General features: G+C 38.4%; 110 protein-coding genes (2 of these 110 cut by a window edge). 79 read left to right on the top strand and 31 right to left on the bottom strand.

From position 1 onward, the window contains the following. Window positions 1-622 carry the 5' portion of a carbon starvation protein CstA gene (cstA, locus tag ACH0CI_RS18850; protein ID WP_014457699.1) on the bottom strand. The gene continues 1,187 nt to the left of window position 1, outside the view, so 622 of the gene's 1,809 nt are visible here — the first part of the coding sequence; it begins with the start codon at window positions 620-622; its stop codon lies beyond the left edge, outside the window. Between the two features lie 253 nt (window positions 623-875). Here cstA and proB point away from each other — a divergent pair, with 253 nt between their 5' ends. Then, entirely contained in the window at window positions 876-1,700 is an 825-nt protein-coding gene (proB, locus tag ACH0CI_RS18855) for a glutamate 5-kinase (protein ID WP_013085533.1), read from the top strand. Further along, entirely contained in the window at window positions 1,697-2,941 is a 1,245-nt protein-coding gene (locus ACH0CI_RS18860) for a glutamate-5-semialdehyde dehydrogenase (protein WP_406902085.1), read from the top strand. Before proB ends, ACH0CI_RS18860 begins: the two co-directional genes overlap by 4 nt. A gap of 273 nt (window positions 2,942-3,214) precedes the next feature. Here the strand turns inward: ACH0CI_RS18860 and ACH0CI_RS18865 are convergent, their stop codons facing one another. Further along, window positions 3,215-4,600 carry a sugar porter family MFS transporter gene (locus ACH0CI_RS18865; RefSeq protein WP_049166315.1) on the bottom strand — a complete coding sequence of 462 codons (1,386 nt, stop codon included), beginning with the start codon at window positions 4,598-4,600 and terminating at the stop codon, window positions 3,215-3,217. Window positions 4,601-4,790: 190 nt separating this feature from the next. Between ACH0CI_RS18865 and ACH0CI_RS18870 the strand changes: the two genes are divergently transcribed. From ACH0CI_RS18870 to ACH0CI_RS18910, 9 genes are all read left to right on the top strand, one after another. After that, a complete protein-coding gene (locus tag ACH0CI_RS18870; protein ID WP_047749562.1) occupies window positions 4,791-5,567 on the top strand; it encodes an alpha/beta hydrolase in 777 nt (258 codons plus the stop codon). A 95-nt stretch (window positions 5,568-5,662) separates the two neighbouring features. Further along, the gene (locus ACH0CI_RS18875; protein WP_182028521.1) at window positions 5,663-6,673 is read left to right on the top strand and encodes a LacI family DNA-binding transcriptional regulator; all 1,011 of its coding nucleotides are present in this window, start codon (window positions 5,663-5,665) and stop codon (window positions 6,671-6,673) included. 144 nt (window positions 6,674-6,817) lie between these two features. Beyond that, entirely contained in the window at window positions 6,818-7,579 is a 762-nt protein-coding gene (locus tag ACH0CI_RS18880; RefSeq protein WP_013085528.1) for a threonine/serine exporter family protein, read from the top strand. 14 nt (window positions 7,580-7,593) lie between these two features. Then, window positions 7,594-8,049 carry a threonine/serine exporter family protein gene (locus tag ACH0CI_RS18885; RefSeq protein ID WP_013059882.1) on the top strand — a complete coding sequence of 152 codons (456 nt, stop codon included), beginning with the start codon at window positions 7,594-7,596 and terminating at the stop codon, window positions 8,047-8,049. Between the two features lie 301 nt (window positions 8,050-8,350). Further along, window positions 8,351-9,757, top strand: a complete 1,407-nt coding sequence (locus ACH0CI_RS18890) for a cytochrome ubiquinol oxidase subunit I (protein ID WP_028411940.1) — start codon at window positions 8,351-8,353, stop codon at window positions 9,755-9,757. Continuing rightward, window positions 9,744-10,760 carry a cytochrome d ubiquinol oxidase subunit II gene (gene cydB / locus ACH0CI_RS18895; protein ID WP_406902086.1) on the top strand — a complete coding sequence of 339 codons (1,017 nt, stop codon included), beginning with the start codon at window positions 9,744-9,746 and terminating at the stop codon, window positions 10,758-10,760. The genes ACH0CI_RS18890 and cydB overlap by 14 nt, the downstream gene beginning before the upstream one ends. Continuing rightward, window positions 10,760-12,472, top strand: a complete 1,713-nt coding sequence (gene cydD / locus ACH0CI_RS18900) for a thiol reductant ABC exporter subunit CydD (protein WP_406902087.1) — start codon at window positions 10,760-10,762, stop codon at window positions 12,470-12,472. The genes cydB and cydD overlap by 1 nt, the downstream gene beginning before the upstream one ends. Beyond that, window positions 12,472-14,217 carry a thiol reductant ABC exporter subunit CydC gene (cydC, locus tag ACH0CI_RS18905; RefSeq protein WP_406902088.1) on the top strand — a complete coding sequence of 582 codons (1,746 nt, stop codon included), beginning with the start codon at window positions 12,472-12,474 and terminating at the stop codon, window positions 14,215-14,217. Before cydD ends, cydC begins: the two co-directional genes overlap by 1 nt. 225 nt (window positions 14,218-14,442) lie before the next feature. Next, window positions 14,443-16,242, top strand: coding sequence for a cation:proton antiporter (locus tag ACH0CI_RS18910; protein ID WP_047749567.1), 1,800 nt, complete (start codon window positions 14,443-14,445; stop codon window positions 16,240-16,242). Between the two features lie 30 nt (window positions 16,243-16,272). On the opposite strand, the gene ACH0CI_RS18915 is transcribed toward ACH0CI_RS18910, so the two are convergent. The 9 genes from ACH0CI_RS18915 to ACH0CI_RS18955 form a co-directional block, all read right to left on the bottom strand. Further along, window positions 16,273-17,649, bottom strand: coding sequence for an O-antigen ligase family protein (locus ACH0CI_RS18915; RefSeq protein ID WP_028411945.1), 1,377 nt, complete (start codon window positions 17,647-17,649; stop codon window positions 16,273-16,275). A gap of 25 nt (window positions 17,650-17,674) precedes the next feature. Then, window positions 17,675-19,177: a murein biosynthesis integral membrane protein MurJ gene (gene murJ, locus ACH0CI_RS18920; protein WP_013059875.1), complete on the bottom strand. Its 1,503-nt coding sequence runs from the start codon at window positions 19,175-19,177 to the stop codon at window positions 17,675-17,677. A 30-nt stretch (window positions 19,178-19,207) separates the two neighbouring features. Beyond that, window positions 19,208-19,540 (bottom strand): EamA family transporter, encoded by a 333-nt coding sequence (locus tag ACH0CI_RS18925; protein WP_014457712.1) that lies wholly within the window; start codon window positions 19,538-19,540, stop codon window positions 19,208-19,210. Continuing rightward, the gene (locus ACH0CI_RS18930) at window positions 19,533-19,868 is read right to left on the bottom strand and encodes an EamA family transporter (protein ID WP_013059873.1); all 336 of its coding nucleotides are present in this window, start codon (window positions 19,866-19,868) and stop codon (window positions 19,533-19,535) included. Before ACH0CI_RS18930 ends, ACH0CI_RS18925 begins: the two co-directional genes overlap by 8 nt. Continuing rightward, on the bottom strand, window positions 19,868-21,586 hold the full coding sequence (locus ACH0CI_RS18935) for a DUF6020 family protein (protein ID WP_116739825.1): 1,719 nt from the start codon (window positions 21,584-21,586) through the stop codon (window positions 19,868-19,870). Before ACH0CI_RS18935 ends, ACH0CI_RS18930 begins: the two co-directional genes overlap by 1 nt. A 2-nt stretch (window positions 21,587-21,588) precedes the next feature. After that, window positions 21,589-22,527 carry a glycosyltransferase family 2 protein gene (locus ACH0CI_RS18940; protein ID WP_013059871.1) on the bottom strand — a complete coding sequence of 313 codons (939 nt, stop codon included), beginning with the start codon at window positions 22,525-22,527 and terminating at the stop codon, window positions 21,589-21,591. Then, window positions 22,524-23,624: a glycosyltransferase family 4 protein gene (locus tag ACH0CI_RS18945; protein ID WP_335706626.1), complete on the bottom strand. Its 1,101-nt coding sequence runs from the start codon at window positions 23,622-23,624 to the stop codon at window positions 22,524-22,526. The genes ACH0CI_RS18940 and ACH0CI_RS18945 overlap by 4 nt, the downstream gene beginning before the upstream one ends. 290 nt (window positions 23,625-23,914) lie before the next feature. After that, window positions 23,915-24,700, bottom strand: a complete 786-nt coding sequence (locus ACH0CI_RS18950; protein WP_274863111.1) for an endonuclease/exonuclease/phosphatase family protein — start codon at window positions 24,698-24,700, stop codon at window positions 23,915-23,917. A gap of 4 nt (window positions 24,701-24,704) precedes the next feature. Further along, entirely contained in the window at window positions 24,705-26,342 is a 1,638-nt protein-coding gene (locus ACH0CI_RS18955; protein ID WP_025752447.1) for a PTS transporter subunit IIBC, read from the bottom strand. Window positions 26,343-26,617: 275 nt separating this feature from the next. Between ACH0CI_RS18955 and pgmB the strand changes: the two genes are divergently transcribed. Both pgmB and ACH0CI_RS18965 read left to right on the top strand, forming a co-directional pair. After that, the gene (gene pgmB, locus ACH0CI_RS18960) at window positions 26,618-27,325 is read left to right on the top strand and encodes a beta-phosphoglucomutase (protein ID WP_406902089.1); all 708 of its coding nucleotides are present in this window, start codon (window positions 26,618-26,620) and stop codon (window positions 27,323-27,325) included. Between the two features lie 88 nt (window positions 27,326-27,413). Beyond that, window positions 27,414-28,283 carry a Cof-type HAD-IIB family hydrolase gene (locus ACH0CI_RS18965; RefSeq protein ID WP_033580381.1) on the top strand — a complete coding sequence of 290 codons (870 nt, stop codon included), beginning with the start codon at window positions 27,414-27,416 and terminating at the stop codon, window positions 28,281-28,283. A gap of 33 nt (window positions 28,284-28,316) precedes the next feature. On the opposite strand, the gene pdxK is transcribed toward ACH0CI_RS18965, so the two are convergent. The 3 genes from pdxK to ACH0CI_RS18980 all read right to left on the bottom strand — a co-directional run bounded on the left by pdxK (window position 28,317) and on the right by ACH0CI_RS18980 (window position 32,088). Then, window positions 28,317-29,141 carry a pyridoxine/pyridoxal/pyridoxamine kinase gene (pdxK, locus tag ACH0CI_RS18970; RefSeq protein ID WP_335707971.1) on the bottom strand — a complete coding sequence of 275 codons (825 nt, stop codon included), beginning with the start codon at window positions 29,139-29,141 and terminating at the stop codon, window positions 28,317-28,319. Window positions 29,142-29,467: 326 nt separating this feature from the next. Continuing rightward, window positions 29,468-30,601, bottom strand: a complete 1,134-nt coding sequence (gene ald, locus ACH0CI_RS18975) for an alanine dehydrogenase (protein ID WP_013059863.1) — start codon at window positions 30,599-30,601, stop codon at window positions 29,468-29,470. A 251-nt stretch (window positions 30,602-30,852) separates the two neighbouring features. Then, window positions 30,853-32,088 carry a PucR family transcriptional regulator gene (locus ACH0CI_RS18980; protein ID WP_025752458.1) on the bottom strand — a complete coding sequence of 412 codons (1,236 nt, stop codon included), beginning with the start codon at window positions 32,086-32,088 and terminating at the stop codon, window positions 30,853-30,855. A gap of 396 nt (window positions 32,089-32,484) precedes the next feature. On the opposite strand from ACH0CI_RS18980, the gene gndA reads away from it, so the two are divergent. Continuing rightward, window positions 32,485-33,897, top strand: a complete 1,413-nt coding sequence (gndA, locus tag ACH0CI_RS18985; RefSeq protein ID WP_013059861.1) for an NADP-dependent phosphogluconate dehydrogenase — start codon at window positions 32,485-32,487, stop codon at window positions 33,895-33,897. A gap of 42 nt (window positions 33,898-33,939) precedes the next feature. Here the strand turns inward: gndA and zwf are convergent, their stop codons facing one another. Both zwf and ACH0CI_RS18995 read right to left on the bottom strand, forming a co-directional pair. After that, complete coding sequence (gene zwf, locus ACH0CI_RS18990; protein ID WP_013085508.1) at window positions 33,940-35,442, bottom strand: glucose-6-phosphate dehydrogenase; 1,503 nt, start codon at window positions 35,440-35,442, stop codon at window positions 33,940-33,942. Between the two features lie 305 nt (window positions 35,443-35,747). Next, the gene (locus tag ACH0CI_RS18995) at window positions 35,748-36,194 is read right to left on the bottom strand and encodes a staygreen family protein (protein ID WP_013085507.1); all 447 of its coding nucleotides are present in this window, start codon (window positions 36,192-36,194) and stop codon (window positions 35,748-35,750) included. A 177-nt stretch (window positions 36,195-36,371) separates the two neighbouring features. Between ACH0CI_RS18995 and ACH0CI_RS19000 the strand changes: the two genes are divergently transcribed. The 3 genes from ACH0CI_RS19000 (at window position 36,372) to ACH0CI_RS19010 (ending at window position 37,854) form a co-directional block, all read left to right on the top strand. Then, complete coding sequence (locus ACH0CI_RS19000) at window positions 36,372-37,046, top strand: uracil-DNA glycosylase (RefSeq protein ID WP_028411955.1); 675 nt, start codon at window positions 36,372-36,374, stop codon at window positions 37,044-37,046. 115 nt (window positions 37,047-37,161) lie between these two features. Then, window positions 37,162-37,467: a YwdI family protein gene (locus ACH0CI_RS19005; RefSeq protein WP_406902090.1), complete on the top strand. Its 306-nt coding sequence runs from the start codon at window positions 37,162-37,164 to the stop codon at window positions 37,465-37,467. Window positions 37,468-37,482: 15 nt separating this feature from the next. Next, the gene (locus tag ACH0CI_RS19010) at window positions 37,483-37,854 is read left to right on the top strand and encodes a DUF423 domain-containing protein (protein WP_406902091.1); all 372 of its coding nucleotides are present in this window, start codon (window positions 37,483-37,485) and stop codon (window positions 37,852-37,854) included. A 24-nt stretch (window positions 37,855-37,878) separates the two neighbouring features. On the opposite strand, the gene gerQ is transcribed toward ACH0CI_RS19010, so the two are convergent. From gerQ to hemQ, 3 genes are all read right to left on the bottom strand, one after another. After that, a complete protein-coding gene (gene gerQ, locus ACH0CI_RS19015) occupies window positions 37,879-38,358 on the bottom strand; it encodes a spore coat protein GerQ (RefSeq protein ID WP_406902092.1) in 480 nt (159 codons plus the stop codon). A gap of 26 nt (window positions 38,359-38,384) precedes the next feature. Then, window positions 38,385-38,807 (bottom strand): cell wall hydrolase, encoded by a 423-nt coding sequence (locus ACH0CI_RS19020; protein WP_016765947.1) that lies wholly within the window; start codon window positions 38,805-38,807, stop codon window positions 38,385-38,387. 156 nt (window positions 38,808-38,963) lie between these two features. Continuing rightward, window positions 38,964-39,707 (bottom strand): hydrogen peroxide-dependent heme synthase, encoded by a 744-nt coding sequence (hemQ, locus tag ACH0CI_RS19025; protein WP_013059854.1) that lies wholly within the window; start codon window positions 39,705-39,707, stop codon window positions 38,964-38,966. 276 nt (window positions 39,708-39,983) lie between these two features. On the opposite strand from hemQ, the gene pta reads away from it, so the two are divergent. Beyond that, window positions 39,984-40,955, top strand: a complete 972-nt coding sequence (gene pta, locus ACH0CI_RS19030) for a phosphate acetyltransferase (protein ID WP_406902093.1) — start codon at window positions 39,984-39,986, stop codon at window positions 40,953-40,955. A gap of 31 nt (window positions 40,956-40,986) precedes the next feature. Here the strand turns inward: pta and lipL are convergent, their stop codons facing one another. Beyond that, complete coding sequence (lipL, locus tag ACH0CI_RS19035; RefSeq protein WP_028411958.1) at window positions 40,987-41,838, bottom strand: octanoyl-[GcvH]:protein N-octanoyltransferase; 852 nt, start codon at window positions 41,836-41,838, stop codon at window positions 40,987-40,989. Window positions 41,839-41,966: 128 nt separating this feature from the next. Then, window positions 41,967-42,641 carry an RsfA family transcriptional regulator gene (locus ACH0CI_RS19040; protein WP_033580385.1) on the bottom strand — a complete coding sequence of 225 codons (675 nt, stop codon included), beginning with the start codon at window positions 42,639-42,641 and terminating at the stop codon, window positions 41,967-41,969. 201 nt (window positions 42,642-42,842) lie between these two features. Between ACH0CI_RS19040 and ACH0CI_RS19045 the strand changes: the two genes are divergently transcribed. From ACH0CI_RS19045 to ACH0CI_RS19055, 3 genes are all read left to right on the top strand, one after another. Continuing rightward, window positions 42,843-43,067 (top strand): YuzB family protein, encoded by a 225-nt coding sequence (locus tag ACH0CI_RS19045; protein ID WP_013059850.1) that lies wholly within the window; start codon window positions 42,843-42,845, stop codon window positions 43,065-43,067. Between the two features lie 193 nt (window positions 43,068-43,260). After that, a complete protein-coding gene (locus ACH0CI_RS19050; protein ID WP_013059849.1) occupies window positions 43,261-44,568 on the top strand; it encodes an HD domain-containing protein in 1,308 nt (435 codons plus the stop codon). Window positions 44,569-44,591: 23 nt separating this feature from the next. Further along, entirely contained in the window at window positions 44,592-45,101 is a 510-nt protein-coding gene (locus ACH0CI_RS19055) for a YwgA family protein (RefSeq protein ID WP_033580386.1), read from the top strand. A 46-nt stretch (window positions 45,102-45,147) separates the two neighbouring features. Here ACH0CI_RS19055 and ACH0CI_RS19060 read toward each other — a convergent pair whose 3' ends face one another. After that, the gene (locus ACH0CI_RS19060) at window positions 45,148-45,333 is read right to left on the bottom strand and encodes a 2-hydroxymuconate tautomerase (protein ID WP_013085497.1); all 186 of its coding nucleotides are present in this window, start codon (window positions 45,331-45,333) and stop codon (window positions 45,148-45,150) included. A gap of 273 nt (window positions 45,334-45,606) precedes the next feature. Between ACH0CI_RS19060 and ACH0CI_RS19065 the strand changes: the two genes are divergently transcribed. Further along, entirely contained in the window at window positions 45,607-46,254 is a 648-nt protein-coding gene (locus tag ACH0CI_RS19065) for a site-2 protease family protein (RefSeq protein WP_028411960.1), read from the top strand. A 16-nt stretch (window positions 46,255-46,270) separates the two neighbouring features. Further along, a complete protein-coding gene (locus ACH0CI_RS19070; protein ID WP_176344915.1) occupies window positions 46,271-46,783 on the top strand; it encodes a YwhD family protein in 513 nt (170 codons plus the stop codon). A 38-nt stretch (window positions 46,784-46,821) separates the two neighbouring features. On the opposite strand, the gene ACH0CI_RS19075 is transcribed toward ACH0CI_RS19070, so the two are convergent. Further along, a complete protein-coding gene (locus ACH0CI_RS19075; RefSeq protein ID WP_406902094.1) occupies window positions 46,822-48,888 on the bottom strand; it encodes a transglycosylase domain-containing protein in 2,067 nt (688 codons plus the stop codon). 266 nt (window positions 48,889-49,154) lie between these two features. Here ACH0CI_RS19075 and speE point away from each other — a divergent pair, with 266 nt between their 5' ends. The 4 genes from speE (at window position 49,155) to argS (ending at window position 53,233) form a co-directional block, all read left to right on the top strand. Further along, complete coding sequence (speE, locus tag ACH0CI_RS19080) at window positions 49,155-49,982, top strand: spermidine synthase (RefSeq protein WP_013059843.1); 828 nt, start codon at window positions 49,155-49,157, stop codon at window positions 49,980-49,982. A gap of 75 nt (window positions 49,983-50,057) precedes the next feature. Further along, a complete protein-coding gene (speB, locus tag ACH0CI_RS19085) occupies window positions 50,058-50,936 on the top strand; it encodes an agmatinase (RefSeq protein ID WP_028411962.1) in 879 nt (292 codons plus the stop codon). A 189-nt stretch (window positions 50,937-51,125) separates the two neighbouring features. Next, window positions 51,126-51,566: a YwiB family protein gene (locus ACH0CI_RS19090; RefSeq protein WP_406902095.1), complete on the top strand. Its 441-nt coding sequence runs from the start codon at window positions 51,126-51,128 to the stop codon at window positions 51,564-51,566. Further along, window positions 51,563-53,233: an arginine--tRNA ligase gene (gene argS / locus ACH0CI_RS19095; RefSeq protein WP_033580387.1), complete on the top strand. Its 1,671-nt coding sequence runs from the start codon at window positions 51,563-51,565 to the stop codon at window positions 53,231-53,233. The genes ACH0CI_RS19090 and argS overlap by 4 nt, the downstream gene beginning before the upstream one ends. Window positions 53,234-53,265: 32 nt before the next feature. On the opposite strand, the gene uvsE is transcribed toward argS, so the two are convergent. Together uvsE and cls are read right to left on the bottom strand one after the other, a co-directional pair. Further along, a complete protein-coding gene (uvsE, locus tag ACH0CI_RS19100) occupies window positions 53,266-54,219 on the bottom strand; it encodes a UV DNA damage repair endonuclease UvsE (protein ID WP_034263994.1) in 954 nt (317 codons plus the stop codon). A gap of 24 nt (window positions 54,220-54,243) precedes the next feature. Then, on the bottom strand, window positions 54,244-55,437 hold the full coding sequence (gene cls / locus ACH0CI_RS19105) for a cardiolipin synthase (RefSeq protein ID WP_051137078.1): 1,194 nt from the start codon (window positions 55,435-55,437) through the stop codon (window positions 54,244-54,246). A 198-nt stretch (window positions 55,438-55,635) separates the two neighbouring features. Between cls and ACH0CI_RS19110 the strand changes: the two genes are divergently transcribed. The 9 genes from ACH0CI_RS19110 (at window position 55,636) to ACH0CI_RS19150 (ending at window position 68,894) form a co-directional block, all read left to right on the top strand. After that, window positions 55,636-57,747: a (Fe-S)-binding protein gene (locus ACH0CI_RS19110; RefSeq protein WP_406902096.1), complete on the top strand. Its 2,112-nt coding sequence runs from the start codon at window positions 55,636-55,638 to the stop codon at window positions 57,745-57,747. A gap of 103 nt (window positions 57,748-57,850) precedes the next feature. After that, window positions 57,851-59,014 (top strand): acetyl-CoA C-acetyltransferase, encoded by a 1,164-nt coding sequence (locus ACH0CI_RS19115; protein ID WP_406902097.1) that lies wholly within the window; start codon window positions 57,851-57,853, stop codon window positions 59,012-59,014. 15 nt (window positions 59,015-59,029) lie between these two features. After that, window positions 59,030-59,884, top strand: a complete 855-nt coding sequence (locus ACH0CI_RS19120; RefSeq protein ID WP_406902098.1) for a 3-hydroxybutyryl-CoA dehydrogenase — start codon at window positions 59,030-59,032, stop codon at window positions 59,882-59,884. A 12-nt stretch (window positions 59,885-59,896) separates the two neighbouring features. Continuing rightward, window positions 59,897-61,024: an acyl-CoA dehydrogenase gene (locus ACH0CI_RS19125; RefSeq protein WP_335706524.1), complete on the top strand. Its 1,128-nt coding sequence runs from the start codon at window positions 59,897-59,899 to the stop codon at window positions 61,022-61,024. A gap of 11 nt (window positions 61,025-61,035) precedes the next feature. Then, on the top strand, window positions 61,036-62,169 hold the full coding sequence (locus tag ACH0CI_RS19130) for an acyl-CoA dehydrogenase (protein WP_406902099.1): 1,134 nt from the start codon (window positions 61,036-61,038) through the stop codon (window positions 62,167-62,169). Window positions 62,170-62,196: 27 nt separating this feature from the next. Continuing rightward, window positions 62,197-62,841 carry a TetR/AcrR family transcriptional regulator gene (locus tag ACH0CI_RS19135; protein ID WP_014457745.1) on the top strand — a complete coding sequence of 215 codons (645 nt, stop codon included), beginning with the start codon at window positions 62,197-62,199 and terminating at the stop codon, window positions 62,839-62,841. After that, complete coding sequence (gene icmF / locus ACH0CI_RS19140) at window positions 62,838-66,080, top strand: fused isobutyryl-CoA mutase/GTPase IcmF (RefSeq protein WP_406902100.1); 3,243 nt, start codon at window positions 62,838-62,840, stop codon at window positions 66,078-66,080. Before ACH0CI_RS19135 ends, icmF begins: the two co-directional genes overlap by 4 nt. 349 nt (window positions 66,081-66,429) lie before the next feature. Next, window positions 66,430-66,966, top strand: coding sequence for a DNA-directed RNA polymerase subunit delta (rpoE, locus tag ACH0CI_RS19145; protein ID WP_033580392.1), 537 nt, complete (start codon window positions 66,430-66,432; stop codon window positions 66,964-66,966). Between the two features lie 320 nt (window positions 66,967-67,286). Next, entirely contained in the window at window positions 67,287-68,894 is a 1,608-nt protein-coding gene (locus ACH0CI_RS19150) for a CTP synthase (protein ID WP_033580393.1), read from the top strand. A 38-nt stretch (window positions 68,895-68,932) separates the two neighbouring features. On the opposite strand, the gene ACH0CI_RS19155 is transcribed toward ACH0CI_RS19150, so the two are convergent. Continuing rightward, a complete protein-coding gene (locus tag ACH0CI_RS19155) occupies window positions 68,933-69,463 on the bottom strand; it encodes a DUF2529 family protein (RefSeq protein ID WP_033580394.1) in 531 nt (176 codons plus the stop codon). Window positions 69,464-69,700: 237 nt separating this feature from the next. On the opposite strand from ACH0CI_RS19155, the gene ACH0CI_RS19160 reads away from it, so the two are divergent. The 40 genes from ACH0CI_RS19160 to fabZ all read left to right on the top strand — a co-directional run bounded on the left by ACH0CI_RS19160 (window position 69,701) and on the right by fabZ (window position 105,720). Beyond that, a complete protein-coding gene (locus ACH0CI_RS19160) occupies window positions 69,701-70,075 on the top strand; it encodes a response regulator (protein WP_196767221.1) in 375 nt (124 codons plus the stop codon). A gap of 224 nt (window positions 70,076-70,299) precedes the next feature. Beyond that, a complete protein-coding gene (locus ACH0CI_RS19165) occupies window positions 70,300-71,157 on the top strand; it encodes a class II fructose-bisphosphate aldolase (protein WP_013059826.1) in 858 nt (285 codons plus the stop codon). 137 nt (window positions 71,158-71,294) lie between these two features. Continuing rightward, complete coding sequence (gene fsa, locus ACH0CI_RS19170; RefSeq protein WP_013059825.1) at window positions 71,295-71,939, top strand: fructose-6-phosphate aldolase; 645 nt, start codon at window positions 71,295-71,297, stop codon at window positions 71,937-71,939. A gap of 207 nt (window positions 71,940-72,146) precedes the next feature. Further along, window positions 72,147-73,433: a UDP-N-acetylglucosamine 1-carboxyvinyltransferase gene (locus ACH0CI_RS19175; protein ID WP_028411974.1), complete on the top strand. Its 1,287-nt coding sequence runs from the start codon at window positions 72,147-72,149 to the stop codon at window positions 73,431-73,433. A gap of 525 nt (window positions 73,434-73,958) precedes the next feature. After that, the gene (gene rho / locus ACH0CI_RS19180; protein WP_014457752.1) at window positions 73,959-75,233 is read left to right on the top strand and encodes a transcription termination factor Rho; all 1,275 of its coding nucleotides are present in this window, start codon (window positions 73,959-73,961) and stop codon (window positions 75,231-75,233) included. A gap of 154 nt (window positions 75,234-75,387) precedes the next feature. Further along, window positions 75,388-75,588 (top strand): 50S ribosomal protein L31, encoded by a 201-nt coding sequence (gene rpmE, locus ACH0CI_RS19185; protein WP_013085477.1) that lies wholly within the window; start codon window positions 75,388-75,390, stop codon window positions 75,586-75,588. Between the two features lie 205 nt (window positions 75,589-75,793). Continuing rightward, window positions 75,794-76,408 carry a thymidine kinase gene (locus ACH0CI_RS19190; RefSeq protein WP_153252841.1) on the top strand — a complete coding sequence of 205 codons (615 nt, stop codon included), beginning with the start codon at window positions 75,794-75,796 and terminating at the stop codon, window positions 76,406-76,408. 138 nt (window positions 76,409-76,546) lie between these two features. Further along, window positions 76,547-77,614 carry a peptide chain release factor 1 gene (gene prfA, locus ACH0CI_RS19195; RefSeq protein WP_013059820.1) on the top strand — a complete coding sequence of 356 codons (1,068 nt, stop codon included), beginning with the start codon at window positions 76,547-76,549 and terminating at the stop codon, window positions 77,612-77,614. Beyond that, window positions 77,614-78,465 carry a peptide chain release factor N(5)-glutamine methyltransferase gene (gene prmC / locus ACH0CI_RS19200; protein ID WP_071269984.1) on the top strand — a complete coding sequence of 284 codons (852 nt, stop codon included), beginning with the start codon at window positions 77,614-77,616 and terminating at the stop codon, window positions 78,463-78,465. Before prfA ends, prmC begins: the two co-directional genes overlap by 1 nt. Window positions 78,466-78,586: 121 nt before the next feature. Next, window positions 78,587-79,480 carry a stage II sporulation protein R gene (gene spoIIR / locus ACH0CI_RS19205; protein WP_406902101.1) on the top strand — a complete coding sequence of 298 codons (894 nt, stop codon included), beginning with the start codon at window positions 78,587-78,589 and terminating at the stop codon, window positions 79,478-79,480. Between the two features lie 85 nt (window positions 79,481-79,565). Then, on the top strand, window positions 79,566-80,012 hold the full coding sequence (locus ACH0CI_RS19210) for a GNAT family N-acetyltransferase (protein ID WP_047749577.1): 447 nt from the start codon (window positions 79,566-79,568) through the stop codon (window positions 80,010-80,012). Between the two features lie 192 nt (window positions 80,013-80,204). Beyond that, complete coding sequence (locus tag ACH0CI_RS19215; protein WP_406902102.1) at window positions 80,205-81,245, top strand: L-threonylcarbamoyladenylate synthase; 1,041 nt, start codon at window positions 80,205-80,207, stop codon at window positions 81,243-81,245. 67 nt (window positions 81,246-81,312) lie between these two features. Beyond that, entirely contained in the window at window positions 81,313-81,873 is a 561-nt protein-coding gene (locus ACH0CI_RS19220) for a manganese efflux pump MntP (protein ID WP_028411979.1), read from the top strand. 231 nt (window positions 81,874-82,104) lie between these two features. Then, complete coding sequence (locus ACH0CI_RS19225; protein ID WP_028411980.1) at window positions 82,105-82,533, top strand: low molecular weight protein arginine phosphatase; 429 nt, start codon at window positions 82,105-82,107, stop codon at window positions 82,531-82,533. Between the two features lie 79 nt (window positions 82,534-82,612). Then, complete coding sequence (gene rpiB, locus ACH0CI_RS19230) at window positions 82,613-83,074, top strand: ribose 5-phosphate isomerase B (RefSeq protein WP_028411981.1); 462 nt, start codon at window positions 82,613-82,615, stop codon at window positions 83,072-83,074. Window positions 83,075-83,109: 35 nt separating this feature from the next. Continuing rightward, window positions 83,110-83,661, top strand: coding sequence for a TIGR01440 family protein (locus ACH0CI_RS19235; RefSeq protein ID WP_335388385.1), 552 nt, complete (start codon window positions 83,110-83,112; stop codon window positions 83,659-83,661). 117 nt (window positions 83,662-83,778) lie between these two features. After that, window positions 83,779-85,023, top strand: coding sequence for a serine hydroxymethyltransferase (locus ACH0CI_RS19240; RefSeq protein WP_406902103.1), 1,245 nt, complete (start codon window positions 83,779-83,781; stop codon window positions 85,021-85,023). A gap of 213 nt (window positions 85,024-85,236) precedes the next feature. Beyond that, the gene (gene upp, locus ACH0CI_RS19245) at window positions 85,237-85,866 is read left to right on the top strand and encodes a uracil phosphoribosyltransferase (RefSeq protein ID WP_013059810.1); all 630 of its coding nucleotides are present in this window, start codon (window positions 85,237-85,239) and stop codon (window positions 85,864-85,866) included. A gap of 22 nt (window positions 85,867-85,888) precedes the next feature. Next, window positions 85,889-87,040 (top strand): non-hydrolyzing UDP-N-acetylglucosamine 2-epimerase, encoded by a 1,152-nt coding sequence (gene wecB / locus ACH0CI_RS19250; RefSeq protein WP_063248427.1) that lies wholly within the window; start codon window positions 85,889-85,891, stop codon window positions 87,038-87,040. Between the two features lie 67 nt (window positions 87,041-87,107). Continuing rightward, on the top strand, window positions 87,108-89,300 hold the full coding sequence (locus ACH0CI_RS19255) for a S8 family serine peptidase (RefSeq protein WP_335388383.1): 2,193 nt from the start codon (window positions 87,108-87,110) through the stop codon (window positions 89,298-89,300). A gap of 297 nt (window positions 89,301-89,597) precedes the next feature. Further along, complete coding sequence (locus ACH0CI_RS19260) at window positions 89,598-89,819, top strand: AtpZ/AtpI family protein (protein WP_013085464.1); 222 nt, start codon at window positions 89,598-89,600, stop codon at window positions 89,817-89,819. A gap of 6 nt (window positions 89,820-89,825) precedes the next feature. Continuing rightward, window positions 89,826-90,197 carry an ATP synthase subunit I gene (locus ACH0CI_RS19265; RefSeq protein ID WP_013059806.1) on the top strand — a complete coding sequence of 124 codons (372 nt, stop codon included), beginning with the start codon at window positions 89,826-89,828 and terminating at the stop codon, window positions 90,195-90,197. A gap of 18 nt (window positions 90,198-90,215) precedes the next feature. Beyond that, complete coding sequence (gene atpB, locus ACH0CI_RS19270; RefSeq protein ID WP_013059805.1) at window positions 90,216-90,926, top strand: F0F1 ATP synthase subunit A; 711 nt, start codon at window positions 90,216-90,218, stop codon at window positions 90,924-90,926. A gap of 90 nt (window positions 90,927-91,016) precedes the next feature. After that, window positions 91,017-91,229 carry a F0F1 ATP synthase subunit C gene (gene atpE, locus ACH0CI_RS19275; RefSeq protein WP_013059804.1) on the top strand — a complete coding sequence of 71 codons (213 nt, stop codon included), beginning with the start codon at window positions 91,017-91,019 and terminating at the stop codon, window positions 91,227-91,229. Window positions 91,230-91,331: 102 nt separating this feature from the next. Next, window positions 91,332-91,850 (top strand): F0F1 ATP synthase subunit B, encoded by a 519-nt coding sequence (locus ACH0CI_RS19280; RefSeq protein ID WP_335388380.1) that lies wholly within the window; start codon window positions 91,332-91,334, stop codon window positions 91,848-91,850. Beyond that, window positions 91,847-92,392 carry a F0F1 ATP synthase subunit delta gene (locus ACH0CI_RS19285; RefSeq protein WP_028411987.1) on the top strand — a complete coding sequence of 182 codons (546 nt, stop codon included), beginning with the start codon at window positions 91,847-91,849 and terminating at the stop codon, window positions 92,390-92,392. Before ACH0CI_RS19280 ends, ACH0CI_RS19285 begins: the two co-directional genes overlap by 4 nt. A 15-nt stretch (window positions 92,393-92,407) precedes the next feature. After that, the gene (gene atpA, locus ACH0CI_RS19290) at window positions 92,408-93,916 is read left to right on the top strand and encodes a F0F1 ATP synthase subunit alpha (protein WP_013085461.1); all 1,509 of its coding nucleotides are present in this window, start codon (window positions 92,408-92,410) and stop codon (window positions 93,914-93,916) included. Window positions 93,917-94,021: 105 nt separating this feature from the next. Next, window positions 94,022-94,879: a F0F1 ATP synthase subunit gamma gene (locus ACH0CI_RS19295; protein ID WP_406902105.1), complete on the top strand. Its 858-nt coding sequence runs from the start codon at window positions 94,022-94,024 to the stop codon at window positions 94,877-94,879. A gap of 36 nt (window positions 94,880-94,915) precedes the next feature. Further along, window positions 94,916-96,337, top strand: coding sequence for a F0F1 ATP synthase subunit beta (gene atpD, locus ACH0CI_RS19300; protein WP_013059799.1), 1,422 nt, complete (start codon window positions 94,916-94,918; stop codon window positions 96,335-96,337). Window positions 96,338-96,363: 26 nt separating this feature from the next. Continuing rightward, window positions 96,364-96,768: a F0F1 ATP synthase subunit epsilon gene (locus ACH0CI_RS19305; RefSeq protein ID WP_028411988.1), complete on the top strand. Its 405-nt coding sequence runs from the start codon at window positions 96,364-96,366 to the stop codon at window positions 96,766-96,768. 274 nt (window positions 96,769-97,042) lie between these two features. Further along, window positions 97,043-97,279 (top strand): DUF1146 family protein, encoded by a 237-nt coding sequence (locus ACH0CI_RS19310; protein ID WP_013059797.1) that lies wholly within the window; start codon window positions 97,043-97,045, stop codon window positions 97,277-97,279. A 160-nt stretch (window positions 97,280-97,439) separates the two neighbouring features. After that, window positions 97,440-98,180, top strand: a complete 741-nt coding sequence (locus ACH0CI_RS19315) for a YwmB family TATA-box binding protein (protein WP_013059796.1) — start codon at window positions 97,440-97,442, stop codon at window positions 98,178-98,180. Between the two features lie 31 nt (window positions 98,181-98,211). Continuing rightward, a complete protein-coding gene (gene murA, locus ACH0CI_RS19320) occupies window positions 98,212-99,516 on the top strand; it encodes a UDP-N-acetylglucosamine 1-carboxyvinyltransferase (protein ID WP_028411990.1) in 1,305 nt (434 codons plus the stop codon). A 161-nt stretch (window positions 99,517-99,677) separates the two neighbouring features. Further along, window positions 99,678-100,700, top strand: coding sequence for a stage II sporulation protein D (gene spoIID, locus ACH0CI_RS19325; protein ID WP_028411991.1), 1,023 nt, complete (start codon window positions 99,678-99,680; stop codon window positions 100,698-100,700). Between the two features lie 160 nt (window positions 100,701-100,860). After that, the gene (gene spoIIQ, locus ACH0CI_RS19330) at window positions 100,861-101,691 is read left to right on the top strand and encodes a stage II sporulation protein SpoIIQ (RefSeq protein WP_406902107.1); all 831 of its coding nucleotides are present in this window, start codon (window positions 100,861-100,863) and stop codon (window positions 101,689-101,691) included. A gap of 275 nt (window positions 101,692-101,966) precedes the next feature. Continuing rightward, window positions 101,967-102,230, top strand: a complete 264-nt coding sequence (gene spoIIID, locus ACH0CI_RS19335) for a sporulation transcriptional regulator SpoIIID (protein ID WP_013059792.1) — start codon at window positions 101,967-101,969, stop codon at window positions 102,228-102,230. 186 nt (window positions 102,231-102,416) lie between these two features. Next, on the top strand, window positions 102,417-103,418 hold the full coding sequence (gene mreB, locus ACH0CI_RS19340; protein ID WP_013059791.1) for a rod shape-determining protein: 1,002 nt from the start codon (window positions 102,417-102,419) through the stop codon (window positions 103,416-103,418). Window positions 103,419-103,532: 114 nt separating this feature from the next. Next, window positions 103,533-104,357: a flagellar hook-basal body protein gene (locus ACH0CI_RS19345; RefSeq protein ID WP_048021729.1), complete on the top strand. Its 825-nt coding sequence runs from the start codon at window positions 103,533-103,535 to the stop codon at window positions 104,355-104,357. A gap of 23 nt (window positions 104,358-104,380) precedes the next feature. Beyond that, a complete protein-coding gene (locus ACH0CI_RS19350; protein ID WP_251440684.1) occupies window positions 104,381-105,202 on the top strand; it encodes a flagellar hook-basal body protein in 822 nt (273 codons plus the stop codon). An 83-nt stretch (window positions 105,203-105,285) separates the two neighbouring features. Further along, window positions 105,286-105,720, top strand: coding sequence for a 3-hydroxyacyl-ACP dehydratase FabZ (gene fabZ, locus ACH0CI_RS19355; protein ID WP_013059788.1), 435 nt, complete (start codon window positions 105,286-105,288; stop codon window positions 105,718-105,720). A gap of 28 nt (window positions 105,721-105,748) precedes the next feature. Here fabZ and ACH0CI_RS19360 read toward each other — a convergent pair whose 3' ends face one another. Together ACH0CI_RS19360 and ACH0CI_RS19365 are read right to left on the bottom strand one after the other, a co-directional pair. Beyond that, a complete protein-coding gene (locus ACH0CI_RS19360; RefSeq protein WP_028411995.1) occupies window positions 105,749-106,171 on the bottom strand; it encodes a helix-turn-helix domain-containing protein in 423 nt (140 codons plus the stop codon). A gap of 525 nt (window positions 106,172-106,696) precedes the next feature. Next, the gene (locus tag ACH0CI_RS19365; RefSeq protein WP_049166296.1) at window positions 106,697-107,134 is read right to left on the bottom strand and encodes a YwpF-like family protein; all 438 of its coding nucleotides are present in this window, start codon (window positions 107,132-107,134) and stop codon (window positions 106,697-106,699) included. A gap of 96 nt (window positions 107,135-107,230) precedes the next feature. Here ACH0CI_RS19365 and ssb point away from each other — a divergent pair, with 96 nt between their 5' ends. Beyond that, window positions 107,231-107,593, top strand: coding sequence for a single-stranded DNA-binding protein (gene ssb / locus ACH0CI_RS19370; RefSeq protein WP_028411997.1), 363 nt, complete (start codon window positions 107,231-107,233; stop codon window positions 107,591-107,593). 282 nt (window positions 107,594-107,875) lie between these two features. On the opposite strand, the gene ACH0CI_RS19375 is transcribed toward ssb, so the two are convergent. From ACH0CI_RS19375 to ACH0CI_RS19385, 3 genes are all read right to left on the bottom strand, one after another. Then, entirely contained in the window at window positions 107,876-108,922 is a 1,047-nt protein-coding gene (locus ACH0CI_RS19375) for a C40 family peptidase (protein WP_406902108.1), read from the bottom strand. Between the two features lie 297 nt (window positions 108,923-109,219). After that, window positions 109,220-111,850, bottom strand: coding sequence for a DEAD/DEAH box helicase (locus ACH0CI_RS19380; protein WP_406902109.1), 2,631 nt, complete (start codon window positions 111,848-111,850; stop codon window positions 109,220-109,222). Continuing rightward, the gene (locus ACH0CI_RS19385; protein WP_406902110.1) at window positions 111,843-113,405 is read right to left on the bottom strand and encodes a replication initiation protein; all 1,563 of its coding nucleotides are present in this window, start codon (window positions 113,403-113,405) and stop codon (window positions 111,843-111,845) included. The genes ACH0CI_RS19380 and ACH0CI_RS19385 overlap by 8 nt, the downstream gene beginning before the upstream one ends. 241 nt (window positions 113,406-113,646) lie before the next feature. Here ACH0CI_RS19385 and galU point away from each other — a divergent pair, with 241 nt between their 5' ends. Both galU and ACH0CI_RS19395 read left to right on the top strand, forming a co-directional pair. Beyond that, entirely contained in the window at window positions 113,647-114,531 is an 885-nt protein-coding gene (gene galU / locus ACH0CI_RS19390; protein WP_028412001.1) for a UTP--glucose-1-phosphate uridylyltransferase GalU, read from the top strand. 245 nt (window positions 114,532-114,776) lie between these two features. Next, window positions 114,777-115,343: the start of a nucleotide sugar dehydrogenase gene (locus ACH0CI_RS19395; RefSeq protein ID WP_028412002.1), read on the top strand. The gene runs 717 nt beyond the window's last position; 567 of the gene's 1,284 nt are visible here — the first part of the coding sequence; the start codon lies at window positions 114,777-114,779; the stop codon falls past the right edge of the window.

Here is a 115,343-nt window from a genome sequence, read left to right on the forward strand (position 1 = left end):
CTTGAATATAAGGACCGCTAAATACGGCGATTAAAATTAAAATGAAGCCGACGGTAGAAGCCGCTTTTAAATTACCTGTTTTTTTGTGGTAAATACCTACCCCCATTGCGATCGGAATAGTAATTCCAACAGCGAATGTACCCCAAGGATTTTTCTCAAGGGCGTGTAACACGACCATAGATAAACCGGCCATTGTAATGGTAATGATAAAAAGCATAGCTAAACCTGTACAAAAGCCAGCGACGGGTCCTAGCTCTTTTTTAGCCACTTCTGAAAGCGACTGGCCTTTTTGGCGCATAGATGCAAATAACACAACTGCATCGTGAACGGCTCCTCCGATTACAGCTCCGATTAAAAGCCAGAGCAGTCCGGGCAAATAGCCAAACTGAGCTGCTAAAATAGGTCCAACGAGCGGACCCGCAGCTGCAATAGCTGCAAAGTGATGACCAAATGTTACCCATCGATTGGTTGGCACGTAATCTTTTCCATCTTCAAGCTCATGTGCCGGCGTTTTTTGCGCATCGTTTAGTTTCAAGACCTTAACAGCCATGAATGTTCCATAAAGCCGATACGCAATCATTAAAATACAGATAGATCCAATAACAATCGTAACCGCATTCATTACAAATCCCCCTATCCCTTAGTTGTCTGATGTTTGTACTACTACACAATGTTATGTAATTGTGTGTTCCCCTTACAACTTTCATTATAAAAGAAGAAAGCGCTTTTATCACCAGTTTTTCCCTTAATTATTTAAAAAATTAGAAAGTTCAAATTCCCTTTGAAAAACTATAAGACTTTTCACATAATCTCTGCTATAATTTTTAAAAAAATTAGTACGCATTTAGGTGTTTTTAGTTAGGGAGATGAAATGAGTGAACCATCGTCAAGAGTTACAAAATAGCAAGCGTATCGTAGTCAAAGTAGGGACATCTACGTTGACCTATGATAACGGAGATATTAACTTAGCACGCATTGAAAAACTAGCGCGTGTGTTATCTGATTTAATGAATGCAGGAAAAGAAGTTGTGCTTGTTACATCAGGTGCCGTTCAAGTGGGAGTAAAAAAACTAAAGTTAAAAGAAAAGCCAACTTCTATTCGAGAAAAACAAGCAGCAGCCTCTGTCGGGCAGTGTGAGCTTATGCATATCTATAGTAAATTCTTTGGTGAGTATAGTCACATTGTTGGTCAAGTACTGTTAACAAAAGATGTAATCGAAGATGAACATGTGCGCAATAACGTTGTGAACACGTTTGAAAAATTAATTGAAGACAAAGTGATTCCTATTGTGAATGAAAACGATACAGTTGCCATCGATGAGATTGAAAACATCGTGCGTTTTGGAGATAACGATAATTTATCCGCCATTGTTTCAGTTTTGATTCACGCAGATTTACTTGTTATTTTATCTGATATTGACGGTTTCTTTGATTCAGATCCCACAAAAAACCCTAACTCTAAATTAATGAAAGTAATAGATGGCATCACGCCGGAGCTTGAGAATTTTGCTGGAGATAGTGGAACTGACGTTGGAACAGGCGGAATGGTCACAAAGCTGACCGCTGCTAAAACAGCTACAAGTGCAGGCGTGAGCTTAATCCTAGCAAATGGGAAAGAACCAAGTATTTTGCGAGATATTATTGAAGGCCAAGAAATTGGAACGTTATTCTTAAAACAAGCTGAAGGAGTAATGAAATGAGTGAATTGCAGCTTAAAGGAAAGCAGGCAAAAGAAGCCTCTTATTTCTTAGGAAATGTAACGAGCGAACAAAAACAGCAGGCACTTTATAAAATGGCGGCTGCTCTATTGGATCAACAAGAGACAATTTTAAAAGCAAATGAATTAGACGTAGAAAAAGCCGTTCAAAAAGGCACGTCAAAAGCGATGTTGGATCGGCTATCTTTAAATGAAGAGCGGATTCATGGAATGGCAGACGGCCTGCGCCAAGTAGCTGCGCTTGCAGATCCGGTAGGAGAAGTGCTGTCTATGGCTAAACGACCAAATGGCTTACAAATTGGGCAGCAGCGTGTACCTATTGGTGTCATAGGAATTATTTATGAAGCGCGTCCAAACGTTACATGTGATGCAGCAGGCCTATGCTTAAAAGCAGGAAATGCGGTTATTTTACGCGGAGGCAGTGAGGCATTTTATTCGAATCAAGCGATTGTTTCTGTGTTATCCCAAGCTGCGGCAAGTGCAGGGCTTCCTGAGCATAGCGTACAGCTTATTGAAGATACGTCGAGAGAAACAGCACTCGAGTTAATGAAGCTAAATGAATATATCGATGTATTAATTCCTCGAGGCGGTGCAGGTTTAATTGAAGCGGTGGTAAAAAATGCAACGGTTCCTGTTATTGAGACAGGAACCGGGAACTGCCACATTTATGTTGATGAAGAATATGACCGTGACATGGCAGCCAGTATTGTCATTAATGCAAAAACATCTCGTCCAGCGGTGTGCAACTCAGCCGAAAAGCTGATTATTCATGAACGGGCGGCTCATGAATTTTTGCCGATTATTGTTCAAGCGCTACGAGAGAAAGATGTAGAAGTACGCGGTGATGAACGTGCGCTCACAATCGTTCCAGATCTTGTTCCAGCAGGGGATGAGGATTGGAAGAAAGAATATTTGGATTTCATCATGGCAGTTAAAATCGTAGATGACATCGATGAAGCGATTTCCCATATTAATGTTCATAGTTCACATCATTCTGAAGCGATTGTAACAACAAATTATGCTCATGCTCAGCGTTTTTTACAGCGCGTTAATTCAGCTGCTGTTTATGTGAATGCTTCGACGAGGTTTACGGACGGAGAAGAGTTTGGTTTCGGGGCAGAAATCGGAATTAGTACACAAAAGCTTCATGCGCGTGGACCAATGGGGTTAAAGGAATTAACAACATTAAAATATATTATTTACGGAGATGGACAAATTCGATAAAAAGAAGAGGCTGGGACGAAAGTGTTTTAGACAAAGTAAAAACGAACCATTGATCAAAATTTTTGATTAGTGGTTCGTTTTTTTTGTTAGGGTGAACATAGTTTTCATCTGTTTAAATTCTTCTAGTAGTTGATTGGAGGGCGAGATGAAGACTCCCGCGGAAAGCGAAGTCTTGCACGGAAATCAACTACGGTGTCATAAGCCATTTAGCTCATGTATCCCATTTGTTTTTCTTTAGATTGGATTCATTTAGTTATACCCCGACCTCTTCCCTTACTTCCATATATGTTCAATTTCTTCAAGTGACTTTCCTTTTGTTTCTGGCACCCACTTCCATATAAACAAAAATGAAGCGATACACATAATCATAAAAGATAAAAAGGTAAAAGATCCTCCAGCTTTGTTCCAAAGAATAGGAAAAAACTGAGACACAAACCAATTAGCTATCCACAAGAAAAAGGTAGAAATAGACATTGCATAGCCTCTCGCATGATTAGGAAAAATTTCAGAAATCACAACCCATACAACAGGTCCCATAGAAATATTAAAAAGAAATAAATAAAAAACAATAAGTAAACTAGTAGTCAAGCCTTCAGTACCCTGTGAATGAAATCCAAAAGAAACGAGAAGCTGCGTAACGGCCATACCGGCTGTGCCAATAAGTAATAAAGCTTTGCGGCCAATCCGGTCGATAAGCCACATGGAACAAAGAACGCCTAAAAAGGCAGCTACACCAATCATAGACGTAACAAGGAGCGATAAATCTCCTCTAGCTCCAGCTGCTTCAAAAACTTGCGGGGCGTAATAAATAATGGCATTGATTCCGACAAGCTGTTGAAAGGCTGCAAGTAGAATACCAATAAGCAACGCTTTTCGAAGGCCTGCCTCTTTAAAAAGCGAAAGAGAAGCCGGTTGATTTTCTTTTAACGATTGCTCAATATGATACAGCTCTTGGCGTGCAATGTGTGTACCATTGATTTTAATTAAAATGTCCATAGCTTCTACAGTGCGGTTTGCTTTTACTAGCCACCTCGGACTTTCAGGAACAGGAGAAAGGATAAGAAGAAATAAAAGAGCTGGAATCCCAGAAGCACCGATAATGTAGCGCCATCCTGTGGAATTCTGCCATGCGTCTTCCCCAATAGATAAAATGTAGTCATTTACAAAATAGACAGAAACAATCCCAACGGCAACAGCAAATTGATAAAGAGAGCCTAAGCGGCCGCGCATGTGCGGAGGGGCTATTTCAGAAATATAGGTAATAGAAAGAACGGAGGCCATACCAATGCCTAGCCCTCCAATAATTCGAGAAATAATCACAAAAGAGATGGCTGAAGATAGCGCTTGCATAATTGCGGATACGATAAATAAAGAAGCTGCTAAAAGCAAGATACCTTTTCTACCGAATCGATCACTCAGTTTTCCTGAAGAAAGTACCCCAACGGCACCCCCGAGCAGCAAACTAGATACAACAAAACCTACCATCGTTGGACTGAGATTAAAATGCACTTCCATTAACCCAATAGCCCCTGAAATGACGGCTGTGTCATAGCCGTAAAGTAACCCTCCAAAAGCAGCTGCACATGAAATGAAAATAACAAAAAATAGATTTCCTTTTTGCTCCTTATACTCGTCAGAAGTTACTTTTACTATCCCCATATAAATTCCTCCTTTGAATCGCGTTCACTATTTTAATTTAAAAAACGTTATACGTAAAACGTTTTCATAAAAGATGTTTTTATGTTAAACTAAAAATTGTAAATAATCAAACTATTTTTTAACTTTTATATGAATTATGTACGTTTTGTTATCAATCAATAGGGAAGAAAAAGTAAGGGGGAAGAGAAATATGGCGTTTATTCAATGTGATTTTTTTTCAGAAGTATTGCAAATAAGTACTTCAATGAACGTTTTGATACCGCAGCAAACAAAATCTCAGATTGGTTTACAAACTAATACAAGAAGTGAGAAACACCCTACGCTCTATTTATTACACGGTCTTTCTGATGATCATACGATATGGATGAGAAGAACTTCGATTGAACGCTACGCATCAGAATTAGGACTTGCAGTTGTAATGCCAAATGTAGATCGTAGCTTTTATAGAGATATGGCTTATGGAAAGAAGTATTGGACGTTTGTAACAGAAGAACTTCCTCAATTGGCTAGGTCATTCTTTCCGTTATCGGAAAAAAGAGAAGATAATTTTGTGGCTGGTCTTTCTATGGGAGGGTACGGCGCTTTAAAATGGGCGTTTCGCAAACCACATCAATTTTCTGCAGCTGCCAGTTTATCAGGAGTGATGGACATTGAAGGGCTTGGAGAGCGAGGGGAAGTTCAGTTCCTAGATTATCCTTTGATTTTTGGCATGCCGCCTGTTATTAGACCTGAGGATGATCTTTTCTGGCTGCTTGAAAATCGCCGGCGCTATGGAGAAGTGACTCCGCGTATTTATCAATGCTGTGGAACGGAAGATTTTTTATATCAGGAAAATAAACGTTTTTCCGAGCGATGTAAGCAAGAGCCTATTTGTTTTACATATGAAGAAGGAAAAGGAAGTCACGACTGGGCATATTGGGATCAAAAAATTCAAGATGTGTTAAAGTGGCTGTTTAGTGAAAAGTAGGGAAGGTAGTTTTGGGTGGTTCCGACTTCTAGTAGTATAATAAAGAAAAATGTTTACTTGGTCGATAGACTAAAAGGAAATAGGAGTCGGTACGAATGGGGAGAAAAAAAGTCACGATTACAGAAGTAGCAAAAGAAGCGGGTGTTTCATTAGCTACGGTATCAAGAATCTTCAATAATAAAGACGGTAAAATTAAAATCAGTGAAAAAACAAAACAAAAAGTACTAAAAGCAGCAGCTCATTTAGGATATCAGACAAATCCATTTGCGGCAGCTCTGCGGGCCCAAAAAACAGGGATTATCGGGATATTAATTAGAGATTTAAAAGACCCATTTTTAATCGAGCTGTTAAAAAAGGTACAGCAGCAAGTTCAAAGTCGAGGGATGGACGTTCTTATTGGACATACGGATTACCAAGAAACAACGGCTGAGCGTCAATTAAATGTGATGATGAATCATTGGTTTGATGGAGTCATTTTATTAGATTATGTAGCCGCTCCGCATCCGTTTGTAGACGTATTAAAACAATATCAAACGCCTTACGTTTCTCTTACAGGAGACGGCTCTTCTGCACTTTGGCCAATTGTACATGTAGATGATGCGGTGGGAATGCAATTAGCTGTTGCTCACTTAACGGACCTTGGCCATAAGAATATCGGGTTCGTTGGAAAAGCTGTAAGCGGAGTCGAGCACCGTCTGTCTCTTTTTTATCAGTATGTACCGTCAGCAAACGCAAAGTTTGTGAAAGAAGATATGAATAACTCAGATGAACTATATCAGTTTATAAATGAGCTAGCTCATCATCCAGAGCCCCCAACTGCGCTTATTTGTGCTACGGATTACATTGCTCTGAAAGTGATACACTGTGCGTGGCAAAACGGACTTCACGTTCCAGCGGATTTGTCTGTTATAGGGTTTGATGATATTACAGAAGCTAGTGAAGCACAACCTCCGCTAACAACCATCCGTCAACCGATGGAAAAAATGGCTGAAAAAGCAGTAAACCTCTTACTTCAGCAAATTCAGGATCAGCAAGAAATAGATCAGGTACAGTATAAAATGGCACCTGTATTAGTAGAGCGTGAGACCACAAAACGTATGAATTGATAAGGAATGTATATACTATTCCTGAAAGTGTGAGACAAAAAGTCCACACTTTTTTGCATTAACCATTGCGTCCACTTCCCTCTTTCTTATACACTGTATGCTGTAGGGGAAAAAACCAAGCTTTAATATGTTTGGAGCGATTTGATGACACAACAAAAATTAGATAAATATGAAATTATGGACGTTAGCTTACTAGCAGGTAAAATTATGTTAGAAAGCGGAGCAGAAACGTATCGAGTAGAAGACACAATGATGCGGATTGCGGCGTCTTACGGTATAAAAAAATCCCACAGCTATGTGACGCCAACAGGGATTATGTTTTCACTTGAAACGAAAGAACCGACGAAAACGAAGTTAATTCGTATTTCCGAACGAACGACCGATTTAAAAAAAGTAACTATGGTAAATAGCGTCTCAAGAACCATCAGTCAAGGAAACATCTCCTTGGAGGAAGCGTATGAAATGCTACAAGAAATTGAAGCAACGAACGTAGCTTTTCCACTATGGGTTCAACTTGCAGCTGCATCCATTTCTAGCGGATGCTTTTTAATCATGTTTCAAGGTTTATGGACGGACTTTATTCCAGCGATGTTTTCAGGAGGTCTCGGATTTTTAACCGTGGTGTATTTCCACCGTCTTATTCCGATTCGCTTTTTTGCTGAGTTTACCGCTTCGTTAGTTATTGGACTTTTATCAGCTCTTTTAGTCGCTTCAGGACTAGGAACGCAAATTGATAAAATTATTATTGGATCCGTTATGCCTCTCGTTCCTGGGTTATCGATTACCAATGCAGTGCGAGATTTAATGGCGGGACATTTACTGTCTGGATTATCAAAAGGAGCAGAAGCGTTTCTGACGGCATTTGCTATTGGTGCAGGTATTGCCATTGTATTTACGCTTCTATAGAAGGGAGGCATCATATGCATATCGTAGAGCAGATAATTACAAGTTTTATTGCTTCAGCAGCGTTTGGGATTATTTTTAATGTTCCACGTGAATCATTATTAAAAAGTGGCTTTGTCGGAATGATTGGCTGGCTCATTTACTATTTGCTAACGTTCTATGGTGTAGATGAAATTCCAAGCACTGTAGCATCGGCCTTTTTTATTGCTATTATTAGTCAAATTTACGCAAAAATTTATCGTACGCCGATCATTATTTTCACCGTAGCAGGTATTATTCCGCTCGTTCCAGGGGGAACAGCATACGATGCCATGCGTAACTTTGTAGAAAATAATTATAATGAAGCGATTAGTCTTGCAGCAAAAGCCTTTATGATTTCAGGTTCAATTGCCATAGGTATTGTATTTTCTGAAGTCATTAACCAAATCATTCGTCAATCTAAATTAAATGCGAAAGCAAAATATCGACCATAGAGAAGCAAGCTCAAATCAGAGCGTGCTTTTTTTATGAAAAAATAAAGAGATCCTACCCTTTTTTGTCACAAGAAAGTCACGTTTTAGTCTAAAAACGTTCAAAAAATGTACGTGCACAGCTAAAAAAATAGACTATACTATGTAAATAGAAAGAGAGACATTACATATGTTTGTGAAATGTTGAGCATATTTCTCGAATTGTTATGCTCAATGTTTCACAATATAAGTGAAAGATGCTCAGAAATGAGCAAAGTATCTATGGAAATGATGAAATGTTCTTATATATGAAAGGAGAAAGAAGATGGATACAGTCATACTATCACGTATTCAATTTGCATCAACGACGCTGTTTCATTTTATCTTTGTACCGCTGTCTATCGGCCTTGTCTTTTTAGTAGCGATCATGGAAACGATGTACGTAGTAAAAAAAGATGAACAGTATAAAAAAATGGCAAAGTTTTGGGGGCACTTATTCCTGATTAACTTTGCTGTCGGAGTCGTAACAGGTATTTTACAAGAATTTCAGTTTGGCATGAACTGGTCAGAGTACTCAAGATTTGTAGGAGATGTATTCGGTGCGCCGCTCGCTATTGAAGCACTGCTCGCGTTTTTTATGGAGTCCACTTTCCTTGGACTGTGGATTTTCGGGTGGGATCGTTTGCCTAAATGGCTGCACTGTCTATGTATTTGGCTTGTTAGTCTAGGTACTATCTTTTCAGCGTTCTTTATTTTAACGGCTAATTCTTTTATGCAGCATCCGGTCGGAATGGAGCTAAATAATGGCCGTTTAGAAATGAATGACTTCTTTAAATTGTTAACGAACGGTCAGCTGTGGGTCGAATTCCCTCATACAATTTTAGGTTCGTTTGCAACAGGCGCCTTTTTTATCACGGGTGTCAGCGCTGTTATGCTCTTGAAGAAAAAACATGTGGCTTTTGCTAAAAAATCATTTCAAGTTGCTATCCTTGTAGGGCTAGTTTCAGGTGTAGGAATTGCACTATCTGGGCATGAACAGGCCGGATATTTAGTTAAAACACAGCCGATGAAAATGGCCGCAAGTGAAGGATTATGGGAAAACAGCGGAAGTCCAGGTGCTTGGACAGTAACAGCAAATATTCACCCTGATGAAAAGAAAAATACGAGTGAAATCAAAATACCTTACTTATTAAGCTTCTTATCATACGGTAAGTTTTCAGGCTCCGTTCCTGGAATGAATGAGCTGCAGCAGCAGTATACGGCGAAATATGGAGAAGGAAATTATATTCCACCCGTTCGAACAACGTTTTGGAGTTTCCGCATTATGGCTGGTCTAGGTGGCGTATTATGTGCATTAGGCATTTGGGGTACGTATTTGCTTTCTCGTAAAAAACTTCAAGAAAGCAAACTATTTTTACGTATTATGACGATTGCTATCGCCTTTCCATTCCTTGGAAGCTCAGCAGGTTGGATTATGACAGAGATTGGCCGTCAGCCTTGGGTTGTATTTGGCTATATGAAAACCGAAGATGCCGTGTCTCCTGGTGTAACAGCAGGTGAATTGCTATTTTCTATTATCTCGTTTTCGTTCTTTTATTTAATTTTAGCTGTGATTATGGTGTTCTTGTTCGTTAAAGAAATTAAAAAAGGTCCAGATCACGATCACGAAGCACATACAAAAGTAACATCAACTGATCCGTTTACAAAGGAGGGATACAATGTTTTCTCTTAATGAATTCTGGTATTTGCTAGTATCCATTCTGTTTGTTGGTTTTATCTTTTTAGAAGGCTTTGATTTTGGGATTGGAATGGTGTCTCGCTTTTTAGGAAGAAATGACTTAGAGCGACGAGCTTTTATTAATACAATCGGTCCTTTTTGGGATGCAAATGAAGTTTGGTTAATTTCAGCAATCGGTGCTATGTTTGCCGCTTTTCCAAACTGGTATGCAACGCTATTAAGCGGGTCATATGTTCTTTTTGTTCTTCTGTTGCTTTCGCTTATCGGACGCGGTGTAGCATTTGAATTTCGAGGAAAAGTTGAAAAACAAGCGTGGAAAAATGCGTGGGATTGGGTTATCTTCTTTGGAAGTCTTTTTCCACCGCTCATTTTCGGCATCTTATTTTCAGCACTAATGAAAGGATTGCCTGTTGAGCGCAACATGCAAATGAATGCCGGGTTTTCGGATATTGTGAATCTATATACCATAACGGGCGGCGTGACGCTAACGATGCTTTGCTTATGGCACGGACTTATTTTTGCGACGATCCGTACGATGGATGACATTAGAGATCGTTCACGAAAAGTTGCCATGAAACTTTTGCCTGTTAATGCCTTGCTGCTTCTTATTTTTTCAGGCATGACGTTTTTTGAAACAAATTTATTCAGCAATCATAGCCGCTTGATGCTATACACATTTTTTATCGGTATTTTCGTGTATTTACTAGCAGGATTTTTCCTTACACGGAAAAAAGACGGATGGGCCTTTGCTATGTCTGGCTTAATTTTAATTTTATCAATTTCCTCTATATTTGCAGGATTGTTTCCAACCGTTTTGGTTAGTTCAGTCAATGAAAGCTATAGTTTAACGATTCATAATGCAGCATCAGGAAATTATTCCTTGAAAATTATGTCTTACGCTGCTATTGCGTTACTGCCTTTTGTGTTAGGTTATCAAATTTGGAGCTACTACGTTTTTAAAAAACGTGTAGATCATAAGGAGCATATGGAGTACTAATGGGTAGAAATTTAATGGTTTACAACGGAATAAAAATGGTTCTTGCCGTGTTAATAGGGCTTATTACTATTCAAAGTGTAGCCATTATTTTTCAAGCTAAGTGGCTTGCCGAAGTAATTACTGCTCTTTTTCATGGTGAAAGTTTAACTTCGCAGACAAAAGCAATCGGATTGTTTTTGTCTGCCTTTATGGTTCGTCAGATCGTAAGTTTTATAGTGAAAAAAACAGCATATCAATTTGGAGTCAAAACGACTCAGGAACTTCGTTTGACGGTCATGAAAAGCATTTTTGCACTCGGACCGCGCTTTACCAAAAATGAAGGGACAGGAAACTTGGTGACGCTCATCACCACAGGCCTACAGAAGCTTCGCGCTTATCTTGAGCTGTTTTTGCCTAAACTGGCCGCCATCAGCGTTACACCTTGGCTAGTGCTCGCTTTCGTTTGGTATCAAGATCGGCTCTCAGGCATTATTTTGCTTGTAACTATGCCCATTTTAATTTTATTTATGATTTTACTTGGACTGGCTGCCCAGAAAAAAATAGATAGTCAATGGGAGACATATCATGTGCTGTCCAATCACTTTGTAGATTCGCTTCGAGGATTAGAAACGTTAACATTTCTCGGGAAAAGTAAGGAGCATGCTGAAACGATTGGAAGAGTCAGTGACCGCTATCGAAAAGCGACAATGGGAACGCTCCGAATTGCTTTTTTATCTACGTTTGCTTTAGATTTCTTTACGATGTTATCTGTAGCCATCGTGGCTGTTATGCTCGGTTTGCGGCTAGTGAACGGTTCGATGACGTTAGAGCCTGCACTTATGATTTTATTGCTGGCGCCTGAATACTTCCTGCCGATACGGGAAGTCGGAAACGATTATCATGCAACATTAGACGGAAAAGAATCCGGAGATGCATTAATTAAGATTGTAAAGCAGGCTGAAAAACCGTCGGCTAAAGAAGAAGATGTCCCTGATTGGACGGAAAACAGTGAAATTCAATTGCGTCATATCACCGTAAAATATGACGAAGAGCAGCCGCCTTCTCTTGAAGATGTGTCACTTCATGTTAAAGGAAGTAAAAAAATTGGGATTATAGGAAAAAGCGGAGCTGGAAAATCGACGCTTATTGATATACTGAGCGGCTTTGTACAATTTACAGAAGGGTCTGCTGAAGTAAACGGCGTGCCGGTTGATTTACGCTCAGATGCTTGGCAAAAGCAGATTACGTATATCCCTCAGCACCCATTTATTTTTAATGGAACAGTGAAAGAAAATATTGAATTTTATCAGGATAGAGGCGGTTCTTATGATTATGAAGATGCTTTAACGAAAGCAGGACTTTTATCTACGATTCAACAGATGCCTAAGAAGGAAAATGAAGTGATAGGAGATGGAGGACGGCAGCTTAGCGGCGGCCAAGCTCAAAGGATTGCCCTAGCTAGGGCGTTTCTGAGCGATCGCCCTATTATTATGCTTGATGAACCAACGGCGCAAGTAGATATTGAAACGGAATATGAATTAAAGCAAGATATCTTAACGATGTTTCAAGACAAGTTATTTATTTTAGCTACGCACCGTCTGCATTGGATGAAAGATATGGACCTCATTGTTGTAATAGAGAACGGAAGGGTTGCAGAAGTCGGCAATCATCAAGAACTGATTCGAAAAAAAGGAGCTTACTATCAATTTTTACATGAAGAGGAGGAGATATGATGAAATATAAAAGTTGGATATGGCCCTACTTTAAAACGTATAAATATCGTATCTTTTCTATCTTATTACTAAGCTTGTTAACGATTGGTTCTGCTTGTGCGCTAATGTTCACATCAGGTTACTTGATTTCAGCTTCTTCCTTACGTCCAGAAACAATCTTACTGGTGTACGTTCCCATTGTGCTTGTGCGTACATTTGGTTTAAGTCGAGCCGCCTTTCGTTATGCGGAGCGTCTTGTTAGTCACGATTTTATTCTTCGCATTTTAGCTAAGATGCGTACACGTCTTTATCATTTGATTGAACCGTTAGTTGCTACATCCCGCTATCGAACGGGAGATGTTTTAGCGGTTCTCGCTGAAGATATTGAAAGTTTACAAGACTTGTTCTTGCGTACCATTCTTCCAACAATCTCAGCTGTTATTTTATACGTTATTTCGATTGTAGCTTTAGGATTCTTTAGCCTAAAGTTTGCATGTTTGATTGCCATCTATTTATTTTTATTAGTAGTAGTGATGCCGCTTTTTTCCCTTTGGCATATGAAAGCGGCCAATCAGCGATATAAATCAAGCAAAGCACAGTTATATGCTAAGGTCACAGACGGGTTTTTAGGAGTTGCTGATTGGGTGTTAAGCGGTCAGCAGCAGTCATTTTTTCATTCGTATAACAAAACAGAAGATGAGCTAGACCGCATGGATCGTAAGCTTAAACTATGGACGTATTACCGAGAATTGATTGGCCAAGTTATTGTAGCAGGTTTAATTGTCACAATGATTTGGTTTGGGGCTTCTCTTTTTGCAGACAAAGAGCTTGCAGGTGTTTTTATTGCTGCTTTTATTTTAGTAGTATTTCCTTTATCTGAAGCACTGCTGCCGGTATCTAATGCAGTAGAAAAAATTCCTCAATTTGAAGAGTCATTAAATAGAGTGCAGGAAATGGAAAAGAACTGGGAATCTGTGAATGAAAAGAAAAAACATACTCTTTCCCTACCTTACAAAGGTTCATGGGACTCGGTTAGCTTAAAAGTCGAGCATGTAAGCTTTCGCTATAGCAATGAGGAAGAGTCAGTCATTCATGATCTTTCATTTCAAGTCGAGCAAGGGAAAAAAATTGCGATTCTTGGCAAGAGCGGAGCTGGAAAGTCGACTCTGTTAAAGCTGCTGCAAGGCTCCTTATTGCCTACAGAAGGTACAGTTCAACTAAACGGTCAGTCTGTTGCTGAAGTTCGTGAAGATGTACCAAAACTCATCTCTGTATTAAATCAAAATCCTTATTTATTTAATACAAGCGTAGCAAACAATTTATTACTAGCTAATGAAGAGGCTACAAAAGAAGAGGTAATTGAGGCAATGAAGCAAGTCAATATGCACTCCCTTGTGGAAGGTTTGCATCAAGGATATCAAACGTCCGTGCTCGAAACAGGTCAGCGCTTTTCAGGAGGAGAACGTCAGCGGATTGCGTTAGCACGTGTTCTACTTCAGCGTACGCCAATTGTTATGCTGGATGAGCCAACTGCAGGGTTGGATACCGTGACTGAAAAGCGTTTGTTATCCACTATCTTTGAAACTCTTTACGACAAAACTTTAATTTGGGTTACACATAATTTAGTTGGGATGGAAAAGATGGATGAAATCTTATTCCTACAAGATGGAAAGATAGCCATTCGCGGAACGCATGAGGAATTACTTGCTACGAACAGTCACTATCAAAAGCTATATGAATTGGATCATCCGGCAAAAAGCCTTTAGCAGCAGCTAAAGGCTTTTTACTATTTTATACTAAAGTGAAATTCGACAAACATGAGTAAGATATGTGTCGAACGAAGGAAAATAGCTTGGATTCAAAGAGGGGAGATGCGTTTAGCATTTTTGAAAAAGTGGTAAAACAAGGTAGTGTTTGTTTCTTCCTGTATAACATCGGTTTATTTTAGGGAAAATATATACACATTATGCGAACGAGAGAAGGAAGATACAATGGAACCTATGCTTGTACATATCACACTTGTAGTGGGACTAGGAGTTCTATCTCAGTGGCTGGCTTGGAGATTTAAGCTACCAGCAATTGTCGTGATGTCGATTATCGGACTGTTAACAGGCCCTATTTTAGGTTTAATTGATCCTAAAGCACAGTTTGCTCAGCTTTTTGATCCTTTTGTATCGATTGCTGTAGCTGTTATTTTATTTGAAGGCAGCTTGAACTTAGACATGAGAGAGGTAAGAGGAATCGAAAAGCCCGTGTTTCGCATTGTGACACTGGGAGCCATGCTAGCTTGGATGTTAGGCTCTTTAGCTGCTCATTATATAGCGGATTTATCCTGGGCGGTGGCAATTGTTATCGGAGGGCTTTTTATTGTGACGGGTCCAACCGTAATTTTACCTCTTTTACGACAAGCTAAATTAAAACCAAAACCAGCAGCGATTTTAAAATGGGAAGGTATTATTGTCGATCCATTTGGTGCACTGTTGGCCGTTTTTTCGTTTGAAATTGTTCAATTTTTAGTGCTGAGAGAAGTGAGTGGAAAAACAATTCTCTTTTTCTTCGTAGCCTCTATTATTGCCGTTTTAATAGGATGGATTCTTGGCCGCGGAATAGGATGGATGTTTCAAAAGGGGCATATTCCAGAGTATTTAAAATCTCCGGTCGTATTTATTGTCGTTATTGCCTGCTTTACAGTAGCTGATGAAATTAAGCATGAAACAGGTCTTCTAGCAGTAACAGCGATGGGGATTACCCTTGCTAATATGCATATTTCGTCTATTAGTGATATGCGACACTTTAAAGAGAATATTTCGGTTCTATTAACTTCTACTATTTTTATCATGTTAACGGCTGGACTGACGATGAAGACCATTACTGAAATTTTTCATTGGAATATTATTTTGTTTGTTTTACTTATGCTGTTTATTGTCAGACCTGTCTCCATCTTTTTATCAACGGTAGGCACAGATTTATCTATAAAAGAAAAAATACTGATTGGCTGGATTGCCCCGCGCGGAATTGTGGCGTTAACGGTCTCAAGCTACTTTGCGAAAGTACTAATTGATGAAGGATTTAAAGATGCTTCGATCTTAACAACGCTGACATTTGCTTTAGTGTTTGCTACGGTTTGTGCACACGGTTTTTCCCTTTCATGGCTAGCTAAAAAGCTGGATTTATCGATTGGCGAAGAACCTGGTATTTTGCTTGTGGGAAGCAATGATTTTACGGTTGCCTTTGCTTCAAAGTTAAAACAGCTGGGCTATCCAGTATTAGTTGCTGATTCTTCGTGGGAGCGGTTAAGAGTTGCGCGCAGAGCGGAGGTAAATGTTTATCACGGAGAAGTACTAGCTGAGCAAACAGAATATCATCTAGACTTAACTCCTTATGAATATGTGATTGCTGCAACTGAGTTAGATGCATATAATGCGCTTGTTTGTACTGCTTTTCTTCAAGATATGGGACGGAACAATGTTTTTCAATTGAGCATTCGTGACCAAGAAGATTCAAGAGAAGATGTTGATGAAATTATGCATACAGTAAGAGGACGTATGCTCTTTAAGAAAGGCATTACGTGGGAGTTTCTGCATCATAAAATGGAGCATGGATATACGATTTACAATACAAAAATCACGGATGAATATACGTACGAAACATATCTTGAGGAGAAAAGCGATGATTCTCTTTTACTAGCAGTGAGTACGCAAGGAAAGGCATTGAGTTTTTTTGCTCATGATCAAGAAATAAACGTCAATGCGGGCGATACGGTGTTAAGCCTTCAGCCATTAAAAAGATAAAAAAACAGGCCGTTAATGACCTGTTTTTTTTTATGCTTGTCTTTGTTTAAAATGAATGACGAACAGATAAGCAGCAGCTGCTGCAAAATAGATAGTAACGGCTGGTGCTGTAAAGACATGCCCAGCTACAAAAGCAATTCCAAGAGCTAATACAATTGCTGTACTATACATCATAAAGCTTTCATCAAGAAGTTGTGATGGCTCTTTAAATAATCGAACCAATACGGTTAAACCAACTACTAGAAGTGGAAGAACCCATAGTAAAAATCCGATGATACCTAAAGAGAAAAACAAATCATAAAAATCCATTTCAATCATCTTTGGCGGAAGCTGTTTTGTATAGTCACCAGAAAAGCCCATACCTATCATTTTTCGTGCAATAGGTGCTTTTGCATACTCTTCCTTATGATGAGCTAAGAATTGCTCACGGCTGCTTAGAATCAGATTTTGAATATCTTTATCATCTAAATTTGATTCCTTTTGTTTTTTCTTTTTAGCCGGCTTTTCTTTTTCTTTCTTTTCCGGCTTTTCTTGTTTTGTTTTCTCTTTTTTAGCCTCTAACATATCGATGTGTGTATATGTGTTTTTATAAGCTGGAGAAATCGGAGTAGTTGCTCCGGTTACAATTAAAAGCAGAATTGAGATTACTAAGTTGGCTTTAATTAAGCTGCGTTTATTCGTAAATAATTTAGCAAATAAGACAACTGTTGCTACAACTAAAGAAAGAATAACGGCACCTAAGCCTACTTTTGTTCCAAGCATGATGGACGAAACGGCTAACAAGATAAAAGGAATCCAGTAATAAGCTTTTGAAAACGAACGTACTTTATCTAAAGCTAAAAGCAGTGTGAGAGGAAGCAAAATAGCAATGGTTGCGCCTAGCTCATTCGCTGCATAAAACCAGCCTTTGAACCCAATTTTATTATACTGATAACTCTCTAGTGCTGTACCCGTTAGCATTGTACCGATAAAAACAATACTGATGATGAGTGAAGCAGTTAATAAGTTTTTGCTCAGTATTCTTTTTACATCCACAGATGATCGATAATGTGAAAACATCACAATCATTCCAAGCAGCGTAACGTTCATATAAACAACTTTATTGAAAAATTTAATTTCTTGCCCAATATAATAAGGATCTTTCCATTGATGATTTAAGTAGATGTTGAGTCCAAGAAAGAGTGCAAAAACAATAAGGTAGATAATCGAATATCTAGCCCATTTTGATTGTTTGGCAAACACTAAAAGTAGGACACCTGCAAAAATCATATATAGAAAGCGAATAACAACCCCAATTGAGAGACCACTATCCATGTTCAAAACCATGTACGTCGTTAGCATATCAATAATCGGCTGAATTGAAATAAAACCAACGAACAGAAAAAATAACCAGTATGTGTTCTTCATATAGTACTCTCCTGTTTTACGTGAATTAACGTTTTCTTTTAACTAAAAGCATAACACCTTCTACTCTGCATAATAGCGTCGACATTAAGTATACTAAACCACCTGCAATACAGACAATACCAAATCGTAAGATAACATGTAATGAATTCAAAAATGCGATGTCCTTTAAGAAGAACATGACGATCGCAACAGGTACGGAAGCTAAAAGAATTTTTCCTGTTTCTTTCACTAGATATCCGTAATGGAAGTGATTGATTTGTTTTGCCAGCATAACGAATACGATAGCCGTATAGAAAAAGGCAACTACTGACATGGAAAGTGCTAATCCTTGGTATCCCATAAATTTAGTGAAAATCATGTTAAAGATGATATTTAACACAATGGATAATAAGCCTGCTCTCATAATAAGATAACCTTTTTGAAGAGAATAAAATCCTTTTGCAAGAACAGCTTGCAGGGAATAGAAAAACACCGAACCTAGGTAATAATAAGATACATCTGTTGTTTTTAACGTCGAATGTGCGTCAAATGCACCGCGCTGGTAAGCAATCATTACAATGTCTTTCATATAAAAGATCATGATAACAATCGTCGGAATCAGCAGCATCAGCATAAACGTAATCCCTTTTTCAATTCCTGATTTAAAGCGCTCTTCATCTTTTTCAGAAATGGCTCTTGCAATCAGCGGATAAATAATGGTTGCGACCGTAACCCCGAATATTGCCTGGGGAATACTTACAAGTCTGAAAGCATAATTCAAGTATGAAATAACGCCTTCACCAAAGGAACCGGCAAAGAAGAAGTTGACAGTTAAATTAATTTGACCGACCATAATGGTTACACCAACAGGGATGAATACTTTATAAAAAGCCACCACTTCATCACGGTCAATTTTTTGCTTCCATAACAGCAGATGCTGCGGTTTAAAATAGACAACTTTAATTAAGAAAGAAGCAATAGTTCCTATAAAATAGCCAAGAGCAATTGCATAGCCGCCCATAATTGAATGTAATAGGATTGTACTTAAAATTGTAAATAATACAACAACCGTTTGAGAAAACACAGAGAAAGAATATTGACTTCGTGCATCAAATACACCTTCGTATACGGCATTCACTCCAACTAGTGAAAGAGATAAGAAGTACATAACGCCCGTATAAATTCCTAGTTCAATTGCTGCTTTAGAAAAATTAGAATACGAAGCGGGAAAGTAAAAGAAAGCCGCAATTGATCCGAGAACCGAAATAATGAAACAAATAAGAAAGGTTGATTTAACAATATTAGTCAAATGAACCTTTCCTTTATTTTCTTTTTCATAACGTAAATAACTAGGAATAAACGCATCCTTCATCCCTGTTAACATAAATAAAATAAAAGCATTTGGAATAATCATTGCTGCGTTGTATGAATCGACAATATAACTTGTACCGAAATAGTTAGCAATAACTAAATCACGAATCATACTAGAAAATTTCAAAAATAATGTTGATATGAGCAGTAAAATGCTCGCGAATTTTAAGTTTTTCATGCGAAACTCCTACCTTTTCAAGTTATCTCATCAACTATTAGCAATAAAGAAGCATCCGACAATTAGAAGAATACAGCCGATAACTTGTTTTGTTGTAACTTTTTCTTTAATTAAAAAGTAACCGAATGTTAATGTCCAAATGTACGTAATAGACGTGAGCGGAAATACAATAGAATAAGGTAACAGCGTTAAAACATACACATTAAGCAGAGCTGCCGCCCCGTAAAAAAGGCCGCCACCCACAAAACAAATAAGCGCTAGCTTTATCTTTTTTTCATTTAAATACGTAGAAATATACTTGAAAAAGACAGCGCCAACTGAACCTAAAAGAGTCATAATAATTAAAAGTGGGATACTATTCATCTTGGCCACCTACTAAAATTACACCTACGATAATAATAAGAGTACCGACCAGCTTCATAGGGCTAATGGTTTCATTTAATAGAAAGAAACCAAGAGCGATGCTGATGACATATCCTAGGCTTAAAAATGGATGAAGCAAGGAAACTCTTTCAAATTTAAAAGCGGCAATCATAAACACCGCTCCTAATCCATAAAGGAAAAAACCAATAATTAAATTTAAGTTAAATGAAGCTTCGGACAACTTCCAAAAAAGTTGTCCAACAGCTGTAAACAGGGAAGCCACGATAATGAGTGTGATTCCTAGCTTTTTGTTATAATTGCTCTCCATCAAGAGGTCACATCCTTTTCTTTCTGATCAAATCGGATAAAAGGAAGACCAATAAAGAAGAAAGACACAAATACGCTTGCTAATAAATATCGAAAATCTTGAGCCGGCAGTGCCGCAAGAACAGAAAGCGTGTTAAGTGCCCAAGGAATGACAATAATAAGGGACGTAATTCCTCTTCGAATCACTAGCATTAATGAAAATAATAAAATGACACAGTGATAAAAAGCTGGTTTCCATAAGAATGTAAAAACAGGGTGCTTAAAAATAGCTAAGTAAGCATTGGCAGTATGTGTAATAAACGGCTCGATTACTTTATTTTTAAGACCTAAATCATTGCCGTAATAAATGTTGGTTACGTACGTATCCGTGTAGCCATCTTTAAAAGGATTGATTTGCCATACTAAAGCTGTTTGTTTGAGAAAGCCTTCCGTTGCTAGATAAGGATTTTTGATGACAATGCTAGCATAGTTCTTAAAGTAAAGGCCTAAATCATTAAAAATAAACTCGCGGTCATAGTATTTCCACGTGAATTTAATTGGATCGCTTTTGTATGGATTATACTTTTCTTTCCACAATTCAATAGGGAGCACTTTATTAAAATATTCGCGCTCTTCTTTTGACATCTCTCCATCATTTGAAATGATGTTTGCAATTTGTTGAGTTGGAATAGACAAAGCTTCATTTGGATCTGAAGGTTTTACATCAAGCCACGTGAACACAGGGCCTGTAACAATCTTTTGTAAAATAAAGACGACTAAGAAAATCGTGACAAGAGGTTTCCAATTTTTTCTGAATAAGACAATCATTAAAAGGAAAGTCAAAACAAATACAGGAAAACCATTATGTCTAAAGAAAGCTACTCCAAATGCGGAAAGTAAAAGTAAGAAAAAGCTCGCTTTACTTTTAACCCAAGCACCTTTTGACAGATAAATTTTTGCAATGTTAACCGTAAAAAACAGCAGAAAAGCACTGTATAAAATGTCTTTCCAAATAATAATTGAAAAGATTAAGAAGCTTGGAATAATGACAATAATAGCTGTTAAAAGTCCAATCATAACAGGATGTGCTTTGCGTTTAATGAAAAAGTCAAATGTATAGGCGTATATGCTCACTACAACAACAATTTGCGTGAACGCTACAATTCCTGGGTTATCCCATATTTTTGTCAGCAGCATAATGAGCCACGTAATCATAATAGGGTGCCAATCGTTAAATTCTCCGTTATGTGCCTGTCTCCACTGTGCTAATGAATCAGGAGTCATGGCCGCTGGGAAAAAGGCGAACCAGTAATATAGACTAACAGCTAAAATAAGAATCGTAACAATTCCTAGATAACGCTTTGGGTGTGCAAATGTATAGTGAAAATCGTTTATCTGTTTGATAGCGCTGAGTACAGCGGCCGTCAGCAGCATTGCCAATAAAGTACGGCTGATGGCATACAAAACGAGTGAAAAAATAGTTGAGCTCGTCATATGTAAGTTATCTAAAAGTGAAAACTGTACGATAAACGAAAAAACAATCAGCAATAGCCATTCTAGCGGTTTAAATGAAGCATAAGCTCTATTTTTATAAATAAAAATAGAGCTTATGATGGTAAATACAAGTGCAGCAAAAAGGGAAAGATAGTGAACACCGTCTGGATTACCAATACTTAAACCGATAAGAATAATTAAAGCTGTTACTGTAAGCAGTAAAATACTTTTTTTATTCTTCATCATTGTTATTCTCCTACTTGTTCAATCTGTTCAATTTTTTTATTTAGTTCTAATTCATATTGCTTGCGATTTAATGAAGCGATTGTATCTAGAATTAATCCACAGACGAAAGATAAAACACCTAACACCATCAATCCAGTTGCTAAGATAGATGAAGGTACTTTGGTAATAAAGCCTGTATCAAAAAATTCATAAAGTACCGGAGCACCAACAGCTAATCCTGCGACAATAAACAACACTGTCCAAATGGAGAAGAACTGAAGCGGCTTGTACTCTTTAAATAACGTAAAAATCATTCGTAACACTTTAAATCCATCAGAGAACGTATTAAGTTTCGATTCGCTGCCTTCAGGTCGATCGCGATAATCGATCGCGATTTCTTTTAGGCGGAATCGTTTATCTAACGCGTGAAGACTCATTTCTGTTTCAATCTCAAATCCTGGGCTCATCACAGGAATTGATTTTACAAATAATTTATCGTACGCACGATAACCTGTCATGATATCTTTAATGTTACTTTTGTACAGGCCGTTAATTAAAGAACGTACTAAGTTGTTACCAAAATTATGGAAAGCACGTTTGTTTTCTTCGAGATACGTTCCGTTTGATAAACGATCTCCAATGACCATGTTAGCTTCTCGATTTCTAATAGGCTCAATTAATTGATGAACAAATTCTGCAGGATATGTATCATCCCCATCTACCATGACATAACAATCTGCATCAATTTCTTGAAACATTGAACGTACAACGTTTCCTTTTCCTTGCTTAAATTCTTTTTTGACGATTGCGCCGTGTTCAAGTGCAATTTCACTTGTACGATCTTTTGAATTGTTGTCGTATACATAAATATCTGCACTAGGCAGTTCGCGTTTGAAATCGTCAATTACTTTTCCAATTGTTACTTCCTCGTTATAACAAGGAATTAAAACTGCGACTTTCATTTTTCCACCTCATCAAAAAAAATTGTTGGGAGTTGTTCAGCAATTACATCTACTGTGTAGCGGTTTGCTGTTTGTAACGCCTGTTGAGACATTTGCTGTTTCACATCTTCAGGAAGATTAATAAAAGCCTGTAGCTGTGAAGCTAGTTCATCTACATTTTTAGGCTCAAAGAATAGACCATTCTTTCCGTCTATAATGTAATCTTTTAGACCACCAATCTGACTCCCAATCACGGGTGCTCCGCAAGCCATAGCTTCGAGGCCGACTAAGCCCAAACTTTCTCCTTTTCTTACGGTCGGAAACACGAATGCTTCAATCGCATTATATACGTAAGCAAGAGACGACTGAGGAAGCAGAGGAAAATGGATGACTTTTCCCTCTAGGCCCAGAGTCTTGATCATTTCCTTAAATGCAGCTTCGTCTTTTCCGCTTCCAACGTATAAGTATTTGTAAGAAGTGGGCGTTTGTTGTTCAGCTTTTGCAATGGCTTGAAGGTAGTATTCCCATCCTTTACCCACATCAATGCGGCTTACACATCCAATATAACGGATAGTAGGGTCCAAGTTTAGTTCTTGATAAGCTTTGCTTTTATCTGCATAAGGATGAAACAGATCTTTATTCACTCCTCCGCTTGGAAAAATATAGATTGGATTATGAACCTTATATTTCTCTTTAACGAGCCCTTTATAGTAGGGAGAAGGAGTAATAATTTTAGTGGAATGGTGCAATAAGTCATTTACTCTAGGCTGATATTTTTCCTGTGAAGCTACTTCAGGTACAACATCTGAACCATGCACGTTTGTCACAATCTTCACATTCTTCTTTAGCTTTTTGAGAATCAGCAGCGGAAGAGCATTATGAGATGCATAATGTACGTAAAGATAGTCGTAATTTTTTGTTAAGCCCGTCACAATGACATTAGCATAATGAGAAGCATAGCTAAAAAGCTTGCTTAATTTGCTTGTCTTTTTTTGCATGACAATTTTATCAACTTGAATACCATGTTGAACTAAAATTTTTTCAGTGTTTTGAACAAATACACCATAGCTCGGGAATTGTTCAGAAGGATACATATTTGAAATCAACAAAATTTTCATGATTGTTTCACACCTATTTTTCTTTATTAGTTTATGATAATGACAACGGGTGTTCATTTAAATAGAGCTTACATGTATCATCTTACTATTAAGTTGAGCGATTTCATTGATAAACATGCAAAAATGGGTTGCATATCGTCAACATCACAATATTATAGCACACCTACTTTTTAAAATGCGAAAGTTTATCGGACACTTATAAAACGATAGATAAAGCAGTAAAGAAGATGATTTTTACATAATCATAATCACAAGAAAAAAGCGAACGCTATTCGTTCGCTTTATGTCACTTATTTCACTTCAACGCTTACCCCAAAATGGTCAGAAACAACGGGATAATGTATGCCGTTAAAAACTACAGTCGATGATTGAATATCCTGCGCATGACTCGATAGAATGAGATCAAGGCGCAGCGCCCGTTCATTATCATCCCATCCAGCAATGTTCCCTTGAACTGTAATACCGCTATCTTTTTTGTTCGATAGAGTATACGTATCATAGAGGCCTTGGCTCAACAGGTAGTCGTAACCTTCATGTCGTCTATGAGCGTCATTATTAAAGTCTCCAAGTAAGAAAAATGGGTTATCTTTGTGTACATGAGCTAGCAGCGTATCAACTTGCTGCTTGAATGGCTCTTCCTCGTCATCCCACCAGCCAAGATGACAAGAATAAAAAGTAAGGAGTTCTTTTTCATATTCGATTGTTGCTCCAACAATTCTTCTCGTTTTCCAATAGTCAATATTTGACGTTTGTGAAACAAAAAATGAATGCTCTTCAATAATCGGGTGTTTCGTTAAAATGGCAATTCCTTCTTCATACACTTCATAGCCTATATGAGATAAATCCCATACCAATTGATAGTCTTCACCTTGCTTACCCAGTTCTTTTGCTAAAAGCCAAGCGTAATTATCGCTGCGAACGTAGTCATATACATAAGGCGCGTCTATTTTTTGGCTTACTTCCTGTAAAGCAATGACATCATATTTTTCTTTTTTAATTACTTCAGCTAGACAAGATAACTTGTCTAGCTGATTTTCCTCTTGCCAAGAGTGGCAATTTAACGTTAATAGCTTCATTATGTTAAGCTCCTAACAAATCTTGAATGTCGGATTTCAAAACATCCGCTTTAGGTCCATAAATAGCTTGTACCCCTTTATCTTTCAAGATTAAACCAAGGGCTCCGTTTTGTTTCCATTCACTTTCTCCTGCAACGGCATGTATATCTTTTACCGTTACACGTAAGCGAGTCATACAAGCATCCACGTCTTCAATATTGTTTTCTCCGCCAAGCAGTCCAATAATGACTGGGGCAAGCGAATCATTTTTCACCTGCTTGCTGCTTGTTGCAGTTGTTTCTTCATCGATATAGTTTCCGTTACGTCCCGGTGTTGGGAAGTTAAAACGTTTAATTAAGAAGTTTGCCACTCCAAAATTTAAGCCAAAAAATACAAGGCAGGCGATGACAAAGTTCATTAAGTCAGCCCATAGTCCGGCTTTGATAATCATTGGTGTACGTGTTAATAGTTCAATTACGCCAAATGAGTGTACGCGAACATGAACAATATCAACAATGGCAAAAGCCAGTCCTGTCATAATGGCGTATACGACGTATAGAAGAGGCGCCGCGAACATGAACATAAATTCAATCGGCTCTGTTACGCCTGTTAAGAAAACAGCTAGTCCAGCTGAAAAGAACATTGAACGATATTTCGAACGCTTGTCAGGATCTACGTTGCGATACATTGCTAAAGCAATTCCAATTAATGACGCACAAGATAAAATCATCTGTCCTACTTTAAATCGTGCAGGTGTAACGTCATGTAAGAGCTGCTTGTAGCTGTCCATATCTCCTGCAGCACGGAAGTTATTTAAGTCTGCAATCCAAGCAAGCCACAAAGGATCTTGACCGGCAACAGTGGAACCTGCTCCAGAACCCGTTAAAATTTTGTACGTACCGCCTAGCTCCGTATAGTTCATAGGAACTGTCAGCATATGATGAAGACCAAACGGAAGAAGGAGACGCTCTAATGCTCCGAAAATAAATGGTGCCAGAATAGGAGCTGTATCTCTAGATGTTGCAATCCACTGTCCGAAGCTGTTTAGCGAACCTTGGATGAACGGCCACACAATGGATAAAAGCAGTGCCGTTACAACTGAACCACCGATGACTACAAACGGTACGAAGCGCTTGCCGTTAAAAAACGAAAGGGCTTCAGGCAATTTATCATAATTGTAATATTTGTTGAATAAATTTGCGCCTAAGAAACCAGCGATAATTCCTACGAATACTCCCATGTTAAGAGCGGGAGATCCTAAAATAGATGTGAAGTAGTCTTTTACAACTAATTCTTGTCCAAACAGTGATTGAACCGTTGCTTTTGAATCTGAGAGCATTTCTGCTTTAACTCCAAAAATGGCTCCTGTAATTCGATTAATAAGAATGAATGCAATGAGTGCAGCAAATGCACCGCCAGCACGTTCTTTTGCCCAAGATCCCCCGATGGCAACAGCGAACAAGATGTGAAGATTTGTAATAATACCCCATCCTATATCTTCCATCACTCGTGCAATTGTTTGTACAGCAGTGATGTCTCCCCCAGTCATTGCAACTAGTTTTCCAAGTGAAATCATAATACCAGCTGCGGGCATAACCGCTACTACTACTAATAAAGCCTTACCAAACTTCTGCCAAAAATCAAATGAAAAGAACTTCTTCATAGTTTTTCCCCTTCCCCTATGTATGGGTTTTCATTTTATTTTTTGATAAACTATATTTTTAAGATAGTGCAACCGTTTGCATAAACCTATTGTAATAAAAGGGCTTTCATAATGCAATACTGTAATTTCTCTTTTTTTGAAAAATTTATTCATAAATTATAAATGATGAAAAAATTTTTATGATAAAGTGAACAATATCAACGGTATTTTAACATGGTGGGATGTAATAAAAGCATTTAAGTAATGGCATAAAGATAGGTACAGAGGAGGATAATATGAAAAAAGAAGAGCTACAAGCGATTATTTTTGATTTAGACGGTGTTATTGCAGATACAATACGTTTATATTATAGAGCAAATAAAAAAGTAGCAGATCAACTTAACGTTTCGTTTTCTGCAGAACTAAATCAACAGCTGCAGGGAATCAGCCGGATGAGAACTGTAGAGCTCATTGCTGCGCAAGGCAATGTACACCTGACAGTGGAACAAAAAGAAGAGCTTGCTTATGAAAAGAATAAGCATTATCAGGCTTTAATAAGAGAAATGACAGAAGATCATTTACTTCCAGGCATTAAAATGTTGTTAGAAGATTGTAAAAAACAAGGCATTAAAATGGGAATTGCTTCTTCTAGTTCGAATGCAAATACTGTAATAGATGCGCTAGGAATACGCTCTTTTTTTGATTGTATTGTGGATGTGAGGAAAATCAAGAAGGGAAAACCAGATCCAGAAATATTTTTGACAGCTGCCGATCAATTAAAAGTAAAACCCGATGCATGTGTGGCAATAGAAGATGGAGAGGCAGGTATAAAAGCTATTAATCAAACAGATATGGTTTCTATCGGCGTTGGTAAGCATCTGAGGGAAGAGGATGTGAATTTTCGCGTATATTCAACAGCTGATTTGCATGTAAAGACGATCAAAGAGGTTTTCGAAAAAGCAAGAAAAGGAACAGATTATAACAGCGCGTATACAAAAAATTAGTAAATCTTTTACATGCAAGTAGCAAAGCGCTAAAAAACATATGCTAGAATAAAATAAGAGAGCAAAGATACATAGGAAGGGGTACATCATGATTAAATGTATTGCGATCGATATGGATGGAACGCTAGTAAATAGTGAACAAGTTGTAAGTAAAGAAAATGCCCAAGCGATTAAGACAGCTCAAAAGGCAGGGGTGGAAGTTGTTGTTGCTACGGGACGTTCTTATGAAGAAGCGCGTTATGTTTTAGAAGAAGCAGGACTTCATACATATTTAATTTGTGCAAACGGAGCAGAGCTTCGCAATCCACAAGGGGAAAAACAATATTCAGTAGGCATGACGATGGAAGCTATTCGTGAAGTAGAAGATATTTTTAAGAAGTTTCAGCTGTACTTTGAAGTCTATACAAGTGAAGGTACGTATTCAAATGACTATGAAAAAGCTTTGTCCGTATTAATGGATATTTATTTAAGTGCTAGCTTAAAAGATAATTATGAAAAATCGTTAGAAGCGGCAAAAGAGCGTTTCAATAGCGGCAGAGTAAAGCTTATTGAAGAGTATGAAGCGCTGTTTCAAGATCCAAACAAGGACATTTATAAGCTGCTTGCTTTCTCTTTTGATGAAGAAAAGTTAGAACAGGCAAAAGTAGAACTTGTGAAGTTAGATTCTATTGCAGTCAGTGCATCTGGTAAAGAAAATATTGAAATAAATGATGAAAATGCTCAAAAAGGAATTGCGGTTACATCATTTGTTCAAGAACGCCATATTTCTTTAGAAGAAACGATGGCCATTGGAGACAATTATAACGACGTATCGATGTTTCAGCGAGTTGGACGTGCCGTAGCGATGGGAAATGCCCCTCAAGAAATTAAAGAGTTTGCCCATATCGTAACAGGAACAAATGACGAGCACGGCGTAGCTCAAGCTATCTTAAATGCGCTTGAAACAGTCAAACAATAAGCAAAATAGAAAAGCATGCCTTTAGGCATGCTTTTAGTTTGTTACTTTTTCTTTTTTACGACGGTATGCACCGTGATTTGTTGGTCCGACATATTGATTTAAAGCAAATGAATGGCGAATTGCTTCTGTAATAAACTCTTTTGCTGTATAAATAGCTTGTTTGACGTCACTGCCTTTTGCCAATTCAGCAGCAATCGCAGCTGAGTATGTGCATCCAGCACCATGTGTAAATGTCGTTTCAATACGTTCAGACTCTAAGATCTCAAATGTCTTTCCATCATAAAGCAAATCGATTGCTTTTTCGTGTGCTAATTTACTTCCACCTTTAATCAATACATATTTGGCACCAAGTTCAGAAATTTTCACGGCTGCTTCTTTCATTTGATCAACCGTTTTGATAGGGCCAAGTCCGCTTAATTGACTAGCTTCAAATAAGTTAGGCGTTACGACTGTTGCTTTTGGAACTAGTACATCACGCAAGCTGACAGTTGTTTCCGGATGAAGCGCTTCGTCTTCTCCTTTACATACCATCACAGGATCTACTACAACATTTTTTAAATCGTATTCTTCAATTGTTTTTGCCGCTAGTTCAATAATTTCCACTGAGCCAAGCATACCCGTTTTTAGAGCTTGTACGCCTACGCCTTTTACAATTGTTTTCAGCTGCTGTTCAACAGTGGAAGCTTGTTGTGGAAATACGTTATGAGCCCAGCTGTTATCGGGATCCATTGTTACAATTGTTGTTAAAGCTGTCATTCCGTAAACACCAAGTTCTTGGAATGTTTTTAAATCCGCTTGAATGCCAGCTCCGCCGCTGCTATCAGAACCAGCAATGGTTAATGCTTTATTCATTGTCATAAAAAATCCTCCCGTATTTTAAGTTCATAGAGAAAATAGAGTAAAATTTCTACCGGGCGGCTTTTAGTTGCCCAATGTGTTTTAGATAAATTTCTTCCATTCACTTTTTCTTCTATTTTATCGCTTTTAATGTAGATATTCAATTTCTAAAAACTGTATGAATCCTTCGTGGAATTTAGAATTATGACGACTGCCTGTAAAGCATGCGTCAAATGAAAAGTAAAGATACACAAAGCTTTAAATAGTTGTGTTTTTTACAGCTAATTGCTGTTTATTCAAAATAAAAACGCCCTTAACAGAGGGTTAAGGACGTTTTTTACTATCTATTAAATAGAAGCTAATTCTTTTTCAAGAGCTACGTCTACTGATACATAATCATAACCTAAATCATGTGCAACTGCTTCGTACGTAATAGCTCCGTTTGCAACGTTCACTCCTAATTTTAACGCTTCGTTTTGAGCGATTGCTTTGTGAACACCTTTAGAAGCAATTTGAAGTGCGTAAGGTACCGTTACATTTGTTAAAGCAATCGTTGATGTGCGTGGAACTGCTCCTGGCATGTTCGCAACTGCATAGTGTACAACACCGTGCTTTTCATAAGTAGGCTGATCGTGTGTTGTAATGTGGTCAATTGTTTCAACGATACCACCTTGGTCGATTGCTACGTCAACAATAACAGAACCTGGCTTCATGGTTTTCACCATTTCTTCTGTTACGAGTTTTGGAGCTTTTGCACCTGGGATTAATACTGCACCAATCACTAAATCTGACTCTGCTACTGCATCCGCAATGTTATAAGGATTTGACACTAGCGTATTGATTTGGTTGCCAAAGATATCGTCTAATTGACGTAGGCGTTCAGGACTTAAATCAATAATTGTTACATCAGCACCGAGGCCGATTGCGATTTTTGCAGCATTTGTACCAACACCGCCGCCTCCAATAATCGTTACTTTTCCGCGGCTAACTCCAGGAACACCCGCTAATAAAATTCCTTTTCCGCCGTTTGATTTTTGAAGGAATTGTGCACCAATTTGAGCAGCCATACGCCCTGCTACTTCGCTCATAGGTGTTAATAGAGGCAATGTACGATTTACTGCTACTGTTTCATAAGCAATGGCTGTTACGCCGCTATCTTTTAATGCTTTTGCTAGTGCTGGTTCAGCTGCTAAGTGAAGGTATGTGAATAAGATAAGACCTGGTCTAAAATAGCCGTATTCACTTGCTAGTGGTTCTTTTACTTTCATAACCATTTCAGCTTGTGCCCAAACGTCAGCTGCTGTCTCAACAATTTCAGCTCCAGCTTTTACATAATCTTCGTTTGTGAAGTTACTTCCAATACCCGCTTCATTTTCAATTAATACACGATGACCTGTACCAACAAATGATGCTACGCCTGCTGGTGTAATCGCTACTCGGTTTTCGTTGTTTTTGATTTCTTTTGGTACGCCAATAATCATGATTAATTTCCCCCTTGGTCGTTTGTGTACCTTTAGTATAAAGAAAGTTTTGTGAAATTTCTTTGTCTAGAAAGAAGAATTGAAGAAGCGGTTTTTGTTTAAACACACAAATGTAAACGCTTACTTATCAGAATTTTTGGTTTTTATGTAAGGTAACCTAACATCATAAGGAAATAAAAAGTAAAAAAAGAGCTATTCATTTATTTTCTAATAAATGAATAGCTTAATGTTAAAAAAAGTTACATCATCTGTTATTTTTTATATTTCATTAACTTAATATCAATATAAAGAGTCATTTTTTGATTAACGTCCTTTAAGTTGATATCACCAATCTCTGAAATTCGCTTTAACCGATAGCTAAGTGTATTCATATGCACATTTAATTCTTTGGCTGCTTCGTTAATGTTATTATCATTATTTAAAAATACTTCGAGAGTCTCCACCAAGTTGCTATTATGACGAAGATCGTAATCAGTTAGCTTCTTTAAAGAATGGTTTTCAAATTGATCTTGCACGCGCTTGTCTAAAATAACATCTAGAAATTGATAAATACCTAATTCTTGATAGTTAATAATCTCTTTCGTTTCTTCTGGAAACTTACTTTTCATATCTAATACGTTCAAGGCTTCTTTATAGCTTTTTTCGATATGATCGTGCGATGAATAAATACTGCTGCAGCTGGCTTTAATTTGAGTAACATCAAAGCGTTCATACATGTTACCTCTAAAATAGTCTACAAAATCTCGCTGTTCATCAAGAGGATTTTCAACCGCATCCAAAGAAAGCAGTAAGATTAAATCATTGCAATCAATCGTATAAAGAACGATTTTCAAGCGATGCATTGTTTTTAACATATACGAGATTTGGCGTTCAGCTTCAGGCGTAATATCTTCCTGGAAGCGGAAGATAGCAATGGAAAACGTTGATGGAGCCGTAATTTGAGCTTCATAAAACGCTTCTGAAATTTCTTGGCGAGACTTAATATGGCCAGTTAATAATTTCCAGAAAAATTCCTGTGAGCGCTCTTCTCGTTTATATTTTCGAATTTGAAGCTGCAGCAATTTATTTTTTAATACATTCGCAGCTTTTTTTAATAGTTCTACTTCTTCATCGCCTAAGGCTTTCTCAATTTCAACAGCCCAGATGAATCCTAGAACTTCTTCATTTTTCCAGATGGAAATAGCTATACGATCTCCAAGCCCAATTTCATTTATATTTTTCACTCGCACAGGTTCATTTGTCTCAAGCAGTTTAGGAATAATGCCTTCTTTCCATAAGTTGTTAATGACTTTTTCCGGAACTCTTCTTCCAATAATCGTAGCAATACGCGCTTGGTCCGTTCTTTCATCATGGGTGCTGTAAGCTAGTAAGCGATGATTAGCATCTTCAATCGTAATAGGGCAGTTCAATACCTCGCTAATGCGATCAGCAAATTCTTCAAGCGTATCAAAATTTTCTTTGAACGGATCTTTGATTGGTTTTGTCATATATAAAATCCCTCTTCATAAAACAAAATAAGTACTAGTGCAGCTTTTTTAGCTGCAGTAAATATAGTAAAACGGTAACAACCGTGTTGATCATCAATTCATTGAAATGATTAACTGCTTAATATTTTAACAAAAGTAATTGTTTAAGAAAATGTTAAAATGCGTCTAAAGGTAGTTAAGAATGTACGGATGATTAGTAACTGCGTTCATTTCACTTATTTTATCGAAATTTTCTTCAAAATAATCAATGTTCGGTGAGCATGATTCTTTTCAAATGTGTATAATAAAACGTATGATTATGGTTATATCAAACTTGAATCTGTAACTTTCTTTATGATATGTTCAGTTACGATTAGGTTGACCAATTCATATTACACATGAAGGGAAGAATTTAACATGGCAAAACAACAAATCGGTGTTATCGGTTTAGCGGTTATGGGGAAAAACTTGGCGCTAAACATTGAGAGCAGAGGCTATTCTGTTTCAGTTTATAACCGCTCTCCTGAAAAGACAGAAGAGTTCCTAAAAACAGAAGCAGAAGGTAAAAATTTTGCAGGTACATACAGTGTGGAAGAGTTTATTAATTCTCTTGAAAAACCGCGTAAAATTTTATTAATGGTTAAAGCTGGTGCTGCTACAGATGCAACAATTGATTCGTTAAAACCATACTTAGAAAAAGGCGACATTTTAATCGATGGCGGAAATACATTCTTCCAGGATACAATTCGTCGTAACAAAGAGCTAGAAGAATTAGGTATCCATTTCATCGGTACAGGCGTATCCGGCGGAGAAGAAGGCGCATTAAAAGGACCTTCAATCATGCCTGGCGGACAAAAAGAAGCATATGAACTTGTAAAACCAATCTTAACAGCTATTTCAGCGAAAGTTGAAGGCGATGATTGCTGCACATACATTGGACCAAATGGTGCAGGTCACTACGTAAAAATGGTTCATAACGGCATCGAGTATGGCGATATGCAGTTAATTTGTGAAGCATACTTCATCATGAAAAACGTATTAGGCTTAGAAACAGATGAATTACATGAAGTATTTGCTGAATGGAATAAAGGCGAGCTAGATAGCTACTTAATTGAAATCACAGCTGATATCTTTACGAAAAAAGATGAAGAAACAGGTAAAGCACTTGTAGACGTTATTTTAGATACTGCAGGTCAAAAAGGTACAGGTAAATGGACAAGCCAAAGTGCGCTTGATTTGGGTGTACCACTACCAATCATTACGGAATCTGTATTTGCACGCTTTATTTCAGCTATGAAAGAAGAACGTGTAAAAGCAAGCAAAGTATTGAGCGGTCCAAATGCAGCTGCATTTGAAGGCGATAAAACCGAATTAGTAGAAGCAATTCGTAAAGCATTGTACATGAGTAAAATTTGTTCATATGCGCAAGGGTTTGCTCAAATGAAAGCAGCTTCTGAAGAATATGACTGGAATTTACAGTACGGTGATATTGCGATGATCTTCCGCGGTGGTTGTATCATCCGTGCACAATTCTTACAAAAAATTAAAGAAGCTTACGATCGCGATGCAGATCTAACAAACTTATTGTTAGACCCATACTTCAAGGATATCGTAGAAGGCTATCAGTCGGCTCTTCGTGAAGTTATTTCAATTGCGGTTAAACAAGGTATTCCTGTACCAAGTTTCTCAAGTGCATTAGCTTACTATGACAGCTACCGTACAGAAACGCTACCAGCGAACCTTTTACAAGCGCAACGTGACTACTTCGGAGCTCACACATATCAACGTGTTGATAAAGAGGGCGTATTCCATACTGAGTGGTTAAAATAAAAAACAAGAAAAGCAGCTGTATACTACAGCTGCTTTTTTTATTTACTCTTTAGGTGAGAAGTTGTCTTCTCCGACTGGCCACCAGTGGAAACCGTCTTCAGCAAGCAATGCGTCTGATTCTTTTGGTCCCATTGAACCTGATTCGTAGTTCGGGAAGTTTTGTGCTTTTGTGCTTTCCCATGCTTCTGAGATAGTATCAACAAATTTCCAAGAAAGGGCTACTTCATCCCAGTGAGTAAAGTTCGTTGCATCTCCAAGCATGCAATCATAAATAAGGCGTTCATAAGCTTCCGGTGTATTCATTTTATCTCCACAGTTATTGCAATAGTTCAAGTTAATCGGTGTGGATGATGTGGCACCTGGCGTTTTACGCGCGTTCAAGTGAAGCGTAATGCCTTCTTCCGGTTGGATATGAATGACAAGCAAGTTTGGATGAATTTCTTTATCTTTATTGAAGTACAGGTTCATTGGTAAGTCTTTGAACTGTACAACAATTGTCGTTGCTTTTTCTTTCATGCGTTTACCTGTACGGATATAAATCGGTACGCCAGCCCATCTGAAGTTATCAATCATAAGCTTACCAGATACAAATGTAGCGGTATTAGACTCAGGATCAACCGAGTTTCCTTCGCGATAGCCGATAACTTCTTCTCCTTCAAGTACACCTTTGCCGTATTGACCTCGTACAAAATAATCATCTACTTCATCCACTGATAAAGAGCGAAGAGCACGCAATACTTTTACTTTTTCACTGCGAATTTCTTCCGGTGTTAATTTAATCGGCGGTTCCATTGCAAGTAGGGCCACCATTTGAAGCATATGGTTTTGTACCATATCTCGAAGGGCACCTGAAGATTCATAATAACGGCCACGGTCTTCTACACCAAGCGTCTCACTAGACGTAATTTGGATGTTTGAAATGTATTGGTTGTTCCACATCGGTTCAAATAGAGCATTTGCAAAACGGATAACTTCGATATTTTGCACCATTTCTTTACCGAGATAGTGGTCGATACGATAAATTTGATCTTCCTTAAATGCATGGCGAATTTGTTCATTTAATTCTTTAGCAGAAGGATAATCATGGCCAAACGGCTTTTCAATGACTAGGCGGCTCCAGCCTTCTGTTTGTGTTAAACCTTCATTTTTTAAATTCGAAGCAATCGTTCCGAAAAATTCAGGTGCCATTGCTAGATAGAAAATACGATTTCCAGGCACGTTGTATTGCTCATCAAGGCTTTCTGTTAGGCTTTTTAATTCTTGATAAGAAGCGACATCTGTTACGTCAAACGGTTGGTAATAAAAATGTGAAGCAAACTTTTCAATGTCAGCGTCACTGTTTTTGAAACTGCTCACTGATTTTTTTACATTTTCGCGTAATTCGTCATTAGTCCAAGGTCTTCTTGCGACACCAACAACAGCGAAATCTTCCGATAGTTTGTTCGCTTTATATAAGCGGAAAATAGAGGGGAATAACTTACGTTTTGCTAAATCACCTGTAGCGCCAAAAATTACGATAATGGATTTTGGTTGTACATTTGTCATTACTTCTAGGACCTCACTTTGTCGTAGTTACGTTCAATTTTTTTCCGCTTTAACAGACAACACTTAAATGAAATCTGGGGATTCATTGCCCGTTAAACTCGGCCTTTATAAACAAACGAATGATTGCTTGTTTACCTTTTCCTTTATGTATAGAACTACTAATAAATTGTAACGATTTTAAAGGGTTAACGCAAATAGATTAAAACAATTTGTAGTTATTATTCCATGTTTTTAACAAGTTTAAAAGTATTTTGTTTCGAATACGGAGAAAAAGCTACCGTTATTTTAACAGTAGCTTTTCTCATTTATTTATATTGATACAGGGAACCGATAGATTTTTTTGTTGAAAATGGCAGCTCAGGGCTATCGGCAATGATAAAAATAGGACAGTGCATTAAAAGTGGATGTTTTTCGAAAAAGGAAGCATCAGCGTGATAGATAGACGATAGAATAACAGGGAGCTGTTCTAAAAAGTGAAGGTAGCGTGTAATGGTTTCATCTGTTGATGTATGCGCACCGATGTAATAATACACAGTAAGGGAATAAAAACCTTTATCGAAGACGAAGGATGCTAAATATTCGTTCCGCTCTTTTTGCATATGATCGTAGGCAAATTCAATGCCGATTTGAATGGAAGGAACAGAAGTGTGTTGACCTGGGAAAACGGTGTATTTTCTTGGTATCATTGGTTCAACGGGTGTAACACCCAGGCTGTAGGTTACGTCTATTTGGTGGGGATTGCTGATGATCATATGGAATCCCTCCTTTAATATAAAAATACACTCTTTATAAGTGTATACAAAGTTTCATTGAACATGACAATATTAAAATATGCCCAGGCTCTCAGCGTATTTAAAGCAGGCAACGTTTGAGCAGGCGGCAGAGTTTACGATAAAATAACAAAAAAGATTATTATGAGGTGATAAGCAATGAGTATTTTAAAAAATGACTGGGCTCCTTTATTAGAAGAAGAATTTCAAAAAGACTATTACATACAGCTTCGAGAATTTTTAGTGGATGAATATAATCACCACACCATTTATCCTGATAAATATGATATTTTTAACGCTTTGCACTATACGGATTATAAAAATGTAAAAGTTGTCATATTGGGACAAGATCCTTATCATGGACCAAATCAAGCGCATGGACTGAGCTTCTCTGTTCAACCAGGAGTCAAAACACCGCCTTCTTTAGTGAATATTTACAAAGAGCTGAAAAATGAAATGGACTATCACATTCCGAATAACGGTTATTTAGTCAAATGGGCAGAACAAGGTGTTCTTTTGCTTAACACTGTTTTGACGGTTAGAAGAGGGGAAGCGAATTCTCACAAAGGAAAAGGATGGGAACAGCTGACGGACCGCATTATTGAATTAGTGGCACAAAAAGAGGAGCCGGTCGTGTTTTTGCTGTGGGGCAAACATGCACAAGCTAAAAAAGAGCTCATTCATCATTCACACCATTTAATTTTGGAAAGCCCGCATCCTAGCCCATTTTCAGCTAATCGAGGCTTTTTTGGCAATAATCATTTTCAACGAGCAAATGAGTTTTTGCTCCAACACGGACGTCAATCCATCGATTGGCAAATTGATGATGTGTAAAAGTGAGCATTTCATGAAGATTAGCTTCAGACATAGCCTCCTATTTCATCTTTTGATAAAATAGCTGTATAAAGTCATATTGAATGTAAGATGAGGTGTCTACATGGATATAAAAATGGCGCAGCTCCTTGATAAAATTAGTGCAGAAGTACAAAAAGCAAAGCACCATTCGAATAGTGGGAATGTTCGAGATCAATTGGTTGCCATAAAAGCACTGTGTGAGCTTGCATTAGATCAAAATGAAGAGGTTTCAGTATCGAAACCTATCTCGGTTTCAAAACCTGTTGTCATGTCTTCACCGGAAATTATGCAATCGCCTGAGATTATGCAGCAACAGATTATTCAGTCATCCAAACCTAATTTTGAGGGAACGAAATTGAAATCAGATGATGCAAACGGCGATAGTTTGTTTGATTTCTAAAGTAAGGAGAAAAAAATGAAACTATTTTTAATAATCGGTGCAATCAATGCGATGTTAGCGGTTGCTCTTGGTGCTTTTGGAGCACACGGGTTAGAAGGGAAAATCTCAGAGAAGTATTTAGAGGTATGGAGAACAGGAGTGCAGTACCAGATGTTCCATGCAATAGGACTGTTTGTCATTGCGTTTCTATTAAGCAAATTTCCTCAGTCTTCTTTGTTAACAGCTTCGGGCTGGATTATGTTCGCGGGGATTGTGCTGTTTTCAGGCAGTCTCTATGTATTAAGTACGTGCGGCATTAAAGTTCTCGGCGCGATTACTCCGCTAGGTGGAGTTGCATTTATTGTGGCTTGGATTTTAATTGTTGTTGCAGCTGTAAAATGGCTATAAAAAAACCCCTGAAAAGGGGTTTTTTTAACGCGGAGAATAATTGCTCAACTGCTGTCCTCCACCGCTAAACGGATAATTATATTTGATTGGACCCTCAAAAGTAATGTAATCGAGATAAACCATAAGCAGTACATAGCGGGTGCCAGTTTGCGGATCACTTAAAATGATATGATCGCGTCCGGCTGCTTCAATTTCTCCTCTAAAGACCTTCGCGTTCCACTGCGTATTATTTTCAAACGTCATATATACAGTCGCTATTTTTCCTCGATTCAAACGTAAGATATTTTCAATATATGATTCTTCAATGGGCAGTTGATTTGGGTCTTGCGGGGCACCACTGCCTCCAGAAGAGGTAGGGGGCGGACCTCCTTGGCTTTGCCCTTGAACCTGCTGGCCGCCTGGCTGGGGCTGCTGCGGCTGAGGCATATAATAAGGGTAGTTTGGACTCATATACGGATTTTGCATATATTGCTGTTGCGGTTGATTAGACTTTGGTTTTTTCATAGGAACCTCCTTCAAACAAAAAGAAATTAGTAAACTCCTGGACAATCAGCTTGAGTTGGTGCAAAGAAACAGTGAGATTTAAATCGTCCTGTGTTATTTTGGTTATACCATTGAGCAGGACAGTCGCCGCTGGGCTTGAAAAACCACAGTGAGTTTTCCGCGGGGTTAAAACGTTCCCCTCTTAATACACGTCGTGCAAGTGTAATTTCAGACTGGCGGGCACGCTGATAAAAGTAGCCTTTTTGAGTTGCTTCAAATCCGCCTGGGTTTTGAAATACCATCTGACGAATGGTTCTTATATTTCTAAAATCCAAACAGGGAGCTTTAGCGCGGTTCACGCCTACATTTCCTACCAGTAACATCCCTTGTTTTCCTTCACTTTCAGCTTCAGCTCGAATGAGTCTGGCTAGGAGCTTAACATCTTCTTCGTTGTGTGCAACGACTGCCATTATCCCACCTCGCTTACTTGTGACACTGTTGTATATATATGGTCCTGTAGATGCGAATATGCCATGGGTAGAAAATAAAAAAACCTATTTCCAAGTGGAAACAGGTTTTTTATATACTAAATTTTATAAAAGAGATGAACGCTTTTGCAGCTTAGTTTAAACGTGTAAAAAGCGTGCAATAGCTTCTTCTTTTAATAAATTTCCGACAAAGAAGCTGCCAAATTCCCCGTAGCGAGCACTTACTTCGTCAAAACGCATTTCGTATACTAATTTTTTAAATTGAAGAACGTCATCTGCAAAAAGAGTAACGCCCCACTCATAATCATCAAACCCAACAGAACCCGTAATGATTTGCTTTACTTTTCCAGCGTATTGACGTCCAATCATTCCGTGGCTGCGCATTAAGCTGCGTCGTTCTTCCATAGGAAGCATGTACCAATTGTCATTTCCTTGACGACGTTTATCCATTGGATAAAAGCAAACGTGACTAGCTTTTGGTAAAGTTGGATATAGTCTAGCTTGGATTTGAGGATTTTCATAAGGATCCTCCCCAGCAGGTAAGTAGTTGCTTAATTCAACTACTGATACATATGAATAAGTAGGAATGGTAAACTCAGCAAGCTTTGTTTTGTTAAATTCTGTTTCAATTTCATTTAGTTCTTCCATAGTAGGACGAACAAGCATTAGCATAAAATCTGCTTTTTGGCCGACAATGGTATATAAAGCATGACTGCCTTGCTTTTCAGCTTCAGTTCCTTTCCATTTCTCAATCAAACCTAAAAATTCATGGATGGCCGCTTGGCGATCGTCGCTTGATAACTGCTTCCAAGCGCCCCAATCGATTGAACGGAAATCATGAAGTGCATACCAACCGTCTAATGTTTGTGCTGCTTCTGCCATTTCGTTTCACTCCTATTGTCCGATTATGATAAATTCCAATTCTACTATATCATAGTTTGTCCGAAGAACTGGAATGAAAAACCTGTGATTTTGTGACTAAACTTTAAACAATTGTTGCAAAGTAAAAACAGGTTTTATTTTGAGTGTTAGCGGAAAATTAAGAATTAAAAGACTTTTTCGTAATCATGGATTCTTGAAGGACATGCCTTTGATTTTTAAAAAAAGTGGAGTATCCTATTATGAGAAAAGTTTTTTACATATCGAGGAGGATTTACTTTGAGTGATTTATTTACAGGTTTAAAACAAAAAGTATCAGCTAGCGATGTATCAATCGTATTCCCAGAGGGATTAGATGAGCGCGTATTAGGTGCTGTTTCTCGTTTAGCTGCCGACAATATCTTAAAGCCTATCGTTGTTGGAAATAAAGACGCGGTAGCATCAAAAGCAGCAGAATTAAACTTAAAATTAGACGGTGTTGAGGTTTTAGATCCTCAAAGCTACTCTGAATTTGATGAAATGGTGGCAGCATTTGTTGAGCGTCGTAAAGGCAAAGCAACAGAAGAAGATGCTCGCAAAATTTTATTAGATGAAAATTATTTTGGCACAATGCTTGTTCATATGAACAAAGCTGACGGTCTTGTAAGCGGAGCTGCTCATTCTACAGCAGACACGGTGCGACCTGCTCTACAAATTATCAAAACAAGACAAGGTGTTAAGAAAACATCTGGCGTATTTATCATGGTTCGCGGCGATCAAAAATACGTATTTGCTGACTGTGCAATTAATATTTCACCTGACAGCCAAGATTTAGCTGAAATTGCTATCGAAAGTGCTCGTACAGCTGAAATGTTCGATATCGATCCTCGTGTTGCTATGCTAAGCTTCTCAACAAAAGGATCAGCAAAATCTCCGGAAACAGAAAAGGTAGCAAACGCAGTAGAAATTGCAAAAGAATTAGCACCAAGCGTAACATTAGACGGCGAATTCCAATTCGACGCAGCATTTGTTCCTTCTGTAGCTGAAAAGAAAGCACCAGGTTCAGTGATCAAAGGAGATGCAAACGTATTTGTATTCCCAAGCCTTGAAGCAGGTAACATTGGTTACAAAATTGCACAGCGCTTAGGAAACTTCGAAGCAGTAGGTCCAATCTTACAAGGTCTAAACAAACCGGTAAACGATCTATCTCGCGGTTGTAACGAAGAAGATGTGTACAAGCTTGCTTTAATCACAGCTGCTCAAGCACTTTAATAAAAAAACTCCGTCCTAGGGCGGAGTTTTTTTATTCGGCTAATGAACCCAACGCTTTTTCATTGCGGTCATACATGCGCTGCAGCTGCGTCTCAAACAGCATTTGTTCGGTAGCATTTAAAGGCATATTTACAAGAGAAGAGCTCATGCTATTCAGTGTTTGCAATAAAAGCAGCATGACATCAGAAACGGTTAAATCAATCTGTAATAGTTCAGATAGAGAAGCCATTGTATGAGGCTCGATATCTGGGTATGAAAATTTAGTTTCTGTGTTTTGGAGCCCTTTTTTGTAAAACTCTTGAATGAGAGAAGCGCGTTTAGAGCCGCTTCCGTTAACGCATAAGTAAATTTGTACGGCCACACCGCCGCGAACGCGTCGCTGTGAAATGCCTGCAAATTTTTGATTGCGAATGCTCAAATCAAAGCTGCCGGGACAATAGGATCCTACGATTTCCTTCGCTTCAATTGCGGTACCGTAAGATGCAAACATGGCCTTAATCAAATCAAACATGGCTTCATAGCCACGATCAATATCAATTCCTTTTTCTGCATCTGGAAAAATTAAAGAAATGTTTAGAACATCTTGATCAAGTACGACAGCGAGGCCGCCTGAATTGCGGACGATTGTTTTATACCCTTGTTCATGTAAATAAGCTGCACCTTCAGCCAGGTGAGGGAGCTTTGTATCTTGAATGCCTAATACAATCGTATCGTGATGCACCCATGAGCGCATGACAGCTGGAGATTCACCTCTTCCAACGGTTGTACAAAGCGTGTCATCGATGGCAAAAGAATGACGGGCATCAAAATGAGGACCTAGACTGGATTGATCAATAATACGCCAAGCGGGCTGTGCTAAAAGTTTCAAACTATTCTGCTGCATATCTCAAACCCCTTTATAAACAGTAAACGAACATATTATAGCATAAAGGCGTCAGGTCATTGTCTGTAAAATAGAAAAAGAAGAAAGCAGAGCCAAGTTTGACATCCCTCTTTCTTCATTCGTGTAGCTTATTCAGCCATTTTCTCAAGATTTCCGTTACGATCCATTTTAAACGTAGTAGAAGAACGCTCTTCTTCATCAAATAGAGCTAACTTTCGCGCACGGTTCATGATTTGCATTAATGTTTCATAGTCTTCTTGAATAGTAGTAGCATTAGCTTCGAGATGTTTAATTTGTTTTTCCAACTCTGTGTTTTTCTTAGCTAACTCTGCATTTTCTTGCATCAAGCGTTTGTTTTCGCTTTGCAATGCTTGTAAATTGCTCGCTTGATTTGGCATTGTTTGTAAGAAGCGAATAACATCAGCCATTGAAAGCTCCTCACTGCTGCTTCTTTCTACGTGTGTTTCAGGTAAGCTATATGTTGCTGTAGGCGCAGACATCATTTGTTCCACATGCTCTACAGATGCTGGTGGCGTATATAATAATTTCTTTTTGCCTTGCTCTTGTCCAAGTGCACGCATACGCTGTTTCCGCTGTTTTTTAGCTAGCTGCAGTGCTTTTTCATACTGATGGCGTACAACAGCATTCCATCTGAATCCACATGCTGCTGAAGTTCGATTTAATTCATCTCCAACTTCTTCAAACGCATTCAACTGCGTACTTCCTTCGCGGACATGGCGTAATACTGTTTCAGCTAATAATAAGTCGTTTTCTTCTGTCCAAGCATCTTGTCTATCTTTCACTTTGTTCACTCCTCTATTTTCCATGACTCATAGTAATCATGTTTTGTAGTATCATCATGTACAAAAAATCCATACTTTATACCATTTCTTCTAGGAGTATGATAGATTTTGCTTCCTTCTTTAACTTGCATCGGACTTCAAATAGGGGTAAAATACCCCTTAGGCAAAATGATGAACCAATTTTGAAAGGATTGTGTCAACATGGCAAATGAATTTAGAATTTGTGATGATTGTCAGGCAACAAACGTCAAAACGTTGTTACCTCGACTTAAAAAAATAGATGAACAAGCTGAAGTACAAATCGGTTGCCAGTCTTACTGTGGACCCGGACGTAAAAAGTCATTTGCATTTGTAAATAACCGTCCTGTAGCAGCGCCAACAGAGGACGAATTAATCGAGAAGATTGAAAAAAAAGTAAAAAAATAGATAGTGAAACAATAAATAGCTGCTTTTCTGCTACTTATTTGTCGAACGAGCTTCTTACAAACAGAATCGCCTTGTTTGTTAGGTAAATCACCTTGGTTGCTTGACAAGGTGATTTTTTATTCTGAATAGGAAAATAGGAAGTGAGTGTCGAAAAATTATAGCAACAACAAAGTGAAGATAGAGAGGTATGTAAATGACATATCCTAATGAAAAACTCAGTGAAGAAAAAGTATTTAAAGATCCTGTTCACCGCTATATCCATGTAAGAGATCGTGTTATTTGGGAGCTAATTGGGACAGCCGAATTTCAAAGGCTGCGTCGTATTAGACAGCTAGGAACGACATACTTAACGTTTCATGGGGCTGAACACAGCCGTTTTAGTCATTCCTTAGGTGTTTATGAAATTGTGCGCCGTATTATTGACGACGGTTTTCAAGGACGCCCTGAATGGAATGAAGATGAGCGTCTTCTTTGTCTTTGTGCGGCTTTACTGCACGATTTAGGTCACGGTCCGTTTTCACATTCATTTGAGAAGGTTTTCCACTTAGATCATGAAGAATTTACACAAGCCATTATCGTAGGTGACACGGAGGTAAATCAAGTGTTGACGAAAGTGGGAAAGGATTTTCCTAAAAAAGTGGCCGAAGTAATCGCGAAAACATATGAAAATAAGCTTGTCGTTAGTTTAATTTCCAGTCAAATTGATGCAGATCGCATGGATTATTTGCAGCGTGATGCGTATTACACAGGAGTAAGCTACGGTCACTTTGATATGGAACGAATTCTTCGCGTTATGCGTCCTCGGGAAGACCAAGCCGTGATTAAACACAGCGGTATGCATGCGGTTGAAGATTATATTATGAGCCGCTACCAAATGTACTGGCAAGTGTATTTTCATCCTGTTACGAGAAGTGCTGAAGTTATTTTGACAAAAATTTTACATCGCGCGAAAGAGCTCCATCATCATTACTATGAGTTCAAGCAGGAGCCCACTCATTTTTATTCGATTTTTGAAGAAGAAATATCGCTAAAAGAGTATTTGAAATTAGATGAATCTGTTATTTTATTTTATTTTCAAGCATGGGAAGAAGAAGAGGATGAAATTTTATCTGATCTATGCCGAAGATTTATGAATCGTCAGCTTTTTAAATACATTGAGTTTAATCCAAATTCACAAATGAAAATGTGGATGGAGCTTACAACACTTTTTAAAAAAGCGGGCATTAACCCAGATTATTATTTAGTCGTCGATTCTTCAAGCGACCTACCATACGATTTTTATCGACCGGGTGAAGAGGAAGAACGTTTGCCGATTCATCTGTTGATGCCAAATAATGAAGTGCGTGAATTATCACGTCAGTCGGAGATTGTTGAAGCAATTTCAGGGAAAAAGAGAACCGATCATAAATTATATTTTCCACAAGATCTCATTGATCAATTGTCGTCTAAGCGAAAAGTTAAAGATCAGATTATAAACTTACTAAAAGGAGATCAGAGTTAAATAGTATAGGAGTTGAAGGGGCTGTGTTAAACGATCACGCAAAGATTGTGAAAGTATTTTCCGCGGCGGGAGAAGTTGTTGGCAGAAAAAAGTTACAAAAGATGATATTTATCGGAAAAAAACTGAAGTTTCCTTTTTATGAAAAGTATAATTTTCACTTTTTTGGACCTTATTCTGAGGAATTAACGCTTCGAATTGAGGAGCTGTGTAACTTGGGCTTTTTAAGTGAAATTAAAGAGAAAAAGGGCGGATATATGCAGTATCGTTACGTATTAACAGAAGCGGGAGAAGGATTTTTAAGTCACTATGATTTAGAGCTTCCTCACTTGCAGGAATGTATGAAGGATATGAACGAGCAAAGCTCTAAATTTTTGGAGCTCGTCTCTACGATTTTATATTTTGATAACTTATCTAAAGAAGAAGTAAAAGAAAAAGTGTTTACGTTAAAGCGTAAGCAAAACTATACAGAAGAAGACATTGCAGAAGCATACGAATATATTGAAAAACTTCAGGCAACTCTGTCTGTACATTAAAAAGATGCCATAGGTCAACTCCTATGGCATTTTTTTTATGTAGGCGTTATTGATCGCTCATGCGCTTGCCCGCTACAGCGTAATGGTTTTTAGACATTTCTTCGATGATAATGGATACTTTTTCAGGTGATGCACCTGTTGTTTCTACAACAGCATCCGTTACTTTTTCAACAAGAGCTCTTTTTTGATCATCTGTACGGCCCTCAAGCATCTTAACAGTTACAACTGGCATAATGTGTACACTCCTTTTTGGTCAGTATATGATTAGTGTACCCGTTTTCTGAATAAAATGACAGTATGAGGTAGTGATGCAGGCCATAATCTGTAGTATACTTTTTATCATAACATCGATGCTAAAAACCAAGTGGGGCCATAGGGAGCCCATGTCTGGTTTTTGAGACCTTTGAGGCCATATTCAAGAAGTCTTGTATCCTTCTTCGTAAGCAAACGGTTTATTTAGTAGATATGATGTGTAGAAATTATTTTAAAATAAAGGAGATAAAGAGTGGAACATTTTTTAGCTTTTTCATTGCAAGACCTTCCTTACGTGGTGATGACCCTTATTGTTGCATTCACACTGCATGAGTTTGCACATGCGTATGTAGCTTATTTATTTGGAGACCACACAGCTAAAAAGCAAGGAAGGCTAACGCTTTCTCCGCTGGCACATTTAGATCCATTTGGAACGCTTTTGTTAATTATCGCAGGTTTTGGGTGGGCGAAGCCGGTTCCTGTTAATCGCTATTTCTTTAAAAAGCCTCGTTTAGCTGGTATTCTAGTATCGATAGCGGGACCGTTTAGCAACTTGTTGTTGGCATTTATCGGCTTGCTTATTTACTATTTGATGAACAATGCCGCAGTGGACAACGATGCGCTTTATCGTTTTTTTACATTATTTATTCAAATAAACCTAACACTAGGCGTATTTAACTTGTTGCCTTTTCCGCCTTTAGACGGATACCGCGTGATTGAAGATCTCGTTCCGCCGTCTACGCGAGCCAAAATGACGCAGTATGAGTCTTGGGGTATTTTTGTATTTTTGATTCTTGTGATTACACCTCTGGATCGAATTGTAATCTGGCCGCTTCTAAACGGAGCAGCAACGTTTGTGATGAATATCTTTCAGCAGATATTAGCACCACTGATTTACTAAATAGAGGAGGCTTACTATGACTCAGCCAAAAAAGAAAAGTATAGGATTTAATATCATAAAAGACGATTCAACCGACGGCCACGGCGGCTACGGGGTTGGAGCGTTAAGTTTAGAAAACATTTCACCGGTTTTTGTTTGCCCAAGCGATGAAGAAGTATTTGTCGATATTGGTGCGATGCATGCCAGAAGTGTAGTAGAAAAAGGAATTAAGTTCTTACCGAATAAAGACGAGGTGCCAAACGGCAAGTTATATTGGCTTGTATGGGTAACGATTGATCGCAAGCAAGAAGGACCTTACTACGCAGGTATGACAGCATGTGAAATGACCGTTGATCGTGAAATTCGCCGCGGCTATAAGTCACTTCCTGAACATGTAAACAAAATGGATAAATCCTTAAAACGACGCATTATGATAGAAGAAATGGATAACAAGTCTAAGGCTTTGCTTCGTGAGTTTTTGAAGTCTCATAATGAAGAAATCTGGACGTTATCTAATGATGACTTAAAAGAAGCGCTTCAAACATCGTAATGCTAAAAAAAGCTTAAGGCCAAGGCCTTAAGCTTTTTTTAATCAAACCATTTTGGGAACCAGTGAAATTTTTTACCTTCTGTTTCAGGCTCTTTTTTCTTCGTTTTTGCTGCATGATCGATGTGATCAGTACAATATGTTTTAGGCTGTGTTCCAGTTAAATAATAAGCTTTATATTGAACAGGACATGATTTGGATGCTAACTTTCCATTTTGAGGATTAATGTTGACGCTCATTAATCCGTTTGGTGCTTTAAACTTTTCTTTTTTCTTCCCTTTTAAAGCATCTTCCATAAATAGCGCCCACATTTTTTTTGCGTATCCTTTTTCAGCTACATCATCCATTGTCCTTCCTTGATCATATCCAACCCAAACGCCTGAAACGAGCTGAGGAGAGTAGCCAATCATCCAGCTATCCGTAGAGGTTGTGCCGGATTTTCCCGCGTAAGGACGAGATACATATTTAGAAATAGGCTTTCCTGTGACGGTTGTATAGCCATTTAGCTTTTGATTAAACATGCCTGTCATTAAATGGGTAGTAAGAAAAGCATAGCGTCTATCAATGACTTGTTTCCGTTCAGAAGGAGCTTGATAAACAACTTCTCCGTCATGGGTTTCAATTCGTTTAATAAATGTTGGACGAATTTCTTTTCCGCCATTAGCAAAGATGCCGTACGCATTAACCATATCAATGACTTTGACAGGTGAAGTTCCAAGAGCTAAAGATGGAACTTTCTTTAAAGGTGATGATATACCAAGTGTTTTAGCGGTTTCGATCAAGCGATTTTCCCCAATGAACAAATGCGTTTTGACCGCATAAATATTGTCTGAAAGTGCGATGGCTTGAGCCATTGTAATAGGCGCATCTGCATAATAATTGTGATAGTTACTAGGCGTGTATGTCGAAACACCATCTTCTAATTTGAACGTCGTTTCTTCACTTTTCATTGGAGTGGATTCAGTAAAACCATCTTTTAATGCCGCATAGTATAAAAATGGCTTCATCGTTGAGCCAGGCTGTCTTACTGCTTGAGTAGCGCGGTTAAACGGGCTCTTTTCATAATCTCTTCCACCAATAAGAGCTTTCACTTGTCCATTTTTAGGATTCATCGCAACAAATGCACTTTGTACGTCTGAAGAGCTGCTGATAACATCTTTCATTTTTTCTTCTGCCGTTCGCTGCATCTTTTCATCCAGCGTTGTATAAACGCGAAGTCCATTTGTATAAATCATGGTTTCATCAATGCCTAAATCTTGCTTTAATTCTGCTAGCGCTGCATCCATAAAGTAAGAAGCGTCTTCTTTGTTAGGATCTTTTTCAGCAGGCTTTGAAAATGCTAGGGGAGTTACCAGCGCTTTTGTTGCTTGCTTCGACGTAATAATTCCATCCTCTTTCATGAGAGATAAAATGATATTTTGTCGTTTTTTTGCATTTTCCTGATGAATAAGAGGAGAGTAGTAGCTAGGGCCTTTTGGAATACCGGCTAACATACTCGCTTCACTTAACGTCAAATTTTTGGCGTGCTTATCAAAGTACAGCCTAGCTGCCGCTTCAATTCCATAAGCTCCATGGCCGTAGTAAATCGTATTCATGTAGCCTTCTAGAATTTGGTCTTTGCTATAATTCATTTCTAACCGAATCGTATACAGAGCTTCTTGAAGCTTTCGAGTCCACGTTTTGTCGTGCTCTAAAAACAAGTTTCGTGCATACTGCTGAGTAATAGTACTCGCACCCTGTACTTTTCCCATAGCTTTTATATCAGCTACAATTGCTCCGGCGATTCGATGCATATCAAAGCCGTGATGCTCGTAGAAGCGCTTATCTTCAACGGCTAAAGTCGCATCTTTTACGTAAGGTGAAATTTGATTAAGTGAAACCCAGTAGCGCTTTTGTCCATTGTGAACTTCATCAAGAACTTTACCGTTTGCTGAGTAGAAAACAGCTGTTTGAGAAACGTTTAGCGGAGGAGGGCCAGCGATTTTGGCGTAGAGAAAGATACTTATGTAGGCAAACAACAATAAAGCCCCCGCTAATATACCAAGGACGAGAAGAATTCGGAAGATGCGTCTTGCCTTTTTTAAATGTTCGGTTAATACCGTTTCCATTTCCATTCACCACCAATATGTGTCACTATGCACCGTACATGTTGCTTTCAACACAACAAAATTCTATTAAAAGAGCGGTGCAAGTAGATTCTAAAGCTTGTATCTATCATCAGTATGAAATAGAAAAGGAGGTTTTAAACCTCCATTGCTAAAAATTTTACTTGCTTTTTTGCTGAATTCATCTATACTTTTTTCATGTTTGTATAAATTATGTTAGGGTAATCTATGCATAGGTTAATTCTCAAAATAGAAGGGAAGATTTTGAAATGGAATTATGGTTCACAGAAAAGCAAACAAAGAACTTTGGTATTACAGCTAAAATTAATCGCACTTTACATACAGAGCAAACGGAGTTTCAAAAATTAGACATGGTTGAAACAGAAGAGTTTGGTAACATGCTCCTACTTGACGGTATGGTTATGACAACAGAAAAAGATGAGTTCGTTTATCATGAAATGGTTGCACATGTACCGTTATTTACGCATCCAAATCCAGAAAACGTACTAGTTGTAGGTGGAGGAGACGGAGGCGTAATCCGTGAAATCTTAAAACACCCAAGCGTAAAAAAAGCGACGTTAGTTGATATCGATGGAAAAGTTATTGAGTACTCAAAAAAATTCTTACCTTCAATTGCGGGTAAACTAGAAGATCCTCGTGTTGATGTACAAGTAGATGACGGATTTATGCACATCGCTAAAAGCGAGAACGAATACGATGTCATTTTAGTGGATTCAACAGAGCCAGTAGGTCCAGCTGTGAATTTATTTACAAAAGGATTCTATGCAGGTATCTCAAAAGCACTTAAAGAAGATGGTATCTTTGTTGCTCAATCGGACAACCCTTGGTTCACGCCAGAACTTATCTCAAATGTTCAGCGTGATGTAAGAGAAATCTTCCCGATTACACGTCTATACGTAGCAAATATTCCAACATACCCAAGCGGTTTATGGACATTTACAATGGGCTCAAAGAAACATGATCCATTGGAAGTAAGCGAAGATCGTTTCTTTGATATTGATACAAAATATTACACAAAAGAATTGCACAAAGCGGCATTTGCCTTACCTAAATTTGTGCAAGATCTTATTAAATAAGTTATCACATACAAGTGAGATGCCAGAGGTTTAAGGCTGGCATCTTTTCTATGAGTAATGAAGGAGGAACAAAATATGCGTTTTGATGAAGCTTATTCAGGTAATGTATTTATTGGCAGTCACCCTGTTTTTGAAGAAAGTGAAGCGGTTCTTTACGGAATGCCAATGGACTGGACAGTTAGCTATCGTCCAGGTTCACGATTTGGCCCAACTCGTATTCGTGAAGTATCAATTGGATTAGAAGAATACAGCCCGTATTTAGATCGGGAGCTAGAAGAAGTGAAATATTTTGATGCAGGAGATATTCCACTTCCATTTGGGAATCCTCAGCGCAGCTTGAACATAATTGAAGAGTATATCGACCAGCTTTTAGCAGCGGACAAGTTCCCATTAGGCATGGGCGGAGAGCATTTGGTTTCTTGGCCTGTTATGAAAGCTATGTATAAAAAATACCCGGATTTAGCCATTATCCATATGGATGCTCACACAGACCTTCGTGAAGAGTATGAAGGAGAACCACTTTCTCATTCCACTCCAATTCGTAAAGTTGCTGAACTAATCGGACCGGAGAATGTTTATTCATTTGGTATTCGTTCAGGAATGAAAGAAGAATTTCAATGGGCAAAAGAAAACGGTATGCATATTTCGAAATTTGAAGTTCTAGAGCCGTTAAAAGAGATTCTACCAACACTTGCAGGTCGTCCTGTTTATGTAACAATTGATATCGATGTATTAGATCCAGCGCACGCTCCTGGTACAGGAACAGTAGATGCAGGCGGTATCACATCAAAAGAGCTTTTAGCTTCTATTCACGCAATTGCTAAATCAGATCTTCGTATTGTCGGAGGAGATTTAGTCGAAGTAGCTCCAATTTATGATCCGTCTGAACAAACAGCTAATACAGCAAGCAAGCTTATTCGCGAAATGATCTTAGGCTGGGTTCAAAAGAAATAAATAAAGTAAAAAGGCGGCCGCCTACGGCCGCCTTTTTTGTTTAAAATATGTGAGTACGTCAAACACAGTGAAAAAAGGAATTCTCGGCTTATCTATCATATTTCCTTTGAAGTATTATTGAATTCTTTCTTTAGAATGTTTATACTATTTAAGTTATAACGTATTCATTTTAATAAGGAAGTGTCTTTTGTGAGTAACGCTTCAGAAGTCAAAAAACCCATTGAAGTTAAAATTGTGACGGATATCCGTGATGGTCACCGAAAAGAGACAACATCGGTAAATGCAAAAGGTATGTATTATGAAAAAGGATCGAAAATTTATCTTACATACACAGAGCGCCAAGAGGAAATCGGAGATATTAAAACAATGGTAAAAATTAGCGAAGACGAAGTATCAATTAACCGAACTGGTGCTGTTCAAATGAAGCAATCGTTTCGTAAAAAGGTACAGATCGAAGGAACTTATATAAGCCCTTATGGACGTATGGATTTACTAACATTCGCTCATAACATTGAATATAAACAAATGACTCAAAAGGGTCGGTTATTTTTAACGTATGATCTAGAAGTACAGGGTCAGCCTACCGGGAAATATGCGTTAACCATTACATTCAAGGAGGAGAAAAAATGAACATCGTCGAACAAGTGCAGCAAAAATTAAAAGCTGAAATTCAAGATGCTGTGGTCAAAGCAGGACTTGCTGAAAAAGCAGAACTTCCAGAAGTTCTATTAGAAACACCAAAAGATAAAACACATGGTGATTATTCTACCAATATGGCTATGCAGCTAGCTCGTATTGCCAAAAAAGCACCGCGTGTTATCGCTGAAGAGCTTGTAGCAAACTTCGATAAATCAAAAGCATCTATCGAAAAAATTGACATTGCAGGCCCTGGATTCATCAACTTTTATATGAATAACTCTTATTTAACAGAGCTTATTCCAACGATTATAAAAGCTGGTGAAGCATACGGTGAGACAAACGTAGGGAACGGACAAAAAGTACAGGTTGAGTTTGTTTCAGCTAATCCGACAGGAGATTTACATTTAGGACATGCCCGCGGTGCTGCAGTTGGAGACTCATTATGTAATGTTCTTGAAAAAGCAGGTTACGATGTGTCACGTGAATACTATATCAATGATGCTGGTAACCAAATTAATAACCTGGCTTATTCAGTAGAAGCACGCTACATGCAGGCTCTTGGTTTAGAGAAAGAAATGCCTGCAGACGGCTATCATGGTGCTGATATTATAAACATCGGAAAAGAGTTAGCAAAAGAGCACGGAGACAAGTATGTAAACGCCTCTGAAGAAGAGCGTTTTGAATTCTTCCGTCAATACGGATTAGATTATGAGTTAGCTAAATTAAAGCGTGATCTTGAACAATTCCGTGTGAAATTTGACGTATGGTATTCTGAAACGTCTCTTTATAAAAATGATAAAATTTCAGTTGCACTTGAAACGTTGAAAAAACAAGGCCACGTATATGAAGAAGAAGGTGCTACGTGGTTCCGCTCTACAACATTTGGTGATGATAAAGACCGTGTGTTAATTAAAAATGACGGTTCATTTACGTACTTAACGCCAGATATTGCGTATCACCAAGACAAAATTCAACGCGGATTTGATAAGCTAATTAATATTTGGGGAGCCGACCACCATGGATATATTCCTCGTATGAAAGCGGCGATTCAAGCACTTGGTTATGAAAAAGATACGCTGGAAGTAGAAATTATTCAAATGGTTCAACTGTATCAAAATGGCGAAAAAATGAAGATGAGCAAACGTACAGGTAAAGCAGTAACAATGCGTGACCTAGTAGAAGAGGTAGGCCTTGATGCAACTCGCTACTTCTTTGCGATGAGAAGTGCGGATACACATTTAGACTTTGATTTAGATTTAGCTGTTTCTCAATCTAATGAAAATCCTGTATACTACGCGCAATATGCTCATGCCCGTATTTGCAGTATTCTTCGTCAAGGTGAAGAGATGGGGATTCAATCAACATCTGGCGCCGACCTTTCATTAATTAGTGCAGAAAAAGAAATGGAACTGCTGAAGAAAATCGGAGAGTTCCCTCAGGCCGTAGCGGAAGCAGCAACAAAACGTATTCCGCACCGCATTACGAACTATGTATTTGATCTTGCTTCTACGTTCCATAGCTTCTATAATGCAGAAAAAGTATTAGACAGCGATAATATAGAAACAAGTAAAGCGCGTATTGAACTAGTGAAAGCTGTTCAAGTAACGCTTCAAAACTCCTTAAAACTAATTGGTGTTTCAGCACCTGAAAAAATGTAAATAAAAAAAGAGCCTCTTGGCTCTTTTTTTATTTAAAAAACAAGCGTGGCGCCTCCCGTACGCTTTACTCCTCTCATTGATGCTAAATCTTCCACTAATTTTAGCAGCGCTTTATCTTTTAACTTTGCTTCAATCATTACGTCAAAATCTTGTCCCATATCTTTAGCTATTTGCAAAAAAGGTGCGATGAAATCAGTTGAGACATAATCAGAGTGACTTCTAAATTCTTTTTCAGATTTAGGAGAAGAGATATGTACTTTTGGTTTTAATCCGATATGTTTCCACGTGTCAAAGATACGAGGGAGCAATAGGTCAAGAGGTTCTTCTCCTTCATTTGCTTTATGGTGGTGATAATCAAAGAGGAGAGGGACTTTCTCTTTTTCGCATACGGCTAATGTTTCTTCAGTTGTGTATGTTTTATCATCGTTTTCAAGAGTCATGCGCTTTTTAATGGCAGGCGGCAGCGTTTGAATGTTTTCATGAAATCGACCAATCGCTTTTTCTTTATTGCCATAAGCTCCTCCTACATGAATATTAATAAGAGCTTGATCAGCTACTCCCATCGCTTCAAGCATTCTATAGTGATAATCCATATCTTTTACCGCATTTTCTGTAATGTGTTTTTTGTCGCTTGTAAATAATGTGAACTGATTGGGGTGAAAACTCACGCGCAGCTGATGATTCCGAATCAATTCTCCTATCTCTGACCAGTCTTCTTGGAACGCATCAATGTAATTCCAAGCTACTTCAGGATGAGTAGCTAAAGGGACAAGAGAAGATGACAATCGATACAGCATAATTTCGTGGGCAATATTAAAATGCAAAGCGCGCTTAGTATGATTCAAATTTTGTTTTGTGACGTGATGAAGCTTATCCAGCCTCTCATCTTTTTTCATTTTTCCCCATCTAGTAAACGTGAGGGTTTTAGCAGGTGAGCAGTCCCAAAGCGACAGGGCATGTGATACATAGCCAAATCTAATTTTCATGATAAATCTTCCTCTTTTCGTTCATTAAAGTAACGGAGAAATAAAGGTTGCAAATCCTTGCTTTAGTTTTTCACTCCATTTTCGGTTTTTGACATCTTCTAAAGACAAAATTGGGCATTCCCCCATACAAGCTTTAAAGCTGTTCTTTACTTCTTCAATATACGTTGCATCATAGATTAAACAGTTGATTTCAGCATTTAAGAACAAGCTTCTTTTATCAAAATTAGCCGTTCCTACATCGCAGATAACATTGTCTGCAATTAATACTTTGGCATGGTAAAAACCGTAATAATATTGATAAATCATACAACCTGCTTGAAGTAATGTGGGAAGATAAGCAAACGCAGCATGATGAACAAGCGGTTGATCTGCACGCATTGGAATTAAAATATGAACTTTTACTCCCCGTGCACGAGCTTGGAGTAAAGCATTCATCAAAGGTTCACTTGGAATAAAATAAGGAGTACCTATGTACAATTCCCTATTGGCTTGGTTGATAATCGATAAAAAGCTTTCTTCAAGTGAAAAACCTTCAGTCGACTTTAGCTGAATAACATAGTCTCCTTCAGAGGTTGGTGGAAAGTATCTTTCCACTTTACGCAGGTCTAAGCCGGTAGCAGCATACCAGTCGCTCAATAGTTGCATTTGAAGGTCTTGTATACCTTCCCCTTCCATACGCAGGTGGTAATCTTTCCACACCCCAAGCTTGGCGTCGAGTCCTAAATATTCTCTTCCAATATTAAAACCGCCAATGTAGCCAACTTTCCCATCAATAACGGCCATTTTACGGTGATTGCGTGCGTTGAGTGTATAAAACAAATAAGGCCACCGTAGCGTTCGACTGTAAGCAAAATGAACACCTTGTTTCTTTAAGAATGCAATTTTGTTTTTCTTGATTTTATAGCTTCCTACACGGTCTACCAATAATCTGACTTCAACATTTTGCTGTGCTTTTTGGACTAGTAAATCTAAAAATTCTTGGCTAATTTCATCATTTTGTACAATGTAAAACGATAAATGGATAAATGAAGAGGCATTTTCTATTTCGTGAAATAAATCTTTATACAAGACATTCCCGTCTGCGAACAAAAAGAGAGAAGCACGGCGTTTTGGAAAAGTATTTTCAGCCTGGGAAAATACTTTCTTTCCAACACCAAGGTCAATTGCAAGCCAAGCAATAAAAATAATAAAAAGTAAAATCACAATCATGCCGCTCATCATGTCACCTCTTTTCCCGATGTAAATACATTTTATGTTGTTCTTAGTGTCACCTTGTTTAAATAGAATATGAACAAAAGAACGAAAAGATATTGACTGAATGCTCATTCATTATATACAATGAAAACAGATATATTATCAGAAAATTTAGTCGTCAGGAGGAAAGAAAGGTAACAAATTATTCAAGGAGGGGACGAGATGACAGGGTTGCTGTGGGTGAATTTTCTCTTTTTTATTATTGTAACCGCTTACGCTATCTCTTTGTTTGTATATTTAATTCGCACACGCATTGAGTACATTCAATTAGGAAAAAAAGTTGAATTTGATCAGCGGTTAAAAGAAAGGCTGCAAAAAATTTGGGTGAATGTGTTTGGACAAAAGAAACTGTTAAAAGATAAAAAAAGTGGAATTATGCACGTCATGTTTTTTTATGGGTTTATTTTAGTTCAGTTCGGCGCGTTAGACTTCATTATAAAAGGTTTGCTTCCAGGTAAACATTTGCCGCTTGGACCTTTATATCCCGGCTTTACATTTTTCCAAGAAATTGTGACGTTTTTGATTTTAGTAGCAGTTGTCTGGGCTTTTCACCGTCGCTATGTAGAAAAGCTTGTGCGTTTAAAAAGAGGATTTAAATCTGGTTTAGTACTGATTTTTATTGGAGCACTTATGCTGTCAGTGCTTGTTGGAAACGGCATGTCAATCATCTGGCATAATCATGAACCAGCATGGACAGAACCGATTGCGTCATCTATTGCCATCTTGTTTAAGGGAATCAATGATACTGCCGCTATCTCCATTTTTTATGTTTCATGGTGGATTCACTTAGCCGTGTTATTGACGTTTTTAGTATATGTTCCTCAATCAAAACATGCTCATTTACTGGCTGGACCGGCTAACGTATTTTTTAACCGTGTTTCTAAGCCAGGTAAGCTTGAAAAGATTGATTTTGAAGATGAGACGCAGGAGACGTTTGGGGTTGGTAAGATTGAAGAATTCACGCAGCATCAGCTCATTGATTTATATGCCTGTGTAGAATGCGGTCGATGTACGAATATGTGTCCGGCAACGGGTACGGGGAAAATTTTGTCTCCAATGGATTTAATTTTGAAGATGCGCGATCACTTAACAGAAAAAGGAGCGGTTGTGACATCTAAGGCTCCTTGGGTTCCTACGTATGCATTCTCTAAAACAAAAGGAAATCAGCTGGCGATGATGGCGGCCAGCCAAGGCGGAGCAGAAGCCGCAGCAACAGCGGAATATAATCCCGCCCTAATTGGAGATGTCATTACGGAAGAAGAAATTTGGGCATGTACAACGTGCCGAAACTGTGAAGATCAATGTCCCGTAATGAACGAGCATGTAGATAAGATCATAGATTTACGACGTTTTTTAGTATTAACCGAAGGAAAGATGGACGCGGATGCTCAGCGTGCCATGACGAATATTGAGCGTCAAGGAAACCCTTGGGGATTAAACCGAAAAGAGCGTGAAGAATGGCGACATGTAAGAGAAGATGTTCACATTCCGACTGTTAAAGAAGTAAGTAAAGCGGGTGAAACGTTTGAGTATTTGTTCTGGGTAGGTTCGATGGGATCTTATGATAACCGCAGTCAAAAAATCGCTCTATCGTTTGCTAAGCTTCTCAATGAAGCTGGTGTTTCATTTGCGATTTTAGGAAATAAAGAAAAAAATTCTGGTGATACGCCCCGCAGGTTGGGCAATGAATTTTTATTCCAAGAGTTAGCTTCTAAAAATATCGCTGAATTTGAAAAAAATGAAATCAAAAAAATTGTTACGATTGATCCACATGCTTACAATATCTTCAAAAATGAATATCCAGATTTCGGTTTTGAAGGAGAAGTGTATCATCACACAGAATTATTAGCTATGTTGATGAAAGAAGGTAAGCTGACACCAAAACATGCGGTTAATGAAAAAATTACCTTCCATGATTCCTGTTATTTAGGAAGATATAACGAAGTAAACAGTCCACCAAGAGAAATTTTGAAAGCGATTCCAGGTGTTAGTTTGATTGAAATGGATCGCAACCGTGAAAATGGTATGTGCTGTGGAGCAGGAGGAGGGTTAATGTGGACGGAAGAAACGACCGGCCAGCGCATTAACGTAGCGCGCACGGAACAAGCCTTAGCCGTTAATCCAAGCATTATCAGTTCAGGTTGTCCGTACTGCTTAACGATGCTAAGTGACGGAACAAAAGCAAAAGAAGTAGAAGAAAAGGTTCATACGTATGACGTAGCAGAACTGCTTGAAAAGTCAATTTATGGTGACGTGCAAGAACAGGTTTCATAAAGGAGAAGTAGAGATGGTATTCATCTCTACTTTTTAAAGAAAGGAAATTGAGCAAGCGTTCAATCGGCAAGGACAAAGAGTAGGAAAAAGGGAGGAAACAATAGTGGGGAAAACAGTTATTGTGAGTGCAGTTCGAACACCTTTTGGAAAATTAGGTGGCAGCGTAAGCGGACTAAAAGCGGCAGAACTAGGGGGGAGAGCGATTCAAGCAGCATCAAAGGGACGTACAGAAATTGATTCCGTTATTATGGGGTGCGTGCTGCAAGGGGGCCAAGGACAGCTACCTTCTAGGCAAGCCATGCATTATGCAGGTTTACCGTGGCAAGTAGAGACGGAAACCATTAATAAAGTTTGTGCATCGGGTATGCGCAGTATTACAACTGCTGATCAGCTGATTCGATTAGGAGAAGCAAAAACAATCATTGCAGGTGGAATGGAATCGATGAGTAACGCGCCGTATCTTCTTCCAAAAGCAAGATGGGGATTCCGGATGGGAGATAGCGTGGTGACGGATTTGATGGTTCATGACGGTTTGACATGCAGCTTTACAGGGGTGCAAATGGGTACGTATGGAAATCAAATAGCTTCTGAAATGAATATTTCCCGAGAAAAGCAGGATGAATGGGCGCTTCGCAGTCATCAATTAGCGGTAGAGTCAGAAGAAAAAGGGAGATGGGATGCAGAAAGAATTTCAGTTGATATTCCTTCTAAAAAAGGAACGATAAAGGTTCAAAAAGATGAAGGACCAAGAAAAGATACGTCGTTAGAAAAACTCTCGTCTCTTCGGCCTGTATTTGGCCACAGTGGAACCATTACAGCAGGAAATGCACCTAGCGTGAATGACGGAGCAGCTGCGCTCATGCTAATGGATGAAGATGTGGCGAAAGCAAATGGCTATGAGCCGTTGGCTACGATTATAAACCATACTTCTCTTGCGATGGAGCCAAGGGAATTTCCGAAAACACCTGGGTTTGCTATTAACAAGCTACTGCAAAAAACAAAGAAGACAGTAGATGATATTGCGCTGTTTGAAATCAATGAAGCTTTTTCAGCAGTAGCATTAATGAGTATGGAGATTGCAGGGCTTCCGGCTGAAAGAGTAAATGTGAACGGCGGGGCAGTGGCACTTGGACATCCGATTGGAGCAAGCGGCGCCCGTATTGTTGTAACGCTCATTCATGAATTAAGACGACGAGGCGGCGGACTAGGCATTGCTGCTATTTGCAGCGGCGGCGGCCAAGGTGATGCCATCATGGTAGAAGTGTAAAAGGGGGAAATCAACTTGAATATTGAAACAGTTATGGTTATTGGAGCAGGTCAGATGGGAGCAGGCATTGCGCAAGTATTTGCTGCGAGCGGATATCAAGTTTCTTTGTATGACATTGATCAAAAAAATACACAAAAAGGAATAGAAGGTATTGATAAACGTCTGAAAAAACAGGTGGAAAAAGGTTCTCTCTCAGCTAAGGAATATGAAGGGATTATGGAGCGCCTTCACTTAGCAAATGAAATAACAGCAGCACAAAAAGCAGATTTAATCGTCGAAGCGGTTGTGGAAAAGATGGAAGTCAAGCAAGCCATTTTTGCGGAGTTGGATTCGTTAGCCCCGAGTCATACTATTTTAGCAACCAACACGTCTTCGCTTCCTATTACTGAAATTGCAGCTGTGACTACTCGACCTGAAAAAGTAATTGGCATGCACTTTATGAATCCTGTTCCCGTGATGAAGCTCGTTGAAATTATTAGAGGGCTGGCTACTGCTGATGAAGTGTATCAAGCAGTCTATGAAACAACAAAAAAATTAAATAAAACCCCGGTGGAAGTTCATGATTTTCCAGGGTTTGTTTCAAATCGAATTTTAATGCCAATGATTAACGAAGCTGTGTTTACGCTCTATGAAGGTGTAGCAAACGAAGAGGATATTGATCAAGTGATGAAACTAGGAATGAACCATCCAATGGGACCTTTGACATTAGCAGATTTCATCGGCCTCGATACATGTTTGTTTATTATGGAAACGCTCCATAAAGGGTTTGGTGATGACAAATATCGTCCTTGTCCATTGCTTAGGAAATATGTAAAGGCAGGATGGCTTGGTCGAAAAACAGGAAAAGGATTTTTTACGTACGAAACATAAAGGAGTGGCAAAATGATCTTTTTTACGTCTGAACAACACATGATTAAAAAGATGGTAGCTGATTTTAGTGAAAAAGAAGTCGCTGCGGCTGTGCCAAACATGGAAAAGGGTGAATTTCCTCGAGGTTTATTAAAGCAGATGGCTGATCTTGGCCTGATGGGCATTCCCGTTCCTCAAACATACGGAGGAGGTGGACTGGACTTTGTGTCATACATGATTGCCATCCACGAAATATCAAAAGTAAGTCCAGCCCTCGGCGTCATTTTGTCTGTTCATACTTCTGTAGGTACGAATCCTATTGTCGTATTTGGGACGGAAGATCAAAAACAAAAGTATGTAAAAAAACTTGCGACAGGTGAATATTTAGGTGCTTTTTGCCTAACAGAACCTAGTGCAGGGTCTGATGCCGCAAGCCTAAAAACAAAAGCAGAACGAAAAGGAGACCACTATCTTTTAAATGGGTCAAAGCTTTTCATTACAAACGGGGGAGAAGCGGATACATATATTGTATTTGCTAAAACGAATCCCGAACGCGGGTCGAGAGGGATGAGCGCCTTTATCGTTGAAAAGACGATGGAGGGATTTTCAGTAGGAAAAGATGAACATAAGATGGGTCTTCACGGTTCTCGAACGGTTCAACTGCACTTTGAAAATATACAGGTGCCTGTAGAAAATCGTCTCGGAGAAGAAGGTGAAGGATTTCGAATTGCTATGGCTAATTTAAATGCTGGAAGAATTGGTATTGCTGCTCAGGCGGTAGGAATTGCTGAAGGTGCGTTAACAGCAGCCAAAAACTATGCAAATGAACGATATCAATTTGGAAAGCCGATTTTATCTCAGCAGGGAATTGCCTTTAAGCTGGCTGATATGGAAACGGCTGTTGAATCAGCGAAGCTTTTAATGTACAGAGCCGCTTTTTTATATGATCAAAAACTTCCTTGCAAAAAAGAAGCCTCAATGGCGAAATTGTTTGCTTCCCAGACGGCTATGAATGTAGCAATCGATGCGATTCAAGTTTTGGGAGGCTATGGTTATATGAAAGATTATCCAGTAGAGAGGTATTTTCGTGACGCCAAAGTGTGCGAAATCTACGAAGGTACAAGCGAAATTCAGCGCATTGTCATTAGCAGTCAACTATAGGGGGAATAATCATGTTTTTTAAACTTTCAGAAGAGCACGAAATGATTCGAAAAATGGTGCGAGACTTTGCCAAAAACGAAGTGGCTCCGACAGCTGCACAACGAGATGAAGAAGAGCGTTTTGACAGAGGAATCTTTACACAAATGGCTGATCTAGGATTAACAGGTATTCCATGGCCAGAGCAATACGGAGGAATCGGCAGTGACTATCTAGCTTATTGCATTGCCGTTGAAGAACTATCTAGAGTATGTGCATCAACAGGCGTTACGTTGTCGGCTCATACTTCTCTTGCCGGCTGGCCAATCTATACATTCGGAACAGAAGAACAAAAACAAAAATACCTGAAACCTATGGCAACGGGTGAGAAAATAGGTGCTTATGGGTTAACGGAACCGAGTGCTGGATCAGACGCAGGAGGAATGAGAACGCTCGCTGTAAAGGACGGAGAAGATTATATTTTAAATGGTTCTAAAATCTTTATTACAAACGGCGGCGAAGCGGATATTTACGTCGTATTTGCTCGCATCGATCCTAATGAAAAACGCACGAGCGCTTTTATTATTGAAAAAGATATGCCGGGATTTTCAGTTGGTAAAAAAGAAAAGAAACTGGGCATTCGCTCTTCACCTACCACAGAAATTATTTTCGAGGATTGCCGTGTTCCAAAAGAAAATTTGCTAGGAAATGAAGGAGAAGGATTTAAAGTTGCCATGATGACGCTAGATGGCGGCCGAAATGGTATTGCAGCGCAGGCGGTAGGAATTGCTCAAGGAGCGTTAGATGCGGCGGTGGATTATGCAAAGGAACGTCAGCAATTTGGAAAGCCCATTATTTCTCAGCAAGGAATTGCTTTTAAGTTAGCCGACATGGCCACGAGTATAGAAGCTGCCAGACTGTTAACCTATCAAGCTGCTTGGCTCGAGTCTCAAGGGCTGCCATACGGCAAAGAATCAGCCATGTCAAAATTATATGCTGGGGATACAGCAATGAAAGTAACGACAGAAGCTGTTCAAGTATTTGGAGGGTACGGTTATACAAAAGATTATCCAGTAGAACGTTTTATGAGAGATGCAAAAATCACGCAAATTTATGAGGGTACACAAGAAATTCAGCGTCTCGTCATTTCTAGGTATCTTGCTAAATAAAACACTTGTTGTAGGAGAGGTGAAAAAATGAAAAAGAGGGAAGTTCTCACATCCATTAAAGATGAAAAGCTGATTGTAGAGCGTCGTAATCAAATGATTAAAGGGGCCGTCACGCTATTTAAGGAAAAAGGTTTTCACCGAACAACAACAAGGGAAATTGCCAAAGCCGCTGGGTTCAGTATCGGTACACTTTACGAATATATTCAATCTAAAGAAGATGTTTTATATCTTGTATGTGACAACATTTACGACGAAGTGAGAGAGCGATTAGAAGAGATGGTAGTGGATCGTTATACAATCGCTGAGCTTCAACAAGCGATTCAACACTATTTTAAAGTTGTAGATGAGCTTCAAGATGAAGTATTAGTCATGTACCAAGAAGCGAAATCGCTGTCTAAAGATGCGCTTCCATATGTATTAAAAAAAGAGCTGGATATGGTTGAAATGTTTAAGGTTATTATCGAAGGCTGCGTAGAAAACAATCAATTTGCACTTACGGATAAAGAAATTTCGCTGTTTGCTCATCATTTATTTGTTCAAGGTCAGATGTGGGCATTTCGCAGATGGTGGCTGCAAAAGCATTATTCACTAGAAGAATATACAAATATGCAGTTGGATTTTTTACTTAAAAATTTTTCATTTCAACAACTGTGTGAGGGGGAGACAGTTTGAATACAAGCAAAAGACCGCTTCGTTTTTTAACCGCTTCTAGCCTGTTTGACGGCCACGATGCGTCTATTAATATTATGAGACGGATTCTTCAAGCCAAGGGGGTAGAAGTCATTCATCTGGGGCATAACCGATCTGTTGAAGAAATTGTTAACGCTTCCATACAAGAGGATGTTCAGGGGATCGCCATTTCTTCTTACCAAGGCGGCCATGTAGAATATTTTAAGTATATGTACGATTTACTCCAAGAACAACAGGCTTCTCATATTAAAATTTATGGAGGCGGCGGCGGGGTAATTATTCCGAGTGAGATTCAAGAGCTTCATGATTACGGCATCTCTAAAATCTTTTCTCCGGAAGATGGACGAAAAATGGGGTTAGAAGGCATGATTCAATTCATGATCGATGATTGTTATTACACAAATCCCCCTGCACTACCGAATGATCGAACCTTAACGCCGGCTAATGACCGTTTAATTGCCCAGCTTATTACATGTGCTGAAAATGAAGCCTATGAATACACAAAAGAGCATGCAGCCGCTCTTGAAGAAATACGAGAAAGTGTAATCGACAGCGAGACGGATCAAAAAATACCGGTTATTGGAATCACAGGAACAGGAGGAGCGGGGAAAAGTTCGCTTACGGATGAATTAGTAAGAAGGTTTATTGAACATATTCCAGATATTCATGTAGCTGTTTTATCCGTTGATCCAACTAAACAAAAGACCGGAGGAGCGCTTCTTGGGGATCGAATTCGCATGAACATCGCAGCGTCTCCTCGTGTGTATATGAGAAGTTTGGCCACGCGTTCATCTGGACATGAGCTATCGGCGGCCATTCGAGATGGAATTGCCGTCGTGAAAAAAGCGTGCTTCGACATTATCATTGTCGAAACAAGCGGCATCGGGCAAGCTGATGCTCAAGTTAAAGATATTGCAAACGTCTCTCTTTATGTCATGACAAGCGAATTTGGCGCGCCGTCGCAGTTAGAAAAGATTGAAATGATTGATTACGCAGACTTTATTGTCATCAATAAATTTGAAAAAAAAGGTTCCGAAGACGCAAAAAAACAAGTGCAGCGTCAATATCAGCGCAATCATCAGCTGTTTGAAAATAGTCTCTCTACGATGCCAGTTTACGGAACAATCGCGAGTCAGTTCAACGACGGGGGAACAAATATTTTATTTGAAGATCTTGTAAATCATCTGCATCAAACATGCCGTACGTCTTGGCACGTAGAAAAATCATCAGAGCGCGTAAGTGAAAAGAAATATACCATCATTCCTAATGATCAACAGCAATATTTACAGGAGATTGTAAACAGCGTTCGTTCTTATCACCGCAATACGGACGTTCAAGCGCAAACAGCGCGTAAATTTTATCAGCTAGAGGGTGCTCTCGAAGAAGTGGAAACAGAAACAGCCAAGCAAGAGCTCACTCAGCTAAAGGAGAAATATCAAAAACAGCTAACGGCCGAATCGATTGAAAAGCTGGAAAACTGGCCTAAATTAAAAAGTCAGTATCGGCAAGAAGAACTTATTACAAAGGTAAGAAATAAAGAAATTAAAACGTCTTTGCAAGTTGATACGCTATCAGGACTGCGTATTCCGCGCGTGGCCCTTCCAAAGGTTGATGAATACGGGGAAGTTCTTCGTTTTCTTTATAAAGAAAACGTGCCAGGTGCATTTCCATACACAGCAGGTGTTTTTCCGTTCAAACGAAAAGGTGAAGATCCTAAGCGTCAATTCGCAGGTGAAGGAACACCAGAACGAACCAATCGCCGCTTTCACTATTTGTCAAAAGATGATGAGGCCAAGCGCTTAAGTACAGCGTTTGATTCTGTAACGCTTTATGGAGAAAATCCGGATCCAAGGCCGGATATCTTCGGGAAAATTGGCGAAAGCGGCGTAAATGTCTGTACGCTTGATGATATGAAACTTTTGTATAAGGGATTTGATCTTTGCCATCCTTCGACTTCCGTTTCGATGACGATTAATGGACCGGCTCCGATATTACTAGCTATGTTTATGAATACAGCTATCAGCCAGCAGGTAGAAAAGAAAGAAGAAGAATTAAAGCGTCCTTTAACGGAACAGGAATACGAGGAAGTAAAGTCGGGTACGTTGAAACAAGTGAGAGGAACCGTTCAAGCGGATATTTTAAAAGAAGATCAAGGCCAAAATACCTGTATTTTTTCCACAGAATTTGCGTTAAAAATGATGGGAGATATTCAGCAGTACTTTATTGACGAGAAAGTGCGCAACTATTATTCTGTGTCTATTTCAGGCTATCATATTGCTGAAGCAGGGGCGAATCCAATTTCTCAGCTCGCGTTTACATTAGCCAACGGTTTTACGTACGTGGAATATTACTTAAGCCGAGGGATGCATATTGATGATTTTGCTCCTAATTTATCGTTTTTCTTTAGTAATGGACTTGACCCTGAATACACGGTTATTGGACGTGTGGCGAGAAGAATATGGGCAATTGTGATGCGTGATAAATACGGCGCAAATGAACGCAGTCAAAAGCTTAAGTATCATATTCAAACATCCGGCCGATCGCTTCATGCACAGGAAATTAATTTTAATGATATACGTACGACGCTGCAAGCCTTAATGGCTCTTCATGACAACTGCAACTCTCTTCATACCAATGCGTATGATGAAGCAATTACAACACCGACAGAGGAATCTGTACGTAGAGCGATGGCCATTCAACTAATCATTACAAAAGAGCATGGACTCACTAAGAATGAAAATCCATTACAGGGCTCTTTTATTATTGATGAACTAACAGACTTGGTAGAAGAAGCGGTATTGGCTGAATTTCAACGCTTAAATGATCGAGGCGGCGTTTTAGGTGCGATGGAAATGCAGTATCAGCGAGGTAAGATTCAAGATGAATCGATGGAATACGAGATGCAAAAACATACGGGAGCTTTACCTATTATAGGAGTAAATACGTATATTAATCCAAATGAAGAGGAAAGTTCCTCAGTTGATGACATGCAGTTAGCCCGCGCATCAAAAGAAGAAAAAAATCATCAAATTAATCAGCTTCAGAAGTTTCAACAGCAGCATGAAGAAAAAAGAGAAGACGCGCTGAAAAGGTTAAAGAAAGCTGCAACAGAAGGAGAGAACATTTTCAAAGAGTTAATGGAGACTGTTAAAGTAGCCAGCTTAGGAGAAATTACGCGAGCTTTATATGAATGCGGTGGGCAATATCGTCGAAATATGTAATAATGTATCGTTAGTATATAGTGATATATTAAAAGCCGCGGTGACTATTTTTGGTCATCGCGGCTTTTATAGACTTAACCCTAACGGACTCAGAATAACTGATGGTGAATTCCTTTTGGTCAAAGGATACTGTTGGTGTATCAAGTAGAATGTATTATAGTAATAAAATGTCTATTTTTTCGTTGTTTTATGCGAAATTCTCGAGAATTTTAGAAACGAGGCTAGCATAAATGTATTGAATTTGTTTATAATGAATGGTATGTATTTATTCGTTTCCATCATTTACACATATGATGAATTGATTTAATAGATTTTCGATATACATAGCCATAGAAAGGATGTGCCAGATTTGAGTTTAGCACAGTACTCAAAAACGGATTTAAAAGAAATGTCGATGATTGAGATTGCTTACGCGCTTCTAGAAGAAAAAACAGATCGTCAAGCAATGTCATTCCAAGAAATTATTGCTGAAATTAAAGCAGCAGCGGAAATGTCAGATCAAGAATTAAAAACGAGATTAGCTCAGTTTTATACAGATATTAATATTGATGGTCGCTTTTTAACAGTAGGGGACAACCATTGGGGTCTTCGTGGATGGTATCCTTTTGACCAGGCTGAAGAAGAAGTTATTCCGGTTGCAAAACCTAAAAAGAAAAAAGCGAAAAAAGCTGTTGTTGAAGAAGTTGAAGACTTTGATGATCTAGAAGAAGATTTAGATTATGAAGATGTTGACGATCTAGACGAAGAAGAAGATTTTGAAGACATCGACGAGCTAGAAGAAGATGAAGATGATCTTGCAGAAGACGATTTTGACGATTTAGAAGATGATCTAGACGATGATGAGGAAGATGAAGAAGACGATTATGAGGACGAAAAAGAAAAATAATCCTTCTTGACTTTTTCAAGCGAAGTAGGTAGAATCTTTTTTGGGCTCTTTAAACAAGCATTTAAAAAGTTTTTATTTAAAATAGACTATTGCTCCCAATCCAGTTTTGGTATTGGGAGCAATTTTTTTATTTTATTTATCAATGTTTTACACCCCGATATGTTCTTATAAATCCTTGATAGAAACTTTCTTTTGGTTCTTGAACGTTTCACATTCATAAGGTTTCTTATAATTTCGCATGCACAATGAATGAATTGTGATTGTTTATGTGAAAACTTTTAATATTGTACAGTTCAAATTATTTAGAGGGGGAAGTATAGATGACAAAGTATATTTTCGTAACAGGCGGTGTTGTATCATCTCTAGGAAAAGGGATTACAGCAGCTTCTTTAGGCCGTTTATTAAAAAACCGTGGGTTGAACGTAACGATTCAAAAGTTTGATCCATACATTAACGTAGACCCAGGAACAATGAGTCCATACCAACACGGTGAGGTATTCGTAACAGATGACGGCGCGGAAACAGACTTAGACTTAGGTCACTATGAGCGTTTTATCGATATCAACTTAAATCGCTACAGCAATGTAACAACAGGTAAAGTATATTCAACAGTATTGAAAAAAGAGCGTCGCGGTGATTATTTAGGCGGAACAGTTCAGGTTATTCCGCACATCACAAATGAAATTAAAGAACGCGTTTTCCGTGCAGGCAAAGAAACAAACGCAGATGTTGTTATTACTGAAATCGGCGGAACGGTAGGAGATATTGAATCACTTCCTTTCCTAGAGGCTATTCGTCAAATCAAAAGCGATATTGGCCGTGACAACGTTATGTATATTCACTGTACACTTGTGCCATATTTAAAAGCGGCTGGTGAAATGAAAACAAAACCAACACAGCATAGTGTAAAAGAATTACGTAGCTTAGGTATTCAGCCAAACGTGATTGTTGTTCGTACAGAAATGCCAATTTCTGAAGATATGAAAGATAAGCTAGCTTTATTCTGCGACATTGATCCAAAAGCAGTTATTGAGTGTGCAGACGCTGAAACATTATATGAAATTCCACTATCTCTACAAGAGCAGCACTTAGATCAAATCACATGCGATCACTTGAAATTAGATTGCAAAGAGGCAGAAATGACTGAGTGGAAAGCACTTGTTGAGAAAGTAAAAGGACTTTCAAACACAACAAAAATTGCATTAGTTGGTAAGTATGTAGAGCTTCAAGATGCTTATATTTCTGTTGTAGAAGCAATGAAACATGCTGGATATGCATTCGATGCAGATGTAAATATCAAATGGGTAAATTCTGAATTTGTAACAAAAGAAAATGTTCAAGATTTACTTGGTGATGTAGACGGTATCTTAGTTCCAGGTGGATTTGGGGATCGTGGAATCGAAGGTAAAATTGTGGCAACACAATATGCACGTGAGCAAAAAGTTCCATTCTTAGGTATTTGTTTAGGTATGCAGCTAGCATCAGTTGAGTTTGCACGCAATGTATTAGGATTAGAAGGCGCACATTCAGCAGAAATTGCACCTGAAACAAATTATCCAATTATCGACTTATTACCGGAACAAAAAGACGTAGAAGACTTAGGTGGTACATTACGCTTAGGATTATATCCTTGTAAATTGTCTGAAGATACGCTTGCATATGAAGCATATCAAGATGAAGTGGTGTATGAGCGTCATCGTCACCGCTATGAATTTAACAACGAATATCGCCAGCAAATGGAAGAGAAAGGCTTTATCTTCTCTGGTACAAGCCCGGATGGCCGTTTAGTTGAAATTGTAGAGCTTAAAGACCACCCATGGTTCTTGGCTTCACAATTCCACCCAGAATTCACGTCTCGTCCAACAAGACCGCAACCATTGTTCAAAGAATTTATTCGCGCATCAATGGAGTCAGGCCAAAACAAATAAGTGAAATAAAAACACGCTGTCTTTAGACAGCGTGTTTTTTATTCATATTCTTCTACGATTTCTTTTAATGTAAAAATTAAACCGTAGTACGCGTATAAAGCGACCATCATTGCTGGAAAACCAAATCTTGAGCCGTCTTCTCCAGGAATAAGGGGCTTTAACAATTTTGTATCAATATGAGCATCTGCGAGTGCTGTTAAAGAAGGTTCGGTTATTTCTTTAGGGACAGCAGCAATGCTGACAAATGGAATATCGCGTTTCTTTAAACGTTCAGCTATTTCCACAGCTTTGTGATCTGTTGAAAATCGAGAGACAAGCAGTACGCGATCGACGCTAGTCAGCTGATCCAATTCATGTAAAGGCAAAGGTTTTGCCTGACTTAAAGGTTCTGCACTGCTTAGTGCTTCTAGTGTAACGGCATGCATTTCTTCTACACCATAAATATAGATAAATCCTTCTCCGACAGAGGCCTGTGCTAAAATACGCGCGGCATCTTCAAATTGGAATTCTTCTTGTTCTTCAATTCGTTTAAAAAAACCTGAAAGTTGAGTTGTGAAAATTTTAAGCATAGAATCTCCCTTCGATTTAAGCGGCTAAAGCCGTCTATCTACACATTATAACGAAAAAAGCTATCTGTATTCTATCTTGAAATGAGCTACAATGAAAGTAAAGTGCAATGAAGTTAGATGGATGACAAAAAAAGCTATGTTTTGTAACAATTTCTCTAATTAGCAGGGATTTTTGTTTTAAAGGCGAAATACATATGTTAGTTTTGTCTGTAGAAGAGGAATATAAAAGGTGGGATTATATTGGCAGAGAAAATTTTAATTGTTGATGATCAGTATGGTATACGTATTTTATTAACGGAAGTGTTGCAAAAAGAAGGCTATACGACATTTCAAGCGGCGAACGGCTTCCAGGCGATTGATATTACAAAAGAGCAAGCACCGGATCTTGTCTTATTAGATATGAAAATTCCAGGAATGGATGGAATCGAAATTTTAAAAAGGTTAAAGCAGCACGATGAAACGATTAAAGTCATCATTATGACCGCTTATGGTGAATTGGATATGATTCAAGAAGCAAAAGATCTAGGAGCGTTAACTCACTTTGCAAAACCTTTTGATATTGATGAAATCCGCAAAGTTGTTAGGGAATATATACCAGTAAAGTTGAATTAAGGTTTTGGTAGGGTTTTCATCCTAACAAATTTTGAATATCAGCCTAAAAATGTTGCTGTTTTCATTGTTAGTTGGTATCCTAATTACTGTATTCATAATTCGACAATCTATTATGTAAAGATGCGCGTTGTTTCTACATGAAACACTCAATTCAAGAGCATACTATTTGAGTGTGCCTTTTGGTTAGCATCTAATCTAAGGTTGATTTTAAGGAGGATTTCAATATGCCTTTAGTATCAATGAAAGAAATGCTTATTACAGCAAAAGAACAAGGCTATGCAGTAGGTCAATTTAACTTAAATAACTTAGAGTTTACTCAAGCTATTCTTCAAGCAGCAAAAGAAGAAAACTCTCCAGTTATTCTTGGTGTATCTGAAGGTGCAGCACGCTACATGGGCGGTTTCAAAACTGTTGTAGCAATGGTTGAAGCTCTAATCGAAGATTACGACGTTCAAGTACCAGTTGCAATTCACTTAGACCACGGTTCAAGCTTTGAATCATGTGCAAAAGCAATCCATGCTGGATTCACTTCTGTAATGATCGATGCTTCTCACCACCCATTTGAAGAAAACATTGCAATTACTTCTAAAGTAGTTGAACTAGCTCACTTCCACGGAGTATCTGTAGAAGCAGAACTAGGAACTGTTGGTGGACAAGAAGACGACGTTATTGCTGAGGGTGTTATCTATGCAGATGCTAACGAGTGTGAAGAACTTGTTAACCGTACAGGTATCGATTGCTTAGCTCCAGCATTAGGATCAGTTCACGGACCATACAAAGGTGAACCAAACCTAGGTTTTGCTGAAATGAAAGAAATCGGAGATCGTACAGGCTTACCATTAGTTCTACACGGTGGAACTGGTATTCCAACAAAAGATATCCAAAAATCAGTTTCTTTAGGTACTGCTAAAATCAACGTAAACACTGAAAACCAAATTGCTTCAGCTAAAGCTGTTCGTGAAGTATTAGCTGCGCAACCTGAACAATATGATCCACGTAAATACTTAGGACCTGCTCGCGAAGCAATCAAAGAAACGGTTCAAGGTAAAATGCGTGAATTCGGTTCTTCTAACAAAGCATAATTTGAAATCTTCGGATGGCCTGTTTGCAGTTAGTTGAGTCTGAAAAATAAAACCGTCTTATTTTTATTGTAAGGCGGTTTTATTTTTACTATAATTTTCTTATCATTCTGAATACATAACACAGGGGGATGGCATTCATGAAGTTTTTTATTGATACGGCTAATTTAGACGAGATTAAGGAAGCGCATTCATTAGGTTTGTTAGCGGGGGTTACAACAAATCCTAGTTTAGTAGCTAAAGAGAACATCACGTTTGAAGATCGTCTTCGTGAAATTACAGAGTTCGTTGAAGGATCTGTAAGTGCAGAAGTGATTGCGCTTGATGCAGAAGGCATGATTCGCGAAGGAAAAGAGCTTGCTGCGATTGCGCCGAATATTACAATCAAGGTACCGATGACTCCAGATGGCTTAAAAGCAGTAAAAGAATTTACTAGTTTAGGTATTAAGACAAACGTTACGCTTATTTTCTCAGCTAACCAAGCGTTAATGGCAGCAAGAGCAGGTGCTACTTACGTATCGCCTTTCTTGGGAAGGTTAGACGATATTGGTTTTAATGGCCTCGATTTAATCTCAGATATTGCAGATATTTTTGCAATTCATGACATTCCATCCGAAATTATTGCAGCATCTATTCGTCATCCGATGCACGTAACAGAAGCTGCAAAAAATGGAGCACATATTGCGACAATTCCTTACAAAGTTTTAATGCAATTGTTCAAACATCCGTTAACAAATGCAGGAATTGACCAATTTTTAGCAGATTGGGAAAAACGAAATGTCTAAACATGTATAAATTTGTGTGGCATTTACCATCCTGACAGGTGAATGCCATATTTTTCTTTTATCTTGTCGAAACTATACATGATTTTTTCATTTTCGTGTACACTAGTAGGTAATAGGAAAAATAACCATTCTTTTAGGTATTCTTTGTACCAAAATTTTCCTCAATTACTAGGTGAGAAACTTTCTTTCACTAGAAGGGAGCTATAAATGGAAAAGTTAAAAATACAAGGTGGCTTTACCTTAAGTGGATCCGTCCGCGTTAGTGGTGCTAAAAATAGTGCCGTTGCGCTTATTCCAGCAACAATTTTAGCCGAGTCACCTGTTACAATTGAAGGTCTGCCTGATATTTCAGACGTGCAGTTATTAGGGGATTTAGTTGAAGAAATTGGTGGGAAAGTAACCATTGATAACGACGAATTAACAGTAGATCCATCCGGAATGGTTGCAATGCCTTTACCGAACGGAAAAGTAAAAAAATTACGCGCTTCTTATTATTTAATGGGGGCGATGTTGGGACGCTTTAAAAAAGCGGTAGTTGGTCTTCCAGGAGGCTGTTACCTTGGTCCAAGACCAATCGATCAGCACATTAAAGGCTTTGAAGCTCTTGGTGCGAAAGTAACAAATGAGCAAGGAGCTATTTACATTCGAGCTGATGAACTGATTGGTGCTCGAATTTATTTAGACGTTGTGAGCGTAGGAGCAACAATCAATATCATGCTAGCTGCTGTGAGAGCAAAAGGGCGTACCGTTATCGAGAATGCTGCTAAAGAGCCTGAAATTATCGATGTAGCTACGTTACTGACAAGTATGGGTGCCCGTATTAAAGGTGCAGGGACGGACGTTATTCGAATTGATGGCGTAGATCAATTAAAAGGATGCCGTCATTCCATCATTCCAGACCGAATTGAAGCAGGCACGTATATGATTATGGGAGCGAGTATGGGAAAAGAAGTTGTTGTTGACAACGTTATCCCTCAGCACCTAGAGTCATTAACGGCTAAAATGCGGGAAATGGGTATTCATATCGAAACAAGCTCAGATCAGATTCTCGTAGCGACTCGTCAGCTGTTGAAGCCCGTAGATATTAAAACGTTAGTATATCCAGGTTTTCCAACTGATTTACAGCAGCCATTCACGACGCTTCTAACAAGAGCATCAGGTACAAGCGTTGTGACAGATACAATTTACGGTGCAAGGTTTAAGCATATTGACGAGCTGAGACGAATGAATGCATCTGTTAAGGTAGAAGGACGTTCTGCTATTATTAATGGTCCCATTCACTTACAAGGTGCACGTGTGAAAGCGTCGGACTTACGAGCAGGAGCAGCCCTTGTAACCGCAGGCTTAATGGCCAAAGGGATTACAGAAGTAACAGGTTTAGAGCACATTGACCGAGGTTACAGCCATTTAGTAGACAAGCTATCGGATTTAGGGGCAATGATTTGGCGTGAAGAGATGACTCAAGAAGAAATTGAACAATTTCAAAATTCATAGAGGCAAATTGCACAACAGTCAGGAAAGCACATTCTAGAAATGAGCCGTTAAATAAGCTACACAGGTGTAGGAACGTTCTTCTATGTCTGTGTAGCTTATATATTTATGAATAGGGTAAATAGATAAAAAGGGGAAGCTAAAAGATAAATTTCACTTCTTATTTTAACGTCCAGTTTATTTCCTTTAATGTGAAATTATGAAAAGGTTTTCCCTGCTTCTCTTAAGCTATTAAATTTCCTTTTTTTTATTCATCTTCTAAAGTAAAAAAAGATTGATTAAAAAGATAGAAAAAGGTTAGAATATAAATTGCTACGTTAAATTTATCAAGATAATATAAATGGTTTTATGTCGGAATTATTCTTCTAAAAGTGTATGGTTAATCAATTGATTCTACTTATTATACTTCAAAGGTTATATTCTCCATTTTCACAGATTTATTCCATCCATATCATCTCTCAATTTTATATTTGAATTTAATATGGGAGGAACGGTTAAAAATTATTCATTATAAAGCGTGGTGTCCTAATGAACTTAACATTATCCAGTTTAGAAAATATGAAATTAAAAGAGCTATATGAACATGCTCGTGAGTATAAAGTTTCGTACTATAGTAAATTAACGAAAAAAGAACTTGTCTTTGCTATTTTAAAGGCTCAAGCTGAACAAGATGGGCTTTTATTTATGGAAGGCGTTCTTGAAATTATTCAGTCAGAAGGATTCGGTTTCTTACGACCAATTAACTATTCACCGAGTTCAGAAGATATTTATATCTCAGCTTCACAAATTCGTCGCTTCGATCTGCGTAATGGAGACAAGGTATCGGGGAAAGTTCGTCCTCCGAAAGAAAATGAGCGCTACTACGGGTTACTGCATGTAGAAGCAGTAAACGGAGAAGACCCAGAAACGTCAAAAGAACGCGTACATTTTCCAGCACTAACCCCGATTTATCCAAATGAGCAAATGCTGCTGGAAACTCAGCCAAGAAGTTTCTCTACGCGTATTATTGACTTGATTTCACCAATTGGATTTGGGCAAAGGGGACTAATTGTTGCGCCGCCAAAGGCAGGTAAAACGATGCTGTTAAAAGAAATTGCCAATAGCATTACAACCAATCATCCTGATGCGGAATTGATTGTTCTTCTTATTGATGAGCGTCCTGAAGAAGTAACGGACATTGAGCGTTCGGTTGACGGTGATGTTGTCAGTTCTACATTTGACGAAGTGCCAGAAAATCACATTAAAGTAGCGGAACTTGTCCTTGAACGTGCGATGAGACTTGTCGAACACAAAAAAGATGTTGTCATTTTGATGGATAGCATTACAAGACTTGCTCGTGCTTATAACTTAGTTATTCCACCGAGCGGTCGTACACTATCAGGGGGTATTGATCCAGCTGCTTTTCATCGTCCAAAACGCTTCTTTGGAGCTGCGCGTAACATTGAAGATGGAGGCAGCTTAACCATTCTAGCAACAGCCTTAATTGATACAGGCTCTCGTATGGATGATGTTATTTATGAAGAATTTAAAGGTACGGGTAACATGGAACTGCATCTAGATCGTTCACTAGCTGAAAAACGTATCTTCCCTGCGATTGACATTCGTCGTTCAGGCACGCGTAAAGAAGAGCTGTTAATTCCAAAAGAGCATCTAGACCACTTATGGGCAATTCGTAAATCAATGGCAGATGCTCCTGATTTTGCAGAAAAATTCTTAAAACGTTTACGCCAAACAAAGACAAATGAAGAGTTTTTCTCGATGTTAACGGAAGAGAAAAAAACGCTTCTAGCAAATAAACGATAAGTTATAAAACATGTGGTTGCAAAAGCATACAACCCTTGTTATAATTTCATCATGTGTGTTGATAAAGTACACAGTGAAATAGTTATTATTTCATCACTATCTTTATCAATAAACTCTGTTTCAGAATGATTCAGGGCGGAAGGAGATGAAACGAATGAAAACAGGAATTCATCCAAACTATAAAACAGTTATGGTTAAATGTACTTGCGGAAACGAATTTGAAAGTGGTTCTGTAAAAGAAGAGATCCGCGTTGAGACTTGTTCTGAATGTCACCCATTCTACACTGGTCGTCAAAAATTCGCTGAAGCTGGTGGCCGTGTTGATCGCTTCAACAAAAAATACGGTCTTAAATAATCACATTGTCGAAACAAACAGGCAAGTAGCTTAACTTCTTGCCTGTTTTTTTGCTTATAAAAGTAGAAAAACAGTATCTGCTTGATAAAAAAAGTGGGTACTTTATCATAGGAATAAGATCTACATAGAAGACGTAGATTAAGTTAGTAGCGGTTCGCTCAGAAACGGAACGAGAAGAAGGGAGAGTCCCGCAGTGGTGTACGTAATGAAACAAAGCGGTTGGATAGAAGTAATTTGTGGCAGTATGTTTTCAGGGAAATCAGAAGAGTTGATTCGACGTGTGCGCCGTACGCAGTTTGCTAAACAAAAAGCACAAGTATTCAAGCCTGCAATTGATAATCGATATAGTGAAGAAGCTGTCGTTTCACATAATGGTACATCTGTTATGGCTTATTCAATCTCAGCATCGCGCGATATTTTAAAGCGAGTAAATGAAGAGACAGACGTAGTAGCGATAGACGAAGTACAGTTTTTTGACACAGATATCTTAGAAATTGTTCAATCTTTAGCAGATCAAGGCTTTCGTGTGATTGTAGCAGGATTAGACCAAGACTTCAAAGGTGAACCTTTTGGACAAATGCCGCAGTTAATGGCTATTGCAGAATCGGTAACAAAGCTACAGGCCGTATGCGCTTCATGTGGCTCTCCTGCGAGCCGTACGCAGCGTTTGATTAACGGTGAGCCTGCTTCTTATGACGACCCTATTATTTTAGTCGGTGCGTCTGAATCGTACGAACCAAGATGTCGTCATTGCCACGTTGTGCAAAAGTCCAAAGGACAGGCTGTGTCTGTGGACTCAAGCGAAATGGTCGAAAAATAAAGCAAGAATTTTATGATGATAAAAACAGAACGCGCAGTTCTGTTTTTTTGTTCATATACGTGTATTAACAAGGTTTTGACTCTATTTTAAAGCTATACTATAATTACAATGTTATGGATAAAGAATGAGGTGAATGACGTGTTTGATCGTTTAGAAGCGGTAGAGGCGCGCTATGAGAAGTTAAACGAACTTCTGAGCGACCCTGAGATCGTAAACAACCCCTCTAAGTTGAGAGAATATTCGAAGGAACAATCAGATATACAACAAACGGTAGCCGCTTATCAGGAATACAAAGATGTAAAAGAGCAGTTATCAGAAGCGAAAACGATGCTTGAAGATAAGCTTGATGCAGATATGCGCGACATGGTAAAAGAAGAAATTGCCGAGTTAGAAACGCAGCAAGAAGAGCTAGTTGAAAAGCTACGTATTTTATTAATTCCAAAAGATCCAAACGATGATAAAAACGTAATCATGGAGGTTCGCGGAGCGGCTGGTGGAGATGAAGCAGCATTATTTGCAGCTAATTTGTACCGCATGTATTCGCGCTTTGCTGAATCACAAGGCTGGAAAACGGAAGTAATGGAAGCAACGACTACTGGAGTAGGTGGTTATAAAGAAATTATCTTTATGATTAATGGTAAAGGTGCGTATTCAAAGATGAAATTTGAAAACGGTGCACACCGTGTTCAACGCGTTCCTGAAACAGAATCAGGCGGTCGTATTCATACATCTACAGCAACGGTAGCATGTCTTCCTGAAGCGGAAGAAGTTGAAGTGGACATTCATGAAAAAGACATCCGTGTAGATACATTTGCTTCAAGTGGACCTGGTGGCCAAAGTGTTAATACGACGATGTCGGCAGTTCGTTTAACACATTTACCAACGAATACAGTGGTATCATGTCAAGATGAAAAGTCTCAAATTAAAAATAAAGAAAAAGCAATGAAAGTATTGCGTGCTCGCGTGTACGACAAGTTCCAGCGAGAAGCACAAGCAGAGTACGATGCAACGCGCAAACAAGCAGTTGGATCAGGAGATCGCTCTGAGCGTATCCGTACGTATAACTTCCCGCAAAATCGCGTAACGGACCACCGTATTGGTCTGACGATTCAAAAGCTAGATCAAATCTTAGAAGGCAAGCTTGATGAAATCATCGATGCATTAGTAATGGAAGACCAAGCGCGCCGAATGGAAGATTCGAACTAATGAAAGTATTTGAAGCCCTTAAGTGGGCTTCTTCTTTTTTGAAAGAGGCAAAGCGAGATGAAAACGCGGGAGAACTCTTGCTTCGCCATCACTTACAGATGACGAGAACTCATTTGCTAGGTGCTCTGCAGGAAGAACTAGAAGAAGAAACGCTAAAAAGATTTGAACAAGATGTTCATGCTCATAAAGCAGGGGTGCCTGTACAATATCTCATTGGGACGGAAGAATTTTACGGACGTTCATTTATTGTAAACGAACATGTATTAATTCCAAGACCCGAAACAGAAGAGCTTGTATACGGAATGATTTCTCGAATAAAAAAAGAATTTCAACACCAGCCTATTGAGCTTGTCGATATCGGAACGGGAAGTGGAGCAATTGCTATCACTTTAGCTTTGGAGCTTGAAAGCGTCAATGTTACAGCAACAGATATAGCTATAGAATCTCTAAATGTAGCCAAGCAAAATGCCCAAAACCTGGACGCTGCTGTCACGTTTATACAGGGAGATCTATTACAACCATTTCTATCATCGAATCAGAAATTTGATGTAATTGTGTCTAATCCGCCTTATATTCCAGCAGATGATGAATTGTCCACAGTTGTAAAAGATCATGAGCCAAACCGAGCTCTTTTTGGTGGGAAAGATGGCCTGGATTTTTATCGACGTTTCATGGAAGAGTTGCCATATGTAACGAAGTCAAATAGTATTATTGGATTTGAAGTCGGGGCCGGACAGACAAAAGATGTAGCTAAGATGCTGCAAAAAACGTTTCCGACAGCTTTTGTAGAATGTGTATATGATATTAACGGAAAAGATCGAATGGTTTTTGCACAACTTCGTGAGAACTAAAAAAATCAGAGGGAATGATTTTCCCTTTGATTTTTGAAAATCATTTATTTTTTTACTAAATTACTAGTTTAAGATATCTTGCTTTCGGCCATACTGTTCCTATGAAAGGGCGGTGGCCGAAATGAAGAAATATGCTATCATTTATTTTATTTTATTAATTATTGGAGCAAATGCTCAACTTATATATACACATAACCAAGTGCAGGCAGATCAGCCTGCAGTCATTCCAGACGAGGCAATTCGACTGCGTATTTTAGCGAACAGCGACGGTGAAAAAGATCAGTACGTAAAACGTCTGATTCGTGACCGTGTGAACGAACAAATTACAGAATGGGTAAAAGATTTAACATCTGTAACTGTAGCTCGAAAAACAATTAAAGAAAATTTGCCAGCGCTTGAGACAATTGCGAAAGAAGTGCTAAAAGAAGAAGGCGTAAATGAATCTGTTCACGTTAAATTCGGAAAAGTAGAGTTTCCTACTAAGTTGTACGGTCAGTTTTTATATCCAGCAGGTGAGTATGAAGCCGTGCTTATTACTCTTGGTAAAGGAGAAGGAGCAAACTGGTGGTGTGTACTATTTCCTCCTTTATGCTTCTTAGATTTTTCAAACGGTGAAGCGGTAAAAGCGCCAGAGCCATCTGAAGAAGAACCAAAGGCAGAAAAAGAAAAACCAGCAGCTTCTGAATTAAAATCTGCAGACAAAACAGATGATACGTCGGCTGAAAGTAAAGAACCCGCAGTGAAGACAGAAATTCAATCTGCAACTATTACATCGGATTCTATTAAGCAGAAAGCTGAGGAACCTTCTCAACCAATGGCATCTTCTAAAGAAGCAGCTGCAAAGGATACAAGCAACACAGCGAAAGAAGAAACAAGCGCTAAGGCTGAGAAAAAGGAAAGTAAGGAAGCTGAAAAGTCTGTTTCATCTAAGAAAAAAGCTGATGCTAAATCGAAAGAAGATTCTGTAGAAGTTAAGTTTTTTGTAGTAGAATGGGTATCGTCCGTATTTAATTAATAGAATCATTAAAAATAAAATTCAGTTCTACTTTTTTTAACCATCTCATAGATTTGTTACTAGAAAACAAGTTGAGGTGATTAAAATGAGAGAACAATTAAAAATTGCCAGTAAAAATGATTATATTCGAATTCAGAAGTTTTTACAAAAAGCGGGTATTAGCACAGCGGGTGTAGAAGAACATATTCATCAATTTGTCATCATGGAAAGTGATGAAGGCGAGCTGCTAGCAACAGTTGGGTTTGAAAAAGAAGGCATGGACGGAATTCTTCGCTCCCTTGTCGTGTCACCTTCTTTGATGCAATCTGATATTCTGCTGCTATTTAAAAGTATCGTTCAGCTGGCTCAAAAGCATGGTGTGAAGCAACTATATTTACTAACAAATAAGGCATCCTCTCTGCATTTTTTTCAAATGATGAATTTTCAGCAAACATCTTATAGTGCTCTACCTGATTTGTTAAAAGAACATTCGTATTTAAAACAGTTACCAAATCCTAAGGATGTCTACGTGATGTTTTATGCAGCTAGTTAAAAGGAAATGTGGATAAATCATTTTAATGGGGTATCCACAATGTTATTCACAAAAATCTAAGCTTTATCCACATTTTGTGGATAAAGCTTGTTTGCTGATATAATGAATGCATGTATTTTACTATTTTTGATACATATTGTACTTTTAAAGTAAAAAAAACCTAGATATAGAAAGAAAAAGGAGTTGAAGAAGATGGAAACTAAGTTATGGGTTGTGGGTAATTTTATGAACGAAAAAGATATTTATCCACAGATAGAAGAAGCAGCAGATTTGTTGCGCAACCACGAAGTGGTTGCTTTTCCTACAGAGACGGTGTATGGATTAGGAGGAGATGCAACATCGGATAAAGCTGTGGATAAAATTTTTGCAGCGAAAGGACGTCCTAGTGATAACCCTCTTATTGTTCATATTGGAGATAAAGAGCAGCTGCATACATTTGTAGAGTCAATTCCTTCAAAAGCAGAGAAAGTGATTGATGCTTTTTGGCCAGGTCCTCTTACCGTGATATTACCTAAAAAAGATCAAGTTTCAGATAAGGTTACGGCTGGTTTAAACAGCATTGCAGTGAGAATGCCATCACATCCGGTAGCTCTTGCATTATTGAAAAAAGTGGCTTTGCCTATCGCGGCTCCTAGTGCAAACCTCTCCGGCAAGCCAAGCCCCACTTTAGCTCACCACGTGATGAATGATTTAGAAGGGCGTATTAGCGGAGTTGTAGACGGAGGAGCGACAGGGGTAGGAGTAGAGTCGACTGTCCTTGATTGTACCGAAGAGATTCCTATTATTTTACGTCCAGGCGGCATTACTCAGAAAGAGTTGGAAAGTGTAATTGGTCCCGTAAAAGTAGATCGAGCGTTAATAAGTGATAAAGAAGCGCCAAAATCTCCAGGTATGAAATATACGCATTACGCACCTGATGCACCGCTTGTCATTGTTGACGGCAGTTCAGATTTTTTCCAATCTATTATTGATCACTATCAAGATCAGGGTAAGCGAGTAGGGGTATTAACGACATCTGAACATGAAAATGTGTATAAAGCTGATGCCGTCATTACATGTGGATCTCGCTCAAATTTAGAGACGGTTGCTAGCCACTTATATGAGTCTCTTCGTTCATTTAATGAGTGCGATGTAGATATTATCGTTAGTGAAAGTTTTTCTGAAGAAGGAGTCGGTCATGCCGTTATGAATCGATTAATGAAAGCTGCAGGACATCACGTGATTAAGCAATAAAATTCATCTTCTAAACCTTTTCGAATGTGCATATTTTGAAATAGGAGCACGTCCGAGGAGGGTAAAGATGAATGTATCTCAGTTAATTAGTGAAATGATCACGTTAGTCATTATGGCGTTTGCCTTAGGAATGGATGCTTTCTCAGTTGGTTTGGGAATGGGGTTAATTCGTTTACGCTTTCGCCAAATTTTCTACATTGGTGTTGTTATCGGTATATTTCATATTTGGATGCCGCTATTGGGCATGTTTATTGGACGACTTTTGTCTGATAAACTTGGAATGTTTGCTACCTATGGCGGTGGAATTTTATTGCTGATTCTTGGGGCGCAGATGATTTATTCCTCCTTTAAGCATGACGATACGCCGTTCATCAAACCAGTTGGCTTTGGACTGTTATTTTTTGCGCTCAGCGTGAGTCTAGATAGTTTTTCTGTTGGACTTAGCTTAGGTATTTTTGGGGCAAGAACGTTTTTGACCATTATTGTTTTTGGCGTAGTGAGTATGCTATTAACTTGGTTAGGACTGTTGCTCGGCAGAAGAGTACAAGGCTGGCTTGGTTCATATAGTGAGGCACTGGGCGGGAGCATTTTATTAGCTTTTGGCATCAAATTGCTATTACCTTTTTAACTATATATAAATAGGTAAAGGATCATGACCATGCAGGTTATGGTCTTTTTTTGCTTCTTTTAGATTACAGCAATAAAAAAAGGAAAGCGAAGGTGTTTTTTTCAAGATAAATAAAGAGATTATGGATAAAAAATACCCAAAAAAGCTAACTGGATTTATGCAAGCAATAGAGATACAATAGGGTGGAATATCAACATAGTCGCACATAGTGAAAGCAAGGGAGGATGTATCTTGAAAAACATCTTATTTGTATGTACAGGAAACACGTGCCGCAGCCCTATGGCAGAAGCGTTGCTGAAAGCTAAAAAAATAGATGGAATAAACGTGAAGTCTGCAGGTGTATTCGCTTCAAATGGAAGTGAAGCTTCTGTTCATGCACAAGTTGCCCTTCAACAGAAAGGCATAGCTTGTTCTCATGCTTCGGCAGCATTAACGGAAGAACAATTGATGTGGGCTACTTATATTTTTACGATGACGGAGCAGCATAAAATGCTAATTTTGAACCAAGCTCCATACGTAAGTGATAAATTATTTACGCTAAAAGAATTTGCCGGCGAGCAAGGTGAAGTATCTGATCCGTTTGGCGGATCATTACAGACGTACGAACAGACTTTAGAAGAGTTAGAGCGTATGATTAACAAAATAGTCGACAAATTATAAAAGGTCCCATAAATTTTTGCAGACTTAAACTGAACAAAAATTAATAGAAGATGAAGGTATGTATGAGGAGGAAACAAAGATGAAAGTAGCTATTGCATCTGACCACGGCGGTATAAATTTACGACAGGAAATTATCTCTTTAATGGAAGAATTAAATATTGAATATGTGGATTTAGGGTGTGAATGCTCAGCATCTGTCGATTATCCGGATTATGCACTTCCTGTTGCTCAAAAAGTGGCGAGCCAAGAAGTAAGTCGAGGCATTCTTATTTGCGGAACAGGCATCGGTATGAGCATAGCAGCTAATAAAGTAAAGGGAATTCGCTGCGCTCTAGTGCATGATACGTTTAGTGCGAAAGCCACAAGAGAACATAATGATAGCAACATTTTAGCAATGGGTGAACGCGTCATTGGGCCGGGACTTGCACGTGAAATTGCGAAAATTTGGTTAACGACAGAATTTGAAGGCGGGCGACATGAAAATCGCGTGAATAAAATTAAACAGTATGAGCAGCAAAGTGATGCAACAGTAACGGCATAATGTGAACGTATTCAATGGAAGAAAGGAAGAAAAACGTGTCTGAACTTACGAAATGGAAAGAGCAGTTGGAAACAGTTTTATCTGATTTTTCAGCACAAGTGCAGTTATCTTCAGAACATACACTTGTCATTGGATGCAGTACAAGCGAGGTAATTGGTGAAAAAATAGGAACCGCAGGCGCAATGGAAGTTGCAGAAATGATCTTTGATACACTAGCAGATTTTCGAAAAAAAACGGGTGTCCACTTAGCATTTCAATGCTGTGAACATCTTAATCGAGCACTGGTAGTAGAAAGAGAATTAGCTCGTAAAGAACGCTTAGAAATCGTTAGTGTTGTTCCTATTCATAAAGCAGGTGGAGCGATGGCTACACAGGCCTATGGCCAGCTTAAAGATCCTGTTTTAGTAGAGTTTATTAAAGCTGATGCTGGGATTGATATTGGAGATACATTCATTGGTATGCATTTAAAGCATGTCGCAGTACCCGTTCGTTGTACGTTTAACGCAGTTGGACACGCTCATGTTACTTTAGCAAAGACGCGTCCAAAACTAATCGGTGGAATGAGAGCGTTTTACGAACTTTCGTAATTAAATATATTAAAATAATACACATTTTTTCTTTTTTATTCTAAATAAATCATGTTACAATGTAGTTGAATTAACAAATAACGAACATTGCGAATACGAAACGAGGAGAGGATTTTGATGGAGAAACAACTAATGCAACAAGATCCAGCAGTTTATAATGCGATCAAGGATGAATTACAAAGACAACGTACTAAGATTGAGCTAATTGCTTCAGAAAACTTTGTAACAACAGCGGTAATGGAAGCACAAGGTTCAGTTTTAACAAATAAATATGCTGAAGGCTATCCAGCTAAACGTTACTACGGTGGTTGTGAACACGTGGATGTAGTAGAAGACTTAGCTCGTGATCGTGCAAAAGAAATTTTCGGAGCAGAGCACGTGAACGTTCAACCTCACTCAGGTGCACAAGCAAACATGGCTGTATACTTCACTGTTTTAGAGGCTGGAGACACAGTACTTGGTATGAATTTATCGCACGGCGGTCACTTAACGCACGGAAGTCCTGTTAACTTTAGTGGTGTTCAGTACAATTTCATCGAATATGGTGTAGATCGCGAAACACATCGCATTAACTACGATGACGTATTAGAAAAAGCTCGTACACACAAACCAAAATTAATTGTGGCTGGTGCAAGCGCATATCCACGCGCAATCGACTTCAAGCGTTTCCGTGAAATCGCTGATGAAGTAGGCGCTTATTTAATGGTAGACATGGCTCATATTGCTGGTCTAGTAGCTGCAGGACTTCATCAAAATCCTGTGCCACATGCTCATTTCGTTACAACTACAACACATAAAACACTACGCGGACCACGCGGCGGTATGATTTTATGTAAAGAAGAATTTGCGAAAAAGATTGATAAGTCGATCTTCCCTGGTATTCAAGGTGGTCCATTGATGCACGTTATCGCTGCAAAAGCAGTAGCATTTGGTGAAGCATTACAAGATGAGTTTAAGCACTATGCTCAAAATATCATCGACAATGCTAATCGTTTAGCAGAAGGATTAAAGAAAGAAGGATTTGCTCTTGTATCTGAAGGAACAGACAATCACCTTGTGTTAATCGACGTAAGCTCAATGAATTTGACAGGTAAAGTAGCTGAAAAAGCGCTTGATGATGTAGGTATTACAACAAACAAAAATACAATTCCTTATGATGAGCAAAGCCCATTTGTAACAAGCGGTATCCGTATTGGTACAGCTGCGGTTACAACTCGCGGATTTGGCTTAGAAGAGATGGATGAAATTGCTTCTATCATCGGATTAACGCTTAAAAATATTGAAGGTGAAGAAAAGTTAGCTGAAGCTAAAACACGCGTTGAAGCTTTAACAAGCAAGTTTGAAATGTATAAATCACTTTAAGAGAGACAGGCCTTTGTGCCTGTTTTTTTATGGAGAAAGTGGTAGCAATCCAATCATTTTTTGAATAATGCTTGAACTCAAAAACTTTTTTCTGTAAAATGAATGCAATGTATAAATTTAATTAGCAAGAGATATGTTTTTACTAGTACGTACCATTCAATTCGTTGAATGGTATTTTAATGTGTACATCTTTATATATAAGGAGAGATATCAATGGGCAAAGTATACGTATTTGATCACCCGCTTATTCAACACAAATTAACTTACATACGCGATGTAAAAACGGGAACGAAAGAGTTTCGTGAATTAGTTGATGAAGTGGCAAGCTTAATGGCTTTTGAAGCAACACGTGATTTACCGCTAGAAGATGTTGAAATTGAAACACCGGTTTGCAAAACAAAGTCAAAAGTTATTGCAGGGAAAAAGCTTGGTATCGTTCCAATTCTTCGTGCTGGTATCGGCATGGTAGATGGATTTTTAAAACTAATGCCAGCTGCTAAAGTTGGACACGTTGGCTTATATCGTGATCCAGAAACATTACAGCCTGTTGAATATTATGTAAAGCTACCTAATGATGTAGAAGAGCGTGACTTTATTGTAGTAGATCCTATGCTTGCAACAGGAGGGTCAGCTGTAGAAGCAATCAACTCTCTGAAAAAAAGAGGCGCTAAAAACATTAAATTTATGTGTTTAATTGCTGCTCCTGAAGGCGTGGAAATTGTAAAAGAAGCACACCCTGACGTAGATATTTACATTGCAGCATTAGATGAAAAATTAAATGACCATGGATATATTGTTCCAGGTTTAGGTGATGCAGGGGATCGTTTATTCGGTACAAAATAATTTGTAGATTTGGGTGATGAACATGAAGCAGCCAATTAAAGTAATGACGATATTCGGGACAAGACCAGAAGCAATTAAAATGGCTCCTCTAGTATTAGAGCTTAAAAAGCGACCAGAAGAGTTCGAAGCAATTGTTACAGTAACGGCTCAGCACCGTGAAATGTTAGACCAAGTATTGAGCATCTTTGACATTCAGCCTGACTATGACCTGAACATTATGAAGGATCGCCAAACCCTTATGGACGTAACGACCAGAGGATTACAAGGCTTGGACGACGTAATGAAAAAAGTAAAGCCGGACATGGTACTTGTACACGGTGATACAACTACGACGTTTATTGCTGGGCTAGCAGCTTTTTATAATCAGATTCAGGTCGGGCATGTTGAAGCAGGTTTGCGCACATGGAATAAATATTCTCCATACCCGGAAGAAATGAACCGTCAGCTTACAGGTGTTCTCGCTGATTTGCACTTTGCTCCAACAGATAAGTCTGCAGCTAATTTGCAAGCAGAGAACAAAAAAGAAGAGCGAATCTTTGTGACTGGAAATACAGCTATCGATGCGTTAAAAACAACAGTAAAAGAGACATATGAGCATGAAGTGTTAACGAAATTGGGAGATGATCGTCTTATTTTGTTAACGGCACATCGCCGCGAAAATTTAGGCGAACCAATGAAAAATATGTTCCGTGCTGTTAAGCGTATTGTAGATGAACATGAAGATGTGCAAGTTGTGTATCCTGTTCATTTGAATCCAGTAGTTAGAGAAACAGCAAACGATATCTTAGGAAATGACCCGCGCATTCATTTAATTGAACCATTAGATGTAATTGACTTCCATAACTTCGCTGAGCGCGCTCATATTATTTTGACAGATTCGGGCGGTGTTCAAGAAGAAGCTCCTTCATTAGGCGTACCTGTATTGGTACTTCGCGATACAACAGAGCGCCCGGAAGGAATTGAAGCAGGAACGCTCAAACTAGCAGGCACGGAAGAAGAAACGATTTATACGCTAGCAAAAGAGCTGTTAATAGATGAAGGCGTATATAAGCAAATGTCACAAGCATCGAATCCTTACGGAGACGGCTTAGCTTCTAAACGCATTTGTGATGCTATTAGCTACTATTTCAACCGCCGTGAAAACAGACCGGAAGCTTTTAATCCGCTTTCGTAAGATTTCTAAACACCTTTCACATGAAAAGCGTCTCTTTGAGACACGATAGTGTGAGAGGTGTTTTTTTATGTGGATTAAATGGTTAATGATTAGCTTTATATTGGGGAGTGGGGGAGGGCAAATGTCGCTCAATCCGACATTTCCTTCTATAAAACAAGAAATGAATCATCAGGAAAAATCAATCATTGTGATGATTAAAAAAGAAAAATTCACGAAATTTAAAAGTCAGCTACAAAAAAATTATCCTAATATAAAGATTAAGAGCGAATTTCACACGGTGTTTACAGGACTTTCATTAAACGGCTCCATCTCGGATTTGGAAAAACTATCTCAGAATCCATCTATTATTAGTTCACATTCTATTAAAAACTATCAGGTTACAGAAGAAAATAGCGTAACGTTCATTGGCTCAGAACAGGTAAGAGGCTTGTTTGATACTCACAATCAGCGTTTAACAGGAAAAGGGATCAAAGTAGGTGTTATCGATACGGGGGTTGATTATTCTCACCCTGATTTAAAACAAACCTACAGAGGGGGTTACGATGTAATAGATGAAGATTATGAGCCGATGGAAACCACTCGTGAGCAAGGAGAACCGACTCTGCACGGTACTCATGTAGCTGGTATTATTGCAGCGAATGGGAATATTAAAGGCGTAGCACCTCAAGCGGAAATCTATGCATACCGAGCTCTTGGACCTGGAGGAGCTGGAACGTCTGAAAGTGTTATTCTAGCTATTGAAAAAGCAATTCAAGATGATGTAGATATTATTAATTTATCATTAGGAAATGATGTGAATGGCCCTGATTTACCAACAAGCTTAGCGTTAGATCGAGCTGTTGAAAAAGGAATTGTAACGGTTACATCTAGCGGCAATTCAGGTCCAGGTTTATGGACGGTGGGCTCTCCGGGTACAGCGGGAAAAGCTATTTCCGTTGGCGCTTCTGTTTCTCCGACAACAGTTCAATTTCTAACAATTGGATTTAACAAAGAAAAAATTATGATGGCACCAGTAGAAGGGTCTCGTCCATGGACGTTTAATCAAACGCTGCGTGTAATAAATGAAGAAGATTCCAAAGAGCAAAAGCATGCGTCGGGTAACGTCATTTTGCTAAAAGCAGAAGGAAATGCGGTTCAAAAAAAGATTAAACAAGCTGAACAGGCGGGAGCAAAAGCGGTTATTTTATATAGCCCGACAGAAAAAAGCATAGTCAGTAAACTAAAAGAGTCAGTAAATATTCCCGTGATATGGGTAAGTAAAAAAAGCGGTGACACCATTAGCCAACACATTCAGTCTCAACAACCGTACTTACGCACTGGGCAGCAAGTGGTGCAAGACTTGCTCACATCTTTCAGTTCAAGAGGGCCTGTAACGACTACTTGGGGAATCAAACCAGACGTCGTCGCACCAGGTTACTTCATTAATAGTACAGTTCCTGGAGGATATGAACGCATGCATGGCACAAGTATGGCTGCGCCCCATGTAGCTGGAGCGTGTGCGCTGATTTTACAAGCTCACCCGAACTGGTCTCCTGAACAAGTCAAAGCTTCATTGATGAACACCAGTAAAGTAATGAAGCAGCTAAACGGTCAAACGTATCGCGTATATGAACAAGGAGCGGGAAGAATTCAAATAGCAAAAGCCGTCACAGCAGAATCTTTGTTTTATCCATCTTCTTTATCTTTTGGTATTTTTACGCGTCCATCAAAGAAAGTTTTATCTTTTAAAATTGATAACCAGTCTGATAAAGCAAAAACGTATCGCTTAAACGTTCCAAAAAGGGATGAAGGAGTGAACTGGGATGTTCCATTACCCGTCACGGTGCCACCCCGTCAGACAAAAGAGATAGCTGTCACTTTATCGGTGCAGCCCCGTTTTAAAAATAAAGGTATATATGACGGATATTTGGAAATAAATGATTCACGTGAAACATTTTCGCTTCCCTATATGTATATGATTAGCATTCCAGATTATCCTCGTGTCATGGGATTGCAAGTAGCAGCGGAAAAAGAGAAAAATACGTATAGCTATGAACTGTTTTTGCCTGAAGGAGCAGATCAGTTAGGCGTCGCTCTTTTTGATAAGCAGTCTTTACAGTTTGTATCGTATTTAGATGTTGACGTGGATGTAGAAAGAGGCATGAGAAAACGAAAAATAACGATTGATGAATCGCTTGTACCAGGAGTGTACCAAATATTTGCATTTGTGAAAAAGCATAGACAAGAGCAGGTTGTACACAGTACAATAACGATTGAATGAACCTCTTTAAATGTTTTCATTTGAAGAGGTTTTATGTGTGGCAGAAATGTGAACAATAAGAAGAGATTGTGAAGTTTTTAGCTTAAACACATTGACATTAAATATACGCTATTGTATGCTTACAGGGAATATAAATGATAAGGTTTTCAACCTGTGAAAACCGTTGATATTTCTGCGTATTTTATTAGCTGTTTTTACCTTTTTTAGCAATTTTTTTTGCCTTTCTATCATATATTGAGCTATGAAAACGATAGAGAATTCGGAAAAAAGAAAATTTTGCAAAAGGGGTATGAGCTTATGAAAGATCGCAACCGTCATCCTTTGCAAGCGATGGCATTAGTGTCAATCATTCTATCACAGTTAGCAGGTTCAGTCTTAATTGGCTTATTCTCTGGAAGATGGGCTGATCAATGGCTTGACACCGAACCACTATTTTTGATTTTAGGCCTTCTTTCAGGGCTAGCAGCAGGTGTTTTTATGATGCTGCGGACAGTCCACCATTTTTTTTCAGGAGATTAATAATTCATGCAGGATTTGCAGCACGTTTTTCCAAGACTTCGTTCATACATATTGTATTTGTTAGCATTATACGTTCTCGGCTGGGGATTTACAAGTTATAAGGCTGTTTTTGCAGGTTTAATTTTAGGAACCGCCCTGAGTTTGTATAATTTGTGGAACTTAGTAAGAAAGTTTGAGCAGTTTGGACAGGCGTTGGATGAGGGGAAAAAGCCCCGTTCAATTGGGACTGTTGTAAGATTTGCAACAGCTGCTCTCGCAGTTGTGATTACCATCTCTTATCCAAAAACCTTTCATATTATTAGTGTAGTTGTGGGATTAATGACGTATTATGTTGTCATTATCATAGATTTAGTTGTTCAAAATATGCGTAGAAGATAGAAAGAGAGGTGAACACAGTTGGGTCATGAATCACCAACTATAGAGTTTCTAGGCCTTACTTTTAGTCAAAGTAACTTGCTTATGGTTACCGTAGCTTCTGTTATTGTATTCTTAATTGCAGTTTTATGTACTCGTACTCTTGCTATGAAGCCAAGCGGTGCACAAAACTTTATTGAATGGGTCTTAGATTTTGTTAAAGGACTCGTTAATAGCAATATGGATTGGAAAACAGGTGGCCGCTTTTTGACGCTAGGTGTAACTTTACTTATGTACATTTTTGTGTCAAATATGTTGGGTCTTCCATTCGCCATCGTGATTGACCATAACTTATGGTGGAAATCGCCAACCGCTGATCCAGCAATTACGCTGACGTTAGCCGTTATGGTAGTTGTACTATCACATTATTATGGTATTAAAATGCGAGGTTTCTCTGCATACACGAAAGATTACTTCAAGCCAATGGCATTTTTATTCCCGCTTAAGATTATCGAGGAGTTTGCCAATACGTTAACGCTTGGCCTTCGTCTTTACGGTAATATTTATGCTGGGGAAATTTTGTTAAGCTTGCTAGCTGGTTTAGCAACAACAGGCTTCCTAGGTACAATTGGAGCTGCTATCCCAATGCTTTTATGGCAAGGATTCAGTATTTTTGTAGGCGCAATTCAGGCCTTCATTTTCACAATGTTAACGATGGTTTATTTATCTCACAAAGTGAGTAGCGACCATTAATTTATAAAGCTTTGTTCAAGTAATACCCAATTTGGACAAAACAAAACTTAGTTAAACAAAATCATATATATTAAGGGAGGACTTTATAAAATGGGTTTAATAGCATCTGCAATTGCGATTGGTTTAGCGGCACTAGGTGCTGGTATTGGTAACGGTCTTATCGTTTCTAAGACGATTGAAGGCACAGCTCGCCAACCAGAAGCACGTGGTACATTAACTTCAATGATGTTCGTTGGGGTTGCCTTAGTTGAGGCGCTTCCAATTATCGCCGTAGTTATTGCATTCATGGTACAAGGTAAATAATAATGTGTTACATGTGGCGAAGATCATTCAAAAGAACCTTCGCCATTACTTTATGTCTTTAAGAAGTAAATTATATATGTGGAGTCTCTGAAGGGAGTGAACATGGCCGTGTCGAACATGTTTGTGTTAGGAGCAGCAGGCATTAATGGTGGAGATATTCTTTTCCAATTAGTGATGTTCCTTATCCTACTTGCGTTACTTCAAAAATTTGCGTTTGGTCCTGTAATGGGAATCATGAAAAAACGTGAAGAGCATATTGCCGGTGAGATTGATGAAGCAGAAAAGCAAAATGAGGAAGCGAAGAAGCTTGTTGAAGAGCAGCGTGAAATCTTAAAGCAATCTCGTCAAGAAGTGCAAGTAATGATGGAAAACGCTAGAAAGTCTGCAGAAGATAAAAAAGAAGAAATCATTGCAGCAGCACGCGAAGAGTCTGAGCGTCTAAAAGTTGCAGCAAAACAAGAAATCGAACAGCAAAAAGATCAAGCAGTTGCTGCGTTACGTGAGCAAGTTGCTTCATTATCTGTTTTAATTGCGTCGAAAGTTATTGAAAAAGAACTTTCTGAACAAGATCAAGAGAAGTTAATTCATGAATATATCCAAGAAGTAGGGGATGTACGATGAGTCAACCAGCTGTAGCCAAGCGCTATGCACTAGCTCTTTTTCAATTAGCAACAGAAAAACAGATGATCGATGAAATGCAAGACCAGCTACAAATCGTTGAAGAGGTGTTTGCTAAAACACCTGAATTAATGGATGTATTAACTCATCCAAAAATTACAATTGAGCGAAAAAAACAGTTTGTAAGTGAGGCATTTGCTGAACTTTCACCAACTGTTCAACATACGGTTCTTCTATTATTAGAGCGTCACCGCATTCAAATTGTTAGCCAAATGGTGCAAGAGTATCGTTTCCTAGCGAACGAAGTACGTGGCGTGGCAGACGCAACTGTTTATTCTGTCAAACCTTTAAGCGCAGATGAGAAACGAGCAATCTCGCAATCATTTGCTTCAAAAGTTGGAAAACATACGTTAAATATTTCAAATGTAGTAGATAAAAGCCTAATCGGCGGCGTGAAGCTTCGCATTGGTAATCGTATCTATGATGGCAGCATTAGCAGCAAATTAGAAACGATCCACCGAGGACTTCTTGCACACAGATCGTAGATAGGGGTGAAATTCATGAGCATCAAAGCTGAAGAAATTAGTGCGCTGATCAAGCAGCAAATTGAAAACTATCAGTCTGAGATTAAAGTGAGTGATGTAGGTACTGTTATCCAAGTTGGGGATGGTATCGCACGTGCTCATGGCCTCGACAATGTCATGGCTGGAGAACTGGTTGAATTTTCAAATGGTGTCATGGGAATGGCACAAAACTTAGAAGAAAACAATGTAGGTATCATTATTTTAGGACCATATACCGAAATTCGTGAAGGTGACGAAGTTCGCCGTACAGGACGCATCATGGAAGTTCCAGTAGGGGAGCAGTTAATCGGTCGTGTTGTTAACTCATTAGGTCAGCCAGTAGACGGCTTAGGCCCGGTAGAAACAACAAAAACACGTCCAATTGAAGGTGCTGCACCTGGCGTTATGGATCGTAAATCAGTACATGAGCCGCTTCAAACAGGTATCAAGGCGATTGACGCACTTGTGCCGATCGGCCGTGGACAGCGTGAGTTAATTATCGGTGACCGTCAAACGGGTAAAACATCGGTAGCAATCGATACAATCTTAAACCAAAAAGATCAAGATATGGTATGTATCTATGTAGCGATTGGCCAAAAAGAATCAACAGTCCGTAACGTAGTAGAGACATTACGTAAACACGGTGCTCTAGATTACACAATCGTTGTAACAGCATCAGCTTCACAACCAGCTCCACTATTATTCTTAGCACCATACGCTGGAGTAACAATGGGTGAAGAGTTTATGTATAACGGTAAGCACGTACTTGTTATTTACGATGACTTAACAAAACAAGCATCAGCTTATCGTGAACTTTCATTACTATTACGCCGTCCTCCAGGTCGTGAAGCGTATCCAGGGGATGTATTCTATCTGCACTCTCGTTTATTAGAGCGTGCGGCAAAGTTATCGGACGCAAAAGGTGGAGGTTCATTAACAGCTCTTCCATTTATTGAAACGCAAGCAGGAGACGTATCTGCTTATATCCCAACGAACGTAATTTCGATTACAGACGGACAAATTTTCTTACAGTCAGATCTATTCTTCTCAGGCGTACGTCCTGCGATTAATGCTGGTCTTTCTGTATCACGTGTAGGGGGATCTGCACAAATTAAAGCGATGAAAAAGGTAGCAGGTACACTGCGTCTAGACCTTGCATCTTATCGTGAGCTTGAATCGTTTGCTCAGTTCGGTTCTGATCTTGACCAAGCAACTCAAGCAAAATTAAATCGAGGAGCGCGTACAGTTGAAATCTTAAAACAAGGTTTACACAAACCGCTTCGCGTAGAAAAACAAGTAGCTGTGCTTTACGCATTAACAAAAGGCTTCTTAGATGATGTTCCAGTATCAGATATTACACGCTTTGAAGACGAGTACTTAACATGGTTAGAATCAAACCGTAAAGAAGTACTTGAATCAATCCGTACAACTGGTGGCCTTCCTGAAGCTGGCGTATTCGAATCAGCACTTGAAGAATTCAAGAAAACATTTATTGCATCTGAATAATATATTGTCAGCATGGTATGTTAAGACAATCTTTCAATAAGGTGAAGGTGAACATTTGTTCACCTTTCATACCACGTGATCTTCTAAAACAAGGTGGTGAAACCTTTGGCATCATTACGTGATATACAAACTCGAATCACATCGACGAAAAAAACGAGCCAGATTACGAAAGCAATGGAAATGGTTTCAGCTGCAAAGCTGAATAGAGCGGAACAAAATGCAAAATCGTTTGTTCCATATATGGAAAAAATTCAAGAGGTAGTCTCAAGTGTAGCCCTAGGCAGCAGAGGCGCTTCACATCCAATGTTAACTGCGCGCAGCGTGAAGAAGACTGGTTATATCGTAATCACTTCAGATCGCGGTCTAGCAGGAGCATATAACAGTAATATTTTGCGAAAAGTATCTCAAGCTATTGAAGAACGCCATCAATCACCTGATGAATACGGTGTGATTGCAATTGGACGAGTAGGGAGAGATTTCTTCATAAAACGCGGTATTCCGGTTTTGCTTGAAATCACAGGCTTAGCAGATCAGCCAGCTTTTGCTGACATTCAAGGAATTGCTTCACAAACAGTTCAAATGTTTGCGGACGGTACGTTTGATGAACTTTACTTATACTACAATCACTTTATCAATACGATTTCACAAGAAGTGACGGAGAAGAAGCTATTGCCTCTAACAGATCTTCAACCTTCTGGTAAACTTGTTGGTTATGAATTTGAACCATCACAAGAAGAGATTTTAGAAGTATTACTTCCTCAGTATGCAGAGAGTTTAATTTACGGCGGCCTGCTTGATGGAAAAGCAAGTGAGCATGCTGCTCGTATGACAGCGATGAAAAGTGCAACAGACAATGCAAAAGATCTTATCAATAATCTTACATTGTCATATAACCGTGCACGTCAAGCGGCAATTACCCAGGAAATTACGGAAATTGTTGGCGGAGCGGCAGCGTTAGAATAGAAAGTTTAATGGAAAAGCAAGTTAGGAGGGAACACGATGACAAAAGGACGCGTTACTCAAATCATGGGTCCAGTTGTAGACGTAAAGTTTGACAACGGACACCTTCCGGCAATTTATAACGCCCTTAAAATTTCACATAAACCGAGCAGTGCAAGTGAAGTTGCAATCGAATTAACATTAGAAGTTGCGATTCACTTAGGTGATAACACAGTTCGTACAGTAGCAATGTCATCCACTGACGGCTTAGTTCGTGGATTAGAAGTAGAAGATACAGGTGCAGCAATTTCAGTACCAGTTGGTGACGTTACGTTAGGTCGTGTATTTAACGTATTAGGTGAAAAAATCGATTTAGACGCCCCAATCGATGCAGGTGCACGTCGTGATCCGATCCACCGTCAAGCACCAAAGTTCGAAAATCTATCTACACAAGCTGAAATTCTTGAAACAGGTATTAAAGTAGTAGACTTATTAGCTCCTTACATTAAAGGTGGAAAAATCGGTCTATTCGGTGGTGCCGGTGTAGGTAAAACAGTATTAATTCAAGAGTTAATCAATAACATTGCTCAAGAGCACGGCGGTATTTCGGTATTCGCTGGTGTAGGTGAGCGTACGCGTGAAGGTAATGACTTATACCATGAAATGACAGACTCTGGTGTTATTAAGAAGACGGCTATGGTATTTGGGCAAATGAATGAGCCGCCTGGTGCACGTCAGCGTGTTGCATTAACAGGATTAACAATGGCAGAATACTTCCGTGACGAACAAGGTCAAGACGTATTATTCTTTATCGATAATATCTTCCGTTTCACACAAGCGGGTTCAGAAGTATCAGCATTACTTGGCCGTATGCCATCAGCAGTAGGTTATCAGCCAACATTAGCGACAGAAATGGGTCAGCTTCAAGAGCGTATCACGTCAACAAGCGTAGGTTCTGTAACATCGATTCAAGCGATTTACGTACCAGCCGATGACTATACGGATCCAGCTCCAGCGACAACATTTGCTCACTTAGATGCAACAACAAACTTAGAGCGTAAATTATCAGAGATGGGTATTTACCCTGCGGTAGATCCATTAGCATCTACATCTCGCGCTTTATCTCCTGAAATTGTTGGAGAAGAGCACTATGCAATTGCGCGTCAAGTTCAACAAACGTTACAGCGTTATAAAGAGTTACAAGATATCATTGCAATCCTAGGTATGGATGAGTTATCTGATGAAGATAAACTTGTTGTACAACGTGCTCGTCGCGTTCAATTCTTCTTGTCTCAAAACTTCCACGTAGCAGAACAATTTACAGGTCAAAAAGGTTCTTATGTTCCTGTAAAAGAAACTGTTAAAGGATTTAAAGAGATCTTGGAAGGTAAATACGATCATTTACCTGAAGATGCGTTCCGTTTAGTTGGTCGCATTGAAGAAGTTATTGAAAATGCGAAACGTATGGGAGTAGAAGTTTAATTTAAGGGACATAGGAGGTTTTTTAAATGAAGACAATCCATGTCAGTGTAGTGACTCCTGATGGCCCAGTTTACGAATCAGAAGTGGAAATGGTAAGTACCCGAGCACAGAGCGGTGAGCTTGGTATTTTACATGGCCATATTCCGATGGTTGCTCCTTTACAAATTGGAGCCGTCCGCTTGAAGAAAGCAAGCAGTACAGAACTTGTGGCTGTTAGCGGAGGATTTCTTGAAGTAAGACCTGACAAAGTAACAATTCTTGCACAGGCTGCTGAAACAGCTGAAGCGATTGACGTAGCTCGTGCAGAAGAAGCGAAAAAGCGCGCTGAAATGCGCCTTGATAGCAAACAAGACGACGTTGATGTTAAGCGTGCTGAAATTGCCTTAAAACGGGCAGTCAATCGTTTAGATATTAGTCAACGTAAGTTCTAAAAAAAGCCCTCTCAAACGAATGAGAGGGCTTTTTTGCTCTATTATATAAAAGAGGAAGAGCAAATAGCATTCGTCTATGATTATATATTCCATTTAACTAAGCGTATCCGTTTTTTTTATTTTTCTTAATAATGGAAAAGGATCTTAAAATAGGGAATAAAATAAATGTTTTTCATGTTACCGTTTACGAATTTGCATAAGTGTGCTTTAATATGAAAAGAAGAGACGATGATCGTCTCTTCTTTTCATATGGTGTTTAAAAGGAGTGCTTTTATTGTTTGGAGGAATTGAGCAGCAAACGTTACTAACCATGATTTCACATTTGATTTTTATTGTGATTACTTGGTATGCTTTGCAAGGCTTTCAAATTGAAAAGCTGATGAAACCTAATCATGTGTTTCAAGCAAAATTAATGCTTATTTTATTGACCATTACGATTTCATCAACAGTAAGTAATTTCTTTTTGGATTATTTATTTTGGTCACAGCGCATTCCCTCATTTTTTCAATGATTGGCAAGCTATGAGTCTATGATAAAATAGACGTTCATTCGTTGAAGATATACGAATTTATACGCTAATGTATGTCGCTATGTCTAAATATGACGACCCTTTTCATGTATGTATCATCGCCTTCTGGAAAGACTGATGAGTACGGAGAGGGAGTGGCGAAATGTTTAAAAAAATTAGTGTCTTTTTGGCTATTTTCATTACTGGCTTATTCGTATATCATGGAAGTTATGTGAGCAATGCCCAAAACAATGAAACTACTATTGAGAAGATTGTTCACACCTTAAATAAGCAGCATGTTTCGTTAACTGAAGTATCGTTGTATGCAAGAGAAGAAGTAAAAGCTGTTACTGACCAAAAAACCTTTTATTCGCAAGCTAAAAGTATTAAAAGTAATTTTAGAGGTTTTAAATGGGAAGTAAAGAGGGAAAGAGACCTATGGAAAGCAATAGGTACACGCAAAAGTGAAGATGTGAACGAAGTCATTCTGTTAACTTATGCGATCGATGAACACAGCAATGCGTACATATCGTATCATGTAACGGGACAAGGTTTAAAAGAAAAAAATATGACCCATTTTCAAAATGTATTTCAGACAAATTATGAAAAAATTTTCCTATCAGAACCCATAATTTTCTCTTGTGCAACAGGGGAAATCAATGATAAGATGGAAAGTGTTTTGTCTGTTGAAATTCAAGACCTATTACGAGCTTTCAATGCTAAACCAGTGGAATCTCTAGTGGAAGAGTCATTTACCTCTGTTTCAGCATATACTGGACTGTGGAAAGAAGCTCTTCAAACGAAAAAGCAGGAAATGAACTTACAAATTGCATTACGCAAGACAAGAATGGGCGGTCAAACAACCATAGTTGTTGGCACACCTATCATTACGTCTGAATATTAATATAGAGAAAATGGACGCGGAGGGGAATACCTTGGAAAAAATCATCGTCCGCGGTGGAAATAGATTAAGCGGTACAGTTAAAGTTGAAGGAGCAAAAAACGCCGTTTTACCTATTATCACTGCAACCTTATTAGCTAGTGAAGGAAAAACAATTCTAAATGATGTACCAGCTCTCTCCGATGTATTTACGATTGGCGAAGTTTTAAGACATCTGAATGCAGAAGTAGATTTTGAAACAAATCGTGTAGTTGTAGATGCATCAAGAGAGTTAAAAACAGATGCACCTTTTGAATATGTAAGAAAAATGCGCGCTTCAGTACTTGTAATGGGTCCTTTATTGGCGCGTATGGGTGAGGCTCGTGTAGCTTTACCTGGTGGATGTGCGATTGGATCAAGACCGATTGATCAGCACCTTAAAGGCTTTGAAGCAATGGGTGCTAAAGTTCAAGTAGGAAATGGTTTTATTGATGCAAAAGTTGAAGGAAGACTAAAAGGTGCTAAAATTTATTTAGACTTCCCAAGTGTAGGTGCCACAGAAAATATTATGATGGCAGCAGCATTAGCGGAAGGCACTACAATTATGGAAAACGTAGCAAAAGAACCTGAAATTGTCGATTTAGCAAACTTCTTAAACGCAATGGGCGCTAAAGTTCGCGGTGCAGGAACTGGTACGATCCGTATTGAAGGTGTTAATAAATTATATGGTGCAGAACATGCAATTATTCCAGATCGTATCGAAGCTGGAACATTCATGGTAGCAGCAGCTATTACAGGTGGAAACGTACTTGTACGCGGTGCAGTAGCAGAGCACATCAGTTCACTTGTTGCTAAAATGGAAGAAATGGGTGTTGAAATTACTGAAGAAGGCGACGGCTTACGTGTTGTAGGACCTGAAAAGCTAAAATCAGTAGATATTAAAACAATGCCTCATCCAGGGTTCCCTACGGATATGCAATCTCAAATGATGGCATTATTATTAGCAGCAGAAGGCACAAGTATGATTACAGAAACAGTTTTTGAAAACCGCTTTATGCACGTAGAAGAGTTTCGCCGCATGAACGCTGATATTAAAATTGAAGGACGCTCTGTTATTATTAACGGACCTTCTCAACTACAAGGCGCTGAAGTAGCAGCAACAGATCTTCGTGCAGCAGCAGCGTTAACATTAGCAGGACTTGTAGCAGACGGTTATACGCGTGTAACGGAATTAAAACACCTTGATCGTGGTTATGTAAATTTCCACAATAAATTAGCCGCTTTAGGCGCTGATATTGAACGTGTAAATGACGAAACAAAGCAGGTAGAACAAACTCAACAGGCTTCAGACGTCAAGTAAATATGTCATAAAAAAGCATCTCATAGCGAGATGCTTTTTTTGTCGTTGGACGACCCTTATGGCCGGTTTGCTGTCATAAAAGGTTGTCCACCTCCATACATATGCAATATAGGGATATAGGTGTTCCTTGTCAAAATAATAGATATGGAGGCTAGGCGTTCATGAAACAAGCAAAGCCAATCGTCGTACTAGGAGTCATCTTTTTTTTCGTTGTGTTACTCATCCCAACACTTCTCGTTGTTCCTTTTACTGAAAAGACAGATGGAAAGCTACATGAAAATGTCAAACAGACCCCAAAAACCGAAAAACTACAAAAAGTGACAGCGTCTCCTCTTGATGTCAGTGTTTATCGTACGGAAACGAAAAAAGTAGAAAAACTGCCGCTCGAAGACTATCTTGTAGGGGTAGTAGCAGCTGAAATGCCTGCTACTTTTGAACTTGAAGCACTTAAGGCTCAAAGTTTGGCAGCCAGAACCTATATTGTGCAAACTATGATGAATGGAAATAGTCATCTTCCCCAAGGAGCGGATGTGACTGATACCGTAGAGTACCAAGTATATTTAAATAAAGATGAGCTAAGAAGCCGATGGAACAAAGACTATGATTGGAAAATCAAAAAAATTCAAGAAGCAGTGAAGGACACCCAAGGTCAAATTCTTACGTATAAAAATAAGCCAATTAATGCTACGTTCTTTTCTACCAGCAATGGTTACACTGAAAATTCAGAAGCGTATTGGAAGAATTCCATTCCTTATCTAAAAAGTGTAGCTAGTCCATGGGATAAAAAGTCTCCTGAATTTACAAATCAGAAAGTAATGTCTGTTGCTAGCTTTGAACAGAGGCTTGGAGTGAAATTAACAAACAGTGGATCAGTAGGTGAAATCGTCTCTAGAACGCCGGGGCAGCGCGTAGATTACGTAAAGATAAACGGTAAAGAACTGTCGGGAAAAGATGTTCGGGAAAAACTGGATTTATCGTCAGCCGACTTTCATTGGACAAAAAAAGGGAATGAAATTATCATCAATACAAAAGGATATGGACATGGTATTGGGATGAGTCAGTACGGAGCAAATGGTATGGCACTGGAAGGAAAAACGTATAAAGATATTGTTACTCATTATTATACAGGTGTTGCAATTACTCCTAACGATCAGTTTGTTGCACAATTGACAGCTAAACGCTAATTCAACGACCCTTATAGCAGGGTCTTTTTTATGTTTTTCACTTTTTTTAAATAAAATGTATATTTTAGATTCATCTGTTGAAAAATAATCGAAAAAATTTTTTATCGCTGTGTATATATTCATTCAATTGTGTTCAGACTGATTGCTGAGGTGATGATATATGAGAGAGGAAGAAAAGAAACGTACTTCTCCAAAATCGAAAGTTCAAAAATTAGTTAGAAAGCGTTGGGTGTTCCCGGCTATTTATTTAGCGAGTGCAGCAATTATTCTTACAGCAGTCCTTTGGTTTCAAGCTAATGGAAATGATATTAGCAAAGAAGACAAAAGCGGCTATAGCCAAGACGGTACGGCTTATCGAGACGACGCTGTAGAGGTAAATGCTTCGCTTGAAAATTTAAAAATGCCAGTTGCTAGTGAAGCATCAGCTATCGTGAAAAAGCCTTTCTACGACGATCAAGCATCTGAAAAACAACAAGAAGAAGCACTAGTTTTCTACAACAATACGTATCATCCAAACACAGGTGTTGATTTAGCTGTTAAGGGAGATAAATCATTTGATGTTGTAGCAGCAGCTAGCGGTACAGTAACAAAAGCAACAAAAGATCCTTTACTAGGTTATGTAGTAGAAATTGATCACAAAGATGGTTTAGTAACACAGTATCAATCTCTTGAGAAAGCTGATGTAGGAGTAGGAGATATTGTTAAACAAGGCCAAACGATCGCAAAAGCTGGAAAAAGCTTATATAATCAAGAAGCAAAAACACATGTGCACTTTGAAGTTCGTAAAGATGGTGTAGCAATTAATCCAAGCAGTTATTTTGGAAAATCGGTTAGTTCTATCAAAGAAGTCAAAGCAGCTGAAGTGACAGAACCAAAAGACGACTCTTCTTCTGAAGAATCAAAGGATAGCGAAAAATCATCTGATGAAAAGACTAAAGAAGATAAAGATTCAAAACAACCTTCAACAGATACGTCTAAACCAAATGCATAAAGCAAGACCATAAATACGAAAAGAAGCTGGATAAAACCGAGCTTCTTTTTTTATGAATTTTTCTAAAATGAGATGCATTATGTTAAAAAAGTAAATAAAAAACACTAAATTTTCAAAAAAATATAAGAAATCACTTGTCCTTACTGACTTTTCTAGCATATATCTGCACACAAGCTAATAAACTGTTACAAACCTATAAAGAGAATGTTAGAAAAGGGATAATATATACATTCCCTTGGATACTTCTCATATCCAATTTGGGGAGGGCGAGTAGTGTGCACGATTACATCAAAGAGAGAACTATCAAGATTGGAAAGTATATTGTAGAAACAAAGAAAACAGTTCGTGTAATTGCGAAAGAATTTGGCGTTTCGAAAAGTACTGTCCATAAAGATTTAACAGAGCGTCTACCAGAAATAAATCCTGAGTTAGCAAATGAAGTAAAAGAAATTCTTGATTACCATAAATCTATTCGGCATTTGCGTGGAGGAGAAGCAACAAAATTAAAGTACAAAAAAGAAGAAGAAACTGTAAAGTAAAAGAATGCCCGATATTGCCTTTTTTATAGAGGTAGTATAGGGCATTTTAATTTTTGGATAAAATAGGTATATAATAAATATTTTTGCTAATAACAACATACATATACAAATTGTGATAAAATAGTAAATTAGGAAAAAAGAATGGTTATCATGCAAAGATATGTAAATAGAAGGAGGATTTAAGGTATGTTAGCAAAAGACATTGGTATCGATTTAGGTACAGCTAACGTCTTAATTCACGTTAAAGGCAAAGGAATTGTGTTAAATGAACCGTCTGTTGTGGCGATTGATAAAAATACAAATAGAGTGCTAGCAGTAGGGGAAGAAGCGAGACGTATGGTAGGAAGAACGCCCAGTAATATTATTGCCATTCGTCCATTAAAAGATGGCGTTATCGCTGACTTCGAAATTACCGAGTCTATGCTCAAACACTTTATTAATAAATTAAATGTAAAAGGTTTTTTATCCAAGCCTCGTATTTTAATTTGTTGTCCAACAAATATTACCTCTGTCGAACAAAAAGCAATTCGCGAAGCTGCTGAAAAAAGCGGTGGAAAAACCATTTATTTGGAAGAAGAACCAAAAGTCGCGGCTATTGGCGCTGGAATGGATATCTTTCAGCCGAGCGGAAACATGGTCGTAGATATTGGTGGAGGTACAACCGATGTGGCTGTCCTTTCAATGGGCGATATTGTAACAGCAGCTTCTATTAAGATGGCGGGTGATCGTTTTGATGCGGAAATTTTGCAGTACATTAAGCAAAAATATAAGCTCTTAATTGGAGAGCGTACAGCAGAAGAAATTAAAGTGAAAATTGGCACAGTGTTTCCTAAAGCTCGTAATGAAGAGCTGGACATTCGAGGGCGAGACATGGTTTCAGGCTTACCTCGTACGGTTACTGTTTATTCTGAGGAAGTAGAGGAGGCACTTAGAGAGTCTGTCAGCGTCATTGTACAAGCTTCGAAAAGTGTATTAGAGCGTACACCTCCCGAACTTTCTGCCGATATTATAGACAGAGGCGTTATTTTAACTGGCGGTGGAGCATTGCTTCACGGTATGGATCAGCTGTTAGCGGAAGAATTAAAGGTGCCTGTGCTAATTGCAGAAAATCCAATGGGTTGTGTAGCTGTTGGAACAGGTATTATGCTTGATAATATTGATAAACTATCTCGTCGCAATATTGTTTAAATAAATGAAGACTCCTCTATTGGCTCGTTTCATACAGAGGAGTCTCTTCTTTTATTTATTATACTCTGTCAGCCGGCTATAACGAACAACGTTTACTTGTAAGGAGGATGAAGTATGTTTAAAGGGTTTTACACGGCAGCAGCGGGTATGCTGTCTCAGCAGCGTCAAACTGACTTATTAACGAATAACATAGCAAATGCTAATACGCCAGGATTTAAAGCAGATCAAGGTACGTTAAAGGCATTTCCTGATATGTTACTGCAGCGAATGGAATCTGAAGAATTACCCACTGACCGTAGCATCTCTGTTCAGAACAAAAAAGACATAGGTACAATTAATACGGGTGTGTATATGCAAGAAACAGTTCCAAATTTTACACAAGGCGATCTTCAGCAAACGTCTCAATCAACTGATATTGCATTGATGGAGCAAAATATGCCTACAAAAGAGGGCGGCCTATTTTTTGTGGTACAAAGCCCTAATAATACGCCTCAATATACAAGAAACAGTAATTTTACATTAGATCAAGAAGGGTTTTTAACTACGTCTACCGGAGCTTATGTATTAAATACAAATAATCAGCCAATTCAACTGAAAAGTGAAAACTTTACAGTTGATTCACAGGGTAACGTAACGGAAAATAATCAGCAGATTGCACAAATCGGTATTGCTTATTCTAGTGATTTACAAACGATTAAAAAGGCAGGGAATGGATTATATGAAACGTTGAACAATCAGCCCTTGCCTTCAGCAAGAAATAATCCAGGCATTTCTTATCAGTTAAAGCAAGGATTTGTTGAACGTTCCAATGTAGATGCTGCTCAAAGTATGACGGATTTACTAACAGCTTACAGAGCTTTTGAAGCAAATCAAAAAATAATGCAAGCTTACGATAGAAGCATGGATAAAGCGGCAAATGAAATTGGACGTGTGCGCTAAAAGCAACAGAGGAGATGAGGAGAATGAACCGTACAATGATAACAGCGGCTAATACAATGGGGCAGCTACAGCAGCAGCTTGATGTCATCAGTCACAATTTATCTAATACAAATACGACAGGATATAAATCGAGAGACGCTTCATTTAACGATATGCTGTATCAACAAGTAAATAATCAAGTAGACCAGGGAACAGAAAAGCGGCTTACACCGTCTGGAATTCGACAAGGTTCAGGAGCTTATCTAGACCAAACACGCTTAAATATGACGCAAGGTGCTTTTGAAAATACAGACAAACCATTAGATGTAGCTGCATCTAATCCAAACGTTTATTTTCAAGTTGCCGTAAACGATTCCGAACAGCCTGTACAATATACGCGAGATGGTTCATTTCACCTTAGCCCTGAAGGCCCCAACAATGTTAAATTAGTAAACGGTTCTGGCCAGGATGTGCTGGGGGAAAATGGTCAAGCTATTATTTTCAGTAACGCATTTAAAGATATACAGATTGATGGAAGTGGAACGATAACGGTTACTACGAATACGGGCGTTGACCAGTTTACCCTTGGATTAACAAATGTTCAAAAGCCGCAGGAGCTAGAAGCTAAAGGAGAAAATCTATTTGCCTTTCCAGCTGGGATGAACCAACCGAATATGTTTACAGATCTGACTGGAAAAGCTCGAGAAACAGCAGGCGTAGATCAAGGGAAATTGGAACAGTCAAATGTAGATTTGAGCAAAGAACTCACTGATATGTCCATTGCTCAACGTGCGTATCAGTTTAATTCCCGCTCTATTTCAATTGCAGACCAAATGATGGGCTTGGTGAATGGAATCAGAGCTTAAGCAAGTAGTTGCTTCTCAATTGAGCATTCTGTATATTGATAATAGTATCGTATGTTACATGCGGTTTGAAAGGAGACTTATTTATGCTTGATATTGAACAAATTAAAGAAATTATTCCACACCGATATCCATTTTTATTGGTCGATCGTATTTTAGAAGTGGAAGAGGGAAAAAAAGCAGTTGGTTTAAAAAACGTATCTGCCAATGAAGAATTTTTTAACGGGCATTTCCCTGACTATCCTGTGATGCCAGGGGTTTTAATTGTAGAAGCTTTGGCTCAGGTAGGAGCAGTAGCTATGCTAAAAAAAGAGGAAAATCAAGGACGTTTAGCATTTTTTGCAGGCATTGACAACTGCCGTTTTAAAAAGCAAGTAAGACCTGGTGATCAACTGCGTTTAGAGGTTGAAATTGTACGTGCGCGTGGATCTATTGGCAAAGGAAAAGGTATCGCAACTGTAGATGGAGAGTTAGTCTGCGAAACAGATATTATGTTTGCTTTAGGCGATAAAAAAGAATAGTACATAAGAGCTGCTGATGCAGCTTTTTTTATTGGCGCTGCAAAGCAGAAAAAAGTTTCTTTAATAAAGGTATAATATCCGTTAGCAACTCTTTTTGAAGAGTTGGTGACAGAGATGAAAATTGTAAGAGCACATGTTTTAATAAGGGCTGTTTATCTATGAGGGTTAAAATGGTATTTTCCTGTGAATCCGATTCACGTTTTCTTGTTAAGTAAAGAAGTTGGAAGTCATGTAAATAATCTTGTTTATAAGAGGAAGGCTCAATAAGTTGGTCGAGCGTAATTTGAAAACAATTACATAGAGATAGAAAATCAAAAATGGAAGGCGTTTGTTTCGAACATTCCCATTTTGAAATAGTTGTACGAGAAACATTCAACTGATTTGCTAATTCTTCTTGTGAAAATCCTCCTTTTAGTCTGAAATGTTTAATTCTTTCTCCAAAATCTTTCATATGCATCACCTGATTTCGTAAAGATAAGTATATGTCTTATTGTTCGAATGTAGTTCATGTTCTTTGTAACATGCTTAATTTGCACAATATGAAACATATACACTTTACTTTCTGCAATAGAGGGAATAAAACCTGTTTTTATTTCTTTTTTTTTTCTCTAAAAAGATTCATTTTTCTGCATGGATATAAAAAAAAGAACAAAAATAGAGGTTTTTATAGTAAAAAAATCCTATTTTTTGTTCGGTATATTGAAAAAAATGGTTGAATAAAGGGGGAAAATGCATTAATATACGAATTACAAAGAAAAAGGAGTGAAAAAATGACAAATTTTTATTTGAAAAGGCAAGGTGCTCGCATAAGAGATAATCGCTTCAAACGTTCTAGTCATGCACATTTATTTTTAGGAAAAAAAGAAAGGTACCTCTCCAGTGAGTTCTCTTTTCTTTACCCTTCTCATGGACCAACGAAAAAGACCTCAAACAATAATCCTCTCTTTTAAATCCAGACACCTTGAGATGACTTGACTTATTTTTTAGATGTACTTTTTACCGGTCTGTTTCGAAGCTGCAGTTTGAACTGTTGAAGTAAATCTTGACCTGATAACCCTTGGTTAATTAAATCCTCTAAGAGCATTTCAGCATAATGAAGTCTCCGTTCTTTTAAAACACCTTTCATCAACAAACTAATACGATTTTCACCAATTGAAGTAATGGAAGCCACGGTAGCTATAAAGGTAGCTGGATCATTTGTTTCTTTCGTAATTTTAGCTTCTACCGTCATTTTTTGTTTATCTTTCAACAAAACATGAAATTCATCGTACCATTTCTTATCGATAACTGCTTCTAAAATCCAGTTATTTTCGCCGTCTTCTTTATTAATAATAAGGCCATTAGTTAGTGAGACAGACTGACGCTTTTCTTGATCATCAACCAATTGAAATGACACAAGTTTAAATGTTTTCATTGATGTTTCCTCCTTTACGTAAATAGTAGGTTATCCATATTATAACATGAATGAGCTTAAAGATTCCCATTATTCAATCAGTTGGAGTGGTAGACTATGATTAACCATATTGTTCTTGTAGGAAGACTGACAAAAAAGCCGGAGCTTCGATATACCCATGAAGGGATTGCCGTATCTACTATTACGTTAGCAATTAATCGAACGTTTCGAAATGTTGAAGGTGAATATGATGCTGATTTTGTCAACATTACTCTGTGGAGAAAAAATGCAGAAAATACAGCTGCTTACTGTGATAAAGGAGCGGTTGTAGGCGTGGTAGGGCGTGTACAAACGCGCACATTTGAAAATAATCTTCAGCAACGAGTATATATGACCGACGTTGTGGCTGATGCGGTTAAATTTTTAAGTGGAAAGCCATCTGATTCTTCTTCATTTGGTTCAAATCAACAAGAAGAATAAAGTGATCTAGTATGAAAGGGGGTGATTAGTTCAGCTAAGGTTTTAATTCCCCTTATCTATCATAATAGAAGATAGATCCTCCTTAAGAGCAAGGCTCTTTCTATATTCTCAAGAGAGAAAATTAAAGTATTCACTATCCCCGAATTATTCCTCTATTTCAGCCGTTAAATTATTTAACGGTTTTTTTAATGAAAAGATCCGAACGAGTTTGATTCTCCATCAAGAATCAAACTCATTCGGATCTTCCTTCAGCTAACATACTCTTGTCTCAGCTTCTATCAGTTATTTAGCAAACCTTTTTGCACCCAAGTAGCGCTTGCTCCAGTAGCTGTTATCTAAGCTTGCAATGGTTACACCGGTAGAAGATCCAGCATGAATAAATTGACGATTACCAAGGTAAATGCCCATATGTGTAGGGCCGCTAGAATATGTATTAAAAAACACTAGGTCACCAGGCTGTGGATTACTTACGGGTGTTGATACACTCCAATAACCAGCCGTCGTATAGCGCGTTGTAGAAATTTGTTGTTTCATTACGTAATAAATGAATCCGCTGCAGTCGAAACCAGAAGGAGTTGTGCCACCCCATTTGTAAGGAACACCCATATAACGTTTTGCATCTGAAATCATTTGCGATACATTTAATGTTCCGCTAGAAGTTGAAGGTGTTGATGTACTTGGTTTTGTTGTTGACGTAGTTGTTTGAGCGCTTTTTGATACCTTTAATTGTTGATTTACATAAATCGTATTAGACGTTAATCCATTTATTTGTTTTAATTCGCTGACGCTCATGTGAAATGCCGAAGCTATTTTAGACAGGCTATCTCCACGCTGAACTTTGTAAGTTCCGTTTGCATCCTTAGAAGGAGTTTCTGCTGGTTTACTCGTAGTTGGAGTCGATGCGCTGTTGCTTCCATTTACTTTTAACGTTTGGTTAATATAAATGATGTTGGAAGAAAGAGTGTTCAAACGTTTTAATTCTTCTACGCTCATATTAAAACGAGTAGCCACTTTCCAAAGGGTATCGCCGCTTTGAACTTTATAGGTTGAACCAGTAGCAGGAGCTGAAGGCTTTTCTTCCTTATTAGATGGTTGAGAGGTTGAAGCAGAAGGAATCGATAACGTTTGTCCTATGCGAATTGTATTTGAAGATAACTTATTTACGCTTTTTAAAGCTTCTATCGTTGTATGATATTTAGTAGATAACGACCAAAGTGTATCTCCAGCTTTCACTTGAACAGTTGAAGCAGATGCTTCAGCTGAAGCTTGATATAAGAATGTCCCGCCAACAATGGCGCCTAGAGATAAAGCGAGCTGCCTTTTTTTCATTAATAAATCCCCCTAATTATGTAAATGTTTCGTGTTTATTTTTCCAATATGTCTATTAAATTACAAAAATATTATATGTATAAATATGCTGGAATTTAAAGAGAAAGTAAAGGGTCTTTTTCGCTATAAAAATACCTTTTTATTCAAAAAACGATATTTATCGCGTTTTTTGTATCTTTATCAGTAGTTGAAGAACGATTTACACTTATTTTTTTGTGTCGAATGATCTAATAAAAAAAGAGGACAAGTAAAAAAGTCCTCTTTTTGGTAACGGTGTAACACATTTTATAATTTTTCTTATTCATTTCTGTAAGCAAGAAGCTCTTGTAGCTCTTTATTCGAAAGTTCTGTTACCCATTGATCTCCTTGGATGAGTTCATTGTTGAGATGTTGTTTTTGATTGATCACTTCATCAATTTTTTCTTCAATCGTTCCTCTTGTAATGAATTTATGAACATGAACAAATTTATTCTGACCAATGCGATGGGCCCGATCGGTTGCCTGGTTTTCAACGGCTGGGTTCCACCATCGGTCAAAATGAATAACGTGATTTGCAGCTGTTAAATTCAATCCAGTTCCACCTGCGCGAAGAGAAAGGATAAAGATGGCTTTTTTCCTTGCTTGAAATTGAGCAACCATTTCATCTCTTTGCTCTTTTGACAAACTTCCGTGAAGGAATAAAACCGGCTCGTTGATTTCTTTTTCTAAGGTTCGTTGTAGCATGAGTCCTGTTTCAATATACTGAGTAAAGATTAAACAGCTTTCTTGCTGTGTACGAATGCTCTCTACGAGTTCAATAATTTTTTCACTTTTATGAGATCGCCGTACCGTTTGTTTAGCTGCACTTTCCTTTAAGTACAAAGCTGGATGATTGCATAATAATTTTAGCTTATTTAGTGTTTGCAAAATCATGCCTTTTCGTTCAAATCCTGTTTTTTCCTCTGTTTCTTGAAGCATTTCTTGAACTAGCTCCTGGTAAAGTGAAGCTTGTTCCGCTGTCAGCGGGATATATTCTTTTTGTTCTTGTTTATCAGGCAGTGAGCGGGCGATGCTTTTATCTTGTTTTGTTCTTCTCAATAAGAAAGGTTGAATGAGTGCTTTAAGCTCAACAGTTCGTTCAGGTTTCTCGCCTTTTTCAATGCCAGCTACAAATCGGTTTTTAAATGAATTGATTGTTCCTAAGTAACCGGGATTGATGAATTCAAATAATGACCATAGTTCCAGCAGACGGTTTTCAATTGGAGTTCCAGTAAGCGCAATTTTGTGTCTTCCTTGCAGCTGACGGATGGCTCTCGCCTGTTTAGTCTGCGGGTTTTTAACATGTTGCGCTTCGTCTAAGGAAATGCTGTTCCATATAAACCCTTTCAACAATTCGACATCCAAAAGGGCAACTTGATAAGTCGTAATCACCACGTCAGTACTTTCACATATCTTCTCAAATGCATCTCCGCCGGTTCTTTTCGGCCCGTAATGAACATGAACACGAAGAGAAGGGGCAAATTTCTGTAATTCTTTTTCCCAGTTTCCAATTAAAGAAGTTGGGCAAACGATAAGAGAAGGAAAGCTATGTAACTGATGAATGTTTGTTAAATAACTAATTAATTGAATGGTTTTACCTAGCCCCATGTCATCTGCTAGACATCCTCCTAAGTTAAACTTTCTCAAAAACATGAGCCAATTCAAGCCTTGCTGCTGATAAGGTCTTAATATTCCTTTAAATTCAGAGGGAGGCAGCACTTCCGGCAGCCGTTCTAAATCCGTTAAGGATGTAATAAATGATTGAAAGGAAGCGGGGAGTTGGAATTCAACTTTTACCTCTTCTTCATCAGTTTTACTGTCTGCCATGTAGGTTAGCTTCGTTTTTAAAATTTCATGAATTGAGACGCCTTTTTTACTAGCTTCTTTAACAATTTTCTGCGCTTGTTTAATTAATCTAGAATCCAGTTGAATCCACTGTCCGTTAATAGATAATAATCGGCGTTTTTGTTCGACTAATTTCCGAAACTCTTCTTCTGAAAAAGTTTGATCGCCAATAGAAAATGACCAGCGGAAGCTGCTGATAGCTTGTTTACCAAACAATGCAGATGAAGTATTTTCTATAGCGCCAGATACTTTTATGGTGGCTTTTTTTAATGATTCCCACCAGCTTGGCAAATGGATAGAGACACCTTGTTCAATCAATGCTGCACTATCTTGAGTTAGAAATTCCCATACTTCCTCATCTGTTAGGACAGACTGAATAAACGCTCCTTTTTGGTATAAAGTAGGAGCCAATGCTTTCCATCGTTCGTGTTCGTAAGCGATATATGATTCGTAGTGATTCCACTCTTTAGGAAGTGTTCTTCCCAGTATAAAAGGTTCTTTGGCTTCATCGTGGGGAATCACAAATGTTTCAGCCGTCCATACATCTCCATCGGTCGTTGGCTCTACAACACGCAATGAAAGGTCAAAGGGAGGATTATAGCTCTCGCCTCCTATGCTTATTAAAAAGTCTTTTCCTTCTTTTTTTAATAGGCTCTCTTTAATTTGTGCTCGCCACTCTTGCTCATCAGCTTGTGAAAGCGATCCAGTCATTTGTTTTTTTAAAGGAAGAGAATGAAATTTCCCTTGGATAATCTTCTTTTTCATATCGACTGCAATTTGCTGATAATCTTCCGCTGAAGCGGACAAAGCCGGTTTCAACACATGCTGTTGAATAGGTGATTGTATGAAAGTGAACATTTGCCATGCAGAAAGAAGAATTCCTTTTTTTCCATTAATCTCAACCTGTGTAGCTTCACTTCCGTAATAGGTCTGTTCATGCCATAGAAACAGCGCATCTTTCCATGTATCAGGGAGCAAAATTTGGCCGCTAGGTGATACACAGTAGAGAAAAAAGTCATCGTGTACAGGTTCGACTTCAAGTGTTAAATGAAACAAATCAAACATTCAGTAAATCTCCTTTTTCTAATAGTTGTTGAAATGCGCGCTGTTTCTTCGTTTTTATCGCTAATTCTTCCATATAATGTTCCCATAGTAGAGAGCGATTCATTTGTAGATAAAGTCTTTTTAATTCTTGTAAGTAGATATAGGCTTCTTGATAACTGCTTTTCTTTTTTTCATAAATCAGCTTTGAAATCATTTGATGATAAAGAGGAATAACCAGCTTTTCATCTTTTTGTTTTAAGGCCTCTATCGTTTGCTCGTCATATTTGATGCTGTCATATTGAAGAAGCACCTGTAATTCAACCCATTTTTTTAATTGGTTAGAAGCATATAGAAAATCACTGTATTCAATAAAACTATAGGGAAGTAATGTTTGCAATGCTTCAGTATACAAAGTTTGCTCGTTCGTTAAGTCTTTATAGTGCTGAAATAAATTTACAATCATGGAGACCATATTTCGGCTTCCTTGATAAGTAGTTGGAACGGTGCGTACGTAATCTCCTATATAGGTCATTATATAAGAGCCCCACTGAGCAAAGCGGTCAGTTTCTTTTTCGTGCAATAAATCATTTAACCAAGGGATAAGATAGGGAATCATTTGTAATGTTCCATCGCTCAAACGTTCTTTTGCTTCTCTATCTTTTTCTTGAAGAAATAAAAGATAGGAAAGAGCTGTATTATTTATAAAAGAACCATGCTTGGCTTTTAATTCGCGTTCCTCATTTTTTCGCCATCTTTCTAACGTGAAGACTTTTTGCCAAATAACCCGATAAATTTCAATACGCTCATATTGTAAAGGTATATCATTATGCAATAATTCTCGGATGTATGGGATGCTGTCCTCTATAATAGATAATGCATCCCGATCGTATTTCGTTTGCTTTAATGAATCAGCGGTAGCATAAATTTCATTTGTTATTTTGTAGACGTGACTATATACGAATGATTCCTCGATGTTAGTAGAAAGCTGATGTGCCTGTAATTGAGCTGATAGTTTATAAAATGTATGAACCGCTCCATAGATACAAAATAAAGCATAAAGCAATGGATGCTCAGGAGCTTTTTTCACTAAAGAACGGTAATAGTACTGATAATATTCATGATAAATGGACCGGTCATTTCCGTTCCGCCCCTGCATAAAAAGCGTATACTGCTCCTCAAAAGTTTGTCTCCACTCTTGAAAAGTTGCCTTGGGTTTTTTTAACACTTGTTTGGCAGATAGCATAGTCAAATCTTCTTTCTCATGGTTTCGCCATTCTTTGAATAGGGGCGAAAGCGGTTCTATTAATGAATACATATAAAAAAACGCTGCAAAGCAGTGTTCACAAAATCCGTTATGCTGACAAGAACAGGTACTTTCAGGGAGCAGCTGTTTGTTTAGTTCAACATAAAACGAATCGATTTTAACGTTTAATATCTGTTCATCATTGTGCAAAATGAAGAATGAATGGGTACGGTAAAGGTCTAGTCCTGCTTGGGCATTTGTACGATAACGTGCATCACTGTACGGGAAATGATGTATAAATTGGTGCTGTAAGTGATCTGAAAACGAACTCATAATCCCATTCCTTTCTATACATAAGTGGAACATAAAATTATATTTATAAGTGATTAATTTTCTTTTCATTATAAATGATAAAAATAGAATTATACAAAATCTTTTGTTATGATAAAGCAGAATCCAACATGACTCTTTATAAAAAGAAATGGATTCAACATGACTTTGTGTACATACTCAATCGAAGACTTACTATACTATAACCAATAAGCACGATTGACATTGACAGGAGGAAAAGTAAGTGAAAATTCGTAAAGCTATTATTCCAGCAGCTGGATTAGGGACACGCTTTTTGCCGGCTACAAAAGCACAGCCTAAAGAAATGCTGCCAATTGTAGATAAACCAACGATTCAATACATTGTGGAAGAAGCAGTAGCATCAGGTATTGAAGATATTTTAATTGTAAGCGGTCGCGGAAAACGAGCAATCGAGGATCATTTTGATAAATCATATGAGCTAGAAGAAACATTAGCGGCAAAGGAAAAGTGGGACATGCTTGAAGAAGTGCAGGGGATTTCGAATTTGGCTAATGTTCACTACATTCGTCAAAAGGAACCTAAAGGATTAGGTCATGCCATTCACTGTGCAAGAAGTTTTATCGGAGATGAACCGTTTGCTGTTATGCTAGGGGATGATGTAGTTCAATCAGAAACACCTTGTTTGAAACAGTTAATGGACGTATACGAAAAATATGAATGCGCTGTAGTTGGTGTACAGGAGGTGCCTAGGAAAGAAACCTCAAAGTACGGAATTGTAGGCCCTAAAGGAGAGCCTCTTGAAAAAGGATTATTAGACGTAGAAACGCTCGTTGAAAAACCGAATCCAGAAGATGCCCCTTCAGGCTATGCAATTATGGGGCGCTATATTTTAACACCGGAAATTTTTGATATCTTAAGCAGAGAAGAGATTGGTGCAGGTGGAGAAATTCAATTAACAGATGCTATTTTACGTCTGAATGAATTTCAACGTGTTCTTGCTTATTATTTCGAAGGAAAACGTTATGATGTTGGAGATAAATTTGGATTCATTAAAGCAACAATTGATTTAGCCTTACAAAGAGAACCGCTGCGAGAAGAGTTAGTGAGCTATTTTAGAGAAATTGTCGAAAAAGAAGGGCATATGTAAAATATATTTACTGGGGGAACTATTGGGAATCAAGGAGATTTTCAATAGTTCTTTTGGGTTAGAGCCCGTTGTACAAAAGATGGTTATATCGTTTATTGGTGAATTCTCATAAAATGTTACATAATAATAAGTAAAAGAAATTATTTCATGTTTTTATATAAATGCTATCATGAAATGACATTTTTCGATATAATATCAGATAGGTTTTATTTATTAAGCATGTCATATAAAGGAGATTTTCTGCAATGACAAAGAAATTGTGTGTAGTTGGTTTAGGATATATAGGTTTACCGACAGCTGTTATGTTTGCCAATCACGGCTTATATGTACATGGTGTTGACGTAAATGAAAAAGCAGTAGAATTAATTAAAAATAAGCAACTTCATATAGAAGAAAACGGCTTACAAGAACGTTTAGAATCAGCAGTTGACAACGGCCACTTTACGGTAGGCACAACAGCTGAAGAGGCGGATATTTTTATTATTGCTGTACCATCACCAATTAATGAAGATAAAACGGCAAACTTGAACTATGTTCGAGAAGCGACAAAATCAATTGTTCCTTACGTTCGTAAAGGAAATTTAGTTATTTTAGAATCCACAGTTCCTCCGCGTACAGTAGAAGACGTTATGCTACCTGTGCTAAAAGAAACTGGTTTAGAATTAGGCAGTGAGTTATTTGTTTCTCACTCACCTGAACGTGTTATTCCAGGAAAAGTATTTGAGGAACTAGTAAATAATGACCGTATTGTCGGTGGTATTAACGAAGAGTCCAGTCGCTTGACTGTTGAGCTTTATAAAACATTTGTAAAA

The organism is Priestia sp. 179-F W1.4 NHS, assembly GCF_045369295.1.
Classification (GTDB): Bacteria; Bacillota; Bacilli; order Bacillales; family Bacillaceae_H; genus Priestia; species Priestia zanthoxyli.

Coding starts and splice junctions, on each gene's coding strand:
- ACH0CI_RS19240 (WP_406902103.1), top strand. CDS start 83,779: ATGGAGAAACAACTAATGCAACAAGATCCAGCAGTTTATAATGCGATC.
- cydB (WP_406902086.1), top strand. CDS start 9,744: ATGTTTTCTCTTAATGAATTCTGGTATTTGCTAGTATCCATTCTGTTT.
- ACH0CI_RS19135 (WP_014457745.1), top strand. CDS start 62,197: ATGAAAAAGAGGGAAGTTCTCACATCCATTAAAGATGAAAAGCTGATT.
- fsa (WP_013059825.1), top strand. CDS start 71,295: ATGAAGTTTTTTATTGATACGGCTAATTTAGACGAGATTAAGGAAGCG.
- prmC (WP_071269984.1), top strand. CDS start 77,614: ATGAAAGTATTTGAAGCCCTTAAGTGGGCTTCTTCTTTTTTGAAAGAG.
- spoIIQ (WP_406902107.1), top strand. CDS start 100,861: ATGAGAGAGGAAGAAAAGAAACGTACTTCTCCAAAATCGAAAGTTCAA.
- ACH0CI_RS19000 (WP_028411955.1), top strand. CDS start 36,372: ATGAGTATTTTAAAAAATGACTGGGCTCCTTTATTAGAAGAAGAATTT.
- ACH0CI_RS18925 (WP_014457712.1), bottom strand. CDS start 19,540: ATGAATAGTATCCCACTTTTAATTATTATGACTCTTTTAGGTTCAGTT.
- cydC (WP_406902088.1), top strand. CDS start 12,472: ATGAAATATAAAAGTTGGATATGGCCCTACTTTAAAACGTATAAATAT.
- ACH0CI_RS19260 (WP_013085464.1), top strand. CDS start 89,598: ATGAAAGATCGCAACCGTCATCCTTTGCAAGCGATGGCATTAGTGTCA.
- ACH0CI_RS19045 (WP_013059850.1), top strand. CDS start 42,843: ATGGCAAATGAATTTAGAATTTGTGATGATTGTCAGGCAACAAACGTC.
- argS (WP_033580387.1), top strand. CDS start 51,563: ATGAACATCGTCGAACAAGTGCAGCAAAAATTAAAAGCTGAAATTCAA.
- ACH0CI_RS18890 (WP_028411940.1), top strand. CDS start 8,351: ATGGATACAGTCATACTATCACGTATTCAATTTGCATCAACGACGCTG.
- cydD (WP_406902087.1), top strand. CDS start 10,760: ATGGGTAGAAATTTAATGGTTTACAACGGAATAAAAATGGTTCTTGCC.
- wecB (WP_063248427.1), top strand. CDS start 85,889: ATGAAGCAGCCAATTAAAGTAATGACGATATTCGGGACAAGACCAGAA.
- ACH0CI_RS18880 (WP_013085528.1), top strand. CDS start 6,818: ATGACACAACAAAAATTAGATAAATATGAAATTATGGACGTTAGCTTA.
- spoIID (WP_028411991.1), top strand. CDS start 99,678: ATGAAACAAGCAAAGCCAATCGTCGTACTAGGAGTCATCTTTTTTTTC.
- ACH0CI_RS19070 (WP_176344915.1), top strand. CDS start 46,271: ATGACTCAGCCAAAAAAGAAAAGTATAGGATTTAATATCATAAAAGAC.
- ACH0CI_RS19365 (WP_049166296.1), bottom strand. CDS start 107,134: ATGAAAACATTTAAACTTGTGTCATTTCAATTGGTTGATGATCAAGAA.
- ACH0CI_RS19060 (WP_013085497.1), bottom strand. CDS start 45,333: ATGCCAGTTGTAACTGTTAAGATGCTTGAGGGCCGTACAGATGATCAA.
- gerQ (WP_406902092.1), bottom strand. CDS start 38,358: ATGAAAAAACCAAAGTCTAATCAACCGCAACAGCAATATATGCAAAAT.
- ACH0CI_RS19315 (WP_013059796.1), top strand. CDS start 97,440: ATGTTTAAAAAAATTAGTGTCTTTTTGGCTATTTTCATTACTGGCTTA.
- ACH0CI_RS18940 (WP_013059871.1), bottom strand. CDS start 22,527: ATGAAAGTCGCAGTTTTAATTCCTTGTTATAACGAGGAAGTAACAATT.
- rho (WP_014457752.1), top strand. CDS start 73,959: ATGAACTTAACATTATCCAGTTTAGAAAATATGAAATTAAAAGAGCTA.
- ald (WP_013059863.1), bottom strand. CDS start 30,601: ATGATTATTGGCGTACCAAAAGAAATCAAAAACAACGAAAACCGAGTA.
- ACH0CI_RS18980 (WP_025752458.1), bottom strand. CDS start 32,088: ATGACAAAACCAATCAAAGATCCGTTCAAAGAAAATTTTGATACGCTT.
- gndA (WP_013059861.1), top strand. CDS start 32,485: ATGGCAAAACAACAAATCGGTGTTATCGGTTTAGCGGTTATGGGGAAA.
- pgmB (WP_406902089.1), top strand. CDS start 26,618: ATGAAAAAAGAAGAGCTACAAGCGATTATTTTTGATTTAGACGGTGTT.
- ACH0CI_RS19280 (WP_335388380.1), top strand. CDS start 91,332: ATGGCCGTGTCGAACATGTTTGTGTTAGGAGCAGCAGGCATTAATGGT.
- ACH0CI_RS18945 (WP_335706626.1), bottom strand. CDS start 23,624: ATGAAAATTTTGTTGATTTCAAATATGTATCCTTCTGAACAATTCCCG.
- speE (WP_013059843.1), top strand. CDS start 49,155: ATGGAATTATGGTTCACAGAAAAGCAAACAAAGAACTTTGGTATTACA.
- speB (WP_028411962.1), top strand. CDS start 50,058: ATGCGTTTTGATGAAGCTTATTCAGGTAATGTATTTATTGGCAGTCAC.
- atpE (WP_013059804.1), top strand. CDS start 91,017: ATGGGTTTAATAGCATCTGCAATTGCGATTGGTTTAGCGGCACTAGGT.
- cls (WP_051137078.1), bottom strand. CDS start 55,437: ATGAGCGGCATGATTGTGATTTTACTTTTTATTATTTTTATTGCTTGG.
- ACH0CI_RS18860 (WP_406902085.1), top strand. CDS start 1,697: ATGAGTGAATTGCAGCTTAAAGGAAAGCAGGCAAAAGAAGCCTCTTAT.
- atpA (WP_013085461.1), top strand. CDS start 92,408: ATGAGCATCAAAGCTGAAGAAATTAGTGCGCTGATCAAGCAGCAAATT.
- fabZ (WP_013059788.1), top strand. CDS start 105,286: ATGCTTGATATTGAACAAATTAAAGAAATTATTCCACACCGATATCCA.
- upp (WP_013059810.1), top strand. CDS start 85,237: ATGGGCAAAGTATACGTATTTGATCACCCGCTTATTCAACACAAATTA.
- ACH0CI_RS19125 (WP_335706524.1), top strand. CDS start 59,897: ATGATCTTTTTTACGTCTGAACAACACATGATTAAAAAGATGGTAGCT.
- lipL (WP_028411958.1), bottom strand. CDS start 41,838: ATGCAGCAGAATAGTTTGAAACTTTTAGCACAGCCCGCTTGGCGTATT.
- rpiB (WP_028411981.1), top strand. CDS start 82,613: ATGAAAGTAGCTATTGCATCTGACCACGGCGGTATAAATTTACGACAG.
- rpmE (WP_013085477.1), top strand. CDS start 75,388: ATGAAAACAGGAATTCATCCAAACTATAAAACAGTTATGGTTAAATGT.
- ACH0CI_RS19050 (WP_013059849.1), top strand. CDS start 43,261: ATGACATATCCTAATGAAAAACTCAGTGAAGAAAAAGTATTTAAAGAT.
- ACH0CI_RS19305 (WP_028411988.1), top strand. CDS start 96,364: ATGAAGACAATCCATGTCAGTGTAGTGACTCCTGATGGCCCAGTTTAC.
- murJ (WP_013059875.1), bottom strand. CDS start 19,177: ATGAAAAACTTAAAATTCGCGAGCATTTTACTGCTCATATCAACATTA.
- pdxK (WP_335707971.1), bottom strand. CDS start 29,141: ATGACAATGAATAAAGCATTAACCATTGCTGGTTCTGATAGCAGCGGC.
- ACH0CI_RS18955 (WP_025752447.1), bottom strand. CDS start 26,342: ATGAAGAAGTTCTTTTCATTTGATTTTTGGCAGAAGTTTGGTAAGGCT.
- ACH0CI_RS19375 (WP_406902108.1), bottom strand. CDS start 108,922: ATGAAAAAAAGGCAGCTCGCTTTATCTCTAGGCGCCATTGTTGGCGGG.
- ACH0CI_RS19155 (WP_033580394.1), bottom strand. CDS start 69,463: ATGCTTAAAATTTTCACAACTCAACTTTCAGGTTTTTTTAAACGAATT.
- ACH0CI_RS19265 (WP_013059806.1), top strand. CDS start 89,826: ATGCAGGATTTGCAGCACGTTTTTCCAAGACTTCGTTCATACATATTG.
- ACH0CI_RS19010 (WP_406902091.1), top strand. CDS start 37,483: ATGAAACTATTTTTAATAATCGGTGCAATCAATGCGATGTTAGCGGTT.
- ACH0CI_RS19110 (WP_406902096.1), top strand. CDS start 55,636: ATGACAGGGTTGCTGTGGGTGAATTTTCTCTTTTTTATTATTGTAACC.
- ACH0CI_RS18995 (WP_013085507.1), bottom strand. CDS start 36,194: ATGATCATCAGCAATCCCCACCAAATAGACGTAACCTACAGCCTGGGT.
- ACH0CI_RS18950 (WP_274863111.1), bottom strand. CDS start 24,700: ATGAAGCTATTAACGTTAAATTGCCACTCTTGGCAAGAGGAAAATCAG.
- ACH0CI_RS19380 (WP_406902109.1), bottom strand. CDS start 111,850: ATGTTTGATTTGTTTCATTTAACACTTGAAGTCGAACCTGTACACGAT.
- ACH0CI_RS19165 (WP_013059826.1), top strand. CDS start 70,300: ATGCCTTTAGTATCAATGAAAGAAATGCTTATTACAGCAAAAGAACAA.
- ACH0CI_RS19130 (WP_406902099.1), top strand. CDS start 61,036: ATGTTTTTTAAACTTTCAGAAGAGCACGAAATGATTCGAAAAATGGTG.
- mreB (WP_013059791.1), top strand. CDS start 102,417: ATGTTAGCAAAAGACATTGGTATCGATTTAGGTACAGCTAACGTCTTA.
- ACH0CI_RS19175 (WP_028411974.1), top strand. CDS start 72,147: ATGGAAAAGTTAAAAATACAAGGTGGCTTTACCTTAAGTGGATCCGTC.
- ACH0CI_RS18875 (WP_182028521.1), top strand. CDS start 5,663: ATGGGGAGAAAAAAAGTCACGATTACAGAAGTAGCAAAAGAAGCGGGT.
- ACH0CI_RS18935 (WP_116739825.1), bottom strand. CDS start 21,586: ATGATGAAGAATAAAAAAAGTATTTTACTGCTTACAGTAACAGCTTTA.
- ACH0CI_RS18915 (WP_028411945.1), bottom strand. CDS start 17,649: ATGAAGAACACATACTGGTTATTTTTTCTGTTCGTTGGTTTTATTTCA.
- ACH0CI_RS19350 (WP_251440684.1), top strand. CDS start 104,381: ATGAACCGTACAATGATAACAGCGGCTAATACAATGGGGCAGCTACAG.
- hemQ (WP_013059854.1), bottom strand. CDS start 39,707: ATGGCAGAAGCAGCACAAACATTAGACGGTTGGTATGCACTTCATGAT.
- ACH0CI_RS19190 (WP_153252841.1), top strand. CDS start 75,794: ATGAAACAAAGCGGTTGGATAGAAGTAATTTGTGGCAGTATGTTTTCA.
- ACH0CI_RS19385 (WP_406902110.1), bottom strand. CDS start 113,405: ATGAGTTCGTTTTCAGATCACTTACAGCACCAATTTATACATCATTTC.
- ACH0CI_RS19360 (WP_028411995.1), bottom strand. CDS start 106,171: ATGAAAGATTTTGGAGAAAGAATTAAACATTTCAGACTAAAAGGAGGA.
- uvsE (WP_034263994.1), bottom strand. CDS start 54,219: ATGAAAATTAGATTTGGCTATGTATCACATGCCCTGTCGCTTTGGGAC.
- ACH0CI_RS19215 (WP_406902102.1), top strand. CDS start 80,205: ATGGAAACTAAGTTATGGGTTGTGGGTAATTTTATGAACGAAAAAGAT.
- ssb (WP_028411997.1), top strand. CDS start 107,231: ATGATTAACCATATTGTTCTTGTAGGAAGACTGACAAAAAAGCCGGAG.
- ACH0CI_RS19150 (WP_033580393.1), top strand. CDS start 67,287: ATGACAAAGTATATTTTCGTAACAGGCGGTGTTGTATCATCTCTAGGA.
- ACH0CI_RS19210 (WP_047749577.1), top strand. CDS start 79,566: ATGAGAGAACAATTAAAAATTGCCAGTAAAAATGATTATATTCGAATT.
- ACH0CI_RS19075 (WP_406902094.1), bottom strand. CDS start 48,888: ATGGAAACGGTATTAACCGAACATTTAAAAAAGGCAAGACGCATCTTC.
- ACH0CI_RS18965 (WP_033580381.1), top strand. CDS start 27,414: ATGATTAAATGTATTGCGATCGATATGGATGGAACGCTAGTAAATAGT.
- spoIIR (WP_406902101.1), top strand. CDS start 78,587: ATGAAGAAATATGCTATCATTTATTTTATTTTATTAATTATTGGAGCA.
- ACH0CI_RS18870 (WP_047749562.1), top strand. CDS start 4,791: ATGGCGTTTATTCAATGTGATTTTTTTTCAGAAGTATTGCAAATAAGT.
- ACH0CI_RS19285 (WP_028411987.1), top strand. CDS start 91,847: ATGAGTCAACCAGCTGTAGCCAAGCGCTATGCACTAGCTCTTTTTCAA.
- ACH0CI_RS18930 (WP_013059873.1), bottom strand. CDS start 19,868: ATGGAGAGCAATTATAACAAAAAGCTAGGAATCACACTCATTATCGTG.
- zwf (WP_013085508.1), bottom strand. CDS start 35,442: ATGACAAATGTACAACCAAAATCCATTATCGTAATTTTTGGCGCTACA.
- ACH0CI_RS18865 (WP_049166315.1), bottom strand. CDS start 4,600: ATGGGGATAGTAAAAGTAACTTCTGACGAGTATAAGGAGCAAAAAGGA.
- ACH0CI_RS18885 (WP_013059882.1), top strand. CDS start 7,594: ATGCATATCGTAGAGCAGATAATTACAAGTTTTATTGCTTCAGCAGCG.
- atpD (WP_013059799.1), top strand. CDS start 94,916: ATGACAAAAGGACGCGTTACTCAAATCATGGGTCCAGTTGTAGACGTA.
- ACH0CI_RS19020 (WP_016765947.1), bottom strand. CDS start 38,807: ATGGCAGTCGTTGCACACAACGAAGAAGATGTTAAGCTCCTAGCCAGA.
- ACH0CI_RS19220 (WP_028411979.1), top strand. CDS start 81,313: ATGAATGTATCTCAGTTAATTAGTGAAATGATCACGTTAGTCATTATG.
- ACH0CI_RS18910 (WP_047749567.1), top strand. CDS start 14,443: ATGGAACCTATGCTTGTACATATCACACTTGTAGTGGGACTAGGAGTT.
- ACH0CI_RS19005 (WP_406902090.1), top strand. CDS start 37,162: ATGGCGCAGCTCCTTGATAAAATTAGTGCAGAAGTACAAAAAGCAAAG.
- ACH0CI_RS19345 (WP_048021729.1), top strand. CDS start 103,533: ATGTTTAAAGGGTTTTACACGGCAGCAGCGGGTATGCTGTCTCAGCAG.
- ACH0CI_RS19255 (WP_335388383.1), top strand. CDS start 87,108: ATGTGGATTAAATGGTTAATGATTAGCTTTATATTGGGGAGTGGGGGA.